Raw genomic sequence first — 105,131 nt, forward strand, 5'->3', positions numbered from 1 at the left:
ACCTACGAAAAATTGATGGCGGCAGGCGCGGATGTCTTTATCGTCGGCACCTCCGGGCTGTTTAACCACGCGGAGAATATCGACGACGCATGGCAAGTAATGACGGCGCAGATCCTGACGGCGAAAAACGAGGTACTGCCTCATGCAAAAACAGCATAGCGTTGTGGCGGGTGTGGATATGGGGGCAACCCATATCCGTTTTTGCCTGCAAACGGCAAGCGGTGAGACTCTGCACTGTGAGAAACAGCGTACGGCGGAGGTGATCGCGCCCGGCGTGGTGGCCGGTATTGCACAGATGATTAGCGAACAGATCGCACGCTACGAGGCGCGCTGCCGTGGTCTGGTGATGGGATTTCCGGCGCTGGTCGGCAAAGACAACCGCACCATCATTTCGACACCCAATTTGCCGCTGCAACCTGAAGAAGTGCATGACCTCGCGGGAAAACTGGAGGATGCGCTGGGCTGCCCGGTCGCGTTTTCCCGCGACGTTAACTTACAGCTGTCGTATGACGTCGTGGAAAACCATCTCACACAGCAGCAGGTGCTGGCCGCCTACCTCGGCACGGGAATGGGCTTCGCGGTGTGGATGAACGGCGCGCCCTGGACCGGAGCGCATGGCGTGGCGGGCGAACTGGGGCACATTCCCCAGGGCGACATGACGCAGACCTGTGCCTGCGGCAATCCAGGTTGCCTCGAAACGGTCTGTTCCGGGCTGGCGCTGAAACGCTGGTACGAACAACAGCCACGGGATTTCGCGCTGGACGCACTGTTTGTCCACGCCGGAGAGGCGCCATTCGTCCAGGCGCTGCTGGAAAGCGCCGCCCGCGCGATTGCCACCAGCATAAATCTGTTCGATCCCGATGCGGTGATTTTGGGCGGCGGCGTGATGGATATGCAGGCTTTCCCGCGCGAACAATTAATTACCCTGATCCAAAAATACCTGCGCCGACCGTTGCCGTATCAGGCCGTACGTTTTATTGCCGCCTCGTCCTCCGCGTTTAACGGCGCGCAGGGCGCGGCAACGCTGGCGCGCTGCCGTTTTCTGTCGTCGCGGTGATATCGCGACGCTTATCAGGCCTGCACATGCGCCGCCCGCAGCGCCTGCGCGAGCTGCGCCCGGGTAAACGGTTTACGCAGCAGCGCCACATCCGGTAGCGCGGGGTTATGCGCCGGGCGTAAATCCTGCCCGCTGATAAGCAGCAGCGTCAGGCGGGGATAATGCTTGCGGGCATGGTTGATCACCTCCACACCGCTCAGACTGCCTGGCAGCATTAAGTCGCTGATAAGAACATCAATCTCGCCGGATGACGCCAGCATCTGCATCGCCTGCTCGCCGTTGGCGGCCTCCAGCGTCAGATACCCCAGCAGATGCAGTTGCTCGCACAACGTCTGACGAACATCCGCCTCATCTTCCAGTACCAGCACCAGTTTCTCGTCGCTGGCGGTACTTTGCACCGCAACCGGCTCCAGGTTTGCCACCGCAGGCGCGATGGCGCGGGGAAGCTGCAATCTGACCGTCGTCCCCTGCCCCGGCGCGCTCTCAATTTCGACACGACCGCCTGACTGGCGCACAAAGCCGTAAACCATCGATAACCCAAGCCCGCTGCCGCTGCCGGTCTGTTTGGTGGTGAAGAACGGTTCGAACACCTGCGCTTTCACCTCCTGCGACATACCGCAACCGTGATCGATCACTTCCAGCGCCACCATATCCTGACGACGTCCGTCACTGCGCGTAACCCGCTGATTCCAGGTGCGGATTTTGATCGTCCCTGTCTGCCCTTCCATCGCATCGCGGGCGTTCATCACCAGGTTGATGATCGCGTTCTCCAGTTGACTGACGTCTATCCATGCGGCCCAGGCGGGCGACTGGGCTTCTATCTCCAGCGTCAGCGTGGCCGGTAGCGAGTGACGCATCAGTTCGCTCAGGTTTTCCAGCAGCGTTTTCAGTTCCACCGAGTGCGGGTGCAGCGACTGTTTACGGGAGAATGCCAGCAGGCGTTGCGTCAGCAGCGCCCCGCGCTCGGCGGCCTTCAGCGCGCGGGTAATGCGCAGCGCATCCGGCGAGTCGGGGCTGACCAGTTCCAGACTGCCGATAATCACCGCCAGCAGATTGTTAAAATCATGCGCCAGCCCGCCCGTCAGTTGCCCTACCGCTTTCAGTTTCTGGCTGTGCAGCAGCGCCTCTTCCAGCCCCTGACGCTCCGTTCGGTCGATCTCCATCTGGGAGGTCTTTTCTTTCAGCAGGCGGGAGGTGCGCTCCAGCGACGCCGTATTGCGGGCAAAAACGTTAAACGCGCGCGCCAGTTCCCCCAGCTCGTCCCGCCGCTGCAAGGCGGGGACGCTGACATCCGATTCGCCGTGCGCCAGCCGGGTCATGGCGCGCGAAATCGCCGTCAGGTTAGAACCGAGGTTGCGGTAGATATACCACCCGGCAAAGCCGGTAATCACCACCGCCAGCAGGGCGAAGGTCATGATAAACAACGCGCCGGAGCGCAATTCCTGATGGCTTTGCGCCACCCGCTGTTCTGAGATGATCGCCACCTGCGCCGCATACTGATTGATGTCGCTGTTTAAAATCGCCACCAGCGCTTTGATGTGGAACATGTACCAGCTGATGGCCAGGTCGCTTTGCTCCAGCGCCGCCGAGAGCGGTTCAAGTTTGCGTAACTCCTGGTTAAAGTCAGACAGAATCACGTTCACCAGCGGATCGGCATGTTGCTCAGGCAGGGCTCGCATCACGCCATCCAGCTGTTTAATGACGGCGCGCGGCGTCGGCGTTTCGATGGCGGCGCGAATCAGGCGATCCATTTGACTGAACAACGCCGCATCCTGCGCCGCATCAAGCTGTTGCAGATGACGCAGGTAACTCTGATTCTGATACAGCGAACTCAGCAGCGTATTACGTTCCAGATGCCGCCGCTGCCCGCGTTGCAACATGCCCGCCACACTGGTCTGCAACTCGTTGCTGCGTTGAATAATGCGGGCCACCAGCCCCGGTTCCTGCTGTGCCAGCGGGGCGGTCGCCAGCTGTTCGAGTGAATGCCTGAGCGCCCGCTGAGTCTCCTGCAACCGCTCCGCTTCGCCCTTGTACTCCAGCGCGCCGACCACCTGCGACAGCCGCACCGCTGCCGTCGCCACGTTCGCCGTATCGCGCGCCAGGTTCATACTGCCGGTCATGTCATCGACGGTTTGCTGCTGCACCTGCTCCTGTATTTGACTCGCATGCTGAAAACCCAGCACCGCCACGCCGCTCACCATCAGCGTCACCGCCACTACCAGCAGATTAAAAAACAGCAGTCGCCCGCGCGCACTGGCGAAAAAGTGACGTCTGTGCTGCGGCATATCACGCTCCATGAAGAAAAATCGCAATATGACAAATATGAACGGCTTCTGACATTTTGCATTTACTTTCCTGTGATGGAGTGCTGATATCGCTAACCCCGCAGGAGATCCGCCATGAGCAGGACACCGGTTCTGGAGATGCGCAATATTGCCAAAGCGTTTGGCAAATTTTACGCGCTGAAAGGGGTCGATCTGACGGTATACCCCGGTGAAATCCACGCGCTGATGGGCGAAAACGGCGCCGGTAAAAGCACCCTGATGAAGATTCTCGCCGGTGCGTATACCGCCACCAGCGGCGAGATTCTGATCGACGGTCAGCCCTTTCATATTCGTGGGCCGAAAGATGCCCTGAGCGCAGGCATCACTCTGATTTATCAGGAGATGCAGCTTGCGCCTAACCTTACCGTCGCCGAAAATATTTTCCTCGGCAGCGAACTGTCGCGCGGCGGCATCGTGCAGCGTAAAGAGATGGTGTTGCAGGCGCAAAAGGTCATCGACCGGCTCGGCGCGCAGTTTAAAGCCAGCGATCGGGTAATGCGGCTGACCATCGCCGAACAGCAGCAGGTAGAGATCGCCCGCGCCCTGCATCGCAACAGCCGTATTCTGGTGATGGATGAACCTACCGCCGCCCTCTCATCTCGTGAAACCCACCGTCTGTTTGAGCTGATCATGCGCCTTCGCGATGAAGGGATGGCGGTTATCTATATCAGCCACCGTATGGCGGAGGTGTATGAGCTGTCCGATCGCGTCAGCGTCCTGCGCGACGGACAGTACGTGGGCAGCCTCACCCGCGACAAACTCAACGCGTCCGAACTGGTGCGCATGATGGTGGGGCGTCCGTTAAGCGACCTGTTCAACAAAGAACGCGACATCCCGCTCGGTAAACCGCGCCTGAACGTTCATCACCTTACCGACGGCGGTAAAGTGCAGCCGTGCAGCCTGCTGGTACGTTCCGGCGAAATCGTCGGCCTGGCCGGGCTGGTCGGCGCCGGGCGTTCCGAACTGGCGCACCTGATTTTCGGCGTGCGTAAAGCCACCGGCGGGATGATCGAGGTGGATGGCGAGCCGGTGGTGATCCACTCCCCGCGTGAAGCCATTGAGCACGGTATTGGCTACCTCACCGAAAACCGCAAAGAACAGGGGTTGTTTTTAGAACTGGCGGCGGCGGAGAACATTACGATGGCGACGCTGGAGCGCGACGCCAACTGGGGGATGCTGAACCGTAAAAAAGCCCAAAGCATCTCCGATGACGCCATTCAGTTGCTCAACATTCGCGTGCCGCATGCCCAGGTTCGCGCCGGAGGTTTGTCCGGCGGCAATCAGCAAAAGCTTCTGATCTCACGCTGGGTCGCCATCGGCCCGCGCATTCTGATTCTCGACGAACCAACGCGCGGCGTGGATGTCGGCGCGAAAAGCGAGATCTATCGCATCATGAACGAAATGGCGCGTAAGGGCGTGGCGATCCTGATGATCTCCAGCGAATTGCCGGAAATCGTCGGCATGAGCGATCGCGTCTACGTCATGCATGAAGGCAGCATTGCCGGGGAATTGTACAGCCAGGACATTACACAGGAAAACATCATGCGGCTGGCGACCGGCGTAAACGACTCCCACCTTGAGGCGGTGAAATCATGAATAACCCAACCACTCCCCAGCAGGTGGCGAAGTCCGCCTCCGCAAAAAAGATGTTGATGAGCGATCTGATGCAAACGGTCGGTATTTTACCGATTTTAGTGCTGATCGTGGCGGTATTTGGCTTTATCGCACCTAACTTTTTCACTGAAAGCAACCTGCTGAACATCACCCGCCAGGCGTCGATCAACATCGTGCTGGCAGCGGGGATGACGTTCATCATTCTGACCGGCGGCATCGACCTCTCCGTGGGGTCGATTCTCGGCACCACCGCCGTGGCGGCGATGGTGGTCTCTCTGATACCGGAGTTCGCCATGCTGTCGATTCCGGCGGCGCTGATGCTCGGCCTGGGGCTGGGGCTGATTAACGGCGCGCTGGTGGCCTTCGCCGGGCTGCCGCCCTTTATTGTCACGCTCGGCACCTATACGGCGCTGCGCGGCGCGGCCTACCTGCTGGCGGACGGCACCACGGTGATCAACTCCAATATCAGCTTCGAGTGGATCGGCAATAACTATCTTGGCCCGATTCCGTGGCTGGTGGTTATCGCCCTCGCGGTGATCGTGCTGTGCTGGTTCATTCTGCGCCGCACCACGCTGGGCGTACATATTTATGCCGTGGGCGGCAACATGCAGGCGGCGCGTTTAACCGGCATCAAAGTGTGGCTGGTGCTGCTGTTTGTGTACGGCATGAGCGGCCTGCTGTCGGGGCTGGGCGGAGTAATGAGCGCCTCGCGTCTCTACAGCGCCAACGGCAACTTAGGCATGGGGTATGAGCTGGACGCCATCGCGGCGGTGATCCTCGGCGGCACCAGTTTTGTCGGCGGGATCGGCACGATCACCGGCACGCTGGTGGGCGCGCTGATCATCGCCACCCTGAATAACGGCATGACGCTGATGGGCGTCTCTTACTTCTGGCAACTGGTGATCAAAGGGGCGGTGATCATCATAGCGGTGCTGATCGACAAATACCGTACCCGACACCATCAAAGTGCATAGACAAGCTTGCCGGATGGCGGCGCAGGCCTACCCGTTCGCAGGCCGGATAAGCGCAGCGCCATCAGGCTTATAACAACAATACCCTACGTGAGGAAAAGAGTATGCGTTTGAAACCATTAGTGACCGCGCTCTGTGCTGGCGCGTTACTGGCCGCATCGCCGTTTGTACAGGCCAAAGAACTGAAATCCATCGGCGTGACGGTGGGCGATCTTGCCAACCCGTTCTTCGTGCAGATAACAAAAGGGGCGGAGCTGGAAGCACGCAAACTGGCCGGTGATGGCGTAAAAGTGACGCTGGTCTCCAGCGGCTACGATCTGGGTCAGCAGGTTTCGCAGATCGACAACTTTATTGCCGCGAAGGTGGATATGATCATCCTTAACGCCGCAGATTCAAAAGGGATCGGCCCGGCGGTGAAACGGGCGAAAGACGCCGGGATCGTGGTGGTCGCGGTTGACGTGGCTGCCGAAGGCGCAGACGCCACCATCACCTCTGATAACACCCAGGCGGGCGAAATGGCCTGTAAATACATTACCGACCGTCTGAAAGGCAAAGGCAATGTGGTGATCATCAACGGGCCGCCGGTTTCCGCCGTGCAGAACCGTGTCGAGGGCTGCCAGACCGAGTTCAAACGCCACCCGGATATCAAGGTGCTCTCCTGGAACCAGAACGCCAAAGGCAGTCGCGAAGGCGGGCTGGAAGTGATGACCGCCCTGCTGGCTGCGAATCCGAAGATCGACGGCGTATTTGCGATCAACGATCCGACGGCGATCGGCGCCGATCTGGCGGCGAAACAGGCACAGCGCAATGAGTTCTTTATCGTCGGTGTGGATGGTTCGCCCGATGGCGAAGAGGCGCTGAAGCGTGAAAATTCCCTGTTTGTGGCGACCCCCGCACAAGATCCGCAGGTAATGGCGGCAAAAGCGGTGGAGATCGGCTATGACATTCTACAGGGCAAACCGGCGCCTGGTGAACCTGTGCTGATTCCGGTGACGATGATCGATAAAAACAACATCGGCAGCTACAAGGGCTGGACGGTGAAATAACGGAAAGCGGCCTCTGCGTAGGCCCGATAAGCGCAGCGCCATCAGGCAGTAAACCCATGCCGGATGGCGGCAAAAATGCCTTATCCGGCCTACAAGGCTACATCACAATAAGGAGAATTCTTTCAATGAAACGCTCCGAAATAAACGAAATTCTCGGCCACACGCGGCAATTCTTTTCCATGCATGACGTCCACCTGCCGCCTTTCGCCAGCTTTGCCCCATCGCAATGGCGTCAGCTTGATGCCGCCTGGAGCGAAGTATTCGATCTCAGGCTCGGCTGGGATGTTACCGCGTTCGGCGGGACAGATTTTGCCGCTCAGGGACTGACGCTGTTTACCCTGCGCAACGGCTCGCCCAAAGGCATGCCTTATGAGAAATGCTACGCGGAAAAAATCATGCATGTGCGCGACGCGCAGGTTACGCCGATGCATTTCCACTGGCGCAAACGTGAAGACATTATCAATCGCGGCGGCGGTAATTTAATCGTTGAGCTGTGGAACGCCGACTCCCGGGACCAGACCGACAATACCGACGTCACCATTGTGATAGACGGCTGTCGACAGACCCATGCGGCAGGCAGCCAGCTGCGCCTTTCGCCAGGAGAAAGCATTTGCCTGACGCCGGGCCTGTATCACAGCTTCTGGGCGGAAAAAGGGTTTGGCGACGTGCTGGTCGGCGAAGTTTCTTCCGTCAATGACGATGACCATGACAACCATTTTCTCCAGCCGATCGCCCGCTATAACGACATTGAAGAAGATGAACCGGCGCAACTGGTGTTGTGTAACGAGTACCGCCTGTTCTGCTGAACAAGGAGCACATTATGCCGTTGATTTCTCTTGCCGATGGACTCGACCATGCCCGCAAGCATCGCTATGCGCTGGGGGCGTTTAACGTTCTGGATTCCCATTTTTTACGCGCGCTGTTCGCCGCCGCCAGGCAGGAACGCTCGCCGTTTATCATTAACATTGCCGAAGTCCATTTTAAGTATGTTTCGCTGGACTCGCTGGTCGAAGCGGTAAAATTCGAAGCCGCCCGACACGATATTCCAGTGGTGCTTAACCTCGACCACGGGCTGCATTTTGAATCCGTGGTGCGGGCGTTACGTCTGGGCTTCAGCTCGGTAATGTTTGATGGTTCCACGCTGGAGTATGAGGAAAACATCCGCCAGACCCGGGAAGTGGTGAAGATGTGCCACGCCGTTGGCGTGTCGGTAGAGGCGGAACTTGGCGCGGTTGGCGGCGATGAGGGCGGTGCGCTGTATGGTCATGCCGACGAATCGCTGTTTACCGATCCGCAACTGGCGCGCGATTTTGTTGACCGCACCGGTATTGATGCCCTGGCCGTCGCCATCGGCAACGCTCACGGCAAATATAAAGGCGAGCCCAAACTCGATTTCCCGCGTCTGGACGCCATTCGCCAACAAACGGCGCTGCCGCTGGTGCTGCACGGCGGTTCCGGCATCAGCAATGAGGATTTTCGTCGCGCCATTACGCTGGGCATTCACAAAATCAATTTCTACACCGGTATGTCGCAGGCTGCGCTGGCGGCGGTGGAATCACGGATGACTAACCGCCAGCCGCTGTATGATGAGTTCGCCGAACTGCTGCTGGGCATTGAAGAGGCGATCACTGATACGGTATCGGAACAGATGCGCATTTTTGGCAGCGCGGGGCAGATCTGATGGAACGTAAAGGCATTATCGCGGCGGGCAATATGCTGGTCGACCATGTGCACCAAATCGTACAGTGGCCGGAGCGCGGCTGGCTGGCGGAAATCACCCATAGCGAACGTTCGACGGGCGGCGCGCCGCTTAATGTCCTGCTGACGCTGGCAAAGATGCACACCGGACTGCCGTTGCAGGCTGTGGGATTAATCGGCCAGGACGCCGACGGAGACTACATAATGGCGATGCTGGAGCAGTATCACGTCAATCGCCAGCATGTCCAGCGCACCACGTTTGCCCCCACGTCGATGTCGCAGGTGATGACCGATCCCAGCGGGCAGCGCACCTTTTTCCACTCCCCCGGCGCTAACCGTCTGTTGGATCTGCCCGCGTTCGATGAGCTTGATGCCTCGATGAAGATTTTCCACCTGGGCTATCTGCTGCTGCTCGACAGTCTGGATATGCCGGATGATGACTACGGCACCCGCAGCGCACGGCTGATGGCGCAGATGCATGAGGAGGGCTTTGAGACTTCGCTGGATCTGGTGTCCCGCAAAGGCGATCCGCGCTATCAGCCGCTGGTTTTGCCCGCGCTACGCCATCTGGATTATCTGGTGATCAACGAGCTGGAGGCCGGAGAGTTCAGCGGCCTGGAGATCCGCCAGCCCAACGGCGAACCGCATATTCCGCACATCGCCGCAGCCGCCCGCGAATTGCTGGATGCAGGCGTCCGCCAGCGGGTGGTGATTCATTGCCCGGAAGGCGCCTGGGGCGAAACGCCGGATCAACCTGGCGTCTGGATACCGTCGCAAAAGCTGGAGCAGAGGGAGATTGTCGGTAGCGTTGGCGCGGGAGATGCGTTCTGCGCCGGTTTTTTGTATGGCTGCCACGAAGTATGGCCGCTGGCCGAGAGCATTAAGCTGGCGCACGCCTGCGCGCGGGTCAGCCTGCTGTGCGCCAATGCGATTGATGGCGCGAAAACGCTTGAGGAGTTGCGAACGCTTTTGTAGCCTGTTCGCCTGATGGCGCTACGCTTATCAGGCCTACAGTAGGCCGGATAAGGCGTTTACGCCGCCATCCGGCAACTGCGCGCCTGATTACGCGGCTTTATCGTGGTGCTGCACATCGGCGGCAAAAACATACCCGAGGCCGCGCAGGGTTTTGATCAACGTCGGCTGATGCGGATTGATTTCAATTTTGCGGCGCAGACGCATAATCAACACATCAATGGTGCGATCAAACACCTCAACGCTGTCGCTGTGCGTTAATTCCAGCAACTGCTCACGGCTGAGCACCCGACGGGCGTTTTGCGCCAGCGCCAGCAGCAAACTGTATTCCCCCTGGGTGAGATCCACCGCCTGCTGCTGCGGATTGTGCAACTGACAGCGCGCGGTATCCAGATGCCAGCCATTGAAAGAGAGGCCGGACGTCTGCACGCTTCCGCCTTCGGCGATCAGCACGCCAACCCGACGGAGTACGGCTTTCATTCGCGCCACCACCACGCGCGGGTTAAACGGTTTGCTGATGTAGTCATCAGCGCCCATCTCCAGCCCGACCACCACATCCGACTCGCTCCCCAGCCCCGTGAGCATCACCACCGGCAGCGTAGGCCTGATCTTCTGTACCTGCTGCAACACCATCAAACCGTTCGTGTCGGGCAGCATCATATCCAGCAACACCAGCGCAATCTCCGGCTGGGTTTCGACGCACGCCAGCGCAGCCTGCCCGGTATGGCAGACCGTCACCGCAAAAACGTGCTCGTTCAGGACATCCTGCAACAATGCGCAGACCGCCGCGTCATCATCCACGACCAGTATTGCTGGTTTCATCACCCTTCCCCATTTCACATCCCCTACAGATGAGTGTGATTGATTCTGCCCGGAGTGACAGATATTGCGCAGCAGGAGATGCAGGAAACATAACCCTGGTCACACTGCCGGGCCGTCACTGCTTTTCCTGTTCGTCACGTCAAAACTGACGACAGCCTGTTTTTCGTCAGGGTTTTGACCAAATTTTACCCGTAATATCAGGGAAAGACCCCAATAAAAACATGGCATAAAAGATGCATAATGAGGCCGACAGCGCGTATGCGCGATTTGATTAACTGGAGCGAGACCGATGAAAAAAGTCGTCACGGTTTGCCCGTATTGCGCATCAGGTTGCAAAATCAACCTGGTGGTCGATAACGGCAAAATCGTCCGGGCAGAGGCGGCGCAGGGGAAAACCAATCAGGGTACTCTGTGTCTGAAGGGCTACTATGGCTGGGATTTTATTAACGATACCCAGATCCTGACCCCGCGCCTGAAAACCCCTATGATCCGTCGCCAGCGTGGCGGCAAACTGGAATCCGTTTCCTGGGATGAAGCGCTGAACTACGTCGCCGATCGCCTGAGCACCATCAAAGCGAAGTATGGCCCGGACGCCATCCAGACGACCGGTTCGTCTCGCGGCACAGGTAACGAAACCAACTATGTAATGCAAAAATTCGCGCGCGCCGTTATTGGTACCAATAACGTTGACTGCTGCGCTCGCGTCTGACACGGCCCATCGGTTGCAGGTCTGCACCAGTCGGTCGGTAACGGCGCAATGAGTAATGCGATTAACGAAATTGATAACACCGATTTAGTGTTTATCTTCGGCTACAACCCGGCGGATTCCCACCCTATCGTGGCGAATCATGTGATTAACGCTAAACGCAACGGCGCGAAAATTATCGTCTGCGATCCGCGCAAAATTGAAACCGCGCGCATTGCCGACATCCACATCGCGTTGAGAAACGGCTCGAATATCGCGCTACTCAACGCTATGGGTCATGTCATTATTGAAGAAAATCTGTACGACCAGGCGTTCGTCGCCTCCCGTACTGAAGGCTTTGAAGAGTACCGTAAGATTGTCGAAGGCTACACGCCGGAATCCGTTGAGGATATCACCGGCGTGAGCGCGCACGATATTCGCAAAGCGGCGCGTATGTACGCCGAAGCGAAAAGCGCCGCAATCCTGTGGGGCATGGGCGTGACCCAGTTCTATCAGGGCGTGGAAACCGTGCGTTCACTGACCAGTCTCGCCATGCTGACCGGCAACCTCGGTAAGCCAAGCGTGGGCGTAAACCCGGTTCGCGGCCAGAACAACGTTCAGGGCGCATGCGACATGGGCGCGCTGCCGGATACCTATCCGGGCTATCAGTACGTGAAAGACCCGGCTAACCGCGAAAAATTCGCCAAAGCCTGGGGCGTGGAAAGCCTGCCAGCGCATACCGGCTATCGCATCAGCGAACTGCCACACCGTGCTGCGCATGGCGAAGTTCGCGCGGCGTACATTATGGGTGAAGATCCGCTGCAAACCGATGCGGAACTCTCTGCGGTGCGCAAAGGGTTTGAAGACCTGGAACTGGTCATCGTGCAGGACATCTTTATGACCAAAACCGCGTCGGCGGCGGATGTTATTTTACCGTCTACGTCGTGGGGCGAGCATGAAGGGGTGTTTACCGCTGCTGACCGTGGTTTCCAGCGCTTCTTTAAAGCCGTTGAACCGAAGTGGGATCTGAAAACGGACTGGCAAATCATCAGTGAAATCGCCACCCGTATGGGCTATCCGATGCACTACAACAACACCCAGGAGATCTGGGATGAGTTGCGTCATCTGTGCCCGGATTTCTATGGGGCGACTTACGAGAAGATGGGCGAGCTGGGCTTCATTCAGTGGCCTTGCCGCGACACGTCGGATGCCGATCAGGGGACGTCTTATCTCTTCAAAGAGAAATTCGACACCCCGAACGGTCTGGCGCAGTTCTTCACCTGCGACTGGGTCGCGCCGATCGACAAACTCACCGAAGAGTACCCGATGGTGCTGTCTACGGTGCGTGAAGTCGGCCACTATTCATGTCGCTCGATGACCGGGAACTGTGCCGCGCTGGCAGCGCTGGCGGATGAGCCAGGCTATGCGCAAATCAACACGGCCGACGCCGCGCGTCTGGGCATTGAAGATGAAGCGCTGGTCTGGGTTCATTCACGTAAAGGCAAAATTATCACCCGTGCGCAGGTCAGCGAACGTCCGAACAAAGGGGCGATTTACATGACCTACCAGTGGTGGATTGGCGCCTGTAACGAGCTGGTGACGGAGAACTTAAGCCCGATTACCAAAACGCCGGAGTACAAGTACTGCGCCGTGCGCATCGAGCCGATCGCCGATCAGCGCGCCGCCGAGCAGTATGTGATTGATGAGTACAGCAAGTTGAAAACCCGTCTGCGCGAAAGCGCAATGGGGTAATCTGCCGGATGGCGGCATGAGAATGCCTTATCCGGTCTACGACCTGTTTCCACTGTAGGCCTGACAAGATGCGTGAGCATCGCCATCAGACATTTTCCTTGCAACAGCCTCCGCCGGAGGCTGTTTTTTTATCCATACGATCTCTTTATACTGTCTACTCCGTACCCTAAATAAAACTCAAAATGAAACCACTTCTTGCATTGATGTTCTTAATGACATTCTTTGCCCATGCCACCGATACTGAGCCTGGCAGCCAGTATCTGAAGGCGGCGGAGGGCGGAGACCGACGCGCACAGTATTTTCTTGCCGATACCTGGTTCAGTTCCGGCGATCTCAGCAAGGCCGAATACTGGGCGCAAAAAGCCGCAGACAACGGTGATGCGGATGCCTGCGCATTGCTGGCGCAAATCAAAATCACCAACCCCGTCAGTCTGGATTATCCGCAGGCTAAAACGCTGGCCGAAAAAGCGGCACAAGCGGGCAGCAAAGCCGGAGAAATCACTCTGGCGCGCATTCTGGTCAACACCCAGGCGGGGACGCCTGACTATCCAAAAGCCATTTCACTGTTGCAAAACGCCTCAGAAAACCTGGAGAGCGATTCTGCCGCCGATGCGCAGATGCTGCTCGGGCTGATTTATGCCAACGGCGTGGGTATTCCTGCCGATGACGATAAGGCGACCTGGTATTTCAAACGCAGTTCCGCCATTTCCCGTACCGGCTACTCCGAATACTGGGCCGGAATGTTGTTCTTAAACGGCGAACAGGGCTTTATTGAGAAGAATAAACAGAAGGCGCTGCACTGGTTGAATCTGAGCTGTACGGAAGGGTTTGATACCGGCTGCGAAGAGTTTGATAAGTTAACCAACGGGTGAATGTAATATTGCCGGATGGCGGCGCAAGCGCCTTATCCGGCCTACAGACCACAGCTTCCCGTAGGCCGGATAAGCGTAGCGCCATCCGGCAATCTGTCATGAATTACTGATTCGCGGTCTTATCAAATTTGCCCAATACCTCGCGCTCATACGCCAGCGCTTTCTTACGGTCAAACTTGTGTTCCCACTTGGCGATAACCAGCACCGCCAGCGCATTACCCACCACGTTCAGCGCGGTACGCGCCATATCGAGGATACGGTCAACACCGGCGATAAACGCCAGCCCTTCCAGCGGAATGCCCACGCTACCCAGCGTCGCCAGCAGCACCACGAAGGAAACGCCCGGCACGCCCGCAATCCCTTTCGAGGTGACCATCAGCGTCAGCACCAGTATGATTTCCTGCCACAGCGACAGGTCGATACCGTACAGCTGCGCGATAAAGATCGCCGCAATACTCTGGTACAGCGTTGAGCCATCAAGGTTGAAGGAGTACCCGGTCGGCACCACAAAGCTGGTGATCGACGCCGGAGCGCCATAGGCCTCCATCTTCTCGATAATGCGCGGCAGCACGCTCTCAGAGCTGGCAGTGGAATAAGCCAGAATCAGTTCATCTTTCAGGATACGAATCAGAATCCAGACGCTCAGACCGCACAGACGCGCCACGATGCCCAACACCACCAGCGCGAAGAACAGAATCGCGAAGTGTACCAGCAGCACCAGTTTCGCCAGCGGCCACAGCGACGCAAAACCAAAGTTCGCCACGGTCACGGCGATCAGCGCAAACACCCCGACCGGCGCGTAACGCATCACCATGTGGGTCACTTTAAACATGGTTTCTGAGATGGAGCGGAACACGGTGACCAGCGGTTCACGGTGAGTCGCAGGCAGGGAAGACAGACCCAGGCCAAACAGCACCGAGAAGAAGATAATCGGCAGCATGTCGCCCTTCGCCATCGACGCGACAATATTGGTCGGAACCAGTGACAAAATCGTGCCCATCAAACCGTGCGCATGGCTTTGTACTTCTGCCGTCGTGCTTTGGTATTTCGAAATATCCACGGTCGCCAGTTGCGACATATCAATCCCGGAACCGGGTTGAAACACGTTCGCCAGTGTAATACCGAGGATAATGGCGACGGTCGTGATCACTTCGAAATAGATAATGGTTTTGGCACCGATACGCCCTAACTGTTTCGCATCGCCGACACCGGCAATACCGACAATCAGGGTGGAAATAACAATCGGAACGACGATCATTTTGATCAGATGGATAAAGATATCACCCGCCGGTGACAGCAGGTTGGCAACCAGCCATTCGCGGCTGTCGCTGTGATAATGCAGATAACTGCCCAGAAGAATACCCAGCACCATGGCCAGCAAAATCTGCCAGGCCAGGCTGATTTTCAAGTTTTTCATAACAACAGACTTCCTCAATGAAGCGCCGTTCTGCATTCAAAAAAGGATGAGAACAGTACATACTGAAAGGGTATGAATTGTGTTGCGTTCGTTTGTGGAGTTTTTTAACGCGCATAATCAGTACCATTTGCATGGCATACTGCGCAACCCTTTCAGAACAGGGCATCTAACTGATTTTCTGCATAATAACGCGAGTTTATCGCGATCATCATGAATAACTATTTGTTATGGAAAGATTTTTATTTCCTCAAAAACGAATAATACCTTTCTGGAATTATTTTAACGCCACCGTTCATTCGCTTACTTTTTAAACAGCAAAAACGACACAAATCACAAAAAAACAAAATTATTTCTGACGATTCTGCAACAACTTCGCCATATTAATAGCGTCAATGAGTTGCACGCGATTAACCCTTGGCGAGTTTAAATCCAGTAATTTTTGCCAGAATGCGATGGCCTGCACATAATCAGCCTGCATAAACGCATCAGCGGCCAGCAGCATTAACGCGGTGACTTCCGAAGCATCAAGCGCCAGCGCTTTATCGATCATTTCACGCGTTTCCGGCGTCATATGCTGCCCGGACTGGTAATAGCGCACCGTCGCCAGCGCCGAATAGAGCTCCGCGTTCTCTCCCCGCAGGCGCAGCGCCTGCTGATACGCCAGCAGAGCATTGTCATAGGCATTACGCCAGAGGTAGTACTCGCCCAGCGTCGCCCACTGCGCGCTGTCCTGTGGGTTTGCGCGAATCGCCGCCTGCAACGTCAGTAACTGCTTTTCCGCCGTCGGTTCATCGGTAAACGCCCGCAGCGGATCGGCCAGACGCTGCTGCTCCTGGCGAACGGCCTGCCATTTTGACGACGCCAGATAGCCGCCGACGCAAGCCATCACCATGACGATCGCAACGGCCAGCAGCGCTTTCACCGGCAGCGGGCGCGACGGCGCGTCCGAAGCCACAGGCTCCGCCAAATCATGATGCAATTCCTGTTGTAGCGGCGCCGTGTCCTGACCCGCCAGCGCCTGCTGCGCCTGGCGCTGGCTGTGACGCAGCAGCAGTACGCTCACCTGATGCAGACTCATTCACGCCCCTCCTCTTTACGCTGACGCGCTATCACTCGCCACAGCGCCACGCCCACCAGCAGCAACAGCAGGAAAGGCAGCGCCCACAGCAGCAACGTTTGCCCGGTTAGCGCCGGGTTGTAGAGGACGAACTCACCGTAGCGTTCGGTCATCCAGGCGGTGATTTCCTCTTCGCTTTTACCTTCCGCCACCATGGTATAGACCTGATGGCGCATACTGACCGCTACCGGCGCGTTGGATTCCAGCAAGTTTTGATTCTGGCACTGCGGGCAGCGCAGCTGGCTGGCAATAAATAGTGATTTTTCCTGCTGTTGCGCGTTTTCAAAGCGCCAGGTGTCCACAACCTGGGCATGCGTTGCGAAGGTGATGAAAAACAAAATGATAGCCAAGAGTAAACCTATTCTGCCGGATGGCGCTGCGCTTATCTGGCCTACAATGTGTTGCGCACCCCGTACGCCGCCATCCGACAACGCGTTGATTAATTTACTCATCACGCTTCCTCCCACGCCAGCCGCTGAGCGCCGCGCCTGCAATCATCAACAGCCCTCCGCCCCAGATCCAGCGCACGCCGGTCTGGACATACAGGCGCATGGCATAGCGATCCTGCCCGGTTTTTTCGCCCATTACCGCATACCAGTCATGCAGCAGATTCCAGCGAATCCCCGGCTCCATCATCTGCTGACGGCGCGCCGCGTAAAAACGCCGCTCTGGCGTGACGCGCCCGATGTGCCGTTTATCCTGCTCAATGGCGATCTGCGCTTTCTCAGTGGTGTAATTGCCTTTCGCCTCCAGATCGAGACGTTCAAAACGAAACGTGTAGCCTGCCAGTTCCACCTGCTCTCCGGGGCGCAGATTAAGGCTGATTTCGTGCCGACTGCCGCTGGAGAAAATAATCCCGGCGGCGACAACCAATACGCCGGTGTGCGCCAGCAGCGCCGGAAGCTGACAACGCACAGACACTTTCCGGCTTCTGATTGTCGCCAGTACAATAACTAACATCATCAGCAGCCCAAACGGCAGCGTGGCGCGATTAAAATAGGGCGCGCCGACGGAGAGTCGCCCCCAGCCGAACAGGCCGTAAATCATCGGATAGAGCGTCCCGATAAGCACAATCAGCAGCACGGCGCTAAAAAGCAGCAGCGCGGCCAGAATCATCATCTCACGCGACCAACTGCCAAAACGCGCATTCTGGCGGACTTGCTGGCCTCGCCACGCGTACAACCCGAGCGACGCCAGGCTCAACACGGTAAACAGCGCGAACAGCGGCACCGCACGCACGTTATCCAGCGCAAAGGCATGGACAGAAACCAGAATGCCGGAGCGCACAATCAGCGTGCCCAGCAGGGATAAAATCAGCGTCAGAATCGCCAGCAGCAAAGACCAGTGGCGGAAGATGCCGCGCTGGCGGGAAACGAACAGGCTGTGCAGTAGCGCGCTGGCGGAAAGCCAGGGTAATAAAGAAGCGTTTTCCACCGGGTCCCAGAACCACCAGCCGCCCCAGCCCAGTTCGCAGTACGCCCACCACGACCCGAGAATGATGCCCAGCGTCAGCGCGCACCAGCCGGGGAGCGCCCAGCGCCAGCAGACCCAGGCGGTGGCCGCGCTAAAGCCGCCGCGCAGCAATGACGCCAGCGCAACGCCCGCTGCGACCATCAGGCCGCCATAGCCCAGATAAAGCAGCGGTGGATGGAGAATCAGCCCCAGGTGTTGCAGCATCGGATTGAGATCGCGCCCCTCAATCGCGGGCGGAAAGATACGCACAAACGGGTCCGACCAGACCACGACAAACAGCAGCAGCAGGGCGGTCATCATCGACAGAATACAGAGCGTTAGCGGAAAGAGCGCATCGCGCTCGCCTTTGCACCGCCAGGCGAACAGCGCGCTCCAGCCGGAAAGGAACAGCACCCACAGCAGCAGCGATCCTTCATGACCGCCCCACACCGCCGCCAGTTTTAATCCCCACGGCAGCAGGCTGTAGCTATGCTGTGCAACGTAGACAACCGAAAAATCGCTGGTAAGAAAGCAGAAAACCAGAATAGCGAACGCCAGTAATAACAGCGCGAATTGCGCCAGGACGCCGATTATCGCCAGACGTCTGATGCCCTGCCAGCGCTGGCGCAACCCCACCAGCGTGGCAAGTGGGGTCAACACGTTGACCCCAAGACTCAGCAGTAATGCCAGAAAACCGGCTTCAGGAAGGAATACGTCCAGAGATCACCCTGCCTAAGCTCACGCGACCGTTAGCTGTCCCGCATAAAGAATGAAAAAGCGCAGCAGCAGGACACCGGTCAGGCTGGCGCCGCATACCGCCAGCACGCCGTGAAACGTCGAACCACGATTCGCCCAGGGCTTCAGCAGCATTGGCACAATCAGCCCCAGCCCCGCGACGCCAAGCCAGAACCACCATGTCCAGAATCCGCCGCCCAGCGCCGCAGTCAGCGCGCGCATTTTACCGTCATCGCCCAACGCCAGCCCAACGAAGAACGCCGCCAGCAGGAAGATTTCCAGCCAGACGACCGGCGTTTCCATGCGATGCACAAAATGCGCTTCAGTGCTGTGCGGATTGCTGCGATGACGCAAGGCCATCGCAATCAGCGCCACCGCCGCCCCGGAAGAGATCCCCGAGAACAGGAACAGCACCGGCAGGATCGGGTTATTAAGGAACGGATAGGACTTCAGCGCCGACAGCAGGAAGCCGGTATACGCCCCCAGCAGTACCGCCAGCACCAGCATTACCGTCTCAAGCAGGCGATGGAACGGCGTCAGCAACGTCAACGCTTTTTGCACCATCCCCAGACGCGGCAACCAGCGCTGTTGCAGGGCAAGCACTTCTTTTTCAAAGATTTTCGCCAGCCACAGAACCAACACCACCATATAGAGCTGGAACAGCATGACGCCCATCGACATCACCGACGTGAAGCTGTAGTGGAACATCAGTTTCCAGAAGGTCCACGGGCGCGTCAGGTGAAAGATCAGGATCAGCAGGCCAAGAATAATTGCCCCCGGCCCCACCACCAGCGTCGTACGCAGCAGCGTGCTGTCCGCCCCGCCAGCTTCCGGGTGAATGCGGCGCAGCAAAATAGCCAGCGTCACTAACCCGGCAGAAATACCAATCAGAAACAGATAGATGGCGATGGGCCAGTCCCACACCAGCGATTCAAAATGGAAAGCAGAAGCGTGCGTCATTGGCTCACCTCCCCAAATTTAAAGGGAACGCGGTAGACCTTCGGTTTCGTACCCAGCGCCAGCTTGTAGCGGTAGGTGGTTTTCTGCCGCAGCAGACGAGAGATGTCGCTGTTGGGATCGTCCAGGTTGCCAAACGTCAGCGCCTTTGTCGGGCAGGACTCGACGCAGGCGGGCAACTTACCCGCTTTCAGGTTGGTTTTCCGGCAGAAATCGCACTTATCCGCCGTCTTGCTGACCGGATGGATAAAGCGTACGCGATAAGGACACGCCGCAATGCAATACTGGCAGCCGACGCACAGATCCGGGTTCACATCAACGATACCGCTGGCGGCATCGCGGAATGAGGCCCCGGTCGGGCAAACATCGACGCAGGGCGCATGGTCGCAGTGCTGGCACGAATGACGGAAGAATTGATACTTCACGTCAGGAAACGTCCCCTGCGGCTCGCTGCGGATAATCGTCAGACGCGACACGCCCTCCGGCACCTGGTTCACTTCCCGACAGGCATCCATGCAGGCGGTACAGCCGATGCATAATGACTCATCATGCACCATACCGTAACGCACGCCGTTGATATTCAACGTTTTCGCCACCACGCGTCCTGCTGTTCCGCTGACCGCCACCAGCGCGCCGACGCGGGTGATAAACTGGCGACGAGAGCAACTCATGGATGCTCCTTAAGCAAGGGAACGGACGCCGGGTTAAAGTGCGGATTGGTGCGCTGATCGCTGTGGCAATCGACGCAAATCTTAATCCGTCCTTTCTCATTGAGCGTCTGCATCGTGTCTTGCTGTGGATGCAGCGAGTGACAGCTGGCGCACGCCACTTTGGTCACATGGACATCATGCGGCCAGAACGCTTTTTGCAGCTGCTCAGGCAGGTGGCAGGACATACAGACGCTGTTCTGCTGCTCTACCGTATACATCGGGTCGTTAAAGCGCATCACATCTTTCACCCCTTCGCGGTGTTTAGGCGATGGCTGACCGTGACAGTTGGTGCACGTAACCGGCAGCTTGTTGTTCGGGTTAACGACAGAAGCGTGCTTACCGTGCATACCCTCGGTATCCGGCTTGTGGCAATCCAGACAAGCAGCATCTGGATTACGCTGCTGGGTGACCGTCCAGCGTTGCTCTGAGTCCTGCGGCGTTGGGGTAGCGGTTATCCCACACAGGCTCCAGAACAGACCTGACGCCAGCACCCCAGCAGTTAATAACGAACGTAATACGCTCATATTCACTCCGTTGCATAATGCCTGATGGCGCTACGCTTATCAGGCCTACAAGACTTCCGTAGGCCGGATAAAGCGCTTGCGCTGCCATCCGGCAAATTTGTCACATGTGAGGTTATTGGCTTAACAGACCGTTTTTACGCGCCTGATCTTCCCATTGCGGAATCACCGTCTTGATGAAGTCCTGCTTCTCGGCGTTGATTTGCTGCATGTTCAAACCAATCGCTTTCTGGGCTTTCTCTTTGGTGGAGATATCCGGCAGCGGGATTTCATGAGTGATGCCTTTACTGCCCAGCAGACGCACCAGTTTGGTACGGGCATCTGCCGCTTTATCCATCGCGCCGCCCAGCATACGCAGACCTTCATCCGGGGCATGCATATGGATGCCGTGCGAGGCAATCGCCAGATCCCAGCGCCACTGCGCATGACGGATATCGTCCAGAATCGGTTTCATTTCCGCTTCTGTCGCGCCCGCATCCCACGCCGCTTTCGCTTCGAAATGCGCGTGTACTAACTGATCTTCAACCTTGATTTTCAGGTCATGAATGGCCTGTTTACGCTCAGCAACCACTTTTTGCAGGGAGGCTTTATCCTGGGTGTGGCAGTTGGCGCAGGTCTGGGCGAAGTTATCAAACGGGTTGCCAATCTTATGGTCGGTGTAAAGTTTGCCTTCGGCGTTCTGCACTTTCGGCATGTGACAATCAATACAGGTCACGTTGTTCTTGCCGTGAATGCCCACGCTCCAGGTTTCATATTCCGGGTGCTGCGCTTTCAGCATTGGCGTTTTCGACAGCGGGTTTGTCCAGTCAGAGAAGGCGATGGCGTCGTAATATTTCTCCATATCCTCGACTTTTGTTCCCTCGTCCCACGGGAATTTGACGGCTTTGTTTTTACCGTCAAAGTAGTACTCCACATGGCACTGCCCGCACACCATAGATTGCTGGTCAAAACGACTGGCTTTATCAAACGGTTTGCCGATGGTTTCCATCGCGCGCTCGGCATAAGGACGGGAGAGCGTTAACGCCGGTTTGCCTTTGGCGAAATCGTCTGAGGCGGTGTTATGGCAGTCGGCGCAGCCCAGGGCATTGACGATTTCCGGGCCGCCGCGCGCCCATTTACCGTGGAAGTAGCCGTCTTCGCCATCTTTCTGGATCAGACGCGCCACATCCGGGCTTTTACAGCTCCAGCAGGCCATCGGCAATGGGCCATCTTCGGCATTTTTCGGTGCGCCGGTACGCAGGGTTTCACGCACATCGGTAACCGCATAAGCGTGCCCGCGCGGCTTATTGTAGTCACGCGAGAAGGGGTATCCCGCCCACAGGATCACCAGACGTGGGTCTTCTGCCAGCGCATCTTCACGCGTTGACTGTTCTGACGTCGCTTTCCATGAGAGATATTGATCGGGATGCTGAGGGGCGAAGGTTTCATTCTTCGCTTCAACGGTGACGGTCTTTGCGGGAACGGACGTTTGTTCAGCGTATACAGAGGAAATGAAAAAAAACGGTAATATCAGGCTGAAGAAACGGCGTGCGCGTAATATTGTCCTTGCCATAGAGGTCTCATCCAGATTGCGCCATTGCCTTCAATGGCGGTTCTTTATTTTGTTTTTCCACAACAGCAACCGCACGAATACTGTCATGACATTGCTCCCCTCTATGTGTAACAAAAAACCCCATTAAAAATGTTGTCTTTAATCAATTGTAAGTGCATGTAAAATACCACTTTAGAGTTATACCACCCTCCTTAAACCTACTCCTTTCGTTAGCATTCGACGCGGATCACTTTTTCAACAACTCGCCTGTAACTGCATGTTATCGCGGGTATTAATCCATTTTTGCGAGATTCCTTCAAAAATCACTTTGCCGTTTATTTGCACAGTTCCGTTATTGCGTGATCTGCCGCGCAAATACTAAACAAAACTGCCAAAGCCCCTACATTTAACTTTTGTGAGACATATTATTAACATCTTACAAGGAGAACAAAAGCCATGAGCCAAATACATAAACACGCTATTCCCGCAAACATTGCGGATCGTTGCCTGATAAACCCGGAGCAGTATGAGGCGAAATATCAACAATCTATTAACGAGCCAGATACCTTTTGGGGTGAACAGGGAAAGATTCTCGACTGGATTACACCGTATAAAAAAGTGAAGAACACCTCCTTTGCGCCCGGCAACGTGTCGATTAAATGGTATGAAGATGGCACGCTGAACCTGGCGGCAAACTGCCTTGACCGCCATCTGCAAGAAAACGGCGACCGTACCGCCATCATCTGGGAAGGCGATGACGCCACCCAGAGCAAACACATTTCATATCGCGAATTGCATCGCGATGTTTGTCGTTTCGCCAATACGCTGCTGGAGCTGGGCATTAAGAAAGGCGACGTCGTGGCTATTTATATGCCGATGGTGCCGGAAGCGGCGGTGGCGATGCTGGCCTGCGCGCGCATTGGCGCGGTACATTCGGTGATCTTCGGCGGCTTCTCGCCGGAAGCGGTTGCCGGGCGAATCATCGACTCCAGCTCACGTCTGGTGATCACCGCCGATGAAGGCGTGCGTGCCGGACGCGGCATCCCGCTGAAAAAGAACGTCGATGATGCGCTGAAAAACCCGAATGTGAACAGCGTTGAACATGTGGTGGTTTTAAAACGTACTGGCGGGAAAGTCGACTGGCATGAAGGCCGCGATCTGTGGTGGAGCGACGTGATTGAGAAATCCAGCGCTGACCATCAGCCGGAAGAGATGAATGCGGAAGATCCGCTGTTTATCCTCTACACCTCCGGTTCAACCGGCAAGCCAAAAGGCGTGCTGCATACCACCGGCGGCTATCTGGTCTATGCCGCCACCACCTTTAAGTATGTCTTTGACTATCACCCGGACGATATCTACTGGTGCACCGCAGACGTAGGTTGGGTGACCGGGCACAGCTACCTGCTGTATGGGCCGCTGGCCTGCGGCGCAACCACCCTGATGTTTGAAGGCGTGCCAAACTGGCCGACGCCTGCGCGGATGGCGCAGGTGGTGGATAAGCACCAGGTTACTATTCTCTACACCGCCCCAACCGCTATTCGCGCTCTGATGGCGGAAGGCGATAAGGCGATTGAAGGCACCGATCGCTCTTCGCTGCGCATCCTCGGTTCCGTCGGCGAACCGATCAACCCGGAAGCGTGGGAATGGTACTGGAAGAAGATCGGTAACGAAAAATGCCCGGTAGTGGACACCTGGTGGCAGACCGAAACCGGTGGATTCATGATCACGCCGCTGCCCGGCGCGACTGAACTGAAAGCCGGTTCCGCCACGCGTCCGTTCTTTGGCGTGCAGCCCGCGCTGGTGGATAACGAAGGCCACCCGCAGGAAGGGGCGACCGAAGGCAATCTGGTGATTACCGACTCCTGGCCGGGTCAGGCGCGTACCCTGTTCGGCGATCACGAGCGTTTTGAGCAGACCTACTTCTCTACCTTCAAAAACATGTATTTCAGCGGCGACGGCGCGCGTCGTGATGAAGATGGTTACTACTGGATCACCGGGCGCGTCGATGACGTACTGAACGTTTCCGGCCATCGTCTGGGCACGGCGGAGATTGAATCCGCGCTGGTGTCGCATCCGAAGATTGCCGAAGCCGCGGTGGTCGGTATTCCGCACAACATCAAAGGCCAGGCCATCTACGCCTATGTCACGCTGAATCACGGCGAAGATCCGTCGCCGGAGCTGTATACCGAAGTACGCAACTGGGTACGTAAAGAAATTGGCCCGCTGGCAACACCGGACGTGCTGCACTGGACAGACTCACTGCCGAAAACGCGTTCCGGCAAAATCATGCGCCGTATTTTGCGCAAAATCGCAGCGGGCGATACCAGCAATCTGGGCGATACCTCAACCCTCGCCGATCCTGGCGTGGTCGAGAAACTGCTCGAAGAGAAGCAGGCCATCGCAATGCCTTCATAACCCTAACCGTGAAATGCCCGATGGCGCGCTGCTTATCGGGCCTACAGGTTCAACATCGCTTGTAGGCTCGATAAGGCTTCAGTCGCCATCCGGCAAAATAAAAAAATCCCCCTACCTTATCTCTGGAGACTCTGTGATGAATGACAATATTTATCAACGGATAGAAGACAGTGCGCGTTTCAGGGAGTTAGTCGAAAAACGGCAACGGTTTGCCACCATTCTGTCGGTCATCATGCTGGCGGTTTATATCAGCTTTATTCTACTGATTGCCTTCGCGCCGGGCTGGCTGGGCACTCCGCTACACGCCGGCACCAATGTCACCCGGGGTATTCCAATTGGGGTGGGCGTCATTCTGATCTCCTTCATCCTGACCGGTATTTACATCTGGCGGGCGAATGGTGAATTCGACCGTCTTAACAACGCTGTCCTGCACGAGGTTAAAGCATCATGAAGAGAGTCCTGACGGCGCTTGCCGCCACACTACCCTTCGCTGCAAACGCAGCGGATGCCATTAGCGGTGCAGTAGAACGCCAGCCAACCAACTGGCAGGCAATCGTCATGTTCCTGATTTTCGTGGTGTTTACGCTCGGCATCACCTACTGGGCCTCTAAACGCGTCCGTTCACGCAGCGACTATTACACGGCAGGCGGGAATATTACCGGCTTCCAGAATGGGCTGGCGATCGCCGGCGACTATATGTCCGCCGCGTCGTTCCTCGGGATTTCCGCTCTGGTGTTCACCTCCGGTTATGACGGGCTGATCTATTCACTCGGCTTCCTGGTGGGCTGGCCTATCATTCTGTTCCTGATCGCCGAGCGCTTGCGTAACCTGGGTCGCTATACCTTTGCCGACGTCGCCTCTTACCGACTGAAACAGGGGCCGATCCGCATTCTGTCTGCCTGTGGTTCGCTGGTGGTGGTGGCGCTTTACCTCATCGCCCAGATGGTGGGGGCAGGTAAACTGATCGAGCTGTTGTTCGGTCTGAACTACCACATCGCGGTCGTGCTGGTGGGCGTTCTGATGATGATGTACGTCCTGTTCGGCGGCATGCTGGCAACGACATGGGTACAGATTATCAAAGCCGTACTGCTGCTGTTCGGCGCCAGCTTTATGGCCTTTATGGTCATGAAGCACGTCGGCTTCAGCTTCAACAACCTGTTCACCGAAGCGATGGCGGTACACCCGAAAGGTTCAGCCATTATGAGCCCGGGCGGTCTGGTCAACGACCCGATCTCCGCGCTGTCATTAGGCCTGGGCCTGATGTTCGGTACGGCAGGCTTACCGCACATTCTGATGCGTTTCTTTACCGTCAGCGATGCCCGCGAAGCGCGTAAAAGCGTGTTCTACGCCACTGGCTTTATGGGTTATTTCTACATCCTGACCTTTATTATCGGCTTCGGCGCGATCATGCTGGTCGGCGCGAACCCGGAGTATAAAGATGCCGCAGGCGCGTTAATCGGCGGCAACAACATGGCGGCGGTTCATCTGGCGAACGCGGTAGGCGGCAACCTGTTCCTCGGCTTTATCTCTGCGGTAGCCTTCGCAACGATCCTGGCGGTCGTGGCCGGTCTGACGCTGGCAGGCGCATCGGCGGTATCTCACGACCTGTACGCGAACGTGTTTCGTAAAGGCGCGACCGAACGTGAAGAATTGCGGGTGTCGAAAATTACCGTACTGGTGCTGGGCGTGATTGCCATCATTCTGGGCGTGCTGTTTGAAAACCAGAATATCGCCTTCATGGTCGGCCTGGCGTTTGCTATCGCGGCGAGCTGCAACTTCCCAATCATCCTGCTCTCCATGTACTGGTCGAAGCTGACCACGCGCGGCGCGATGATGGGCGGCTGGTTAGGCCTGGTGACGGCTGTCGTGCTGATGGTTCTCGGCCCAACGATTTGGGTGCAAATCCTCGGCCACGAAAAAGCCATCTTCCCGTATGAGTATCCGGCGCTGTTCTCCATCAGCGTTGCCTTTATTGGGATCTGGTTCTTCTCCGCTACCGATAATTCTGCGGAAGGTAATCGCGAACGTGAGCAGTTCCGCGCCCAGTTCATCCGTTCCCAGACCGGGTACGGCGTTGAGCAAGGCCGCGCGCATTAATTCAGCGCACTCCTCCGGCCCTCGGGTCGGAGGACAACATCAGAACATCACTTTTGCGACCAGCGGCGCCGCCAGCACCATCATCACACCGGACAGCATCATCACCAGACTGGCGACGACGCCCTCCTGCTGACCCAGTTCATACGAACGCGCCGTACCTGCCCCATGTGATGCCGCGCCAAACCCGGCCCCTTTCGCCATTCCTTCACGAATAGACAGGCGCAAAAACAGCGCATCGCCAACCGCCATCCCGAACACGCCAGTCACCACCACAAAGAGCGCCACTAAATCCGGCTGACCGCCCAGCGGCTCTGCCGCCGCCAGCGCAAATGGCGTGGTGACGGAACGCACGGCCAGGCTGCGCTGAATCTCATCCGGCAGCGTAAACAGGCGCGCCAGCCAGACGGAACTGGTGACCGCCACCACGGTTGCCGTTACCACGCCCGCCGTCAGCGACATCCAGTGGCGTTTAATGATGGCGAGATTATCGTAAACCGGAACGGCAAACGCGATGGTCGCCGGGCCTAACAACCACAGCAGCCAGTGCGATTCACCAATGTAGTTCTGCCAGGAGATATGGCCAAACACCAGTATCAATACCAACAGCGCGGGCGTGAGCACCAGCGGCATCAACGGCAGCTTACGAAAGCGACGGTACAGCCGCTTATTGACGAAATAGATCCCCAGCGTGATGACCAGGCACAGTACGCTTAGCTGAAAATTACTCACGGTTTACCCTGCTCATCTCATAGCGGTACACGTTATCCACCACCCATGCGGTTGCGCCAAGCACCATCAGCGTGCTGATCGCAATCACGGCGAAGATGCGCCAGCCGTCCATCAACAGCAGTTGCGCATAATTAACGACCGCCACCACGGCGGGGACAAAGAACAGCAGCATTTCCGCCAGCAGCCAGCGTGCGCCCGCGCGAACCCAGTTAAGCGGGATCACCCGACAGACAATCAGCGCCAGCATCAGCGCCATCCCAACCAGATTGGCGGGAAGCGGCAGATGCAGCCATGAAACAAGATATTGAGCAAAAACAAATAAACCTGCATACAGCAGTACCTGAACCGGTATCTGGAGTCGTTGCATAACAGCAGGCGTAACGCGGCTTATCGCCACAGCCATGAGGGAATGTCCTGAAAAATAAAACGGAACGCCAGTATAGAGAGCGCCCGTCCGCTACTGAAATGAATTAAACTCATTGCAGGCATAGTCTTAAGGAATAATCATGGATATCAGAACGCTGCGTTATTTTGTCGAGGTGGTGCGCCAGCAGAGTTTCACCCGCGCAGCGGAGAAGTTATTTGTCACTCAGCCCACCATCAGCAAGATGCTGAAGAATCTGGAAGATGAGCTTAATTGCACGCTGCTGATCCGCGATGGGCGACGTCTGCTGCTGACGGATACCGGGCGCGTGGTGTTCGAGCGCGGCCTGGCGATCCTCGCCGAATTTCGCCAGCTGGAAGCAGAGCTGGGCGATATTAACCATCTCAATAAAGGGCTACTGCGGCTTGGCATCCCGCCGATGGTCGGCATGCTGATGGCCGGGCCGATTAGCCTGTTTCGCCAGCGTTATCCGGGTGTGGAACTGAAGATTGCAGAATTTGGCGGTTTGACGGTACAGCAGGCGGTAATGAACGGCGAGCTGGATGTGGCGATGACCGCGCTGCCGGTGGAGGAAGAGAGCGGGCTGACGACCTTGCCGCTGTTCAGCCACCCGCTATGCGTGCTGGTGCCGCGTTCTGGTAAGTGGATGGCGTGCGAGTCGATTTCCCCCGAAGCGCTGGCGGAGCATCCCCTGCTTATCTACAACGAAGATTTTGCGTTGAATCGCCAGTTGATGCGGCTTTTTAAGCAGCATGATGTGAAGCCGCGTATTGCGGTACGCAGCGGTCAGTGGGATTTCCTGGCCGCTATGGTGCAGGCCGGCGTCGGAATTGCGATTTTGCCGGAGCCGATTTGCCAACGGCTGGATAAACAAACCCTGCGCTGGCTCCCGCTGGAGAGTGATTTACGCTGGCAGTTGGGCATGATCTGGCGCGAAGGCGTTTATTTGTCCCACAGCGCCAGGGCGTGGTTGACGTGTTGCGAAGGGTTCTGGTTAACGCAGGAATAACGCCTCGCTCGCCGGATGGCGGCGCAAGCGCCTTATCCGGCCTACGGGAGTGCATTTTGTAGGCCCGGTAAGCGAAGCGCCACCGGGCAATTTAATCACCGCGTTCACCAACATTAAGCCCGGTAATCTCTCCCGCCCAATCCGCAGGGTATATCCCGTGGCGAACATCGCGATGAAATGTTGAAAAGGGCCAATCCTTTACCTGTTTAACCCAGGCATGTTTAACCGGATTGATATAACTATAATCAACATGCTGGCGGTAATCGTATTCATCCCGAATCGTGTGTTCCCAGAATCGAGGTTGCCAGACCTGACGCAACCCCAGCGATTTAGAGAAATGTTTTTTTATTTCACGCCAGCGAGAGGAGAAATCGTGCTCGTTTTCAGGGAGGGTCCATACACAATGCATATGTTCGGGTAATACAACCCAGGCGTTGATATGAAAAGGTTTACGCTGTTTAACGCTGGCGATGGCATGACGAAGCGCATGGATATGGGACGTAAGAAGACCGCTTTTACGATCCTGAAGATTAACGGTGAAAAACCACGTTCCACCATTAATGTAATAACGACGATAGTTGGACATGTTGGCTCCTTTTCTCCTAGCGCCGAGCGTAGAGGGAAAAGGAGAAAGCCAGCAATGAGCAGAGGTAAATTCAGGAAAACGGCTCGCAAAATTGTTGCGCCGCCAGGCAATATCGCCCCCTGTAGGCCCGGCAAGCAAAGCGCCACCGGGCAATTTCCACCCCCTGTAGGCCCGGTAAGCGAAGCGCCACCGGGCGATACGGGTGCTTACTGATTCTCGATCAACAATGCTTCCAGCAAATCCAGGTCATGCAGCAGTTTTTGCAGGGTTTCGTTACTGATCTCACGCGTCGCGCGCAGGTGGTACAACTCTGCACGTTCCGAGCGTAGCGCCGCCAGGCGGAAGCGCCGTTCGAGGTTCTCTTCCTGCATCGAGCTTTCCACATCGTTACGCCCATCGGCGCGGCGACGCAGGTTACCAATCACACGGGAGCTGACCTCGGTGAGCAACTGGTTATCGATGTTCTCTTCGGTATCCGCCGCCAGACGTTCTTCCATCTTCTGAATCGCGACAATCGCCACTTCCGCCGTGGCGGCGCGGGCGATTCGCTCCTCTTTCTGCTGCTGTGAGTGATCGCCCACTTCCAGATGTTGCAGCAGAATCGGCAGCATCACGACCCCCACAAACAGCGAGAACAAAATCACGCCCGCCGCAAGGAATACCAGCTCATAGCGCGCCGGGAAGCCGTTACCATCCGGCAACAATAGCGGGATAGAGAGCACACCGGCCAGCGTAATCGCCCCGCGTACCCCCGCAAAGGAGGCGATGAGGACTTCACGCATCGTCCAGGCGCCAAACTCCATCGGCTTTTTCTTCAGGAAGCGATTACTGAAGTTCTTCATCGTCCACAGCCAGCCAAAGCGCACCAGCATCAGCGCGGCATAAATCAGCACGATATCGGTGAACAGCATCCAGGTTTCAACGTTGGGATCGGCTTCCGCCGCCACCAGCGACGACTCCAGAATCCCTGGCAGTTGCAGACCCAACAGCAGAAAGACCATGCCGTTAAAGACAAACTCCAGCATCGCCCAGGTGCTGTTGGCGCGCAGACGCATCGCCAGCGGCGCGCGACGCATAACACCAGAACGGGTGATGGTCATCCCGGCCGCCACAGCGGCAAGAATGCCGGATACGCCGATATGTTCCGCAATCAGGTAGGAGGCGAACGGCAGCAGGAACAGCAGGACGATTTGCGTCGCTGGCTCATCCCCGCCCCAACGGCTCAGGAAACGCAGGGAGCGACCGTATAACCAACTGACGACAAAGCCTGCCAGAATACCGCCCACTGCGACTTTGAAGAACTCCACCGTCGCCCCGCCGACGGTAAACACCATCGTCCCCATCGCCACTGCGACGGCAAATTTCAACGACACCAGGCCGGACGCGTCGTTCATCAACGCCTCGCCTTGCAGGATGCCCATAATTTTCTTCGGAATGCGCCCCTCGCCGACAATGCCGGAAAGCGCAACCGCATCGGTCGGCGACAGCACGGCAGCCAGCGCGAAGGCCGGTATCAGCGGAATGCCCGGCACCAGCCAGTAAATCATAAAGCCAATTCCGACCACCGTGACCAGCACCAGCGCCAGCGCCAGACCGAAAATCTCTCGCCCATGTTCGAGAAACTCCCGGGTCGGCGTTTTCCAGCCATCTGCGAACAACAGCGGCGGAATAAACAGCACCAGGAACAGTTCAGGGTCAAATTCCACATGCAAACCAAACGTCGGCCATGCCAGCAGCGCGCCAATGGCGATTTGCATGAGGGGTAAAGGAAGCTGGAAGGGCAATACACGAGTAAATACCCCCGACAGCGAGACCACAAGGGTCATGATGAGTATTGTGAAGAAGATTTCCATGCGTTCCCTGTTTGCGATATTTCTTATGTTTTAAAACGTGAGGCGTCGTGCCTCAATTCTATCTTCCTCAGAGTAACGCAAAAGACAACGGGATGTGTCCTGAAAATAAAAACGGGCGGCAAAAGCCACCCGTTTTTAGAGGACGCCAGGAATCAGATAGCCCAGCCGCCCGCATAGAAGGCGACCAGCGCTACGGCAATCACCACGGTGCCGACGTTCAGCTTACGCCATTCGCCCGACACAATGCGGCCGATCACCAGCGTAGCAAAACCAATCATAATGCCGGTTACGATGTTGCAGGTCAGGACGATAAACACCGCCGTGATCAGACCCGCCATCGCATCCACAAAGTCAGCGAAGTCGATTTTCGCCACGTTGCTCAGCATCAGCAGGCCGACGTACATCAGCGCGGGCGCGGTCGCGTAGACCGGAACCAGATAAGAGAGCGGAGAGAGGAACAGGATCAGCAGGAACAGGACGCCGACGGTGATCGCCGTCAGACCCGTTTTACCGCCTGCCGCCGTACCCGCCGCCGATTCAATGTATACCGCCGCAGGCGCTGCGCCAACCAGACCAGAGAACACGCTGCTCAGGGAGTCGGTGGTCAGCGCTTTGCCGCCATCGATAATCTGCCCGTCTTTATCCAGCAGGTTCGCCTGGCCAGCGACCGCGCGAATCGTGCCGGTGGCGTCGAAAACAGCGGTCATCACCAGCGCCAGCACGCTCGGCAGGACGATCGGGTTCAGCGCGCCCATAATATCCAGGCTGCCAATCAGCGAGTTGCCGTGTTCATCACTTAAAGACGGCATAGCAAAAAAGCCGGAGAAATGGACGGATGGATCGAAGATCAAACCCACAACCGAAATACCAATAATGGTCAGCAGAATGCCGCCCGGCACCTTCAGTTTTTCCAGGCCGATAATGACCGCCAGACCAATCAGCGACATGATAACCGGGAAAGAATCAAAGTTACCCAGCGCGACCGGCAGACCGTCCAGCGGGTTCTTAATCACCAGACCCACACCATTCGCGGCGATCAGCAACAGGAACAGGCCGATACCGATGCCGGTGCCGTGCGCCACGCCATGCGGCAGGTTGCGCAGGATCCAGCTACGGATACCGGTCGCCGAGATGATGGTAAACAGCACGCCCATCAGGAATACCGCACCCAGCGCAACCGGAACGCTAATGTGCTGACCCAGCACCAGGCTAAACGCGGTGAAGGCGGTCAACGAGATGGCGCAACCGATAGCCAACGGCAGGTTCGCCCACAGACCCATAACAATAGAACCGACGCCAGCCACCAGGCAGGTCGCCACAAATACGGCGGCAGGCGGGAATCCGGCTTTACCCAGCATCCCCGGAACCACGATAACGGAGTAGACCATCGCCAGGAAAGTCGTTAATCCGGCAACCACTTCCTGACGGACGGTGCTTCCACGGTGTGAAATTTTAAACCAGGCGTCGAGTGAACCGCCAGTACGCGCTGAAGGCGTAGACATAGAAAACATCCCCTGAGAGTTTATTTTTCGTCGAGTATGCGTGGTGGACAATCCACTGCCAGCGAAACGTCATCTCCTTGTGCTACGTTTGCAACAATAAGGGGTGTCGCAAAAAAGCAAACGTTTAACTCCGCGCATACAAAACGGGTAGTAAAAAAAAGCAAACGATTATCCAGCGATAATACGGGGCTTTTCAACTAAACTTTGCGGCTTTTTGCTTATTTCTTTTCATCACGCTCAATAAATCGCCAGTCGATGCGCAAACGTTATCGTCAATGCGCAATCTGATAACATTTTTTCTCGGGCGGACGACTGACACATCCGTCTATCCGCCAGGGATCTCAAAAGGACCGCCTTGCTGGATAGCCCTTTGCCACGCCGGGCGCATCTCTACGCGCTTCTTCCAGGCGCTAATGTGCGTCAGGTCGTTAATTCCGCCTCGGCTCAGTAACGCAAACAGAGGAAAACTCATCTGGATATCCGCCATGCTGATATGTTCCCCGGCAAACCAGGGCTGCGCGGCAAGATGCGCATCAATGTAGCGCGCATGCGTCTCCAGTTGCGGGTTGAGATACGCTTTTTGCACGCCCTGCCCCAGAATGCCGCCCAGCGTGCGTAACCCAAATGGCACCGGCGGTTTACCCAGGCTGACAAACACCAGTTTCATTAACAGCATTGGCATTAACGAGCCTTCCGCATAATGCAGCCAGAACCGATACTGCCGTTTTTGCCGGGCATCGGCAGGTTTAAACTGCCCTGCGTGGTCATAGGTTTCCTGCAAATACTCCAGGATGGCGCCGGATTCGGCGAGGATCTCACCGTTATCTTCAATAACGGGCGATTTTCCAAGCGGGTGGATTTTTTTCAGCGCCGGTGGCGCAAGCATGGTTTTTTCACGCTGGTAGCGAACAATCTGGTAGGGCAGCGACAGCTCCTCCAGCGCCCAGAGCACGCGCTGGGAACGAGATTGATTCAAATGATGCACCGTCAGCATGGCTGTCTCCTGTTTTTCATTCAAATTAACTATAGAAAAGAGCGAGAGATGGCGTAAAAATTTCGGCTAAAAAACAGACAATACACTGGCAAACGGGCGGGCATGGCATACAATTACAGTATCAACACAAACCGGAACCTCCACCACGTGCTCGACTGAGGGGTGTTGATGTCGGGGGAAACCCTCCCGTGAACCAACGGGATAGAGCGAAAGACAAAGACCGGAAACAAACTAAAGCGCCCTTGCGGCGCTTTAGTTTTATGCGCGGCAATATGGCGCTCGCTTATCCGGCCTACGCGCGTCCCGGCGAAACGACATTTAATCATCTTCCAGCAATCGCGCCCCTGTTCCCTGCGTGCCGAGCTGATCGCCTGGGTTGCGCAGCGGGCAATCGCTACGCGACAAACAGCCGCAGCCGATGCAGCCGTCCAGCTCATCACGCAACGCCACCAGAGTATGAATACGTCTGTCCAGCTCCTCGCGCCATTGCGAAGAAAGCTGCTTCCACTCCTTTGCGCTCAGCGTATGCCCCTCAGGCAATACGCCAAACGCTTCTCCAATGGTCGCCAGCGGAATGCCAATACGTTGAGCAATCTTGATGATCGCCACATAGCGCAGCACATCGCGCTTATATCGCCGCTGATTGCCGCTGTTACGGACACTGCTGATAAGCCCCTTGCTCTCATAAAAGTGCAGCGCCGATACCGCCACACCGCTACGTTTCGCCACCTCACCCGGCGTAAGCAGGGACTTTATACGCGGTAATTTCTTTTCCATAAATCGCTTTACCTCAAGTTAACTTGAGGAATTATACTCGCCCGCAGACAAAACGACGAATCGAACACTGAGAAAGAGGCAGCAATATGTCCCATCAGCAGATAATTCAGACCCTTATTGAATGGATTGATGAACATATCGACCAACCGCTGAACATTGATGTGGTCGCAAAAAAATCAGGTTACTCGAAGTGGTATTTACAGCGGATGTTCCGCACGGTGATGCATCAGACGCTGGGCGACTATATTCGTCAGCGCCGACTCCTGCTGGCCGCCGTAGAGCTACGAACGACCGAGCGCCCCATTTTTGATATCGCGATGGATCTGGGATATGTGTCGCAACAGACATTTTCGCGCGTCTTCCGCCGCGAGTTTGACCGCACGCCCAGCGACTACCGTCATCGTCTGTAACTTTACTGCCCGCGCTGCATCAGGAGTGCGGGCGACTGTTGCAGCCACTGAATAAACGCCTGCGGCGGCATCGCCTTCGCAAAATACCATCCCTGACAATACTGAACGCCGCGCTTGAACAGCCAGTTCACCTGATCTGCCGTTTCCACGCCTTCGGCAATGGCCTTCAGGTGTAAGCTTTGCGCCATTTCGATGATATGTTCCGCGATCAGATGGCTGGTGCTATTGGTGGTCAGCGTGTCGATAAAGGATTTATCAATCTTCAGAATATCGACATTCAATGAATACAGGTTGTGCAGGTTTGAATACCCTGTTCCAAAATCATCAATCGCCACTTCAAAACCCGCCTGACGAAATGCCTGAATAACCGGCGTGGTTTTCGGCACGTCAATAAAGCCGCGCTCCGTCACTTCCACCTTAATTTGTTGCGCAAGAACGGAATGCTGGCGGGCTTTCTCCGCAATTAACGCGATAAGCCGGGAGGAGTGGAAATCAGAAGCAGAGAGATTAATAGAGATATAAAGATGAGGTTGCGAGGCGAGAAAATGTCCCAGATCGTTGAATACTTCTTCCACCACGTAATCGGTAATCTGCGCAATCATCCCCTCTTTTTCAGCCAGCGGGATAAACTCTGCCGGGCTCATCACCTGCCCTTCAAAACCAGGCCAGCGCAATAGCGCCTCCGCCCCCACGCATTTTTCATTTTGAATATCAATAATGGGCTGATAATAAAGACGCAGTTGACGTTTATCGATCGCTCGCTGCAACAAACGGCGCGGTGAATGATATTCCTCGCGCGTACGCGACCACATCAATAACACAATGATGCTACAGATAATGCCTAACGGCAGCGTTAACGTCGCCTGATGGTACAGGTTCTGATAGAAACGCGCGTTATCAGTGGAAACAATTATCGCGATCGGACGTTTTTCTGAATGGGCAATAGTATAGAAGCGATTATTTTGCTGAAAGGTAGATTCATCACGGTGCAGCAACGGTAATAATTGTTCGACGTTTGCCTGCTCGCTCACGGAGAAAAAGGAGTTCGTCACCGTATCATATACGCCCCAGGCCAGAGTGGGATCGTCTGACATCACCTCGCTGTAAGACAACGGATTTATTACCGCGACATAGTGTCCTCTTTGCATATACGTCATTTTGTAGCCAGCAAAGAACGGCGTATCACGATAGTAATAAATAGAAACGTCTGGTTCTCGTTTATAATCTGCGACAGGGATAATATAAGGACTGGCGGGCGCCATTACCGTAGAGCATAAAAAATGATCGTCTTGCGCATAAATTAACTCGCTGATATACAGACGACCACGAATAATATCCTGCATTCGTTTTTGATGCGCAGGAGTACAGGCTTTTCCCTGATACTGCTGTATCGCGTCGCGAGCCAGCTCCACCTGCTGGACAACCAGTTCCGTTTTTTCTAATGCCAGCTCGGCAAAAGAGTGCAGTTGATTACGGGTTTCAGACACCGCCCGCATGTGGGCAAACCATAGCGCCAGCATCACGGGGAGTAATACCACCATGATTGTTCCAAGGAATCTCAGCAACTTTCGTTGCGCGCTATGATTCATTTCGGCCCTGTATCCCTGAATTGTCTGTGCCTGTCATCATCAAGGCGGATGCTATAACAAACAGGTGATTACGTTGCATGAATTAAGCGACATTAGCAACAGACTTTTCCTGGTAAAAGTCTGATATTGACGGATGACGATAATATTTTCCCGTAAGGCAAACTTAAAGTTATGCTTATTTTTATTAGGGAATATTCTAATCCAAAAGGAGTAAGAATTTTCCAGGGTTTTTTCCGATTAATGCAGAAAAATTAAGTTAAATTTCCAGACTGGTTAATTTTCCGGCGCTAATAAAATGGTAATAAAAATACATCTTCAATAACCAGCCCCATAATCTTCCGGTATAGCCCCCTTCAGATACCCATGTTTAATTTGTGGTTATAAAGCACACAAAAAAGGGTGCCCTGCACTGGCTAACAAACAATTTATTGTGATATAGTTCACAAAAATGATGAAACAGAAACGTTGTTTCATTCAGTGTCGATGTCATGCCCGTCGATAGCCAGAGTGTACCACGCCTTCCGTGAGCAACGCCGCGCTGTCCAGGGCACCTGCTATTCTCAGAGGAAATGTTTCATGGCTACCATAACCACTGGCGTGGTTCTTCTCCGCTGGCAACTGCTGAGCGCTGTGCTCATGTTTTTAGCCAGCACGCTCAATATTCGCTTTCGTAAATCCGACTATATCGGACTCGCGGTGATCAGTAGCGGCCTTGGCGTCGTATCGGCCTGCTGGTTTGCAACCGGGTTACTCGGCATCACTCTGATGGATGTCTCCGCAATCTGGAACAATATCGAAGCCGTGATGGTGGAAGCCATGAGCCATACCCCGCCAGAGTGGCCGATGGTGTTGACCTGATGCTGATATAAGCCTCCGCCCGGAGGCTTTTTTATTCTCTCAAAAACAGCCAGTTAACCTTTCTCCCGCCAAAATCGCCGTATCATTTATTGTAATGAGAACTATTCTCATATTAACATCCCCGCCGTGATGATTAACTTTTGATACTTTTCCTCTATGCCGACTCCAGTTCAGTGCGCTCCTTTAACGTTTGAATCGCTGTATCGCGCGCATCACGGCTGGCTGACGCACTGGCTGGCGCGAAAGTTACAGTCGGCGTTCGACGCCGACGACGTCGCCCAGGACACCTTCCTGCGTATTATTAACGGTGAATCTCTGACGGCGATTCGCGACCCAAAGTCGTTTCTCTGCACCGTCGCCAAACGGGTGATGATCGACCTTTTCCGCCGCAATGCGCTGGAAAAAGCGTATCTGGAGATGCTTGCGCAGTTACCCGAAACGCTGGCGCCTTCCGCTGAAGAAAAGCAGTCGCATCTCGAAACGCTGCAACTTGTCGACAGGATGCTGGACGGGTTGAGCGCCAAAGCGAGAACGGCCTTCCTGCTTTCTCAGCTTGACGGGCTGACCTACAGCGACATCGCGCAACGTCTGAATGTTTCCGTCAGTTCGGTGAAAAAGTACGTCGCGAAAGCCACAGAACACTGCCTGCTGTTCCGCCTGGAGCATGATCTGTGAAAACCTCCCTCACCGATGCCCGCCGCCAGGCGCTACGTTCAGCCTCACACTGGTATGCCGTTTTAAGCGGGGAGCGCGTAAGCCCCCAGCAGGAAGCGCGCTGGCAGCAGTGGTATGAACAAGATCAGGATAATCAATGGGCCTGGCAGCAGGTCGAAAACCTGCGCTGCCAGATGAGCAGCGTCCCCGGCAAACTCGCCAGCCACACGCTGAAAGACAGCCGCCTGACGCGCCGCCACGTACTGAAAGGGTTGCTGTTGCTGGTCTGCGCGGGCGGCAGCTGGCAGCTCTGGCGATCGGAGTTGGGCGAAGGTCTGCGTGCTGATTATCGTACCGCCCGGGGGCAGACTCGCCAGCAGACGCTGGAGGATGGCACGTTGCTTTCGCTGAATACCGACAGCGCGGTTAACGTGCGATTTGACGGTAGCCAGCGCCAGATCCAGCTCTGGTACGGCGAGATCGCCATTACCACCGGAAAAGACGCGCTGCAACGCCCGTTTCGTGTACAGACGCGCCAGGGCCAGCTCACCGCATTGGGTACGGAATTTACCGTGCGCCAGGACGGCGATGAAACCGTCCTTAGCGTCCGACAACATGCCGTCGAAGCGATTCTCGCCGGAGATCCGCAACAAAAACGGGTTATTCAGCAAGGTGAAACGGTGCGCTTCAGCGCCTCGCAGTTTGGCGACGTCGCATCATTGAATGACGAGTCTGCAAGCTGGACGCAAGGCGTGTTAAGTTTCAGCGACAAACCTCTGGGCGACGTCATCGCCACGCTCTCGCGCTACCGACACGGCATACTGCGTTGCGACCCGGCCGTTGCCGGATTACGCCTGACAGGGACGTTCCCACTCGGCAACACCGATGCCGTACTGAATGCGATCGCGAAAACGCTTCCTGTGAAAATTCAGTTTGTTACGCGCTACTGGGTCACGCTGTCTCCCGCCATTTAAACGATAACGAAAAAAATTATCATTTTTATTGTCCCTTTTGCCCCGCTCGTTCGACTTCATAACTGAATACAAATAAAGAAATGATGATGGAGACGTGATGGCCTTTCATAACACAGCACCTCTGGTGATGGCGATTCGTTTAAGCCTGCTTCCGCTTGCCGGACTGGCTTCACTGCCTGCATTTGCCACGCAGTTCGATATTGCCGCCGGAGACTTAGACAAAGCACTTAATCAATACGCTGCCCGCAGCGGCATTATTATGTCAGTGGATGCTTCGCTCACGCGGGGCAAACACAGCGACGGACTGCACGGCGACTACGCGCTTGAAGATGGCCTGCGCACGCTGCTAAAGGGGAGCGGCCTACAGGAAAAATCGTTAGGCGATAACACCTGGACGCTGGAAGCCGCCCCGGTTGCCAGCGAGGACTCGTTGACCGTAGTCGGCGACTGGCTGGGTGAAGCCCGGGAAAACGACGTGTTCGAACATGCCGGCGCGCGTGACGTTATCCGTCGGGATGATTTCACCAAAACCGGCGCGACGACCATGCGCGAAGCGCTGAACCGTATCCCCGGCGTCAACGCCCCGGAAAACAACGGCACCGGCAGCCATGACCTGGCAATGAACTTCGGTATTCGCGGTCTTAATCCACGCCTGGCCAGCCGCTCGACGGTATTGATGGACGGCATCCCCGTACCTTTTGCGCCATACGGTCAGCCGCAGCTGTCGCTCGCGCCGGTCTCTCTGGGCAATATGGATGCCGTTGACGTGGTGCGCGGCGGCGGCGCGGTGCGCTATGGGCCGCAAAGCGTGGGCGGCGTGGTGAACTTCGTGACCCGCGCGATTCCGCAGGATTTCGGTATTGAAGCTGGCGTTGAAGGGCAACTCAGCCCCACCTCGTCGCAAAACAATCCAAAAGAGACGCACAACCTGATGGTAGGCGGAACGGCGGATAACGGTTTCGGCACGGCCCTGCTCTACTCCGGCACGCGCGGCAGCGACTGGCGCGAACACAGCAACACCCGTATCGACGACGTGATGCTGAAAAGCAAATATGCGCCTGACGAGGTACACACCTTCAATAGCCTGCTGCAATACTATGACGGTCACGCCGATATGCCCGGCGGCCTGTCCCGCGCCGACTACGACGCCGATCGCTGGCAGTCCACGCGCCCGTATGACAGCTTCTGGGGCCGCCGCCAGCTTGCCAGTCTGGGATATCAATACCAGCCCGACAGCCAGCACAAATTCAATATTCAGGGTTTCTACACCCGCACCCTGCGCAGCGGTTATTTAGAGCAAGGAAAACGCATTACGCTCTCACCGCGCTACTACTGGGTTCGCGGCATTGAACCGCGCTACAGCCAGAGCTTTATGATTGGCCCGTCTGCGCATGAAGTCGGCGTAGGCTATCGCTATGTCAATGAATCCACGCATGAAATGCGTTACTACACCGCAACCACCAGCGGTCAGTTGCCGTCAACATCCAGCCCTTATGACCGTGATACGCGTTCAGGGACCGAAGCTCACGCCTGGTATCTCGATGACAAAATTGATATCGGCAACTGGACCATTACGCCAGGTATGCGTTTTGAGCACATTGAATCCTACCAGGACAACAACGTTAAAGGTACGCACGAAGAGGTGAGCTACAACGCCCCGCTTCCGGCGCTTAACGTCCTCTACCACCTCACTGACAGCTGGAATCTTTATGCCAACACTGAAGGCTCGTTCGGCACCGTACAGTACAGTCAAATTGGCAAGGCTGTGCAAAGCGGCAATGTGGAACCGGAAAAAGCGCGAACCTGGGAAGTCGGAACCCGATTCGACAACGGCGCGCTGACGGCGGAAATGGGGCTGTTCCTGATTAACTTTAATAATCAGTACGACTCCAACCAGACTAACGATACGGTCACCGCCCGTGGCAAAACCCGTCATACCGGGCTGGAAACGCAGGTACGTTACGATCTCGGCGATATGACGCCCACGCTGGAAAATGTCGCCGTTTACGCTAACTACGCGTACGTTAACGCCGAAATTCGCGAAAAAGGCGACACTTACGGCAATCAGGTGCCGTTCTCACCGAAGCATAAAGGGACGCTGGGCGTGGATTACAAACCCGGCAACTGGACGTTCAACCTGAACAGCGATTTCCAGTCCAGCCAGTTTGCCGACAACGCCAATACCAGGAAAGAGAGCGCGGACGGCAGCACCGGGCGTATTCCGGGTTACATGCTGTGGGGCGCGCGCGTGGCGTATGACTTCGGCCCCGAGATGGCCAACCTGAACCTGGCGTTTGGCGTGAAGAATATCTTCGACCACGAGTATTACACCCGCTCGTATGACGACAACAACAAAGGCATCTATGCCGGACAGCCGCGAACGCTATACCTGCAAGGGTCACTGAAGTTCTGATTGTTCATTTGTTGCCGGGTGGCGGCGTAAATGCCTTACCCGGCCTACAGAGTGACGTAGGCCAGGTAAGCGCAGCGCCATCCGGCAACCGGAGTTGACTATGTTTGCTTTTATTCGCGTTTATTTTTTCAGCCTGATCGTCCTGGCAGCGCCGGTTTTTGCCGTGACGGTGCAGGATGAACACGGCGCCTTTACCCTGAATAAAACGCCGCAACGGATTGTCGTACTGGAACTGTCGTTTGCCGATGCGCTGGCGGCGGTGAACGTCAGTCCGGTGGGGATCGCCGATGACAACGATCCCACGCGTCTGCTGCCGGAAGTGCGCCAGATTATCGGGCAATGGCAGTCCGTCGGCACGCGCGCTCAGCCGAGCCTTGAGGCGATCGGCGCGCTAAAGCCGGACCTGATTATCGCTGACAGCAGCCGCCACGCAGGGATTTACGCCGCGCTGCAAGAGATCGCCCCCGTGTTGTTGCTCAAATCCCGTAATGAAACGTACGCCGAAAATCTGCAATCCGCTGCGATCATCGGGAAAGTATCAGGTAAAGATGCTGAAATGCAAAAACGGCTGACGTTGCATCGGGAACGTATGCGCGCGTTTGCCGCCCACTTGCCGAAAGGGGCCAGCGTGGTATTCGGCACCTCACGCGAACAGCAGTTTAATCTGCACAGCCGCGAATCGTATACGGGCGGCGTGCTCGCTGCGCTGGGTCTGCGCGTGCCGGAGGCAATCCACTCTGCGCCAATGACCACGATTAATCTGGAGCGGCTACTGGCGCTCGATCCGCAGTGGCTGATTGTCGCGCACTACCGCCAGGAGAGCATCGTTAAACGCTGGCAGCAGGATACGTTGTGGCCCATGCTCCAGGCGTCGCAACACCGCCAGGTTGCCGCTGTCGATAGCAATAGCTGGGCGCGGATGCGCGGGATTTTCGCTGCGGAACGCATTGCCGGCGATACGGTGAAAATCTTTCATCACCAGACGCCTGATACCACGCAATGAGGACATTGATCATTTGGGGAGCGCCCGTACTGGCGCTCCTGGCGGCGTTCTGGCTGAGCCTGTTCTGCTACTCGGCGATCCCGATTTCACCCGTCAGTGCTCTGCATGCCCTGTTTCCTTCTTCAACGCCTCCGCTTTCGGAGGCGTTGGTGCGTAATTTACGTCTGCCGCGCAGCCTGGTGGCATTGCTGATTGGCGCCAGCCTTGCCCTGGCGGGAACATTGCTGCAAACCCTGACGCATAACCCACTGGCCTCCCCTTCTCTGACCGGCATTAACAGCGGTGCGGCACTGACGATAGCGTTAACCAGCGCATTCAGCCCCATGCTGCTCAGCGGGTATTCCATCGCGTTTATCGCCGCCGCAGGCGGAGGCCTCTCCTGGCTTCTGGTGATGCTGGCTGGCGGCGGCTGGCGACAGGAGCCAGACCGCAACAAACTGATTCTCGCCGGAATCGCGCTCTCCGCGCTGTGTATGGCGCTGACCCGCATCACGCTGCTATTGGCGGAAGACCACGCTTACGGCATTTTTTCATGGCTGGCGGGCGGTATTGCCCATGTGCGCTGGGCCGAGTTCTGGCAGCTCTTTCCTTTTGTTCTGGTGATTATTCCCGTCATGCTGCTGCTGGCGAACGCCCTTAATCTGCTCAACGTCAGCGATGTCGCCGCACACACGCTCGGCGTAAACCTGTTTCGGCTACGGCTTACCGTCAATATCGGCGTGCTGGTGCTGGTCGGCGCCTGCGTCAGCGTGGCGGGGCCGGTGGCGTTTATCGGCCTGTTAATGCCGCATCTGGCCAGGGCGTGGTCAGGTCACGACCAGCGTAAGTTGCTGCCGATGAGCCTGCTGATGGGCGCAACGTTTATGCTGCTGGCGGATATTCTGGCGCGAGCGCTGGCCTGGCCGGGCGAGCTTCCGGCAGGCGCAGTGCTGGCGCTGATTGGCGCGCCGTGTTTTGTCTGGCTGGCAAGGAGGCGTGGATGAAAGCCTTTATTCTGCTCATCACGTTGTTCCTGCTGAGTATCACCGCGCTGCTGTCATTGCGTCTGGGCGTGGTTCCCCTGCCCTGGTCCGCGCTGATCGATGGCTGGCATACCGGCCACGATCACCACTATGTTCTGACCCAGTATCGCCTGCCGCGACTGCTGCTGGCGATATTCGTCGGCGCCGCCCTGGCGATTTCCGGCGTACTGGTGCAAGGCATCGTGTGTAATCCGCTGGCCTCGCCGGATATTTTAGGGGTGAACCATGCCGCCAGTCTGGCGACGGTAAGCGCACTCATGCTGCTGCCATCGCTGTCGGTCGTCTGGCTGCCGCTGCTGGCATTTGTAGGCGGGCTTTGTGCGCTGATCTTGCTGCGTGCGATTGCGGGTCGCTCCTCCCCCCTGCGTCTGGCGTTAATCGGCGTGGCGTTGTCGGCAACCTGGGCCAGCCTGACGGATTACCTGATGCTCTCCCGCCCGCAGGACGTTAACAACGCGCTGCTGTGGCTGACCGGCAGTTTATGGGGACGCGGCTGGTCGTTTATGTATGTGGCGCTGCCGGTAATGCTGGCGCTTATTCCACTCAGCGCCTGGTTTTGCCGCGATCTGGATCTGCTGGCGCTGGGCGATGATCGCGCCAGCACGCTCGGCGTCCCGGTCAGTCGGGCGCAGCGCCTGGGATTGCTCCTCGCCGTCGCGCTGGCAGCCACCAGCGTGGCAGTTTGCGGGCCGATAGCTTTCGTCAGCCTGGTCGTGCCCCACCTGACCCGACGCCTGCTGGGAGGGCGCCATCACTGGCTGCTGCCCGGCGCTGCGCTAATCGGCGCATTTGTCTTAACGCTGGCCGATTTGCTGGCAAGGATCATTAACCCTCCCACGGAGCTTCCGGCAGGCATGCTCACCGCCATTATCGGCGCGCCGTGGTTTATCTGGTTGCTTGTGAGGATGCGCTAAATGGATATCAGATGTGAAAACCTGACTGCCGGATACGGTGATAAACGCATTCTTGACGGCCTGTCGGTTACGCTACCCGCCGGGCAGATCACCGCATTACTGGGGCCTAATGGCTGCGGCAAATCGACGCTGCTGAAATGCCTTGCCCGCCTGCTCATACCGCAATCCGGCACCTTGCACATTGCGGGTAAGCCGCTGTCGGCCTTCTCACCCCGCGCGCTTTCGCGTCACCTGGCGCTACTGCCGCAACAGCACATGACGCCGGAAGGGATCACCGTGCGGGAACTGGTCAGCTATGGCCGCAGCCCGTGGCTGCCGCTGTGGGGGCGGCTTTCTCGCGACGACCATCAGCATGTCAACCGGGCAATGGCGCAGACGCACACTGACGCGCTGGCAGACAGGCGGCTGACGGAGCTGTCCGGCGGTCAGCGGCAGCGCGTGTTTCTGGCGATGGTGTTAGCGCAGGATACGCCCATTGTATTACTGGACGAACCCACCACCTGGCTCGACATTAATCATCAGGTGGAGTTGATGGCGCTCATGCAGATGCTAAAACAGGCGGGAAAAACGGTCGTGACGGTACTGCACGATCTGAATCAGGCAAGTCGCTATTGCGATCATCTTGTCGTGCTGGCGCAGGGGAATGTGATTGCGCAAGGGCAACCTGTTGATGTGATGCAACCAGAATTATTACGCAAGGTATTTCAGGTTGATGCGGAAATTCACCCTGAACCGCTGACAGGAAAACCAATGTGTATTATTCGTTAGTCTGCTAGCCATATTTTTACCTGTCCAGAGCAGTCTGTTCATCCTGTCAGACTGCTCATCAAAAATATATTCTTATGCCCTTTATTTTTATTCTCTGTCATTAACTTTAAATATTTAAAAGTTATGTAAGGAACACTATATTTAGTGTTTTTCAACCCAGATATTTAACGAAGGCGTAGGTTGAAATCCCGCTAATTACCGCGATGATGATTGCAAAAATAACCAGTAACATCAATCGCCTACCGCTATATATTCCTAACATAATTACCTCCTTTACTAAATTTACACTTCCATCAAAACACTGAAAATATACGCTACAAGCGTTATCTAACCATCAAGATAAAATAATCTTTAACGAAACGCCATTGATTAATGTCAATAATTCAGACTCTTTATTTTAATAGTATAAGCGCGATTCAAAACATTATGCATTTTATACTTCGAGGAATTTTAAATTGACCAGAATGCCGAATAAAAATCGTCTCCATTCTGCGCCATGCGTTGAAAAAAAACCGTACCAGCAATCTGTTAACGAGGTACTTGAAAAAAAGCAGAGTCAGCCTTCCGGGCTGACGCAAAATGAAGCCAGCGCGCGCCTCGCGCAGCATGGGCCTAACGCGCTGCCAGAAAAAGCAGGCAAACCGGCATGGTTACGCTTCCTGGCGCATTTCCACGATGTTCTGATTTATGTCCTGATCGCTGCGGCGGTGCTGACTGCGGTAATGGGTCATTGGGTGGATACGGCCGTCATTTTGGGTGTTGCCGTTATCAACGCGCTGATTGGCCACATTCAGGAAAATAACGCGGAAAAGTCGCTGAAAAGCATCCGCAATATGCTGTCGAACTCAGCGGTCGCTATCCGCAACGGTCAACATGAAACCGTCCCCACAACCGAACTGGTGGTGGGCGATATCGTCGTGCTGCGCGCAGGCGATCGCATCCCGGCAGATCTTCGCGTTATGGAAGCCCATAACCTGCGGGTTGAAGAGGCCATCCTGACGGGCGAGTCCACCGTTGTCGATAAAACAGCCGACACCCTTACCGGCGAACTGCCGTTAGGCGATCGTAAAAATCTGCTGTTCTCCGGCACCACCATCAGCGCAGGCGCCGGGCTGGGCGTGGTTATCGCCACCGGTGAAGAGACTGAACTCGGCCACATCAACCAGATGATGACGGGCATTGAGAAGCACCGTACCCCGCTGCTGGTTCAGATGGATAAACTCGGCAAAGCCATTTTCGCCATTATCGTCGCCATGATGGCAGGACTATTTGTGTTCAGTCTGCTGCTGCGCGATATGCCGATGGGCGAACTGCTGCTTTCTCTGATTAGCCTTGCCGTCGCGGCCGTACCGGAAGGGCTACCCGCGATCATCTCGATTATTCTGTCGCTCGGCGTACAGACGATGGCCCGCAAACGCGCCATTATCCGCAAGCTGCCGACGGTCGAGACGCTGGGTGCGATGTCCGTGATCTGTTCCGATAAAACGGGCACCCTGACCATGAATGAGATGACGGTAAAAGCCATTATTACGGCGGACAAAAATTACCGCGTTCAGGGCAACAGCTATGAGCCAATGGGCGAGATCCATACTGAGGAGAGCGACGCTGCGGTAGAGATCCTGCCCGGCAGCCTGCTGGAGAACTACCTTCGCACTATCGACCTGTGTAATGACAGCCAATTGATTCAGGACGAAAACGGTCACTGGGGCATCACCAGCGGGCCAACGGAAGGGGCTTTAAAAGTGCTGGCGGCAAAAGCGCGCCTTCCCGCCATTGAAACTGAACTGCGCAGCAAAATCCCGTTCGATTCGCAGTACAAATACATGGCGACGCACCATCGCATTGGAAATGAAGAGCGCGTACTGGTGACCGGCGCGCCAGATGTGTTGTTTAAACTGTGCCAGCTACAGCAAACCGCTACCGGTACTGAAGCCTTTACGCAAAATCACTGGGAAGCGGAGATCGCGCGCTATGCGAAAGAAGGTCTGCGCATGGTTGCGGCAGCCTGGAAGCCAGGGCGTGCAGAAGCCGCCTCTCTCACCCATGAGTGCCTGAATGACGGCCTGATCTTCCTGGGCATCGCAGGCATGATGGACCCGCCGCGTCCAGAGGCCATTAACGCAATCCAGGCCTGCCAGCAGGCGGGGATTCGCGTGAAGATGATCACCGGCGATCACCCGCAAACGGCCATGAGTATCGGTGGCATGCTGGGGATTCATAACAGCACCCACGCGGTAACGGGCTACGAACTGGAGCAGATGGACGATGCGGCATTAGCCGAAGCCGCTGTCACCTACGACATCTTTGCCCGCACCAGCCCCGAACATAAACTGCGTCTGGTGAAGGCACTGCAAAACAAAGGCGAGATTGTCGGTATGACCGGCGACGGAGTCAACGACGCCCCCGCGCTGAAGCAGGCGGACGTCGGCATCGCGATGGGCATCAAAGGCACGGAAGTGACAAAAGAAGCCGCTGACATGGTACTGACGGACGACAACTTCGCCACCATCGCCAGCGCCGTGCAGGAGGGGCGTCGCGTTTACGACAACCTGAAGAAAACGATTCTGTTCATCATGCCCACCAACCTGGCACAGGGTCTGCTGATCATCATTGCCCTGTTGGCTGGGAACCTGATCCCGCTCACGCCGGTACTGATTCTGTGGATGAACATGGCGACCTCCGCCACGCTGTCGTTCGGGCTAGCATTTGAAGCCGGTGAGCGCAACATCATGCGACGCCCGCCACGCCAGAGTAATGAGAACGTCATGGATGCCTTTGCTATCTGGCGCGTCGGTTTTGTCGGAACGTTAATTGCGGCCTGCGCCTTTGCGCTGGAAGCCTGGTTGCAGCCTCGCGGCCACAGCCCGGAGTTTATCCGTACCGTGCTGTTGCAGACGCTGGTCACCGCACAGTGGGTATATATGCTCAACTGCCGGGTTTCGGATGGTTTCTCGCTGGGACGCGGGCTGCTGATGAATAAAGGCATCTGGATGGTCAGCGGCATTCTGTTGCTGTTACAGCTAGCGATTATCTATATGCCTTTCATGCAGATGCTGTTTGGCACAGAAGCGCTGCCGCTGCGTTACTGGGGCATAACCTTCGCTATCGGCGCAGTGCTGTTCTGCATTGTGGAGATAGAGAAACCGCTCACCCGTAAATTCCGCCGGAAATAGCCGGCGGTTCACCGCGAAGAAAAAAGCCACCCGTAGCGGAGGCTTTTTTTTTGCCGATGGGAGAGGGGTTTTGTCGGCCCGGTAAGCAAAGCGCCACCGGGCATGGCAGATTAACGAATGACCATCACCGGAATTTTCGCGTATCGCAAAATATTCGCCGCAGCCGAACCGAGCAAATGCGTTGCAATACCCGGCTTGCGCGAACCGATGATAATCATCTCGGCGTTATGCGCTTCTACCGCGTTATTTACTTCATCACGAATATTGCCATGACGGACTTCAAAACGAATATTCTCCAACGGCGTTTTGAATTTTCTCGCAAGGTTAAGCATTTTCTCTTGCGCATCATTCGTCATGTATTCCTCGTATTTTCTGATATCCGAGGCAAAACCACGCATTGGGGAGGTACCCAGTTTAGGGAACACATGCAGCAGATGGATCACGCCGTTTTCTTTGTCCACCATATGATCAGCATAGGCAATGGCTTTGTCAGAGAGATCCATCGCCAGAATATCAACGGGCATTAAAATGACTTTATTCATGATGATTTCCTTAAGTTAGCTGACAGGCCAATCACATATCCCTGAAAAGACCTGGCAAGATTCAGCATTCATTTGACCAAAATAACGGGGGAATAATAATCAATAATACCCTGTATTTTTTGATCATAAGCAAGAAAGGAAATAACCCATAAAGTCTGTAGATATATTTACGTCCGGTGACAAAACTGACAAGCCTGCTATTTAATTGCACGCTATTTCAGCCAAAAAAAAGCTCCCGTGAAGGGAGCTTTTTTAATTCATCAGAACGGGATGTCGTCGTCGAAATCCATTGGCGGTTCGTTAGACGGTGCCGGAGCGGATTGTTGCTGCGGACGGGACTGCGCGCCGCCGCTGAACTGGTTGCCGCCCTGCGGTTGCTGAGGCTGACCCCAACCGCCCTGCTGCTGACCGCCGCCCATATTGCCGCCAGCCGGAGCGCCACCGCCCTGACGACCACCCAGCATCTGCATGGTGCCGCCAACGTTGACCACCACTTCAGTGGTGTATTTGTCCTGACCGGACTGATCGGTCCATTTACGGGTACGCAACTGACCTTCAATGTAAACCTGAGAACCTTTACGCAGATATTCGCTGGCCACTTCCGCCAGTTTGCCGAACAGCACAACGCGGTGCCATTCCGTCTGCTCTTTCATCTCACCGGTCTGCTTATCACGCCAGGATTCGGAAGTAGCCAGCGTAATGTTGGCAACTGCGCCACCATTTGGCATGTAGCGTACTTCCGGGTCCTGGCCCAGATTACCGACGAGAATCACCTTGTTTACGCCTCTGCTGGCCATGATCGAGTCTCCTGAAAAACGTTTCTGAATAAGTGTAAACGCGCGATTGTAGCATTACCAATAGCGTTTTTACTACGATGCGAGGCTGATTCCAGTAAACAACCTTGGGCGGACATTGTTACACAGTAGCCTGTGTTTTGCATTCCAATACTGTATATCCATTCAGGTTGAGTTGTGTCATAATTAACCGTTTGTGATCGCCGGTAGCGCCATGCGGCCGGGAAAAAGCGTTTTAATCCGGGAAAGGTGAATGGATAAGATCGAAGTTCGGGGCGCCCGCACCCATAATCTCAAAAACATCAACCTCGTCATCCCGCGCGACAAACTGATTGTCGTCACCGGGCTTTCGGGTTCTGGCAAATCCTCGCTCGCTTTTGACACCTTGTATGCCGAAGGGCAGCGTCGCTACGTTGAATCCCTTTCCGCGTATGCGCGTCAGTTTCTGTCTTTGATGGAAAAACCAGATGTCGACCATATTGAGGGGCTGTCGCCCGCTATCTCAATTGAGCAGAAATCGACATCCCATAACCCGCGCTCTACGGTAGGTACAATTACCGAAATACATGACTATCTGCGTCTGCTGTTCGCCCGCGTGGGTGAACCGCGCTGCCCGGATCATGACGTCCCGCTGGCGGCGCAAACCGTCAGCCAGATGGTAGATAACGTGCTGTCTCAGCCAGAAGGCAAACGCCTGATGCTGCTGGCGCCCATTATTAAAGAGCGCAAAGGCGAGCACGCCAAAACGCTGGAAAACCTGGCCAGCCAGGGCTACATCCGCGCCCGTATTGATGGCGAGGTCTGCGATCTCTCCGATCCGCCGAAGCTGGAGCTGCAAAAGAAACACACCATTGAGGTCGTGATCGATCGTTTCAAAGTCCGTAGCGATCTGTCCCAGCGCCTGGCGGAATCTTTTGAAACCGCGCTGGAACTCTCCGGCGGCACCGCGATCGTCGCGGATATGGACGATACGAAAGCGGAAGAGCTGCTCTTCTCCGCCAACTTCGCCTGCCCAATTTGCGGCTACAGTATGCGCGAGCTGGAACCGCGTCTGTTCTCGTTTAACAACCCGGCGGGAGCCTGCCCGACCTGTGACGGCCTCGGCGTACAGCAATATTTCGATCCCGATCGCGTGATCCAGAACCCGGAGCTTTCTCTGGCTGGCGGCGCGATTCGCGGCTGGGATCGCCGTAACTTCTATTACTTCCAGATGCTGAAATCGCTGGCGGAACACTATAAGTTCGACGTGGAAGCGCCGTGGGGAAGTCTGAGTCAGAATGTGCATAAAGTCGTTCTGTACGGTTCCGGCAAAGAGAGCATCGAGTTCAAATACATCAACGATCGTGGCGACACCTCCGTGCGTCGCCATCCGTTCGAAGGCGTGCTGCACAACATGGAGCGCCGTTACAAAGAGACGGAGTCCAGCGCGGTACGTGAAGAGTTAGCTAAATTCATCAGCAACCGTCCGTGCGCCAGCTGTGAAGGCACGCGTCTGCGCCGTGAAGCACGTCATGTCTTCGTCGAGAATACTCCGCTGCCTGCGATCTCCGACATGAGCATCGGCCATGCGATGGACTTCTTCAACAATCTCAAGCTCGCAGGCCAGCGTGCAAAGATTGCGGAGAAGATCCTCAAGGAGATTGGCGACCGCCTCAAGTTCCTGGTAAACGTCGGCCTCAACTACCTGACGCTGTCCCGTTCGGCAGAGACCTTGTCCGGCGGCGAAGCCCAGCGTATCCGTCTGGCCAGCCAGATTGGCGCGGGGCTGGTAGGCGTGATGTATGTGCTGGATGAGCCGTCTATCGGTCTCCATCAGCGCGATAACGAACGTTTGCTGGGAACGCTGATTCACCTGCGTAATCTCGGCAATACCGTGATTGTGGTGGAGCATGACGAAGACGCCATCCGCGCCGCCGACCATGTGATCGATATCGGCCCCGGCGCTGGCGTACACGGCGGTCAGGTCGTGGCCGAAGGGCCGCTGGAGGCGATTATGGCGGTGCCGGAATCCCTCACCGGCCAGTACATGAGCGGCAAACGCAAGATTGAAGTGCCGAAACAGCGCGTTCCCGCGAACCCGGAGAAAGTGCTGAAGCTGACCGGCGCGCGCGGCAACAACCTGAAAGACGTCACCCTGACGCTGCCGGTTGGCCTGTTTACCTGTATCACCGGCGTATCCGGGTCGGGTAAGTCTACGCTTATCAACGACACACTGTTCCCGATTGCCCAGCGCCAGTTAAACGGGGCGACCATTGCGGAACCTGCGCCGTATCGTGATATTCAGGGGCTGGAGCATTTCGACAAAGTCATCGACATCGACCAGAGTCCGATTGGCCGTACGCCGCGCTCTAACCCGGCAACGTATACCGGCGTGTTTACGCCCGTACGTGAGCTGTTCGCTGGCGTGCCGGAATCACGCTCACGCGGCTATACGCCGGGACGTTTCAGCTTTAACGTGCGCGGCGGGCGTTGCGAAGCCTGTCAGGGCGACGGCGTCATCAAGGTTGAAATGCACTTCCTGCCGGATATTTACGTACCGTGCGACCAGTGCAAAGGCAAGCGCTATAACCGCGAAACGCTGGAGATTAAGTACAAGGGCAAGACTATCCACGAAGTGCTGGATATGACCATCGAAGAAGCGCGCGAATTTTTTGACGCCGTTCCGGCGCTGGCGCGTAAGCTGCAAACGTTGATGGACGTGGGTCTGACCTACATCCGTCTCGGTCAGTCCGCCACCACGCTCTCCGGCGGTGAAGCACAGCGCGTGAAGCTGGCGCGTGAATTGTCGAAACGCGGCACCGGGCAGACGCTGTACATTCTGGATGAACCGACCACCGGTCTGCATTTTGCCGATATTCAGCAACTGCTGGACGTGCTGCACCAGTTGCGCGATCAGGGCAACACCATTGTGGTGATTGAGCACAACCTGGACGTCATTAAGACGGCGGACTGGATTGTCGATCTCGGCCCGGAAGGCGGCAGCGGCGGCGGCGAAATTCTTGTTTCCGGGACGCCGGAAACGGTCGCAGAGTGTGAAGCGTCACATACTGCCCGTTTCCTCAAGCCAATGCTGTAATAATGCCCGATGGCGCTGCGCTTATCGGGCCTACAGAATATGCGTAATAGTTTGTAGGCTCGATAAGGCGCTTGCGCCGCATCCGGCAAAACGGCTCACGGCTGCACCAACAGCTTACGCTTGTCCTCCGGCAGGGTACTTACCGCCAGTTGATAAGAGGCATCCACCAGATAATAGATTTGCGAATCCGGTAGCGAACCATCCAGGTAGACGGTGCTCCAGTGCGCTTTATTAAGATGTCGGCTTGGTCGCACATCGCTGTGTTGCTGGCGCAGCAACTCCGCCAGTTCAGGGCTGGTTTTCAAAGATACCGCCGGGCGATTTTCCACCTCTTTCACCATGGCAAAAAGCACATCTTCAACCTTGATTTGTGTGGCTTTCCAGTCACTGTGAACGCTCTGTTCCGCGCCTGTTTTTGCCATGCAATATTGCAGTAACTCCGAATTGGTCATCTTCTTATTCCCCTTTTAAGCATATTGCCCCACTGAGAACGTCTCTTACTCAGTTTGCAGCAAGTCCGCCAAAGGTAAAAGCCAGCAGCTCAATTTTGTTCAAAAAAACAGCGATTGAGAATCTTGCCGGATGATGTCACTGTAGGCCGGATAAGGTGCCTGCACCGCCATCCGGCACCCGTGCCGCTTATTGCCTGATGGCGACGCTAATGCGTTTTATCAGTCCTGGGGCAAAAGGTTCCGCCGGTTTTAATATTCCGAGTTCACAATCACCTCTTCCCCAAACGCGCCGGCCTGCGGCAACGGTTTATAGGTAGAGTTGGAGGCGCGCAGGATGCGGATGCCACGAATGCCCGCGTCACGGGCTGCCGTAATGTCATTGTCGGAGTCGCCGTAGAAGATGCGGATATTTTTCTCCTGTAGCCACTGCGTTTTGGTGTTCTGGCCCGGCTTGTCGCCTGCAAAAATCACAGGATTCATATTGGCTGCGGGAATGTGGAAATCATCAGCCAGCGTTTTCGAGACGGTTTCGGTTTTCGTCTGGCTCCGCCCCGTGACAAAAAAGATGCTGTCGCCACGCCGGACGTGCATATCAATAAGCAGACGCGCCACCTCTTTCGGAATGCTGAACTCATCCCAGCCGTTGTTCATCTTCTCCCAGAATGCCGGATTTTTCAGATAATCCTCGCTTTCTGGCGAATAGACTTTTTTGCCGCGCCAGAAGCCAGGGCTGGAAAACAGCACGGTGTCATCAATATCAAACCCGACAGCAATGGGAGGACGACCCGCCAGGCTATTTTCGATCTGCGCGACAGAGACCCAGTGGATGGGAGATTGCTCGGCGAGTTTCGCAACGTTGGTGCCAGGATTTAGCGGCGACGGCGAGGACGCCAGGGCGATTGCTGAATTATTTAACGTGAAAAGTAAACAAAAGGCGCTCAAGGCCAGGGTTATCTTGCGCATATTTTTCCCTAAATAGTCAGTTAGTTATGATTTTTAATTATATTGACTGGTCAAAAAACTCTCTGACCATAACCCCAGCGGCAGGTGAAAGGAAGAATTTTCTGCGGTTTTGTTACAGAAAAAGAGGATGATCACATATGAATGGAGGGGCAGCGCTGCTCGCCCGGTGGCGCTACCGCTTACCGGGCCTACGAGTTGCTTTGTAGGCCGGATAAGGCAACGCCGCCATCCGGCAGGTCGCCCCCGGGCCTACGGGCTGCTTTGTAGGCCGGATAAGGCAACGCCGCCATCCGGCAACACAATCACTTACATCACCGCAGCAAACGCCTTCGCCACGCGCTGGACATTGCCGGAATTCAGACCCGCCACGCACATGCGTCCGCTGGCGATCAGGTAGACGCCGAACTCATCACGCAGACGGTCCACCTGTGCAGCGCTCAGGCCGGTATAGCTGAACATGCCGCGCTGTTGCAGCAGATAATCAAAGTTACGGCCCGGTATCTCGGCATTCAGGACATTCACCAGTTCCTGACGCATCGCCAGGATACGCGTACGCATTGCTTCCACTTCCGCCAGCCAGCTGGCTTTTAGCGCCTCATCGTTCAGTACGGCGGCAACCACCTGCGCGCCAAAATTCGGCGGGCTGGAGTAGTTACGGCGCACGGTGGCTTTGAGCTGACCCAACACGCGGCCTGCGGCCTCAGCGTCTTCACAGACCACCGAAAGCCCGCCCACACGTTCGCCATACAGCGAGAAGATCTTCGAGAAAGAGTTACTGACCAGCGCGGGTAATCCGGCGCTGGCAATGGCGCGAATCGCGTAGGCATCATCTTCCATACCGGCGCCAAATCCCTGATAGGCAATGTCGAGGAACGGAATCAACTCGCGCGCTTTCAGGATCTCAATAACCGCATCCCACTGCGAATGGGTTAAATCAGCACCGGTCGGGTTATGGCAGCACGGATGCAGCAGCACAATGCTGCGAGCAGGCAAGGTGTTGAGGGTCGCCAGCAAGTCGTTGAAACGTACGCCGTTAGTGGCGTTGTCATACCAGGGGTAAGTACTTACTTCGAAACCAGCGCCTTCAAAAATTGCGATGTGGTTTTCCCAGGTCGGGTCACTGACCCACACGGCGGATTCAGGAAAATAACGTTTCAGGAAATCCGCCCCTACCTTCAGCGCGCCGGAACCGCCCAGCGTCTGAATTGTCGCCACGCGTTGCTGCTGAAGAACCGGATGATCGGCGCCAAACAGCAACGGCGCAATGGTATGGCGATAGGTATTGAGACCTTCCATTGGCAGGTACAGCGACGCGCCGTGCGGCTGCGCATTAATCCGGGCTTCCGCTTCGGCAACGGCTTTAAGCTGAGGAATGATGCCCTCTTCGTTGTAATACAGACCGATGCTGAGATTCACTTTGTCGCTACGCGAATCCTCTTTGAAACGCTCCATAAGCGAAAGAATCGGGTCGCCAGCGTAGGCGTCAACTTTTTGAAACACGCTGTGGTTCTCCAGGTTTACAGGCAGGGGGTTAAAACACAATAAACCGGAAGCGAGAGAAGATCGAGAGGATGTTGATGTGAATATCGCCGGATGGCGGGGTATCCGCCTTATCCGGCCTGGGATCAATGCGCCACCCGGCACGCATTTAATCGATGTACTTCATCGCAACCCTTGATGTCAGGCGCGTGATAAGTTCGTAAGCACTCACTTTTGTTATTTCCGCAATGCGCTCAACGGGCAGGCCTTCCCCCCACAAAATGACCGGATCGCCTGCTTTGTCCTGCGCCTGAGGGCCTAAATCGACGCAGATCATGTCCATCGCCACGCGACCGACAATCGTCACTTCCCGACCGTTAACCAGCACCGGCGTACCGGATGGCGCCGCACGCGGATAACCATCGCCATAGCCCATAGCAACCACGCCCAGACACGTATCACGCTCGCTGATCCATGTGCCGCCGTAACCCACCGGTTCGCCCGCTTTATGCTCGCGAACGGCAATGAGGCTGGAGATTAGCGACATGACCGGCTGACAGCCAAAATCTTCGCCAGTGGACTGATTTTCCAGCGGCGAGACGCCGTAGAGGATGATGCCCGGTCGCGCCCAGTCAAAATGAGACTGCGGCCACAACAGGATGCCGCCGGAAGCGGCGATGGAACGTTGCCCCGGTTTACCTTCGCAGAAGGTATTAAAAATATCGAGTTGCTGCTCGGTCGCACCGCATTCCGGCTCATCGGCGCGGGCGAAATGGCTGACGATATTTACCGGCTGGCGCACGTTTTTACACTGCGTAAGCCGTTGATAAAACGCTTCGGCTTTTTCAGGACGCACGCCCAGACGATGCATTCCCGTATCCAGTTTCATCCACACCGTTACCGGCTCATCCAGCCCGGCGGCTTCCAGCGCGGCAAGCTGTTCTTCGTTATGCACGGCGGTATGCAGATGCTGTGCAGAGATGACTGGCAGATCGGTGGCTTCAAAAAAACCTTCCAGCAACAGAATGGGCTGCGTGATCCCGCCCGCCCGCAGGCGCAGGGCTTCTTCAAGGCGGGCGACGCCGAAAGCGTCGGCATCAGGGAGCGTTCGCGCGGTCTCCAGAAGACCGTGTCCGTAAGCGTTCGCTTTCACGACCGCAACCAGCTTGCTGGCAGGCGCCAGTTCACGCAGACGTTGCAGATTGTGTCGCAGAGCGCGGCGGTTAATGACTACAGTTGCCGCTTGCATTTGAATTCCTTATAAAAAGAATCGCCAAAATCATTCGCGTTGCAGGACAAAACGCGCAGTCCCCGAAGGGGTAAGCGGGCGCAGTCAACGCATCTGCGGCGTGAATGATGAAGGAGATTTACTCGTCGTCGTATTGCGGTCCCGCATAGTTATCGAAACGCGACCATTGCCCGTTAAACGTCAGACGTACCGTACCGATTGGGCCGTTACGTTGTTTACCAATAATAATTTCTGCGATGCCTTTTAAGTCGCTGTTTTCGTGATAAACCTCGTCACGATAGATAAACATGATCAAGTCGGCATCCTGCTCGATGGAGCCGGATTCACGCAGATCCGAGTTGACCGGGCGTTTATCGGCGCGTTGTTCCAGAGAGCGGTTAAGCTGCGACAGCGCCACCACCGGCACCTGTAGCTCTTTTGCCAGCGCTTTCAGCGAGCGAGAGATTTCCGCGATTTCCAGCGTACGGTTATCGGAGAGCGACGGCACGCGCATCAGTTGCAGGTAGTCAATCATGATCAGGCTTAACCCGCCATGTTCACGGTAGATACGACGGGCGCGCGAGCGAACTTCCGTCGGCGTCAGGCCGGATGAATCGTCAATATACATATTGCGCTTCTCCAGCAGGATGCCCATCGTACCGGAAATACGCGCCCAGTCTTCGTCATCCAGCTGACCCGTACGAATGCGCGTCTGGTCCACGCGCGACAGCGACGCCAGCATACGCATCATAATCTGTTCGCCGGGCATCTCCAGACTGAAGATCAGTACCGGTTTCTCCTGCAACATCGCGGCGTTTTCGCAGAGGTTCATCGCAAATGTCGTTTTACCCATCGACGGACGCGCCGCAACGATGATCAGATCCGAGCGCTGCAAACCGGCGGTTTTTTTGTTTAAGTCCTGATAACCGGTATCGACCCCTGTCACACCGTCATGCGGCTGCTGGAAAAGGGTTTCAATGCGCGCCACGGTCGCATCGAGGATTTGATCGATGCTTTTCGGGCCTTCGTCTTTATTGGCGCGGTTTTCCGCAATCTGGAAAACGCGAGATTCCGCGAGATCCAGCAGCTCGTCGCTGTTGCGCCCCTGCGGATCGTAACCCGCATCGGCAATTTCATGGGCGACGGAAATCATATCGCGAACAACGGCACGTTCGCGGACAATATCCGCATAAGCGCTAATGTTCGCCGCACTTGGCGTATTTTTGGATAACTCCGCCAGGTAAGCAAAACCGCCAACGCTGTCCAGTTGCCCCTGAATTTCCAGCGACTCCGCCAGCGTGATTAGGTCAATGGGTTTCCCCATCTCCTGCAAACGGTGCATTTCGGTAAAAATATGCCGGTGCGGCCGGGTATAAAAGTCATCCGCCACTACGCGTTCGGCGACATCGTCCCAGCGTTCGTTATCCAGCATTAAACCGCCCAACACCGACTGTTCCGCTTCAATCGAGTGCGGCGGTACTTTCAGCCCGTCAACCTGCAAATCACGGTCACGCGCATCAGTCTGTTGTTTGTTGAAGGGTTTATTTCCTGCCATAGTGAATGGAGTTACCGAGATAAAGAATGGGTCGAAACTTTACCATATAAGTGGACCCTTACGATACGTTCTGGAGGAAGCATGGCAACACGAATTGAATTTCACAAGCACGGTGGCCCTGACGTCCTGAAAGCAGTGGACTTTACCCCTGTAGACCCGGCGGAAAACGAAATCCAGGTCGAAAATAAAGCGATTGGCATCAACTACATTGATACCTATATTCGCAGTGGGCTCTATCCACCGCCATCCCTGCCCAGCGGGTTGGGCACCGAAGCGGCGGGCGTGGTGAGTAAAGTCGGCAGCAACGTTAAACATATTAAAGCGGGCGACCGCGTCGTTTATGCCCAGTCTGCGCTCGGGGCTTACAGTTCGGTACACAATGTTCCCGCCGATAAGGCCGCCATTCTCCCTAAAGCGATCTCTTTCGAGCAGGCTGCCGCCTCTTTTCTGAAAGGATTAACGGTCTTTTATCTGCTGCGCAAAACCTATGAGGTTAAACCCGACGAACCGTTTTTGTTCCATGCCGCCGCCGGGGGCGTGGGCCTTATCGCCTGCCAGTGGGCTAAAGCGTTGGGCGCAAAACTTATTGGCACGGTAGGCAGCGCGCAGAAAGCGCAAATTGCCTTACAGGCTGGCGCATGGAAAGTGATTAACTATCGTGAAGAAAATATCGCTGAACGGGTGAAAGAGATTACCGGCGGCAAAAAAGTACGGGTGGTTTACGATTCAGTCGGGAAAGATACCTGGGAAGCGTCGCTGGATTGCCTGCAACGCCGGGGGCTGATGGTGAGTTTTGGTAACGCTTCCGGCCCGGTGACCGGCGTTAACTTAGGCATCCTGAACCAAAAAGGCTCACTGTACGTCACTCGCCCTTCTCTTCAGGGTTACATCACCAGTCGCGATGAATTGACCGAAGCCAGCAACGAGCTGTTTTCACTGATTGCCAGCGGCGTGATAAAAGTCGAGGTCGCGGAGAATCAGAAATACGCGTTGAAAGATGCGCAGCGCGCGCATGAGGTGCTGGAAAGCCGGGCAACGCAGGGATCGAGCCTGCTCATTCCGTAGTATGACGGGGAAAAGAATTAGGGCTTCCACACGGGAAGCCCTTTCTTTTTTAGTTCGGCTGTATGTAGGGTACAGCTCGATGAATTCATTAGCCGCGCAATAGTGACAGATTTGATAATCAATTCCTATTTGCTTCTAAGAAGAAAGTTACAGGTTGTGATCCTCTGCACAATACCTTAGTAAAACCGACGGTTATTGCGCTGATACTGTGGGATTTTTGGCGTTTTTACCGCTTTGATGACCCACACCACGGCAACAGCCAACAGCAACCACGGCAGCAGTTTGATCACCAACGCAAACATCCCGCCCAGGAACATCACGGCGGTCGCCACCATCAGCGCGGCCAGAATCCCCAACAATGACACGCCGGTGGCCATCAGCATGATAAAAAAGCCCATCACAAAAAGTAGTTCCAGCATGATTCCCCCTGAATATGGAATGCCCAGTGGCGTAGCGCTTTGCGGGCCGACATATTCAGACCATTACAAGAAACATGCCAAAATTAATCTATTGATTTGCAAACAAAACGCCCCGCGACTGTGCGCAGGGCGTGGTGAAATTGACTAACTTTTAGTGAGAACTTAACGCTTATCCGCCACCCGTTTCAGCGCATGTTCCAGCACGTCAATGTCGGCGCCTGCTTTATGGGCATTTTCGCTCAGATAACGGCGCCACTGGCGCGCGCCAGGAATCCCCTGAAACAGCCCCAGCATATGACGGGTAATATGCCCGAGGTATGTCCCCTGGCTCAGTTCACGCTCAATGTACGGATACATGGCGCGAACGACAGCCACAGGATCGGCATCCGCCGTGGTCGCGCCAAAGATCTCACGGTCAACGGAGGCCAGAATACCCGGGTTTTGATAGGCTTCGCGCCCGATCATCACGCCATCCATATGCTCCAGATGCGCTTTCGCCTCTTCCAGCGACGTAATACCGCCGTTGATGGACATGGTCAGATGCGGGAAGTCACGCTTTAACTGGTAAACGCGCGGGTAATCCAGCGGCGGGATCTCGCGGTTTTCCTTCGGGCTGAGCCCGGAGAGCCAGGCCTTGCGCGCGTGGATAATAAACATCTCGCATTCGCCTTTACCGGCGACCGTATTGATGAAGTCACAGAGAAATTCGTAGCTATCCTGATCGTCAATACCGATACGGGTTTTGACCGTTACCGGGATCGACACTACGTCCCGCATCGCCTTCACGCAATCCGCCACCAGTTGCGCATTTCCCATCAGACAGGCGCCAAACATGCCGTTTTGTACACGGTCAGACGGGCAGCCTACGTTAAGGTTAATTTCGTCATATCCTCGCGCCTGCGCCAGTTTCGCGCATTGCGCCAGCGCCGACGGATCGCTGCCGCCAAGCTGCAACGCCACCGGATGCTCTTCCTCGCTGTATGCCAGATAGTCGCCTTTGCCATGAATGATCGCCCCGGTAGTTACCATCTCGGTATAGAGCAACGTCTGGCGAGACAGCAGACGCAGGAAGTAGCGGCAATGTCTGTCCGTCCAGTCGAGCATCGGCGCGATAGAAAAACGATGAGCAGGAAAAGCGAACTGTGATTCTGTAGACATGGCGAAATTTTAAGCATCTGGTGAATTTGGGGCGCTACTATAGCACAGCCCACTGAAAGATTAGCTGACGATATATCGTTAGGGCTGCTTCTCGGCGTTTCACGCAGAACATGGTAAAGTAGAAGATTAACCTTTCACGCAATCCGAGGTGCCACATGGAAAAGACCACCACGCAAGAGCTTTTAGCGCAAGCTGAAAAACTCTGTGCGCAACGCAATGTGCGGCTGACACCCCAGCGCCTCGAAGTGTTGCGTCTGATGAGTCTGCAGGAAGGCGCGATCAGCGCCTATGACCTGCTGGATCTGCTGCGTGAAACGGAGCCGCAGGCCAAACCGCCGACGGTGTATCGTGCGCTCGATTTTCTGCTTGAGCAGGGTTTTGTTCACAAGGTCGAATCCACCAACAGCTACGTGCTCTGTCACCTGTTCGATCAGCCGACCCATAGCTCGGCCATGTTTATCTGCGACCGTTGTGGTGTGGTAAAAGAGGAGTGTGCTGAAGGCGTGGAAGACATTATGCATACGCTGGCGGCAAAAATGGGGTTCGCTCTGCGCCATAACGTGATTGAAGCACACGGGTTATGCCCGGCGTGTGTGGAAGTCGAAGCCTGTCGCCACCCCGGCGAGTGCCAGCACGACCATTCTATTCTGGTGAAGAAGAAACCACGTTAAATGAATCGGGCGGCTAATCCGCAGACGCCGCCCAAAGCAAGTACGTTGAACAGAGGGGAGTACGTCCTTGTACTCACGGGCAGGAGAAGTTGATTACCAGCGGTAGTCGTTACGGTTTTCCCATTCTTTCACTTCTTTTTCCGCCTCATCTTTTGCGTAACCATAGCGTTCCTGGACTTTACCCACCAGTTGATCACGCTTACCTTCGATGACTGTCATATCGTCATCGGTCAGTTTGCCCCATTGCTCTTTCACTTTACCTTTAAACTGTTTCCAGTTGCCGCCGATTTCGTCTTTATTCATCATCAAGTCCTCATCGTTCGGTTGTGAATAGCGGGAGAACGTCGCTCAAACGCATTACGTTTTCTGCTGAACGTGAGATTAATTGTAGTCAGTGATTCGGCCTTCGTTTTTTAATTCAGAGTTTTTAACCACCGGACTCAGGCAAACCAGGTCCCTTTTCGCCAGTGTCGCCGCCAGATAAATGCCAGAGAAAGCCCACGAAGCGCCAGAAAAACGGTTAGCGCAAGCCACAGTCCGTGGTTCCCCAGCAGCGGTATCGTCAGTAGGGTGAGCGCAAACCCGGCTGCGGCGACAGCCATGCTGTTACGCATTTCAGCCGCCCGCGTCGCCCCGATAAACATACCGTCCAGCAAATAGCACCAGACGCCCACCAGCGGCAGAATCACCTGCCAGATAAGATAGCGATCGGCCAGAAGCTGAATCTGCGGCAGCGAAGTCAGCAGTGCGATGATGTACTCCCCCGCCAGCACATAAACCAGCGCAAACAGCAGCGCCACAATTCCCGACTGGCGACACGCCGCCCGCCATACGTCCAGTAGCTGGCTGCCGTCCCGCGCGCCATAAGCCTGACCCGAATGGGCTTCTACCGCATAGGCGAAGCCGTCCAGCGCATAGGCAGTAAAGGTCAGCAACGTCATAAGAACGGCATTCACCGCAATGATATCGCTTCCCATACGGGCGCCCAGTACCGTGATTGCGCCAAAACAGAGTTGCAGCAGCAGCGAACGCAGCATGATGTCGCGATTAAGCGCCAGCAAACGACGGAAGTTTCCGCGCCAGGCTTGTTTCAACATACCGGGAGAGACTCCGCGCAGATGAAGGACTTTGCGTACCATCAGCAGACCAATTAACAGCGTGGCATATTCAGCGATGACCGTCGCCATCGCAGCCCCCTGCACGTTCATGTGCAGCCCCATAACCAGCCACAGGTCGAGAACGATGTTCAGGATATTCCCGACAATCAGCAGGATAACCGGCGCACGGGCGTACTGAACGCCAAGCAGCCAACCAAGCAAAACCAGATTCGCCAGAGATGCCGGGGCACTCAGCCAGCGGATCGCCAGAAAGCGTCTTGCCTGCTCCAGCACCGCTTCGCTACCGCCAACGATATGCAATGCCAGATCGATAATCGGCGTGCGCAGCAGCGCAATCAGCGCCCCCGCGCTCAGCGCCAGGATGAGTGGTTGCACCAACGCTCTCGCCAGCGCTTGCGGATTTTTCGCGCCAAAGGCCTGCGCCGTTAACCCGGTAGTGCTCATGCGTAAGAAGAGCAACAGCATGAAAAGGAAGCTGGTTGCGGTTGCGCCAATGGCAACACCACCCAAGTAGACGGGGCTATCGAGATGACCAATAACAGCCGTATCCACCAAACCCAGTAAGGGGACGGTGATGTTGGAAAAAATCATGGGTAAGGCGAGGCGCCAGAGTGCTTTATCAGAGGATGTGAAGAAAGGCATGCAGATGAGCCTGAGAAAAAGTCAAATAAACCAATCGATTAATCGCCGGATGGCGGCATAAATGCCTTATCCGGCCTACGGTACTACGGACACATTTGCCGGATGGCGGCATAAATGCCTTATCCGGCCTACGGTACTACGGGTACATTTGCTGGATGGCGGCGTAAACGCCTTATCCGGCCTACGGTACTACGGGTACATTTGCCGGATGGCGGCATAAACGCCGTATCCGGCCTACGGTACTATGGGCACATTTGCCGGATAGCGGCGTAAATGCCTTATCCGGCCTACGGGGATATTTGTAGGCCTGATAAGCGCAGCGCCATCAGGCGTTGTGCCAGCGCCTGATTACAGCCATTCACCGTTACGGATAACGCCTACCGCCAGTCCTTCGATGGTGAAGCTCTGCTCACGCAGGTCAACCACGATCGGTTTAAATTCGCTGTTTTCTGGCAAAAGTTCAACTTTATTGCCCTGTTTTTTCAGGCGTTTTACCGTGACTTCATCGTCAATACGCGCCACAACCACCTGGCCGTTACGGACATCCTGAGTTTTATGCACCGCCAGCAGATCGCCGTCCATAATTCCGATATCTTTCATCGACATGCCGCTAACACGCAGCAGAAAATCAGCATTGGGTTTAAACAGCGAAGGATCGACCTGATAATGGCCTTCGATATGCTGCTGCGCCAGCAGCGGTTCACCGGCGGCGACGCGACCGACCAGCGGCAACCCTTCTTCTTCGTCCAGAAGCAGGCGAATACCGCGCGATGCGCCGGAAACAATTTCAATCACCCCTTTACGCGCCAGCGCTTTCAGGTGTTCTTCAGCGGCGTTTGGGGAACGGAACCCCAAACGCTGCGCGATCTCCGCACGCGTTGGTGGCATACCTGTCTGGCTGATGTGATCCCGAATGAGATCAAACACCTCTTGCTGCCTGGCCGTTAACGCTTTCATTCCGCCCCCTGGGTGTATATACAGTTATGCTGTGAGTATATACAGCTAAAGGTGATTTTGGAACCATAAACTGCGCAGAAAACAGGAGTTTTATACCGTTATGGAATCTTTATCGAAAAAACCTTAGCGGAAATGTGACCATAGCAGGAGACCCCAGGTCATCAGCGCGACGAAAATAGACAGTAGCACCGCCGCAGACCCCATGTCCTTCGCGCGACCGGAGAGTTCATGGTATTCAGAGCCAATACGGTCAACAACAGCTTCAATGGCGCTGTTAAGGATTTCAACAATCATCACCAGCATCACAGAACCAATCAGCAGTACGCGAGTAATGGCATCCACATCCAGCCAGCAGGCAATCAGCACACCTGCCAGCACGGCGATGCTTTCCTGGCGAAACGCCGCTTCGTTGACCCATGCGGCGCGAAAACCTTTCCAGGAATAGCCTGCGGCTTTAATGATTCGGGTGAATCCAGTGGTATTATTGGCCATTAAAAGAACCTTTTTGCATTATTAGCGTCAATGAAATTATATCGTTGGCCCGTATGATTCGGGCGACGGCAACGCAGCGCGAAGTATGACGGGATACACCAGAAATTCACCAGACTTTCTGATATCCTTGCAGCGCATTTGCATTATTAACCAGAGGCTTTACATCGTTTATGTCCGGCTGGCCACGAATTTACTACAAATTACTGAATTTACCATTAAGCGTGCTGGTAAAAAGCAAGTCTATTCCGGCAGATCCTGCCCCGGAGTTGGGGCTTGATACATCGCGCCCTATTATGTACGTATTGCCGTACAACTCCAAAGCAGACCTGCTGACGCTGCGCGCCCAGTGTCTGGCGCACGATCTTCCCGACCCGCTGGAGCCGCTGGAGATCGACGGAACGCTGCTGCCGCGTTATGTCTTTATTCACGGCGGGCCGCGTGTCTTCACCTATTACACGCCAAAAGAAGAGTCCATTAAGCTTTTCCACAACTATCTCGATCTCCACCGCAGCAATCCCGATCTGGATGTGCAAATGGTGCCGGTATCGGTGATGTTTGGCCGCTCTCCGGGGCGCGAAAAAGGAGAAGAGAACCCGCCTTTACGTATGCTGAACGGCGTGCAGAAATTCTTTGCCGTCTCCTGGCTGGGACGCGACAGCTTTGTTCGTTTCTCGCCGTCCGTGTCTTTGCGTCGGATGGCTGACGAACACGGCACTGACAAGACAATAGCGCAGAAACTGGCGCGCGTGGCGCGTATGCACTTCGCCCGTCAACGTCTGGCGGCGGTCGGGCCGCGTCTGCCTGCCCGTCAGGATCTGTTTAACAAGCTGCTGGCTTCAAAAGCCATCGCTCGCGCCGTGGAAGATGAAGCGCGCAGCAAAAAAATCTCCCATGAAAAGGCGCAGCAAAACGCCATTGCACTGATGGAAGAGATTGCCGCCAACTTCTCCTACGAGATGATCCGTCTGACCGACCGTATTCTGGGCTTTACCTGGAACCGTCTTTATCAGGGGATTAACGTCCATAACGCCGAGCGCGTTCGCCAGTTGGCGCACGACGGGCATGAAATTGTCTATGTGCCCTGCCACCGCAGCCATATGGACTATATGCTGCTTTCCTACGTGCTGTATCACCAGGGGCTGGTGCCGCCGCATATCGCTGCGGGCATCAACCTGAACTTCTGGCCGGCGGGTCCGATTTTCCGCCGTTTGGGCGCGTTCTTTATTCGTCGTACCTTCAAGGGCAACAAGCTCTACTCCACCGTATTCCGTGAATACCTGGGCGAGCTGTTCAGCCGTGGTTACTCGGTCGAATATTTTGTCGAAGGCGGTCGCTCGCGTACCGGTCGTCTGCTCGACCCGAAAACCGGCACGCTGTCGATGACCATTCAGGCGATGTTGCGCGGCGGCACGCGTCCTATCACGCTGGTGCCGATCTACATCGGCTATGAGCATGTGATGGAAGTGGGTACTTACGCCAAAGAGCTGCGTGGCGCGACGAAAGAAAAAGAGAGCCTGCCACAGATGCTGCGCGGCTTAAGCAAGCTGCGTAATCTGGGCCAGGGCTACGTCAACTTTGGCGAACCGATGCCATTGATGACTTACCTCAACCAGCATGTGCCGGAGTGGCGTGAATCCATTGATCCTATCGAGTCTATCCGCCCGGCCTGGCTGACGCCGACGGTGAATAACATTGCCGCCGATCTGATGGTGCGCATTAACAACGCCGGTGCCGCCAACGCCATGAACCTGTGCTGCACCGCGCTGCTGGCTTCCCGCCAGCGCTCTCTGACCCGTGAGCAGCTGACTGAACAGCTCGACTGCTATCTGAGTCTGCTGCGCAACGTGCCGTACGCGGCGGATTCTACGGTTCCTGCGCAGAGCGCCAGTGAACTGATCGACCACGCCTTGCAGATGAACAAGTTTGAGGTCGAGAAAGACACTATCGGCGATATCATCATTCTGCCGCGCGAGCAGGCCGTGTTGATGACCTACTATCGCAACAACATCGCGCATATGCTGGTTCTGCCTTCCCTGATGGCGGCCATCATTACCCAGCACCGCCACATCTCGCGTGACGCGCTGATGCAGCATGTTGACGTGCTCTATCCGATGCTGAAAGCGGAACTGTTCCTGCGTTGGGAACACGATGAGCTTGCCAGCGTGATTGACGCGCTGAGCAGTGAGATGCAACGTCAGGGGCTGATCGCCGTGCAGAACGATGAGCTGCATATCAATCCGGCACATTCTCGCACGCTGCAACTGCTGGCGGCTGGCGCGCGCGAAACGCTGCAACGCTATGCCATCACCTTCTGGCTGCTGAGCGCGAATCCGTCGATCAACCGCGGTACGCTGGAAAAAGAGAGCCGCACGGTCGCGCAACGTCTTTCCGTTCTGCACGGTATTAACGCGCCGGAGTTCTTCGATAAAGCGGTGTTCAGTTCTCTGGTGCTGACTCTGCGTGATGAGAAATACATCAGCGATACCGGTGACGCCGAGCCTGAGCAGACGATGAAGGTGTATCAGATGTTGGCCGATTTGATCACGTCGGATGTGCGTCTGACCATTGAGAGCGCAACGCAGGGCGAGTGACAATAAAAAGCCGGGTGGCGGCTTCGCCCTACCCGGCCTACGTTCTGCGCAATATGTTATGTAGGCCCGGTAAGCGCTACCGGGCTTTTTTTCAGCCAACGTAACTCATCGCCAGCCCTAAAAACAGCACCAGGCCGACGTAGTTATTGTTCATAAACGCTTTAAAACAGGCTTCACGTTCGCGCCCGATAATCAGTTTCTGCTGATACACAAACAGCGCGCCGGCCACCAGCACCGACCAGTAATACCCCCAGCCCAGCCCGTTCAGCCAGCCAATCAGCGCCATTAGCGCCAGCACCGCAATCTGCAAAATCCCGATAATAAGTTTGTCATGTCGCCCGAACAGAATGGCCGTCGATTTAATGCCGATTTTCAGATCGTCGTCCCGGTCAACCATCGCATACTGCGTGTCGTAGGCCACCGCCCAGAGGATATTGGCCAGGAACATCAGCCAGCAGCTCAGCGGCACGGACTCACTCACCGCCGCAAACGCCATAGGAATAGACCAGCCGAACGCCGCGCCCAGCACAACCTGCGGCAAATGGGTGTAACGCTTCATGAAGGGATAGACCCACGCCAGCGCCAGCGCCGCAATCGACAGCAGAATGGTCATCGTATTCAGCGTTAACACCAGCAGGAAGGAGAGCGCTACCAGTACGACAAACAGCGTACGCGCCTCTTTCTCCGTGACCGCCCCGCTGGGCAACGGTCGGTTGGCCGTGCGTTTCACATGTCCATCAAACTTACGATCGGCATAATCGTTGACCACGCAACCGGCGGCGCGCATTAACCAGACCCCGGCGACAAACACCGCCAGAATCCACAGTTGCGGCACTCCCGGCGTCGCTACCCACAGCGCCCATAATGTCGGCCAGAGCAGCAGTAAGGCACCGATTGGCTTATCCGTACGCATCAGGCGGTGAAACGCCAACAGCTTATTCTGCGTCAGACTCCACTCCATTTTGTTTTCCTCTTAATACAACGGTGATGCGGGCAAAAACAGCTCGGTAAGCATCAGCGGCTTACCGCTCAGACGCAGGCGGGAACGACGCCCCCACAGTGCGGCATCACGACCAATCTCAATAAAATCTCGGGTCAACGTTGATGATGTAAACAGGTAGCGCCCTAACGGCGTTTTTCCCAGATTTTGTAAGGCCAGCTCAGGGCCGCACAACGTTGATTCAGGCACGACGGTACGCCCGGCAAGCCAGGGTTCGCCGTCTGCACATAACAAAATTTCACGTAACCAGTAGCGGGATTCGACCGGTAGCAGCGCCACCTCTTCAGCCACTTCATGTGGACCAACAAACGCTTCCCGAAGCAATGTCACGCTTACCCGTTTCCCCTCTTGCTCAAAACGTTTGGTCATGGAATCTTCCAGAAGTAACCAGTCGAGCAACCGGGAATCCAGCGCAGGAATCTCTTTAAAATAGCGCAGCGCACGCAGTTGCGTTAACGCAGGGTGTGACATGCCGTACTCTCCGTTTCATAACGTAAAGGCATTGTATCGCAGAAAAGAGATTACGGGAGGCGTAAACATAATTAAGTGATCGGTTGCGCAACAGAAGTGTAACAACTCGCATGGAATGCTAAAAAAAAGGTGCGCCAGGAGACGCACCAGTTGTTGCAAAATCAGCAATGTGGGGAGACGCTTACCCCTTGCCTTTTACACTGCTGATAAACGTAGAACGGGCAGATGTCGATCCCAGGCGTTCGGCTTCATCAAGCAGTTTCAGAGCTTTATCAACGTCACCTTTCGCTACCGCGTCCTTAATCGCATTGTTGAAGTAGCTTTCCGTATCGTTCAGCATTGGCTCGCTTTTCTTCGCCGGGGCAGGCGCTGGCGCGGCAACGGCTGGTGCGGTATAGGCGGTCGCCGGTGCCGCAGTGTTGCCGACGGTGACAGGTCCCGGACCGGAAGAACCAAACAGCGGGCCAACCAGTACGCTGGAGCTGCTGTTGGTTTTCACTTTCAGTTTCAGCAGGCCATCAGTCGTGTGGCGCGCGATCGGATCGGGAATATCCGGGACGGCATTACCCACGCCTTTCGCATACGCTTTTGCCGGGTCAAGCAGCGTGGTGGTCTGCTGGAGATCGTTATTGGTGGTAAACACCAGAACGTACAGCTTCTGCTGGCCCAGCGCAGGCGTCAGGCGCATCACCCCTTCCAGACGATCCGCGCTCATCACGCCGGGGGCCTGGTAGGTAAAGTAGCTGCTGGGGAAATACGCTGAAGGCGTCAGGTTCTGGTCGAGAATCAGCACGTTCGGTGCAAATACGCTGGTTTGTTTGTTAACTTCGCTGCTCAATGTCAGCGTAAGCTCACCGATATTCGCCGGTACGCTATACGCGGCAACCGGGCCTGTAATACCGGCGACGTCAAGCCGCTGACCACCGGTGGAAAGCTGTGTGGACTGCGTACTGGACTGGTCGACAGGCGTCCAGGTGAGTTGTTGTAGTGCGGCGGTCGGAATCGCAGGCGCTGCGCTGGTGTTTTGCGGAACATAGTTTACATCCGCCAGGCTAATGCCTGGTGCGCTTGCCAGCAACCCCGCCGATAAACAAAGGGCGACGAGACTTTTCTTCATTTTCATTGTTATCACCTCAGATAGCACGGGTTCAGCGGTAGCCAGGCAATAGCGCGCTAAACCGCGAGAAACGGTGCAGATAATGCCGGATAGCGGCTACGCCTTATCCGGCCTGCATCTCGTTACCGGGGGACTTGCGCCCCCCTCGTTATGTCACGTATTACCACCAGATTTCCATCTGGGCGCCGAAGGACCACTCATCGTTGTCGCCACGGCTGGTTGTGTTGAAGCCGGAGTTATTCGATGCGGCATAACGCAATGTGTTATCGCCATCTTTGATATAGCCCCATTTCTCATCCCACTTCGCGTAGGTTGCAAAGAGACGGATAGCCGGGCGGGACCAGATGCTGTCGCCAGCCTGCCATTGTTGCGCCAGGGTGATTTTGTACTGGTTGTTGCGATCGCCAGTCTGCTGAGATTTGACGTTGTCGTAACCGACTTCCAGCAGGGTGCTCATGATCGGCGTCCATTTGAACATCGGACGAACGCCCACGGTCCACCAGTCAGTACCCAGATCGTTATCCAGGTCCTGTTTCTGGAACATACCGACGTACATCAGGTCCCAACGGTCGCCCAGAGAGATCGCCCCGTGGTCCAGAATACGCCACAGCTTACCGTTGTTATTGACGTAACGATCGACATAATGGAGCTGATCATCGCCTTCGCCGATATCAAAAGTCGAGCCGTAAGAACCCTGAGGAATACCTTTACCCTGCGTGGTCATCGCGTCAGTGGCGTACTGAACCACAAACTTGTTGTAGCCCTTCAGCATGCTCTGGGTATGTTCAGCAGTGAACATCCAGCCGTCTTTAGATGCGCCGTCAGCCAGGCGATAATCGTCAGTGGTGTTTGCGCGACCATAGTCGACACCCAGTTCCAGCACGCCATCCGGGTTCGTTTCCAGACCGGCTAAACGCACGTCGAAGACGTCGTTGGCGGTGTCTTTAGAAGAGTTGTAAATATCCTGGCTGCTGAAGGTGTAGGAACCACCGGCTTCCTGAGAGCGGGTCGCTGCCAGAGACAGTTTACCGAAGCCCAGGTCGATGTTTTCGATACCCGCACCAGGACCAGAAATATCCCAGTAGTAGAAGTCGATCATGTGAACGTCATGACGCTGATAGAAGCGCTTACCCGCCCAGATGGTGGAGCCTGGCAGCCAGTCAATCAGGTTTTTACCCTGCACGTTGGCTTCACGGAACGCCGGATCGGTTGCTTCCCAGTCATTCTGTTGCGCTACGGAGTAGGCCACGTTAGTGTCGAAATAAAAGCTCTTGTCGCCTTCTTTCCACACTTCCTGACCCAGTTTCAATTCCGCATAGGTTTCACATTCGTTACCAAGACGGTATTTACTTTGAGCGCCAGTTGCCTGGAAACATTGTTGTTCGCCGCCACTACCCGTCCAGCCGATACCGGAACGAGCATAACCATGGAAATCCACTGCCATTGCCTGAGCAGACATAACGCCTGCTGCGACGGCAACCGCCAGAGGAAGTTTGCGCAGAGTAATCATTATTCTATCTCCTGAGATCATTGCTTTTCTTTAAACGCGTCCCCCTTCGGACTGCCTCTTTGTTGGCGGTGTTCTTTCACTTGCCGCCTCGATACATCCTCGAATGGTTTTGCGTTTTGTTTTTTTAATGGGGACCTTAAACGCCCGGCTCCTTATGCAGCCGACGGCATGCGGAACCATCTTCACGGAACAGATGGCAACGCTCTGGCGGCAGACCGATAGCGAATGTGGCACCCTCTTCTACCAACACCACGTCGTTCTGGCGGTAAACCAGGTTTTGACGAATGGCGGGGATCTGGATATGAATTTGTGTTTCGTGACCAAGTTGTTCGACGACCTGAACCTCGCCTTCCAGGGTGACATCGGCGATGTCGCTGGGCAGCAGATGCTCTGGACGAATACCTAAAGACATATTTGCCCCGACCTGAACGCCGTTGCTTTCTACCGGCAGCCAGACGTTCTGGCGGTTCGGCAGCTCAACCTGCACCTGCTCAATAGCGGTCGCGGTGACTTTCACCGGCAGGAAGTTCATTTTCGGGGAACCGATAAAACCTGCGACGAAGCGATCCGCCGGATAGTGGTACAGCTCCAGCGGCTTACCGACCTGCGCCACGCGGCCGGCATCCAGCACCACGATTTTGTCGGCCAGCGTCATCGCTTCGACCTGATCGTGGGTGACGTAAATCATCGTGCGGCCCAGACGCTTATGCAGGCGGGAGATTTCGATACGCATCTGCACGCGCAGTGCGGCATCAAGGTTAGACAGCGGCTCATCAAGCAGGAACACGCGCGGTTCCGCCACCAGCGTGCGGCCTATCGCCACGCGCTGGCGCTGGCCGCCGGAGAGCGCTTTCGGCTTGCGCTCCAGCAGGTGCGCCAGTTGCAGCACTTCCGCTACCTGATTCACACGCTGATTCATCACCTCTTTTTTGGCCCCCGCCAGCTTCAAACCAAAAGACATGTTTTCTGCCACGGACAGGTGGGGGTAGAGCGCATAGGACTGGAAAACCATCCCCACGCCGCGTTCGGCGGGCGGGATGTCGTTCATACGGGCTTCCCCAATGAACAGATCTCCGCTGGTGATGGTTTCAAGTCCGGCGATCATACGCAGCAAGGTCGATTTCCCGCAGCCTGACGGTCCGACAAACACCACGAATTCCCCTTCGTGAATGTCGAGATTGATATCTTTCGATACCACCACGTCACCCCAGGCTTTCGTTACATTTCGCAGCTGTACGCTCGCCATGCCCTTCTCCCTTCGTTACAACCTGTCATCGACAGCAACATTCATGATGGCCTGACTATGCGTGATCCCTTGATTGCGTAAATCCTCCACCCCCCGGCTTTTTTATGGGGGAGGAGGCGGGAGGATGAGGGAGCAGCGTCTGAGACCCGGGCCGCGCCCCGCCGAGGAATTTCGTGATGTCACCTGCAAAAATCGCGGTGTTTTTATGTGCGCCAACACGCATTACTCACATTTATGCAACACAGATCACATAAAGAAGGGGTGGGGCGTAGGGGTAAGGAGGATGGAAAGAGGTTGCCGTATAAAGAAACTAGATACCGTTAAGCCACCTCTGTGTATCCACGAGCACATCACCAAAAAGGATGGGAGATATGAAAATCAAAACTGGCGCACGCATCCTCGCATTGTCCGCACTGACGACGATGATGTTTTCCGCCTCGGCTCTCGCCAAGATTGAAGAAGGTAAGCTGGTTATCTGGATTAACGGCGACAAAGGCTACAACGGCCTCGCTGAAGTGGGCAAAAAATTCGAACAAGACACCGGCATTAAAGTCACCGTTGAGCACCCGGACAAGCTGGAAGAGAAATTCCCTCAGGTTGCGGCCACCGGTGACGGCCCGGACATCATCTTCTGGGCGCATGACCGTTTTGGCGGCTACGCACAGTCTGGCCTGCTGGCTGAGATCACCCCGGACCAGGCGTTCCAGGACAAGCTCTATCCGTTCACCTGGGATGCGGTGCGTTACAATGGCAAGCTGATCGCCTACCCGATCGCCGTTGAAGCGCTGTCCCTGATTTACAACAAAGACCTCGTTCCGAACCCGCCGAAAACCTGGGAAGAGATCCCGGCGTTGGATAAAGAGCTGAAAGCGAAAGGTAAGAGCGCGCTGATGTTCAACCTGCAAGAACCGTACTTCACCTGGCCGCTGATTGCTGCCGATGGCGGTTACGCGTTCAAGTTTGAGAACGGTAAGTATGACGTGAAAGATGTCGGCGTAGACAGCGCAGGGGCGAAAGCCGGTCTGGGCTTCCTGGTCGATATGATCAAAAACAAACACATGAACGCCGATACCGATTACTCCATCGCGGAAGCCGCCTTTAACAAAGGCGAAACGGCGATGACCATCAACGGTCCGTGGGCGTGGTCAAACATCGACAAGAGCAAAATCAATTACGGCGTGACACTGCTGCCGACATTCAAAGGCAAACCGTCTAAACCGTTCGTTGGCGTGCTGAGCGCGGGCATTAACGCCGCCAGCCCGAACAAAGAGCTGGCGAAAGAGTTCCTCGAAAACTACCTGCTGACCGATCAGGGTCTGGACGTCGTGAACAAGGACAAACCGCTGGGCGCGGTTGCGCTGAAATCCTTCCAGGATCAGTTAGCGAAAGATCCGCGTATCGCCGCCACGATGGATAACGCCCAGAAAGGCGAAATCATGCCGAACATTCCGCAGATGTCAGCCTTCTGGTATGCGGTTCGTACGGCAGTTATCAACGCTGCCAGCGGTCGTCAGACTGTCGACGCCGCGCTGAAAGACGCGCAGGGCCGTATCACCAAGTAATGTTCAGGTCGTGTGCCGGATGGCGGCATCAATGCCTTCTCCGGCCTACAGAGCAGGTAGGCCGGAGAAGCGCAGCGCCATCAGGCACGCTGACCTACAGGATTTCAAAGTTGTAGAGGAAGATCCCCATGGATGTCATTAAAAAGAAACATTGGTGGCAAAGCGACGCGCTGAAGTGGTCAGCGATTGGTCTGCTGGGCCTGCTGGTGGGTTACCTTGTAGTTTTAATGTACGCACAAGGGGAGTACCTGTTTGCCATCATGACGCTGATTTTAAGCTCTGCTGGCCTGTATATTTTCGCGAATCGTAAAACCTATGCCTGGCGCTATGTTTATCCGGGCATGGCCGGTATGGGACTGTTTGTCCTGTTCCCGCTGGTCTGCACTATCGCCATCGCCTTTACCAACTACAGCAGCACCAACCAGCTCACCTTTGAACGCGCCCAGCAGGTGCTGATGGATCGTTCTTATCAGGCGGGCAAAACCTATAACTTTGGCCTGTATCCGGCGGGTGACAAGTGGCAACTGGCCCTCACTGACGGCGAAACCGGCAAGAATTATCTCTCCGACGCCTTTAAATTCGGCGGCGAACAAAAATTGCAACTGAAAGAGACTGACGCACTGCCGACCGGTGAACGCGCCAACCTGCGCATCATCACCCAAAATCGTCAGGCGCTGAACCAGCTTACCGCCGTTTTACCCGATGAAAGCAAGGTCATCATGAGCTCGCTGCGCCAGTTTTCCGGCACCCAGCCGCTCTATACCCTCGCCAGCGACGGCACGCTGACAAATAACCAGAGCGGCGTGGCGTATCGGCCAAACAACGATATTGGCTACTATCAGGCCATCAACGCGGACGGCAACTGGGGCGACGAAAAACTGAGCCCAGGCTACACCGTGACCATCGGCTGGGACAATTTCTCCCGCGTCTTTACTGACGAGGGCATCCAGAAACCGTTCTTCGCGATCTTCGTCTGGACCGTGGTGTTCTCCGTTCTCACCGTGCTGCTGACCGTGGCGGTTGGGATGGTGCTGGCCTGCCTCGTACAGTGGGAAGCGCTGAAAGGTAAAGCGATTTACCGCGTGCTGCTGATTCTGCCGTATGCGGTGCCGTCGTTCATCTCGATTCTGATCTTCAAAGGTTTGTTCAACCAGAGCTTTGGTGAGATCAACATGATGCTGAGCGCGCTGTTTGGCCTCAAACCGGCCTGGTTCAGCGACCCGAACACCGCCCGCACGATGGTCATTATCGTCAACACCTGGCTGGGCTATCCGTACATGATGATCCTCTGCATGGGCCTGCTGAAAGCGATTCCAGACGATCTGTACGAAGCGTCGGCAATGGACGGTGCGGGGCCGTTCCAGAACTTCTTTAAGATTACATTCCCGCTGCTGATTAAGCCGCTGACGCCGCTGATGATCGCCAGCTTTGCCTTTAACTTTAACAACTTCGTACTGATTCAGCTTCTGACCAACGGCGGCCCGGACCGCCTCGGCACCACTACGCCAGCCGGTTATACCGACCTGCTCGTGAGCTACACCTACCGCATCGCCTTTGAAGGCGGCGGGGGCCAGGACTTCGGTCTGGCGGCCGCGATCGCCACGCTGATCTTCCTGCTGGTTGGCGCGCTGGCCATCGTGAACCTGAAAGCCACGCGTATGAAGTTTGATTAAGGGAGATAACAACAATGGCAATGGTTCAACCCAAATCTCAAAAGCTGCGTCTCTTCATCACGCACTTAGGGCTGCTGATTTTTATCGCGGCAATCATGTTCCCGCTGCTGATGGTCGTCGCCATTTCGCTGCGTGAAGGCAACTTCGCAACCGGGAGTCTGATCCCGGAACGCATCTCCTGGGAGCACTGGCGGCTGGCATTGGGCTTCAGCGTGGAACACGCTGATGGCCGTGTCACGCCGCCCCCCTTCCCGGTTCTGTTATGGCTGTGGAACTCGATCAAAGTCGCGGCGATCACCGCTATTGGCATCGTGGCGCTCTCTACGACCTGCGCTTACGCGTTTGCCCGTATGCGCTTTCCCGGCAAAGCGACGTTGCTCAAAGGGATGCTGATTTTCCAGATGTTCCCGGCGGTGCTGTCACTGGTGGCGTTGTACGCGTTGTTCGACCGTCTCGGCCAGTACATTCCGTTTATCGGTCTGAATACCCACGGCGGGGTGATTTTCGCTTACCTGGGCGGGATTGCGCTGCACGTCTGGACGATTAAAGGCTATTTCGAAACCATCGACGGTTCGCTGGAAGAAGCGGCGGCGCTGGATGGCGCGACGCCGTGGCAGGCTTTCCGTCTGGTGCTGCTGCCGCTCTCGGTGCCGATTCTGGCGGTGGTCTTTATTCTGTCGTTCATTGCCGCCATCACTGAAGTTCCTGTCGCCTCGCTGTTACTGCGTGATGTAAACAGCTATACCCTGGCGGTAGGTATGCAGCAGTACCTCAACCCGCAAAACTATCTGTGGGGTGATTTTGCCGCCGCAGCCGTGTTGTCCGCCATCCCGATCACGCTGGTGTTCCTGCTGGCCCAGCGTTGGCTGGTCAACGGCCTGACGGCAGGCGGTGTGAAAGGCTAAGTTTCATTGATGTACCTGCCCGGAAACGGGCAATGCCACTGCAACCCTCAACTTATATTATCCCAACTTGTGACTGTTCTTCGGCGCTCCTCGGAGCGCCTTTTTTTATTCCCGTTTTAACCGTTTCGAATTACATAACCACAGGGTGATCACCAATAACAGGATCGCCGCAGAGTAGATCAGCACATCCATCGGCGATTTATGATCGACGATGATCAGCCGCACAATCGCGGTGATCCCGATATAGACAAAGTAGCGCAGCGGGAAATGAAAACCTGACTGGAAATACTTCACAATCAACGCAATAAACTCAAAGTAGAGAAAGTAGACCACTAACCCTTCCACCAGCTCGTATTTGCTGGTTTGCTCCGGCGCGAACAGCACATCCGCCAGATGTAAGGTCTCTTTACCGAGGAAAACGACCAGGATCAGGCCCAGACTTAACAGCCCAAGATTCAGCACGGTCTGTAGGATCGTGGAGATAAACTCCACGCGTGGACGAGATAGTGACGTCATAGCAGCACCCTCTTTCTCAGTAGCAAGGTTCCTGTATAACGCAAAAATGTGACGGAGATCTATATTTTTTGTTTATGTTTTGTGCAGCAAAGGTCAGCGGAGAATGATCTCTGTCATGGCATGTTTCAAAGAGAAGGGAAAATGCAGTTAAAACACGCTACCGTCCGCAACGTCACCTGCGGTGAAAATGTGGTGATTTATGAGCCCGCAAACCTGTACGACTGCCAGCTTGGCGACAATGTTTTCATCGGACCTTTTGTCGAAATACAGGGCAATACACAGATTGGCGCAAACACAAAAATTCAGTCCCATACGTTTGTTTGCGAATATGTCACGATTGGACGCGATTGCTTTATCGGCCACGGCGTAATGTTCGCTAACGACATGTTTCGTGAAGGAAAGCCTGACCCGAACAGGCAGAACTGGGGGCGAATTGAGATCGGCAGCAATGTTTCCATCGGCAGCGGCGCGACCATCCTGGCCGTCAGCATTTGCGACGGCACAGTGATCGGCGCGGGAAGCGTGGTCACTAAATCGATCACCGAGAAAGGCGTATATGCCGGAAACCCGGCAAAATTATTGCGTCGCCTGTAAATTGCCGGATGGCGGCGTAAACGCCTTATCCGGCCTACAATAGATGCGGTTTGTAGGCCGGATAAGCGTAGCGCCATCCGGCTGGCAAACGGCTCGATCAGCGGAAATTCACGTTGCGGTCGCTGGTCATATCGTACAGACCAAACTTCCGGCCAAGCTGCTGACCGCCGTCACGCGTCAGCGGCGTCCAGCCAATCGCTGCGCGGCTGCGGGTTGGGCTGGACGAGAAGAGATCCAACGGTACCGACACGTACACGCCTTTGGTGAAATCCCCTTCCCCGTACTCGTCTGGCGACACATCGGTGATCGTGGCATAGCCGCCAACCACCACGCCGCTGTCAAAGCGTTTCGCGATTTCCAGCGTACCGCCCTTATCGCCAGCCAGATATTGACCGACGCTCGCTTTCACCAGCACATCCTGCGCGAACGACGGCGTCCAGTAGGCGGTCAAGTGACCGGTTTTCACGCTGTAATCGGTGAATTTCATCATATCCTGCGCGCTACGCCAGTCACGCTGTTTCACGTAGTTAGCGTCAAGACCAAACGCCCAGTTGCTGTCGACCGGGCGATACAGCACTTCCGCCCCTGCGCCGCCGTACATGGTCTCCAGATAACCGCCGTAAACCTGGCCGTAGAAACCGTTGCCGAGGTACTGGAAGTAGTTGGCTTGCAGGTTATTCACATAGATATCGTTCTGCACATATTCGCGCACATGGGTACGCACACGCGGAAGATGCGAATCGTTCGGTGGATTGGTGTAGTTAAATTTGTCGTAGTTGTTGGCGATATTGGCAAACAGACTGCCGGTGGTAAGCAGATGATCCGTTACCCACAGATCCGCCGTCCCCATCACGCCAAGCTGGTACATATAGAAATTTTCCGGGCCGCCGACAGACTGGTTCAACACCGGATCGATATGGAAATCAAAGCGCGATTTATCGATATACCAACCCTGCTCGGTTGTTTCCGGCACGATCGGCTCCACACGTTTTTGCGCCAGTGGAGTCTCGTGTCCTAATGGCTCGCCTTCCAGATGGCGTTTCAGGCTGGCGACATCGGTTTCCGTAGTGACCTGCGGCATATTGAGACGGTTTTCCGTCACGCGGATCGTGCGAATCCCTTCTGGCAGATCATTCATGACAATCCGATTCGCGCGTTCGATCCCTTCCCGCGAGTCACGGTATTTCACCTGCTAGCCAGTGACGTACAGCGTATCGCCTTTCACCTGAATTTTAGGGTCCGCCAGTCCGGCGTTGTATTTCAGCAGCGTCAACTGGTTAGCGACGACCGAGTGTTGCAGGATGGCGTCCTGCGGCTCAGGCTGATATTTCGGTCGCGCGTTATCGTTATACGATGGGCGCAAATCGTTGAAGTTTGTCCGCAGCGTCACGCCAAACATGAAGGTGTTGCCGCGTTCATAGCTGAGGTTAACGTCGGCCCAATCGGTGACGCGGTAAATGGCGCCGACGTTAAACTTGCTCTTCTGCTCCAGCTTACCCGCGAAATCCTGCTGATAATTGTTGCCTTCATACTCCAGTTTCAGGCGCAGCGGCTGCCAGGGCGTTTGATACTCCACCCCGCCAAACAGCGACGCTGGCCCGTGGAACATATCGCTGCCGTTGACGGAACCGGCCTGTTTATAACTGTTATCGCGGTGACAGAATTTATCGCTGTATGAACAAAACGGATTGCTCACGTTGCCGCTGGTGCCCAGATAACCCCAGCCAAGACCGAGCGAGAAATCAAACGGCCCCCAGGCTTTGTTCGCCACAATGTATTCCGCATCGAACAGCCCCGTCCCGCCGATATCCCTTGCGCCGACCGCCACCTGCGGCATCCAGTAGCTCTCTTCCCATAACCGCAGTTTCAGGTCGAAGGCTTTGTCTTTGTAGGTCTGGTTGCCGGAAAACGACTCCACGCTGCTGTATTGTCTGGTACGCACGTCGGTATAGCGCAGCGTGGTTTCCAGCCACGGGAACAACTGTATCGACGCGGAGTAGTAGCGATACTGATCGTTATCACGATAGTTCAGGCTCATCTCCCCTTCCCGCGCCATTCGCGCCGTTGGCGTTTGCAGCAGCCCCACGCCGCCGAAGTCAGATTGTGACGGCCCAATGGGGGCCGGATATGTTTCGGCATGGCAGGCTGCGCTGATGCCCAGCGCCAGTAAGCTGAGCAGATGTGTTTTTTTCATTATTCGGGTATCCGCTGCGTCAGAGTACGAAGAATGTCGGCGTTAAGCGCATCCGGCGTGTTGCTCCATAGAGAATCCGTAAGACCGACAAAAATGATGCTGCCTGGCATCGGCTCAACGTGACGCTTGTTCCAGTAAGCGACCGGCGCTTTCTGCGTGCGTCCGTCGGGATAGACAACCCACGCATAGCTGCGATCCGCCCCGCTGAGCAGGCTTTGCTCATCAAGGTAACTGGCCACGTCCCGCCCCGGGCTGAAGGGCCGTTTACCCGGCTGGCTAACCAATCCAAACAGCGTAATATCTGTCGGCTGCCCGCCAACCCACAGCGTGTAATGGCCCTGCAACGGCGGATTGCCCCGTTCGCTGACGCGCACGGTATCCGGGTCAAGGTTAACGAGCTGTCTGCCAGTCACTTTTAATGTCTGCACCTGCTGGCGCAGCGTATTGATTGCGGCGGCGTCATCGCCGCTTTTCTCTGCGCCAAACGCAGCCAGGCGGCCCAATAATTCCTGCTGCTGGCGCTGCGCCGTGGCGGTAGCCCGCTCTTCGCTGATAACCGCGCCAGGCCACCAGCTGTTCGCCAGTCTCGGCTGCCCGACCAGATCGATCAGATGTTCCGCGCCGGTGAGCGTCTTCGGTTCAGTGCTGCCTGCGGCAAACACCTTCACGGTGCCTGCGGCAAAAGATGAGGAAGCGCACAAACTCAAGGCCAGCGCTGCAATGGTCTGTTTCATCATTGTTTTGCCGCCTTAATGAGCGTGGTTTTCACCGGGAAGTAGTCCGCCCCCAGATACTGCTCCGACTGGCGGATTTGCCCTTCGCTGTCGATCCAGTAGCGGTTATGCCAGCGCGCCTGGTCGGTTGTAACCTCTTCATCCAGTACGCGAACGGCGGTTACATCGCTACCGACCTTAATGCTGTCAGCGCCATCCCATTTGAAGACCGAGCGGGCGGTGGCGTAACGCACCTGTTTATGTTCCGTCCAGCCCATCGTGCGCGTCCACGTTGCGCCATCTACGATTTGTGTCGGTCTGGCCAATGGGTCAGCCGCCAGATTGTTCACACCGATCAGATTGTCGCCGCCGAGCAGGGTTTTAATCAGGCGGCCATGCTGGGTCACGATGGTGGCCTGATCCTGCGTCCCCCATTTCTGCTGCCCGTTCTCTGCGAAAGCGAGCACCACAAACAGCTGCGGCCCGCCATTGAGTTGCATGTACTGGCTGGCATAAGGCATGTTTTGAATGTCATCGTCCGTCAGTTGTACGCCCGGCGTACCGAACAGACTGTCCCACAGCGAATTACCCAGACCTTTAGTGGTGGCTGAGCAAGCCTGTAACAGCAGGCAAATGATGATAATTCCAGGTCGCTTCACGACTCTTCTCCGCATTATTACCGGGTGGCCCCGGCCAGGAAGTCCCACAGGCTCAGGCAAGCTAAAATAACCACACCGAAGTGTGGTTATGATTAAACGTACCGGTGTTACTGGGTACTGGTGGTTGTGGTGGTAGTGGTTCCGGTATTAGAACCATCGCCACCGCCGGTCGCCGCCAGAGCGACGCCCACCGCCGAGCTTACGGTGCTGACGCTGGTTGCGGAGGAACTTCCCGCTGATACCGACGTCGCCGCCGACCCTGCTGCTTCACCCACCTGAACGGGGGCGGCCCAGACAGAAGTCGCCGCAAGCGCAGATATGGCAAAAATGCCATACAGAGCTTTTTTCATCACAATATCCCTTCATTGAATGAATGGAGATTTACCCGAAAAACGTTTCAGGCGGGATCGAGTATACACAACTAAAGCATGTGGATTGCGACAGGTCTAAATAGCGAGACGGTTTTAGGATAATTAAACTTTTGGCTGGAATGGCATTTATATGCTAATTAAATATCTTTTAAAAACATCATATTAAAATAAAACAATGCAATATTTATTATCCGTATACTCTGAAAATAACACCGAGTAACTTACGGGTTATTCATTATTTTAGGATTAAGCTCAATATAAATTTTTGCGGAATAGCACAGACAACCGGAATTATCTTATAAAAAAAGCCGATAATAATATCGGCTTTTTTTACAGATATATCACTTTTCTGCCGGATGGCGGCGGAACGCCTTATCCGGCCTACAGGACGCACCATTTGTAGGCCCGGTAAGCCTGGCGCCACCGGGCGTTACGCCATCAGTCACGCCATGCTTTATAACGGTTAATCAGACCGTTAGTTGAACTGTCATGGCTGGAAATCGCTTTATCATCACCCAGTTCCGGCAGGATACGGTTAGCCAGCTGTTTGCCCAGCTCAACGCCCCACTGATCGAAGGTGAAGATGTTCAGGATCGCGCCCTGAGTGAAGATTTTGTGCTCATACAGCGCAATCAACGCCCCCAGGCTAAACGGCGTAATTTCACGCAGCAGGATGGAGTTCGTCGGGCGGTTGCCTTCGAACACTTTGAACGGCACCACATGCTCAAGCTGAGACGGATCTTTCCCCTGATCGCGATATTCCTGCTCAACCACCTCACGGGATTTGCCGAACGCCAGCGCTTCGGTCTGAGCGAAGAAGTTAGACAGCAGTTTCTGATGGTGATCGGACAACGGGTTATGGGTTATCGCCGGGGCGATAAAGTCGCAAGGCACCATCTTCGTCCCCTGGTGAATCAGCTGGTAGAACGCGTGCTGGCCGTTGGTGCCCGGTTCACCCCAGATGATTGGGCCAGTCTGGTAGTCTACGGCATTGCCGTTACGGTCAACATACTTGCCGTTGGACTCCATATTGCCCTGCTGGAAGTAGGCCGCAAAACGGTGCATATACTGGTCGTACGGCAGAATCGCTTCGGTTTCTGCGCCGAAGAAATTGTTGTACCAGATACCGATCAGCGCCAGCAGCACCGGCAGGTTTTTCTCAGCCGGTGTTGTGGAGAAGTGTTTATCCATCGCATGCGCGCCGGACAGCAGTTCAACGAAGTTGTCAAAGCCGACAGACAGGATGATAGACAGGCCAATCGCCGACCACAGAGAGTAACGACCGCCGACCCAGTCCCAGAACTCGAACATGTTGGCGGTGTCGATCCCAAACTCACCCACCGCTTTCGCATTGGTGGAAAGCGCCGCAAAGTGTTTCGCGACGTGTTTTTCATCATTCGCGGTGCTCAGGAACCAGTCGCGCGCGCTGTGGGCGTTGGTCATGGTTTCCTGCGTTGTGAAGGTTTTAGACGCCACCAGGAACAGGGTGGTTTCCGGGTTTACTTTCTTCAGCACTTCGGCGATGTGGGTGCCATCGACGTTAGACACAAAGTGCATATTCAGATGGTTTTTGTACGGGCGCAGCGCTTCAGTCACCATGAACGGCCCCAGGTCGGAACCACCGATACCGATGTTGACCACGTCAGTGATCGCTTTACCGGTGTAACCTTTCCATTGACCTGAAATAATCGCTTCAGAGAAGGCTTTCATCTTCTCCAGCACCGCATTCACTTCCGGCATCACATCTTTGCCGTCAACGATAATCGGAGTATTGCTACGGTTACGCAGCGCAACGTGCAGCACGGCACGGTCTTCGGTACGGTTGATTTTTTCACCAGAGAACATGGACTTAATCGCACCGGCCAGATCGGTCTCTTTCGCCAGATCCTGCAATTTCGCCAGCGTCTCTTCGGTGATGCGGTTTTTGGAGAAATCCACCAGCATCAAATCGTCAAACGTCGCGGAAAATCGGGTAAAACGGTCGCTATCTTTCGCGAAAAGATCCGCGATAGTAACGTCCTTCATGTCGTCGTAGTGTTTTTGTAGTGCCTGCCAGGCAGAAGTCTGCGTCGGATTGATGTTTTTCATTAGCAATACTCTTCTGATTTGAGAATTGTGACTGAGATCGATTGTAACGCCAGTCACAAAAAAGTGTGATTGTTTTAGTGCCGTTAGCCCGAACGCGAATCAAACGCGGATAAAAAGCAGCGAAAAGTATATACCCTAAATAATTCGAGTTGCAGGAAGGCGGCAAGGGAAGAAATCCCCAGGAGCATAGATAACTATGTGACTGGGGTTTCTGAGTGCAGCCAACACATCTGCAACTTGAAGTATGACGGGTATAGTCGTTATAAGCACTGTTACTGAGGGCCAGGACAGCATAAAAAATCCGCATAATCCCGGCGTTGACAGTCCCAGCCACACATTTTATTTATAAATACGGTATTTGCGCCTGCACCGGTTTCTGTTCTGCCCTTGTGCCATGGTCGCTTTTTTCATTCCCTGACACGAGGTTGATATGACAACTGCTGTTTCCCCGCTCGTCGTCGCCAAATTTGGCGGAACCAGCGTCGCCGATTTTGACGCCATGAACCGTAGCGCCGACGTGGTGCTTTCCGATGCTAACGCACGCTTAGTGGTGCTTTCCGCCTCTGCGGGCGTCACCAATCTGCTGGTAGCGCTGGCAGAAGGGCTGGAACCGCCAGAGCGCTTCGAAAAACTCGACGCCATCCGTAAAATTCAGTTCGATATTCTGGAGCGTCTGCGTTACCCGAACGTTATCCGCGAAGAGATCGAGCGTCTGCTGGAAAACATTACCACGCTTGCCGAAGCGGCTTCACTGGCGACGTCAATGGCCCTGACCGACGAGCTGGTGAGTCACGGCGAGCTGATGTCCACCCTGCTGTTTGTGGAGATCCTGCGCGAGCGCAATATTCAGGCGCAGTGGTTTGACGTGCGTAAGGTGATGCGCACCAGCGATCGTTTTGGCCGCGCGGAACCGGATATCGCAGCGCTGTCGGAGCTGGCCACGCTACAGCTTGCCCCACGCCTGGCAGAGGGTCTGGTCATCACCCAGGGCTTTATCGGCAGCGAAAGCAAAGGCCGCACAACGACGCTGGGACGCGGCGGCAGCGACTACACGGCGGCGCTGCTTGCAGAAGCGCTGCACGCGGCGCGCGTCGATATCTGGACGGATGTGCCGGGTATCTACACCACCGACCCGCGCGTGGTGCCTGCCGCGCAGCGTATCGATGAAATCGCCTTTGAAGAAGCGGCGGAAATGGCGACCTTTGGCGCGAAGGTGCTGCATCCTGCAACGCTGCTGCCCGCCGTACGCAGCGATATCCCGGTTTTCGTCGGCTCCAGTAAAGATCCAAAAGCGGGCGGGACGCTGGTATGCAATAAAACCCAAAACCCACCGCTCTTCCGCGCGCTGGCGCTGCGTCGCAAACAGACGCTGTTAACGCTGCACAGCCTGAATATGCTGCATTCGCGTGGTTTCCTGGCGGAAGTGTTCGGCATTCTGGCGCGGCACAATATCTCCGTAGATTTAATCACCACCTCGGAAGTGAGCGTGGCGCTGACGCTGGATACCACCGGTTCCACTTCAACGGGCGACACGCTGCTGACGCAGTCTTTGCTGATGGAGCTTTCCGCGCTATGCCGGGTAGAAGTGGAAGAAAATCTCGCGCTGGTCGCGCTGATTGGCAACGATCTGTCTAAAGCCTGCGGCGTCGGTAAAGAAGTGTTCGGCGTACTGGAGCCGTTCAACATCCGCATGATTTGCTATGGCGCATCCAGCCATAACCTCTGTTTCCTGGTGCCTGGCACCGAAGCGGAGCAGGTCGTGCAGAAGCTTCATCATAATTTGTTTGAATAAAATTTCCTCACACGATAAATAATACCTATAGCCGGGCTCGAACCCGGCTTTTTTATAACTAAACAACACGACAATACTGCAAGGAATTTATTATGTTATCCGTTATCACCCGGCTGTTCCCGTTGTGGGCGCTGCTGCTCTCTGTTATTGCGTATTACACGCCATCGACCTTCACCCCCATTGGCTCGTGGGTGACCACGCTGCTGATGCTGATTATGTTCGGCATGGGCGTACACCTTAAGCTCGACGACTTTAAACGCGTGCTTTCCCGCCCGGCGCCTGTCGCTGCCGGTATTTTCCTGCATTATCTGGTGATGCCGCTCGCCGCCTGGCTACTGGCGATACTGTTTAACATGCCGCCGGATCTCTCTGCCGGGATGGTACTGGTGGGCAGCGTCGCCAGCGGAACGGCATCTAACGTCATGATATATCTGGCGAAAGGGGATGTGGCGCTTTCGGTTACTATCTCATCGGTTTCCACGCTGGTTGGCGTGGTCGCGACACCGCTGCTGACGCGCCTGTATGTGGATGCGCATATTCAGGTGGATGTGATGGGGATGCTGCTCAGCATTTTACAGATCGTCGTGATTCCAATCGCGCTTGGGCTGGTCATTCACCACCTGTTTCCTCGCGTGGTAAAAACCGTGGAGCCTTATCTGCCTGCGTTCTCAATGGTGTGCATTCTGGCGATCATCAGCGCAGTGGTGGCCGGTTCCGCCTCGCATATCGCATCCGTTGGTTTTGTGGTGATTGTGGCGGTGATCCTGCACAACACCATTGGTCTGCTCGGCGGTTACTGGGGCGGTCGCCTGTTTGGCTTTGATGAGTCCACCTGCCGCACGCTGGCGATTGAAGTTGGAATGCAGAACTCCGGCCTTGCGGCGGCGCTCGGTAAAATTTACTTCTCTCCGCTGGCCGCGCTCCCCGGCGCGCTGTTCTCGGTCTGGCATAACCTCTCCGGCTCACTGCTGGCCGGTTACTGGTCAGGCAAGCCGATTGCCGAGAAGCCGTGTGATAGGGTGAAGGTGTAGACCTGATAAGCGTAGCGCCATCAGGCGCAATCCGTGCACGTCGCCGGATGGTGGCTAACGCCTTATCCGGCCTACACAGCCTCTGCACTTTGCCGTACACTGGGTTATCTGACTGACCGAGGGTACATTTATGGCACTCCCACGCATCACCCAAAAAGAGATGACCGAGCGCGAGCAGCGTGAACTGAAAACGCTGCTCGACCGCGCGCGCATTGCACATGGCCGCCCGCTCACGAATGCGGAAACCAACAGCGTGAAAAAGGAGTACATTGATAAGTTAATGGCGCTGCGCGAAGCAGAGGCCAAAAAAGCCCGCCAGTTGAAGAAAAAGCAGGCTTATAAACCAGATACTGAGGCGTCGTTTTCCTGGTCGGCCAATACGCCGACGCGCGGCAGACGTTAACGCCCTTTCTTCTTCCGCCCCGGCGAGGTAAAGCGTTTTCCGTTTGACGCCGGGCGCGCTTTCTCATTGGTTTTTTCGATTTTCACCACCGGACGCTTAATGCCCGCCGTTTTCGGCTTCGCTTTCGCCTTCGACGTCGGTTTGGCTTCTGATGAAGAGTTTTCGATCAGCTTAAACAGAGCGATGAGTTCGTCATCCGTCAGATCCCGCCACTCGCCGGGCGGCAGACCGGATAAACTCACGTTCATAATGCGCGTGCGTTCGAGTTTCGTCACTTCATAGCCAAAGTGCTCGCACATGCGGCGGATCTGGCGGTTCAGCCCCTGAATCAGGGTAATGCGGAAAACAAACGGCGCTTCCTTCTTCACCTTACACCTTTTGGTCACGGTGCCGAGAATCGGGACGCCAGCGCCCATACCGCGAATAAAGTCATCCGTTACCGGCTTATCAACCGTGACCAGATACTCTTTCTCGTGATCGTTACCGGCACGGAGGATTTTGTTGACCAGATCGCCGTGATTGGTAAGAAAGATAAGCCCCTGGGAGTCTTTATCCAGGCGGCCAATCGGGAAAATACGTTTGCTATGGTTCACGAAGTCCACGATGTTATCGCGTTCGCTGTCTTCCGTGGTACTGACAATCCCTACCGGTTTGTTCAGCGCGATAAAGACCAGATCTTCCGCTTCGCGCGGCTCAATCAACCGACCATTCACCTTCACCACGTCGCCAGGCATCACCTGATCGCCAATGGTGGCGCGTTTGCCATTAATGAAGACATTCCCTTGTTCAATGTAGCGATCCGCCTCGCGACGCGAGCAAATTCCGCTTTCACTGATGTATTTATTTAATCGGACAGATGAGTCGGGCAGCATAAATTCTCCTGTAAAAGCGAAATATACCGCACCTTGCGGTCAGGGAAAAAGCGTCGAATGACAGGAGTGCGGCTCACCGCTGCTCATAAAGTCGATGACATCACGAAATCCCCCTGCGAGACGCGTTCCAGAATATCGATAACCACATCGTGAGCCACATCAGCAAGCGGTAAGATGAGCGGTGGTAGCATCACGGATGTTTTTACTTTTTGATTACTGGAGATGTCATGGAACTGCTGTTATTGAGTAACTCCACTCTGCCGGGAAAAGCCTGGCTGGAACACGCGCTGCCGCTGGTGGCGGAACAACTGCATGGCCGCCGTTCAGCGGTGTTTCTCCCGTTTGCTGGCGTCACGCAAACCTGGGACGACTACACAGCGAAAACCGCCGCAGTCCTTGCGCCGCTCGGCGTTTCAGTGACCGGTATTCATAGCGTCGCCGATCCGGTCGCAGCGATTGCCGATGCGGAAGTGGTGATTGTCGGCGGTGGGAACACTTTCCAGTTGCTAAAAGAGAGCCGTGAACGTGGGCTGCTGGCGCCCATCGTGGCTGCCGTTAAGCGTGGCGCGTTGTATATCGGCTGGAGCGCGGGCGCGAACCTTGCCTGTCCGACCATTCGCACCACTAACGATATGCCGATCGTTGACCCACAAGGGTTTGATGCGCTGGGTCTGTTCCCGTTGCAGATTAACCCGCACTTCACTAACGCGTTGCCGGAAGGTCACAAAGGCGAAACCCGCGAACAGCGTATTCGCGAGCTGCTGGTGGTCGCGCCAGAGTTAACGGTGATTGGCCTGCCGGAAGGCAACTGGATTCAGGTGAGCAAGGGGCTGGCGACGCTCGGCGGCCCGAACACGACGTATGTGTTCAACGCGGGTGAAGAAGCGGTTCCTCTTGAAGCCGGTCATCGCTTCTGATCGTCGCTATGTAGAATGTAAAATGCCTGATGGCGCTACGCTTATCAGGCCTACAGGATAGTGCTTATAACGTAGGCCGGATAAGGCGTTTTACGCCGCCATCCGGCAATCAGCAATCAATAGTCATCCCGCTCGTCGTCTTCATCCGGCTGCTCCAGCACGCTGTAAGCCACCGAACAAAACAGCGAATTCAGGCGTTGCATATCGCCCAGCAGTCCCAGATGCAATGAACTGGTTTCGATGCTCTGTACGTTCTGCTGGTGCAGGCGATCCACATGCGCATGTGAATAACGACGATTGAGAATACGGAAACGATGTTTGCTGCGACGCAAACGTCGGGCGCTGGTGACGTCGCCGGAGAAAAACACCGACATCGCCAGTTGCAGGTTGCTGAGTAACTGATCATACAGCGCATCCAGCTCTTTCAGCCCTTCAATGGAAAACGCCCGCCGCGCCGCCAGCGACTTGTCAGCAATCTCGCTGCCCATCCGTTCGACGATATCCGAGGCCTGCTCCAGGTTCAGGGACATCTCGATGATTTCCGCCCAGCGCCGCGACTCTTCCTCCGCCAGTTCCTCTTTCGGCATCCGCGCCAGATAGAGTTTGATGGCGGTGTAAAGCACGTTGATATCATCCGCCAGCTTGCGCAGCTCTTTCTCTTCGCGCGGCTCGCCGTGCATCACCTTTTTCAGACCTTCCATCATCTGCTCCATCGCATCACCAATGCGCAGCGCTTCCCGGGCGGCATTGGCCAGCGCGAGCGTTGGCGTGTCCAGCGCGCTGACATCCAGATGTTTAGGCTTCAGATGGGCATCCAGCTCCGGTTCATCGCGGATAATACGTTTACAGAAACGCGCCATCGGTTCGGCGAACGGAATCATCACCAGACACCGCGCCAGGTTGTAAAAAACGTGGAAGTAGATAACCAGTTCGGATTTTGGCAGCGGTAACGCATCCATCGTATCGGCCAGCACATGGACAAACGGCAGGATAATCAGGCTGCCCACCAGCTTAAACAGCAGACTGCCCAGCGCCACGCGGCGAGCGGCGGCATTGGCTGCGCTGTTGTTGAGCATCGCCAGCAGGCCGGAACCGAGGTTGGCGCCGATGACCAGGCACAACGCGACCGGGAACGATATGATGCCCGCCGCCGTCAGCGTGGCCGTCAGCAGGACGGCTGCCAGGCTGGAATAGCTGATGATGGCAAACATGGCGCCAATCAGCGCATCCAGCATGATGTCGCCGGTCAGCGAGGCGAAGATGACCTGTACGCCATTCGCCTGAGTAATCGGCGTCACCGCCTGCACAATCAGCTCCAGCGCCAGCAGTATCAGGCCAAGACCGATCCCCACTCGCCCCAGTTGTCCGGCGCGTGACTGCTTACGCCCCAAAAAGAAGATAACGCCGATGAAAATCAGCAGCGGCGATAACCATGACAAATCAAAGGTAAGGATACGCGCCATCAGCGCGGTCCCCACGTCGGCCCCCAACACAATCACCAGTGCAGGCGTCAGGGCGACCAGATCCTGGGCGACAAATGACGTCACCAGCATAGTCGTGGCGTTACTGCTTTGCACCAGCGCAGTAACGCCGATACCCGCGCAGAAGGCGAGCGGTTTCTTTTCAACACTGCGGCTGAGAACGGTACGCAGACGAGCGCCGAAAACGCGCATCACGCCGGTACGCACAATATGGGTGCCCCACACCAGCAGGGCAACAGCAGAAAGCAGGTGTAGCAGAGTTAACACAGAATCAGGTACTCCTTATCATTATTATGATGTTCAGCCTTTTTTACCGGATGGCGCTGCGCTTATCCGGCTTACGGGGATATTTGTAGGCCGGATAGGCGTTTACGCCGCCATCCGGCAAGCAGCCCCGTGAACCTTCTTCCAGTATAAGGGTTTCAAAACAATAAAGAGACAGGGCGCCCGATGAGCACCCTGTTTGTTGTAAGGAAAAATGACAGTTTTATGAACTAGTCAGCATCATAGCCCAGGTTGGAGGCCAACCAGCGCTCCACCTCCGCGACCGTCATCCCTTTACGCTGCGCATAATCCTCCACCTGATCGCGCTGTATTTGCGCGACGGTGTAGTACTTGCTGTCAGGATGGCTGAAGTACCAACCGGAAACGGAAGCGCCCGGCCACATGGCGTAGGATTCGGTCAGCTTCATGCCGGTATGTTTTTCCACGTCCAGCAGTTGCCAGATGGTGCCCTTCTCAGTGTGCTCCGGGCAGGCCGGATAGCCTGGCGCCGGACGAATCCCCTGATAGTTTTCGCGGATCAGCTCCTCGTTGCTGAGGTTCTCATTCGCCGCATAGCCCCAGTAAACTTTACGCACCCGCTCATGCAGGTATTCCGCAAAGGCTTCCGCCAGACGGTCGGCGATCGCTTTGACCATAATCTTGTTGTAATCATCATGCTGCGCCTCGAATGCCTCTGCCAGCGCATCCTCTTCCAGACCGCCCGTGACGGCGAAGGCGCCGATGTAATCCTCTTTGCCGCTCTGTTTCGGCGCAACAAAGTCAGACAGGCAATAGTTGGCGAAACCCACCTTCTCCGTTTGCTGACGCAGATGATGGCTGACCGCCAGCACATGGGTACGCGTCTCATCGCGGTAAATTTCGATATCATCACCCACACGGTTTGCCGGGAACAGCCCCACCACGCCACGCGGGTTGAGCGTCTTCTCCGCACTCAGTTTATCCAGCATGTCGTTGGCGTCTTTAAACAGGCGTTTCGCTTCTTCGCCTACCACCTCGTCTTCGAGAATGCGCGGATATTTCCCGGCCAGCGACCAGGTCATAAAGAACGGCGTCCAGTCGATGTAGTTGCGCAGCGTTTCGATACTGGCCTCAACGTCCTGCACGCCCAGACGGTGAGCGACAGGCGGTGTATAGCTTTCCCAGTCAAATGCCAGGTCATTATCACGCGCGGCGGCCAGCGTCACCGGCGGCGTGCGCGGTTTCTTGCGCGCATGCTGGATGCGCACGGTTTCATACTCTTTACGGGTACGGGCGACAAACTCATCGTGCTGGGTTTCAGACAGCAACGCCGCCACGACGCCCACGGTACGCGAGGCGTTCTGGACATAGACCGTCGGGCCGCTGTAGTTCTGCTCAATCTTCACCGCCGTGTGCGCTTTGGACGTGGTCGCGCCGCCAATCAGTAGCGGGATGGTGAAGCCCTGACGTTCCATCTCCTTCGCCACGTTGACCATTTCATCCAGCGACGGGGTAATCAGGCCGGAGAGACCAATCAAATCCGCATTCACTTCCTTCGCGGTTTTGAGGATTTTTTCTGCCGGCACCATAACGCCAAGATCGATGATTTCATAGTTGTTGCACTGTAAAACGACGCCAACAATGTTTTTGCCAATATCATGCACGTCGCCCTTCACGGTGGCGATAACCATTTTACCGTTGCTGGAGCCCTGCTCTTTGCTGGCTTCAATAAACGGTTCCAGATACGCTACCGCCTGCTTCATGACGCGGGCCGATTTCACCACCTGCGGCAGGAACATTTTGCCTTCGCCGAACAGATCGCCCACCACGTTCATACCGTCCATCAGCGGCCCTTCGATAACCTCGATCGGACGCGTCGCCTGCTGACGGGCTTCTTCGGTATCCTGTTCGATAAACTCGGTAATGCCTTTTACCAGCGAATACTCAAGGCGTTTTTTCACTTCCCAACTGCGCCATTCCGCCTGTTGCGCATTGGCTGAATCATCGGCTTTGCTGCCACGGTATTTTTCCGCCAGCGCCAGCAGACGCTCGGTGCTATCGTCGCGGCGATTGAGGATCACATCTTCCACCGCGTCGCGCAGCTCGGCGGGCAGGTCGTCATAAATCGCCAGTTGCCCGGCGTTGACGATCCCCATGTCCATGCCGTTACGGATGGCGTAGTAGAGGAACACCGCATGAATCGCTTCGCGCACCGGGTCGTTGCCGCGAAACGAGAAGGAGACGTTAGAAACGCCGCCGGAGATCAGCGCGTGCGGCAGTTCGCGTTTGATATCCTCACAGGCGCCGATAAAGTCCTGCGCGTAGTTGTTGTGCTCGTCGATACCGGTCGCTACGGCAAAAATGTTCGGGTCAAAGATAATGTCTTCCGGCGGGAAGCCCACCTCTTTGGTGAGAATGTTGTACGCCCGGCGGCAAATCTCGATCTTACGCGCGCGGGTATCGGCCTGCCCTTGTTCATCAAAGGCCATCACCACCACCGCCGCACCATAGCGACGCAGCAGCTTCGCATGGTGGATAAAGGTTTCCACGCCCTCTTTCATCGAAATGGAGTTAACGATGCCTTTACCCTGAATGCATTTCAGCCCTTTTTCGATGACCTCCCATTTTGAGGAGTCGATCATGATCGGTACGCGGGCGATATCCGGCTCACCGGCAATCAGGTTGAGGAAGCGCACCATCGCGACTTCGGCGTCGAGCATCCCCTCATCCATGTTGATATCGATAATCTGCGCGCCGCTTTCCACCTGCTGGCGGGCGACATCCAGCGCTTCGCTGTATTTCTCTTCTTTGATCAGCCGCTTAAATTTAGCGGAACCGGTAACGTTAGTACGCTCACCCACGTTTACAAACAGGCTGTCATCGCCAATATTCAACGGCTCAAGGCCAGAGAGACGACAGGCAACCGGAATATCGGGCAGTTTACGCGGCGCTAAACCATCAACCGCGCGGCTCATCGCGGCAATGTGTTCCGGCGTCGTCCCACAGCAGCCGCCGACAATGTTGAGAAAGCCCGACTCCGCCCACTCGCGGATCTGCTTCGCCATCGTATCAGCATCAAGATCGTATTCGCCGAAGGCGTTAGGCAGACCGGCATTCGGGTGCGCGGTGACATAGCATTCGGCGATGCGCGCCAGTTCCTGCACATACTGGCGCAGTTCATCCGGCCCCAGCGCGCAGTTAAGACCGAAGGTGAGCGCTTCGGCATGGCGCAGCGAGTTATAAAACGCTTCGGTAGTCTGGCCGGAGAGCGTGCGCCCGGACGCATCGGTGATCGTGCCGGAGATCATAATCGGCAGCTCGACGCCCAGCGCTTCAAATTCTTCTTTCACCGCAAAAACGGCGGCTTTCGCATTCAGCGTGTCAAAGACGGTTTCAATCAGAATCAGGTCTGACCCACCTTCCACCAGCGCTTTGGTGGATTCGCGATAGGCCGCGACCAGCTGATCGAAGGAGATATTACGAAACGCCGGGTCGTTCACGTCCGGCGAGATGGATGCGGTGCGGTTGGTTGGGCCAAGCACGCCCGCAACGTAGCGCGGTTTTTCCGGCGTGCGCGCCGTCCATTCATCGGCGCAGGCGCGGGCCAGTTTCGCGGCGGCAAAGTTGATTTCCGCCGACAGGGATTCCATCTGGTAATCCGCCATCGCAATCGTCGTGGAGTTAAACGTGTTGGTTTCGATGATATCCGCACCCGCCTCAAAGTAAGCGTGATGAATCGCGGTAATCACCTCCGGCTTGCTGAGTACCAGCAGGTCGTTGTTGCCTTTCAAATCGCAGGGCCAGTCAGCAAAACGCTCGCCGCGAAAATCCTCTTCACTCAGGCGATAGCTCTGGATCATTGTCCCCATGCCACCATCCAGAACCAGAATACGTTCATCTAACTGCGCACGCAGTTGTTCAACTTTGCTGCTCACGACTTGCTCCCGACAACACTCAACCTGGACCGAAAAAAGGCCAACAAACCATACTGGCATAAACACGACAGGCGGAAAAGAGAACAACGGGCAACATGAGACATGTTCAGCTTCACTCCTCCGATCAGTGCAGGAATTCTTGCATTATATTTTAATAAAACGAAAATGATTTCCACGATACAGAAAAGGAGTCCGCCATGGTTGCCCCTGTCCCCGCGAAACGCGGTAGAAAACCCGCCGCTGCCACTGCGCCCGCAACCGGGCAGGTTCAGTCGCTGACCCGTGGCCTGAAGCTGCTGGAGTGGATTGCCGAATCCAACGGCAGCGTCGCGCTGACCGAACTGGCGCAGCAGGCGGGCCTGCCGAACTCCACGACTCACCGTTTGTTAACCACCATGCAGCAGCAGGGCTTTGTGCGGCAGGTGGGAGATCTGGGCCACTGGGCCGTGGGCGCTCATGCGTTTATCGTCGGCAGCAGTTTTTTGCAGAGCCGTAACCTGCTGGCGATTGTCCACCCTATCCTGCGCAAACTGATGGAAGACTCCGGTGAGACGGTCAATCTGGCGGTGCTGGATCAGAGCGATCACCAGGCGATTATTATCGACCAGGTACAGTGCACACAGCTGATGCGCATGTCTGCGCCCATCGGCGGCAAACTGCCAATGCACGCTTCCGGCGCCGGGAAAGCGTTTCTGGCGCAACTCAGCGAAGAGCAGGTGACTGGCCTGCTGCACCGTAAAGGGCTGCATGCCTATACCCACGCCACGCTGGTGTCGCCGGTACATCTGAAAGACGACCTCGCCCAGACGCGCAAGCGCGGTTATTCCTTTGATGATGAAGAGCACGCGCTTGGCCTGCGTTGCGTTGCGTCGTGCATTTACGACGAGCACCGCGAGCCGTTTGCTGCGATCTCAATTTCCGGGCCGATTTCCCGCATCACTGACGATCGCGTCACCGAGTTTGGCGCGATGGTGATTAAAGCGGCGAAAGAAGTCACGCTGGCATACGGCGGGTTTAGATAAGCAAGGCTTGCCGGATGGCGGCGCAAGCGCCTTATCCAGCCTACAGTCACGTGTAGGCCCGGTAAGCGCAGCGCCACCGGGCGTCAAGCCGCAAATCTGAAGCAAAACCGCTGTTTGCGCCGATAGGCGTAAACATCTTCCACATGTCCTTCGCGGATACGCGTCTGTAACGCCCGCCAGTAGTCGGCGCGGAACAGGTCGGCGTGCATCTCCTCAAATAACGGCCCAATTCTTGGGTCAGCGCACAGCCAGTGGCGAAACTCTTCCGGGAAAACATCCCCTGGCGAAACGCTGTACCAGGGCTCGCTGGCCAGCTCATCTTCCGGGTAGCGCGCTTGCGGAATATCGCGGAAATTCACTTCCGTCATGTAGCAAATTTCATCGTAATCGTAGAACACCACGCGCCCGTGGCGGGTGACGCCAAAGTTTTTAAACAGCATGTCGCCGGGGAAGATGTTGGCGGCGGCAAGCTGGCGAATCGCATTGCCGTACTCTTCAATCGCGTCACGCAGTTGCTGGCCCTCCACCTGCTCCAGCCAGATATTCAGCGGCACCATACGACGCTCAATGTAGAGATGGCGAATCACTATCTGATCGCCAAGGTCGATGATTTTCTCCGGCGCCTCCTGGCGCAACAGCGTCATCAGCGCTGGCGCGATTCGCCGCTTCTCCAGCACAAAGTTCTCGAACTCCTGCGTATCGGCCATCCGCCCGACGCGATCGTGTTCTTTAACGAGTTGATAGCAAGCGCGCACATGGGCGGCCGACATCTCTTTTTGTGGGGCAAACCTATCCTTGATGATCTTAAACACCCGGTCAAAGCCCGGCAGCGTAAACACCAGCATCACCATGCCGCGAATACCGGGCGCTTCAATAAACTGCTCATCGCTGTTCGCCAGATACAGTAAATACTCGCGATAGCTCTCGGTTTTCGCATGCTTCTGACAGCCAATCGCCATGTACAGCTCGGCGGTGGTTTTACCTGGCAGGATCTCACGCAGCCACTCAACCAGCGCGGCAGGCAACGGCGCGTACACCATGAAGTAGGAACGGGCAAAACCAAACACGATACTGGCCTCAGCCGTGGTGGTCAGGCAGGTATCGACAAACAGTTCGCCTTCATCGGTGCGATGAATCGGCAGCAAAAACGGCAACGTGCCGGCTGGGGTCAGCAACTTCCCCACCAGCCAGGCGGCTTTATTGCGATAAAACAGCTCATTCGCCACCTGCAAATGGCTGCGGTGCAAAGCCTCCGCTCCGAACGTTTCCGTCAGGTGAGCAATGATGTAACGAATATCACGGCTTTTGTTTTGCCAGGGCAAACGCAGCGGTAGATCGCTGAGAATACGTGTCAACAGCGGTTCCCAGCCGTGATCGGGGAAGAAATCTTTCGCCAGCGGGCGCGGGATCGTGCGAAACCGGCGTTCAGGCTGGGAGCTAAAGATAAAAAGCCGCTCGGGAGTGAGCGAGCGGTGGTCAAATAACCGACAGTAGACGGAGTTAAAAAAGCTCTCCGCAATCTCGAAGCGCGGGTAATCCGGCAACAGCCGGGTGTAATGCTCTTTGACACGCAGTAAAAAGGCCGCATCGGTGCTTTTGCCGTCAGTAATGCAGCGTAACTGTTCCACCACCAGACCAACGTGATGATCATAGAGGTGGATACGGCTTTTCATCGCCTGCTGCACGGCATGCCAGTCGGCCTGTTCAAAGCGCTGCTGCGCGCCGGAAGTCACTTCCAGAAATCGACCATACTGCGCGTCAAAGCCTTGCAGGATGGTTTGAGCAATCAGTAATTCCAGGCCACGCGACATGGTTTGTCCTCATCGGTTGCCGGATGGCGGAGCAAGCACCTTATCCGGCCTACGGTTCGGGGTAGGCCGGATAAGCGTAAGCGCCATCCGGCATGGATCAGAACTGCGATTCTTCAGTGGAACCCGTTAATGCCGTCACTGAGGAGGTGCCGCCCTGAATGATGGTGGTCACTTTGTCGAAGTAGCCTGTCCCCACTTCCTGCTGATGGGACACGAAGGTGTAACCGTCTTTGGCCGCCGCAAATTCTGGCTGCTGAACCTTCTCAACATAGTGGCGCATGCCTTCACCCTGCGCATAGGAATGTGCCAGGTCGAACATGTTGAACCACATGCTGTGGATGCCCGCCAGGGTGATGAACTGGTACTTGTAGCCCATGTCCGACAGCTGCTGCTGGAAGCTGGCGATGGTTTTATCGTCCAGGTTCTTCTGCCAGTTAAACGACGGCGAGCAGTTGTAGGCCAGCAGTTTACCCGGGTATTTCGCGTGGATGGCATCGGCAAAGCGCTTCGCCAGTTCAAGGTCTGGCGTAGAGGTTTCGCACCACACCAGGTCTGCGTAAGGCGCATACGCCAGCCCACGGCTGATCGCCTGCTCAATACCGGCACGCGTGCGGAAGAAGCCTTCGCTGGTGCGTTCGCCGGTAATAAATTCACTGTCGTACGCGTCGCAGTCGGAGGTTATCAGATCTGCCGCATCCGCGTCGGTACGGGCAATCAGCAACGTCGGTACGCCCATCACGTCAGCCGCCAGACGCGCAGCCACCAGTTTCTGAATGGCTTCCTGCGTCGGCACCAGAACTTTGCCGCCCATATGACCGCACTTCTTCACCGACGCAAGCTGATCTTCGAAGTGAACAGCCGCTGCACCGGCTTCGATCATCGATTTCATCAGTTCAAACGCGTTCAGTACGCCGCCAAAACCGGCCTCCGCATCGGCAACGATCGGCAGGAAGTAATCGACAAAGCGCGGATCGCCAGGCTCAATGCCGGACGCCCACTGGATCTGATCCGCACGACGGAAAGTGTTGTTGATCCGATCCACGACCGCCGGAACAGAGTTTGCCGGGTACAGCGACTGATCCGGGTACATGCTGGAGGCCAGGTTAGCGTCCGCCGCCACCTGCCAGCCGGACAGATAGACCGCCTCAATGCCCGCTTTCGCCTGTTGCAGCGCCTGGCCGCCGGTCAGTGCGCCGAGGCTGTTGATGTAGCCTTTTTTCGCGTCGCCATGCAGCAGACGCCACATTTTGGCCGCGCCAAGCTGCGCCAGCGTACATTCCGGGTTGACCGAGCCGCGTAATTTCACCACTTCCTCCGCGCTATACGGGCGACGGATACCTTCCCAGCGCGGTTGCGTCCATTCTTTCTGTAACTCTTCGATTTGTTGGGTACGGGTTTTCATGTGCAGATGCTCCATATTGTTATGTGGTGAGTTAAGCCAGCAGGCGGTAGCCTGGCAGGGTCAAGAAATCGATCAGTTCATCAGAGGTAGTGATCTGCTCCATCAGGCGCGCGGCTTCATCAAAGCGCCCGCTGCTGAAGCGGTGCTCTCCCAGCTCGTCCTGGATCACCAGCATCTCTTCGGCCAGCATCTGGCGGAATAGCGCTTTCGTGACGGGTTTGCCGTTGCTCAGGGTTTTCTCGTGATGAATCCATTGCCAGATAGAGGTACGGGAGATTTCAGCCGTTGCCGCATCTTCCATCAGGCCATAAATCGGTACGCAGCCATTGCCGGAGATCCATGCTTCGATGTACTGCACCGCCACGCGAATATTGGCGCGCATCCCCTCTTCGGTACGATCGCCCTCGCAGGGCGCCAGCAGCTGTTCGGCAGTAATGGGCGCATCTTCATCACGGGTAACAAACAGCTGGTTCTGGTTTTCGCCCAGCGCCTCGTTAAAGACCGTCATCGCGGTGTCCGCCAGCCCCGGGTGCGCGATCCAGGTGCCGTCATGACCGTTATTGGCTTCCAGCGCTTTGTCCGCTTTCACTTTGTTGAGCACTTGATTGTTGCGCTCAGCGTCTTTGCTCGGGATAAACGCCGCCATGCCGCCCATCGCAAATGCGCCGCGCTTATGGCAGGTTTTGATCAACAGCCGTGAATAGGCGCTGAGGAACGGTTTATCCATCGTCACCACCTGACGGTCCGGCAGGACGCGATCCGGGTGATTTTTCAGTGTTTTGATATAGCTGAAAATGTAATCCCAGCGGCCGCAGTTAAGACCAACAATATGGTCACGCAGCGCGTGCAGGATCTCATCCATCTGGAAGACGGCAGGCAGAGTTTCAATCAGCAAGGTGGCTTTGATGGTGCCGCGCGGCAGATTAAAACGGTCTTCGGCATAGCTGAAGACTTCGCTCCACCAGGCTGCCTCCTGCCAGGCCTGAGTTTTCGGCAGGTAGAAATACGGACCGCTGCCTTTTGCCAGCAACGCTTTATAGTTGTGGAAAAAGTAGAGAGCGAAATCAAACAGGCTGCCAGGAATGGCTTCGCCACGCCAGGTCACATGTTTTTCCGGCAGGTGTAAACCGCGTACGCGACAAATCAGTAACGCCGGGTCCGGCTTGAGTTGATAGATTTTCCCGGCTTCGTTGGTGTAGCTGATGGTGCCGTTCACCGCATCACGCAGGTTGATCTGACCATCAATCACTTTGCTCCACTCCGGCGCCAGTGAATCCTCAAAGTCGGCCATGAACACTTTCACGTTAGCATTCAGCGCGTTAATCACCATTTTACGTTCTACCGGGCCGGTGATTTCCACGCGACGATCCTGTAAATCGTCAGGAATGCCGCGAATTTTCCAGTCACCTTCACGAATGGAAGCGGTTTCCGAAATAAAATCAGGCAACTTACCGTCATCAATATCCTGCTGTTGCTGAATACGAGCAGCGAGGAGTTTGTTACGCTTCGGCGTAAAACGCGTCACCAGTTCGGTCAGAAACTCTACCGCTTCTGCGGTCAGAATTTGCTTCTCCTGCTCACCATACGGCCTGGTAAAGGTCAGTTCATCGGTTGTCGTTGCCTGTTGATTCATTATGCAGCTCCTCGTCATTGATCCGAATACATCCCCAATGCGAACGAAGGATCGTTGTGTGGTTTTCGTTCAGCACAACTAAGACTACTCAATTAAATTCCAAAATCAAAAACAATTTCCATTTTTAATTTAATTATCAATTAACTTATTGATAACAATAAAAATAAAGTTTAATTACAAGATGAGCGACATTTCAGAAATAAAAAAGGCACCCGAAGGTGCCTGTTTCAACATGCTGAAACGCTTTAGGATCGTGCGCTACAGAAGATTAATCCAGCGTTGGATTCATGTGACGCAGATCATATGGCGTGATCTGGTAGACGTAATAGTTGAGCCAGTTGGTAAACAGCAAATTACCGTGGCTGCGCCAGGTCGCGCGAGGTTTGTTTTGCGGATCGTTTTTCGGGAAATAGTTGTACGGTACATTCGGACTTAAACCTGCTTCAACATCCCGGAAATATTCACTGGCCAGCGTATGGGCATCGTACTCCGGGTGACCGGTTACAAACGCGATTCGTTTATCTTTGCTGGCGAACAGGTAGGCATCTCCATCTTCGGTTTCCGCGAGGATCTCAAGGTCGGTATAGTCCCGAATCAGCGCCGCCGGGAAGTCGGCATAGCGTGAGTGCGGAGCAAGGAATGAATCATCAAAACCACGAGTCAGTAAAGCATGAGGATGAAGGATGTGATGTTCGTAGACGCCGGAAAGTTTATCTGTGCGGGTTTGCTTCGGAATGCCATAGAGAATATTAAGCGCGGCCTGTACCGCCCAACAGACAAACAGCGTTGAGGTGACGTGATCTTTCGCCCACTCCAGCACCTGCTTAATCTGCGGCCAATACGCAACATCATTAAACTCCACCAGGCCCAGAGGCGCGCCGGTGACAATCAGCCCATCGAAATTCTGATCGCAGATATCCTCGAAGTTACAGTAGAAGTTGTTCAGATGCTCTGCCGGTGTATTACGCGATTCACGAGCATCAATCCGCAAGAGCTGAACATCGACCTGAAGCGGTGAGTTTGACAACAGGCGCAGGAACTGGTTTTCCGTTTCGATCTTCTTCGGCATCAGGTTGAGGATAAGCACCTTCAGCGGACGAATTTCCTGGCCAGAAGCGCGGGATGTCGTCATAACAAAGACGTTTTCCTCACGTAAGAAATTGACGGCGGGTAGCTCGTCCAGCACGCGAATTGGCATAACCTGATAACCTCACTACATACGTTTAAACGTTTAGACATCCAGATAGCTGAAGATACCCAGAAATTCTTCTAATGTCGAGCCTGCATGTTGAAGGTGAGAAAGTTTCACGGCGGTGTTTACGATAGAATATAAGCACAAAGAAAAGGAGATAATATGGTTATTAGCATTCGCCGATCGCGGCAAGATGAAGGGGAAAAACTGATTGCTATCTGGTGTCGTTCTGTTGATGCTACGCACCATTTTCTGTCTGCATCCTATCGGAGCGAGCTGGAAGAGCTGGTGCGTTCTTTTTTACCAGAAGCGCCGTTATGGGTGGCAGTGACAGAGCAGGATGAGCCCGTCGCGTTTATGCTGCTGACCGGGCAGCACATGGATGCCCTGTTTGTCGATCCCGACGTTCGTGGCTGCGGCGTAGGGAAATTGCTGGTTGAGCATGCGTTTACGCTGGCCCCCGAGTTAACAACCAACGTTAACGAACAGAATGAACAAGCGGTTGGGTTCTACAAAAAGATGGGATTTAAAGTGACAGGACGTTCAGAGGTAGACGATCTTGGCAGACCGTATCCGTTATTGAATCTGGTTCATACGTAGGCCGGATAAGGCGCAGCTAACATCCGGCTGCACCCGGACGCATGAACGCAAAAAGGCCATCCCTCAGGATGGCCTCTTCACTTAATTAATGCCTGGCAGTTCCCTACTCTCGCATGGGGAGACCCCACACTACCATCGGCGCTACGGCGTTTCACTTCTGAGTTCGGCATGGGGTCAGGTGGGACCACCGCGCTACGGCCGCCAGGCAAATTCTGTTCGTCTAATGCCTCTCGCATTAAACACTAATCTGTAATCAGGCTGAAAATCGTCTCTCAGTCCGCCAAAACATCTTCGGCGTTGTAAGGTTAAGCCTCACGGTTCATTAGTACCGGTTAGCTCAACGCATCGCTGCGCTTACACACCCGGCCTATCAACGTCGTCGTCTTCAACGTTCCTTCAGGACTCTCAAGGAGTCAGGGAGAACTCATCTCGGGGCAAGTTTCGTGCTTAGATGCTTTCAGCACTTATCTCTTCCGCATTTAGCTACCGGGCAGTGCCATTGGCATGACAACCCGAACACCAGTGATGCGTCCACTCCGGTCCTCTCGTACTAGGAGCAGCCCCCCTCAGTTCTCCAGCGCCCACGGCAGATAGGGACCGAACTGTCTCACGACGTTCTAAACCCAGCTCGCGTACCACTTTAAATGGCGAACAGCCATACCCTTGGGACCTACTTCAGCCCCAGGATGTGATGAGCCGACATCGAGGTGCCAAACACCGCCGTCGATATGAACTCTTGGGCGGTATCAGCCTGTTATCCCCGGAGTACCTTTTATCCGTTGAGCGATGGCCCTTCCATTCAGAACCACCGGATCACTATGACCTGCTTTCGCACCTGCTCGCGCCGTCACGCTCGCAGTCAAGCCAGCTTATGCCATTGCACTAACCTCCTGATGTCCGACCAGGATTAGCTGACCTTCGTGCTCCTCCGTTACTCTTTAGGAGGAGACCGCCCCAGTCAAACTACCCACCAGACACTGTCCGCAACCCGGATTACGGGCCCACGTTAGAACACCAGCCATTAAAGGGTGGTATTTCAAGGGCGGCTCCATGCAGACTGGCGTCCACACTTCAAAGCCTCCCACCTATCCTACACATCAAGGACCAGTGTTCAGTGTCAAGCTATAGTAAAGGTTCACGGGGTCTTTCCGTCTTGCCGCGGGTACACTGCATCTTCACAGCGAGTTCAATTTCACTGAGTCTCGGGTGGAGACAGCCTGGCCATCATTACGCCATTCGTGCAGGTCGGAACTTACCCGACAAGGAATTTCGCTACCTTAGGACCGTTATAGTTACGGCCGCCGTTTACCGGGGCTTCGATCAAGAGCTTCTCCGCGAGGATAACCCCATCAATTAACCTTCCGGCACCGGGCAGGCGTCACACCGTATACGTCCACTTTCGTGTTTGCACAGTGCTGTGTTTTTAATAAACAGTTGCAGCCAGCTGGTATCTTCGACTGATTTCAGCTCCATGAGTAAATCACTTCACCTACATATCAGCGTGCCTTCTCCCGAAGTTACGGCACCATTTTGCCTAGTTCCTTCACCCGAGTTCTCTCAAGCGCCTTGGTATTCTCTACCTGACCACCTGTGTCGGTTTGGGGTACGATTTCGTGTTACCTGATGCTTAGAGGCTTTTCCTGGAAGCAGGGCATTTGTCACTTCAGCACCGTAGTGCCTCGTCATCACACCTCAGCGTTTAATAAGGTACCGGATTTACCTGGAACCTCCGCCTACATGCTTAAACCGGGACAACCGTCGCCCGGCCGACATAGCCTTCTCCGTCCCCCCTTCGCAGTAACACCAAGTACAGGAATATTAACCTGTTTCCCATCGACTACGCCTTTCGGCCTCGCCTTAGGGGTCGACTCACCCTGCCCCGATTAACGTTGGACAGGAACCCTTGGTCTTCCGGCGAGCGGGCTTTTCACCCGCTTTATCGTTACTTATGTCAGCATTCGCACTTCTGATACCTCCAGCATGCCTCACAGCACACCTTCAACGGCTTACAGAACGCTCCCCTACCCAACAACGCATAAGCGTCGCTGCCGCAGCTTCGGTGCATGGTTTAGCCCCGTTACATCTTCCGCGCAGGCCGACTCGACCAGTGAGCTATTACGCTTTCTTTAAATGATGGCTGCTTCTAAGCCAACATCCTGGCTGTCTGGGCCTTCCCACATCGTTTCCCACTTAACCATGACTTTGGGACCTTAGCTGGCGGTCTGGGTTGTTTCCCTCTTCACGACGGACGTTAGCACCCGCCGTGTGTCTCCCGTGATAACATTCTCCGGTATTCGCAGTTTGCATCGGGTTGGTAAGCCGGGATGGCCCCCTAGCCGAAACAGTGCTCTACCCCCGGAGATGAATTCACGAGGCGCTACCTAAATAGCTTTCGGGGAGAACCAGCTATCTCCCGGTTTGATTGGCCTTTCACCCCCAGCCACAGGTCATCCGCTAATTTTTCAACATTAGTCGGTTCGGTCCTCCAGTTAGTGTTACCCAACCTTCAACCTGCCCATGGCTAGATCACCGGGTTTCGGGTCTATACCCTGCAACTTAACGCCCAGTTAAGACTCGGTTTCCCTTCGGCTCCCCTAT

At 55.5% G+C, this 105,131-nt stretch carries 84 protein-coding genes, 2 rRNA genes and 3 pseudogenes (1 of these 89 only partly in view); 38 read left to right on the forward strand and 51 right to left on the reverse strand.

The genetic code is table 11. The features are described 5' to 3' along the window. Both alsE and alsK read left to right on the forward strand, forming a co-directional pair. A protein-coding gene (alsE, locus tag OGV79_RS04725) for a D-allulose-6-phosphate 3-epimerase (RefSeq protein WP_047459608.1) crosses the window boundary here: on the forward strand, nt 1-159 show its 3' end. It extends 537 nt beyond the left edge of the window; 159 of the gene's 696 nt are visible here — the last part of the coding sequence; its start codon lies beyond the left edge, outside the window; the stop codon is at nt 157-159. Further along, nucleotides 143-1,057 (forward strand): allose kinase, encoded by a 915-nt coding sequence (alsK, locus tag OGV79_RS04730; protein ID WP_049011255.1) that lies wholly within the window; start codon nt 143-145, stop codon nt 1,055-1,057. Before alsE ends, alsK begins: the two co-directional genes overlap by 17 nt. Nucleotides 1,058-1,071: 14 nt before the next feature. On the opposite strand, the gene OGV79_RS04735 is transcribed toward alsK, so the two are convergent. After that, nucleotides 1,072-3,342 (reverse strand): hybrid sensor histidine kinase/response regulator, encoded by a 2,271-nt coding sequence (locus OGV79_RS04735; protein WP_286467889.1) that lies wholly within the window; start codon nt 3,340-3,342, stop codon nt 1,072-1,074. A 114-nt stretch (nt 3,343-3,456) separates the two neighbouring features. On the opposite strand from OGV79_RS04735, the gene OGV79_RS04740 reads away from it, so the two are divergent. The 6 genes from OGV79_RS04740 (at nt 3,457) to OGV79_RS04765 (ending at nt 9,685) form a co-directional block, all read left to right on the forward strand. Then, nucleotides 3,457-4,977, forward strand: a complete 1,521-nt coding sequence (locus tag OGV79_RS04740) for a sugar ABC transporter ATP-binding protein (RefSeq protein ID WP_058668426.1) — start codon at nt 3,457-3,459, stop codon at nt 4,975-4,977. Next, complete coding sequence (locus tag OGV79_RS04745; RefSeq protein ID WP_047459617.1) at nt 4,974-5,969, forward strand: ABC transporter permease subunit; 996 nt, start codon at nt 4,974-4,976, stop codon at nt 5,967-5,969. Before OGV79_RS04740 ends, OGV79_RS04745 begins: the two co-directional genes overlap by 4 nt. A 101-nt stretch (nt 5,970-6,070) precedes the next feature. Continuing rightward, entirely contained in the window at nt 6,071-7,012 is a 942-nt protein-coding gene (locus OGV79_RS04750) for an ABC transporter substrate-binding protein (RefSeq protein WP_012134567.1), read from the forward strand. 125 nt (nt 7,013-7,137) lie between these two features. Then, a complete protein-coding gene (locus tag OGV79_RS04755) occupies nt 7,138-7,818 on the forward strand; it encodes a D-lyxose/D-mannose isomerase (RefSeq protein WP_024130824.1) in 681 nt (226 codons plus the stop codon). A gap of 14 nt (nt 7,819-7,832) precedes the next feature. Beyond that, nucleotides 7,833-8,693, forward strand: a complete 861-nt coding sequence (locus OGV79_RS04760; protein ID WP_071257242.1) for a ketose 1,6-bisphosphate aldolase — start codon at nt 7,833-7,835, stop codon at nt 8,691-8,693. Further along, the gene (locus OGV79_RS04765; protein ID WP_096753815.1) at nt 8,690-9,685 is read left to right on the forward strand and encodes a carbohydrate kinase family protein; all 996 of its coding nucleotides are present in this window, start codon (nt 8,690-8,692) and stop codon (nt 9,683-9,685) included. Before OGV79_RS04760 ends, OGV79_RS04765 begins: the two co-directional genes overlap by 4 nt. An 87-nt stretch (nt 9,686-9,772) precedes the next feature. On the opposite strand, the gene OGV79_RS04770 is transcribed toward OGV79_RS04765, so the two are convergent. Continuing rightward, a complete protein-coding gene (locus OGV79_RS04770; protein WP_012134571.1) occupies nt 9,773-10,504 on the reverse strand; it encodes a response regulator transcription factor in 732 nt (243 codons plus the stop codon). Nucleotides 10,505-10,793: 289 nt separating this feature from the next. Here OGV79_RS04770 and fdhF point away from each other — a divergent pair, with 289 nt between their 5' ends. Together fdhF and yjcO are read left to right on the forward strand one after the other, a co-directional pair. Next, nucleotides 10,794-12,941: a formate dehydrogenase subunit alpha gene (gene fdhF / locus OGV79_RS04775; protein ID WP_286467898.1), complete on the forward strand. Its 2,148-nt coding sequence runs from the start codon at nt 10,794-10,796 to the stop codon at nt 12,939-12,941. A 182-nt stretch (nt 12,942-13,123) separates the two neighbouring features. Further along, nucleotides 13,124-13,813: a Sel1 family TPR-like repeat protein YjcO gene (gene yjcO, locus OGV79_RS04780; protein ID WP_012134575.1), complete on the forward strand. Its 690-nt coding sequence runs from the start codon at nt 13,124-13,126 to the stop codon at nt 13,811-13,813. 103 nt (nt 13,814-13,916) lie between these two features. On the opposite strand, the gene gltP is transcribed toward yjcO, so the two are convergent. The 7 genes and pseudogenes from gltP to nrfA form a co-directional block, all read right to left on the reverse strand. Further along, on the reverse strand, nt 13,917-15,230 hold the full coding sequence (gene gltP / locus OGV79_RS04785) for a glutamate/aspartate:proton symporter GltP (RefSeq protein WP_024130825.1): 1,314 nt from the start codon (nt 15,228-15,230) through the stop codon (nt 13,917-13,919). A 346-nt stretch (nt 15,231-15,576) separates the two neighbouring features. Next, nucleotides 15,577-16,308 (reverse strand): heme lyase NrfEFG subunit NrfG, encoded by a 732-nt coding sequence (gene nrfG / locus OGV79_RS04790; protein WP_374189800.1) that lies wholly within the window; start codon nt 16,306-16,308, stop codon nt 15,577-15,579. After that, nucleotides 16,305-18,519: pseudogene (gene nrfF, locus OGV79_RS04795) on the reverse strand (heme lyase NrfEFG subunit NrfF). The gene nrfG and the pseudogene nrfF overlap by 4 nt, the downstream one beginning before the upstream one ends. A gap of 18 nt (nt 18,520-18,537) precedes the next feature. Next, complete coding sequence (nrfD, locus tag OGV79_RS04800) at nt 18,538-19,494, reverse strand: cytochrome c nitrite reductase subunit NrfD (RefSeq protein WP_012134581.1); 957 nt, start codon at nt 19,492-19,494, stop codon at nt 18,538-18,540. After that, complete coding sequence (gene nrfC / locus OGV79_RS04805) at nt 19,491-20,162, reverse strand: cytochrome c nitrite reductase Fe-S protein (protein WP_012134582.1); 672 nt, start codon at nt 20,160-20,162, stop codon at nt 19,491-19,493. The genes nrfD and nrfC overlap by 4 nt, the downstream gene beginning before the upstream one ends. Continuing rightward, nucleotides 20,159-20,725 carry a cytochrome c nitrite reductase pentaheme subunit gene (gene nrfB / locus OGV79_RS04810; protein ID WP_024130827.1) on the reverse strand — a complete coding sequence of 189 codons (567 nt, stop codon included), beginning with the start codon at nt 20,723-20,725 and terminating at the stop codon, nt 20,159-20,161. Before nrfB ends, nrfC begins: the two co-directional genes overlap by 4 nt. A 112-nt stretch (nt 20,726-20,837) precedes the next feature. Continuing rightward, nucleotides 20,838-22,274 carry an ammonia-forming nitrite reductase cytochrome c552 subunit gene (gene nrfA / locus OGV79_RS04815; protein WP_012134584.1) on the reverse strand — a complete coding sequence of 479 codons (1,437 nt, stop codon included), beginning with the start codon at nt 22,272-22,274 and terminating at the stop codon, nt 20,838-20,840. Between the two features lie 435 nt (nt 22,275-22,709). Here nrfA and acs point away from each other — a divergent pair, with 435 nt between their 5' ends. The 3 genes from acs to actP all read left to right on the forward strand — a co-directional run bounded on the left by acs (nt 22,710) and on the right by actP (nt 26,765). Further along, nucleotides 22,710-24,668, forward strand: coding sequence for an acetate--CoA ligase (acs, locus tag OGV79_RS04820; RefSeq protein ID WP_012134587.1), 1,959 nt, complete (start codon nt 22,710-22,712; stop codon nt 24,666-24,668). 136 nt (nt 24,669-24,804) lie between these two features. Continuing rightward, nucleotides 24,805-25,119, forward strand: a complete 315-nt coding sequence (locus OGV79_RS04825) for a DUF485 domain-containing protein (protein WP_024130828.1) — start codon at nt 24,805-24,807, stop codon at nt 25,117-25,119. Beyond that, nucleotides 25,116-26,765, forward strand: coding sequence for a cation/acetate symporter ActP (gene actP / locus OGV79_RS04830; protein ID WP_012134589.1), 1,650 nt, complete (start codon nt 25,116-25,118; stop codon nt 26,763-26,765). Before OGV79_RS04825 ends, actP begins: the two co-directional genes overlap by 4 nt. A 39-nt stretch (nt 26,766-26,804) precedes the next feature. Here the strand turns inward: actP and OGV79_RS04835 are convergent, their stop codons facing one another. Both OGV79_RS04835 and OGV79_RS04840 read right to left on the reverse strand, forming a co-directional pair. Then, a complete protein-coding gene (locus tag OGV79_RS04835) occupies nt 26,805-27,494 on the reverse strand; it encodes an LrgB family protein (protein ID WP_012134590.1) in 690 nt (229 codons plus the stop codon). After that, a complete protein-coding gene (locus OGV79_RS04840) occupies nt 27,487-27,897 on the reverse strand; it encodes a CidA/LrgA family protein (RefSeq protein ID WP_012134591.1) in 411 nt (136 codons plus the stop codon). The genes OGV79_RS04835 and OGV79_RS04840 overlap by 8 nt, the downstream gene beginning before the upstream one ends. A 103-nt stretch (nt 27,898-28,000) precedes the next feature. On the opposite strand from OGV79_RS04840, the gene OGV79_RS04845 reads away from it, so the two are divergent. Further along, entirely contained in the window at nt 28,001-28,888 is an 888-nt protein-coding gene (locus tag OGV79_RS04845) for a LysR family transcriptional regulator (protein ID WP_012134592.1), read from the forward strand. A 91-nt stretch (nt 28,889-28,979) separates the two neighbouring features. Here the strand turns inward: OGV79_RS04845 and OGV79_RS04850 are convergent, their stop codons facing one another. From OGV79_RS04850 to soxR, 5 genes are all read right to left on the reverse strand, one after another. Then, nucleotides 28,980-29,474, reverse strand: coding sequence for an REP-associated tyrosine transposase (locus OGV79_RS04850; protein ID WP_049011572.1), 495 nt, complete (start codon nt 29,472-29,474; stop codon nt 28,980-28,982). 206 nt (nt 29,475-29,680) lie between these two features. Beyond that, complete coding sequence (locus tag OGV79_RS04855) at nt 29,681-31,327, reverse strand: Na+/H+ antiporter (RefSeq protein ID WP_012134595.1); 1,647 nt, start codon at nt 31,325-31,327, stop codon at nt 29,681-29,683. A gap of 152 nt (nt 31,328-31,479) precedes the next feature. Then, complete coding sequence (gene ghxP, locus OGV79_RS04860; protein WP_024130830.1) at nt 31,480-32,829, reverse strand: guanine/hypoxanthine transporter GhxP; 1,350 nt, start codon at nt 32,827-32,829, stop codon at nt 31,480-31,482. Nucleotides 32,830-33,154: 325 nt separating this feature from the next. Beyond that, nucleotides 33,155-33,823 (reverse strand): glutathione S-transferase family protein, encoded by a 669-nt coding sequence (locus OGV79_RS04865; RefSeq protein ID WP_012134597.1) that lies wholly within the window; start codon nt 33,821-33,823, stop codon nt 33,155-33,157. Nucleotides 33,824-34,141: 318 nt separating this feature from the next. Beyond that, nucleotides 34,142-34,600 carry a redox-sensitive transcriptional activator SoxR gene (soxR, locus tag OGV79_RS04870; RefSeq protein WP_012134598.1) on the reverse strand — a complete coding sequence of 153 codons (459 nt, stop codon included), beginning with the start codon at nt 34,598-34,600 and terminating at the stop codon, nt 34,142-34,144. Nucleotides 34,601-34,686: 86 nt separating this feature from the next. On the opposite strand from soxR, the gene soxS reads away from it, so the two are divergent. After that, nucleotides 34,687-35,010, forward strand: a complete 324-nt coding sequence (gene soxS, locus OGV79_RS04875) for a superoxide response transcriptional regulator SoxS (protein WP_012134599.1) — start codon at nt 34,687-34,689, stop codon at nt 35,008-35,010. A 2-nt stretch (nt 35,011-35,012) separates the two neighbouring features. On the opposite strand, the gene pdeC is transcribed toward soxS, so the two are convergent. After that, nucleotides 35,013-36,599: a cyclic di-3',5'-guanosine monophosphate phosphodiesterase PdeC gene (gene pdeC / locus OGV79_RS04880; RefSeq protein ID WP_115609754.1), complete on the reverse strand. Its 1,587-nt coding sequence runs from the start codon at nt 36,597-36,599 to the stop codon at nt 35,013-35,015. 576 nt (nt 36,600-37,175) lie between these two features. Between pdeC and OGV79_RS04885 the strand changes: the two genes are divergently transcribed. From OGV79_RS04885 to OGV79_RS04925, 9 genes are all read left to right on the forward strand, one after another. After that, a complete protein-coding gene (locus OGV79_RS04885) occupies nt 37,176-37,457 on the forward strand; it encodes a YjcB family protein (RefSeq protein ID WP_012134601.1) in 282 nt (93 codons plus the stop codon). Nucleotides 37,458-37,613: 156 nt separating this feature from the next. Further along, nucleotides 37,614-38,132: a ferric citrate uptake sigma factor FecI gene (gene fecI, locus OGV79_RS04890; protein ID WP_012134602.1), complete on the forward strand. Its 519-nt coding sequence runs from the start codon at nt 37,614-37,616 to the stop codon at nt 38,130-38,132. After that, entirely contained in the window at nt 38,129-39,085 is a 957-nt protein-coding gene (gene fecR, locus OGV79_RS04895; protein ID WP_012134603.1) for a ferric citrate uptake sigma factor regulator FecR, read from the forward strand. Before fecI ends, fecR begins: the two co-directional genes overlap by 4 nt. A gap of 97 nt (nt 39,086-39,182) precedes the next feature. Continuing rightward, nucleotides 39,183-41,498 carry a TonB-dependent Fe(3+) dicitrate receptor FecA gene (fecA, locus tag OGV79_RS04900; protein WP_071257682.1) on the forward strand — a complete coding sequence of 772 codons (2,316 nt, stop codon included), beginning with the start codon at nt 39,183-39,185 and terminating at the stop codon, nt 41,496-41,498. Nucleotides 41,499-41,598: 100 nt separating this feature from the next. Continuing rightward, entirely contained in the window at nt 41,599-42,501 is a 903-nt protein-coding gene (locus OGV79_RS04905; protein ID WP_286467911.1) for a Fe(3+) dicitrate ABC transporter substrate-binding protein FecB, read from the forward strand. Further along, entirely contained in the window at nt 42,498-43,484 is a 987-nt protein-coding gene (gene fecC, locus OGV79_RS04910; RefSeq protein ID WP_286467917.1) for an iron-dicitrate ABC transporter permease FecC, read from the forward strand. Before OGV79_RS04905 ends, fecC begins: the two co-directional genes overlap by 4 nt. After that, nucleotides 43,481-44,437 (forward strand): Fe(3+) dicitrate ABC transporter permease subunit FecD, encoded by a 957-nt coding sequence (gene fecD, locus OGV79_RS04915; RefSeq protein ID WP_286467918.1) that lies wholly within the window; start codon nt 43,481-43,483, stop codon nt 44,435-44,437. Before fecC ends, fecD begins: the two co-directional genes overlap by 4 nt. Further along, on the forward strand, nt 44,438-45,205 hold the full coding sequence (gene fecE, locus OGV79_RS04920) for a Fe(3+) dicitrate ABC transporter ATP-binding protein FecE (protein WP_049011979.1): 768 nt from the start codon (nt 44,438-44,440) through the stop codon (nt 45,203-45,205). Nucleotides 45,206-45,660: 455 nt separating this feature from the next. Continuing rightward, nucleotides 45,661-48,378 (forward strand): cation-transporting P-type ATPase, encoded by a 2,718-nt coding sequence (locus OGV79_RS04925; RefSeq protein WP_502873213.1) that lies wholly within the window; start codon nt 45,661-45,663, stop codon nt 48,376-48,378. Between the two features lie 110 nt (nt 48,379-48,488). On the opposite strand, the gene OGV79_RS04930 is transcribed toward OGV79_RS04925, so the two are convergent. Both OGV79_RS04930 and ssb1 read right to left on the reverse strand, forming a co-directional pair. Next, nucleotides 48,489-48,920: a universal stress protein gene (locus OGV79_RS04930; protein WP_012134612.1), complete on the reverse strand. Its 432-nt coding sequence runs from the start codon at nt 48,918-48,920 to the stop codon at nt 48,489-48,491. 260 nt (nt 48,921-49,180) lie between these two features. Next, nucleotides 49,181-49,717 (reverse strand): single-stranded DNA-binding protein SSB1, encoded by a 537-nt coding sequence (gene ssb1 / locus OGV79_RS04935; RefSeq protein ID WP_047459655.1) that lies wholly within the window; start codon nt 49,715-49,717, stop codon nt 49,181-49,183. Between the two features lie 250 nt (nt 49,718-49,967). Between ssb1 and uvrA the strand changes: the two genes are divergently transcribed. Further along, nucleotides 49,968-52,790 (forward strand): excinuclease ABC subunit UvrA, encoded by a 2,823-nt coding sequence (uvrA, locus tag OGV79_RS04940; protein WP_012134614.1) that lies wholly within the window; start codon nt 49,968-49,970, stop codon nt 52,788-52,790. 95 nt (nt 52,791-52,885) lie between these two features. Here the strand turns inward: uvrA and OGV79_RS04945 are convergent, their stop codons facing one another. The 5 genes from OGV79_RS04945 to dnaB all read right to left on the reverse strand — a co-directional run bounded on the left by OGV79_RS04945 (nt 52,886) and on the right by dnaB (nt 58,467). Then, nucleotides 52,886-53,242, reverse strand: a complete 357-nt coding sequence (locus tag OGV79_RS04945; RefSeq protein WP_012134615.1) for an MmcQ/YjbR family DNA-binding protein — start codon at nt 53,240-53,242, stop codon at nt 52,886-52,888. 249 nt (nt 53,243-53,491) lie between these two features. Further along, a complete protein-coding gene (gene aphA / locus OGV79_RS04950) occupies nt 53,492-54,205 on the reverse strand; it encodes an acid phosphatase AphA (protein WP_012134616.1) in 714 nt (237 codons plus the stop codon). Nucleotides 54,206-54,511: 306 nt separating this feature from the next. Continuing rightward, nucleotides 54,512-55,705: an aromatic amino acid transaminase gene (tyrB, locus tag OGV79_RS04955; protein WP_071257673.1), complete on the reverse strand. Its 1,194-nt coding sequence runs from the start codon at nt 55,703-55,705 to the stop codon at nt 54,512-54,514. A gap of 148 nt (nt 55,706-55,853) precedes the next feature. Beyond that, nucleotides 55,854-56,933, reverse strand: a complete 1,080-nt coding sequence (gene alr / locus OGV79_RS04960; RefSeq protein WP_049011986.1) for an alanine racemase — start codon at nt 56,931-56,933, stop codon at nt 55,854-55,856. A 118-nt stretch (nt 56,934-57,051) separates the two neighbouring features. Next, nucleotides 57,052-58,467 (reverse strand): replicative DNA helicase, encoded by a 1,416-nt coding sequence (dnaB, locus tag OGV79_RS04965; protein ID WP_012134629.1) that lies wholly within the window; start codon nt 58,465-58,467, stop codon nt 57,052-57,054. 81 nt (nt 58,468-58,548) lie between these two features. On the opposite strand from dnaB, the gene OGV79_RS04970 reads away from it, so the two are divergent. Continuing rightward, entirely contained in the window at nt 58,549-59,532 is a 984-nt protein-coding gene (locus tag OGV79_RS04970) for a quinone oxidoreductase (RefSeq protein ID WP_012134630.1), read from the forward strand. Nucleotides 59,533-59,708: 176 nt separating this feature from the next. On the opposite strand, the gene pspG is transcribed toward OGV79_RS04970, so the two are convergent. After that, nucleotides 59,709-59,951, reverse strand: a complete 243-nt coding sequence (gene pspG, locus OGV79_RS04975; RefSeq protein WP_012134631.1) for an envelope stress response protein PspG — start codon at nt 59,949-59,951, stop codon at nt 59,709-59,711. A gap of 162 nt (nt 59,952-60,113) precedes the next feature. After that, a complete protein-coding gene (gene dusA / locus OGV79_RS04980; RefSeq protein WP_110494804.1) occupies nt 60,114-61,109 on the reverse strand; it encodes a tRNA dihydrouridine(20/20a) synthase DusA in 996 nt (331 codons plus the stop codon). A gap of 155 nt (nt 61,110-61,264) precedes the next feature. Between dusA and zur the strand changes: the two genes are divergently transcribed. After that, nucleotides 61,265-61,780, forward strand: a complete 516-nt coding sequence (gene zur / locus OGV79_RS04985) for a zinc uptake transcriptional repressor Zur (protein WP_012134638.1) — start codon at nt 61,265-61,267, stop codon at nt 61,778-61,780. A gap of 93 nt (nt 61,781-61,873) precedes the next feature. Here zur and OGV79_RS04990 read toward each other — a convergent pair whose 3' ends face one another. The 4 genes from OGV79_RS04990 to OGV79_RS05005 all read right to left on the reverse strand — a co-directional run bounded on the left by OGV79_RS04990 (nt 61,874) and on the right by OGV79_RS05005 (nt 64,989). Then, a complete protein-coding gene (locus OGV79_RS04990; RefSeq protein ID WP_024130835.1) occupies nt 61,874-62,083 on the reverse strand; it encodes a CsbD family protein in 210 nt (69 codons plus the stop codon). A 137-nt stretch (nt 62,084-62,220) separates the two neighbouring features. Continuing rightward, nucleotides 62,221-63,540: an MATE family efflux transporter DinF gene (gene dinF, locus OGV79_RS04995; protein ID WP_058668407.1), complete on the reverse strand. Its 1,320-nt coding sequence runs from the start codon at nt 63,538-63,540 to the stop codon at nt 62,221-62,223. A 348-nt stretch (nt 63,541-63,888) separates the two neighbouring features. Then, entirely contained in the window at nt 63,889-64,497 is a 609-nt protein-coding gene (gene lexA, locus OGV79_RS05000; protein WP_012134642.1) for a transcriptional repressor LexA, read from the reverse strand. A gap of 123 nt (nt 64,498-64,620) precedes the next feature. Continuing rightward, nucleotides 64,621-64,989: a diacylglycerol kinase gene (locus OGV79_RS05005; protein ID WP_012134643.1), complete on the reverse strand. Its 369-nt coding sequence runs from the start codon at nt 64,987-64,989 to the stop codon at nt 64,621-64,623. Nucleotides 64,990-65,159: 170 nt separating this feature from the next. Here OGV79_RS05005 and plsB point away from each other — a divergent pair, with 170 nt between their 5' ends. Beyond that, on the forward strand, nt 65,160-67,580 hold the full coding sequence (gene plsB, locus OGV79_RS05010) for a glycerol-3-phosphate 1-O-acyltransferase PlsB (protein ID WP_049011993.1): 2,421 nt from the start codon (nt 65,160-65,162) through the stop codon (nt 67,578-67,580). Between the two features lie 91 nt (nt 67,581-67,671). On the opposite strand, the gene ubiA is transcribed toward plsB, so the two are convergent. From ubiA to malK, 5 genes are all read right to left on the reverse strand, one after another. Continuing rightward, on the reverse strand, nt 67,672-68,541 hold the full coding sequence (gene ubiA, locus OGV79_RS05015) for a 4-hydroxybenzoate octaprenyltransferase (RefSeq protein ID WP_049011994.1): 870 nt from the start codon (nt 68,539-68,541) through the stop codon (nt 67,672-67,674). Between the two features lie 12 nt (nt 68,542-68,553). Then, nucleotides 68,554-69,051: a chorismate lyase gene (gene ubiC, locus OGV79_RS05020; protein WP_012134646.1), complete on the reverse strand. Its 498-nt coding sequence runs from the start codon at nt 69,049-69,051 to the stop codon at nt 68,554-68,556. Between the two features lie 181 nt (nt 69,052-69,232). Then, nucleotides 69,233-70,174, reverse strand: a complete 942-nt coding sequence (gene malM, locus OGV79_RS05025; RefSeq protein WP_060815933.1) for a maltose operon protein MalM — start codon at nt 70,172-70,174, stop codon at nt 69,233-69,235. A gap of 154 nt (nt 70,175-70,328) precedes the next feature. After that, nucleotides 70,329-71,681: a maltoporin gene (locus tag OGV79_RS05030; protein WP_024130837.1), complete on the reverse strand. Its 1,353-nt coding sequence runs from the start codon at nt 71,679-71,681 to the stop codon at nt 70,329-70,331. Between the two features lie 133 nt (nt 71,682-71,814). Further along, nucleotides 71,815-72,924, reverse strand: coding sequence for a maltose/maltodextrin ABC transporter ATP-binding protein MalK (malK, locus tag OGV79_RS05035; RefSeq protein WP_012134650.1), 1,110 nt, complete (start codon nt 72,922-72,924; stop codon nt 71,815-71,817). Nucleotides 72,925-73,295: 371 nt separating this feature from the next. Between malK and malE the strand changes: the two genes are divergently transcribed. The 3 genes from malE to malG all read left to right on the forward strand — a co-directional run bounded on the left by malE (nt 73,296) and on the right by malG (nt 77,064). Further along, complete coding sequence (gene malE, locus OGV79_RS05040) at nt 73,296-74,486, forward strand: maltose/maltodextrin ABC transporter substrate-binding protein MalE (protein WP_049012001.1); 1,191 nt, start codon at nt 73,296-73,298, stop codon at nt 74,484-74,486. 128 nt (nt 74,487-74,614) lie between these two features. Beyond that, on the forward strand, nt 74,615-76,159 hold the full coding sequence (gene malF / locus OGV79_RS05045) for a maltose ABC transporter permease MalF (RefSeq protein WP_110494807.1): 1,545 nt from the start codon (nt 74,615-74,617) through the stop codon (nt 76,157-76,159). Nucleotides 76,160-76,173: 14 nt separating this feature from the next. Further along, a complete protein-coding gene (gene malG / locus OGV79_RS05050) occupies nt 76,174-77,064 on the forward strand; it encodes a maltose ABC transporter permease MalG (RefSeq protein ID WP_012134654.1) in 891 nt (296 codons plus the stop codon). Nucleotides 77,065-77,169: 105 nt separating this feature from the next. Here malG and psiE read toward each other — a convergent pair whose 3' ends face one another. After that, nucleotides 77,170-77,580, reverse strand: a complete 411-nt coding sequence (gene psiE, locus OGV79_RS05055; protein WP_012907714.1) for a phosphate-starvation-inducible protein PsiE — start codon at nt 77,578-77,580, stop codon at nt 77,170-77,172. Nucleotides 77,581-77,721: 141 nt separating this feature from the next. On the opposite strand from psiE, the gene OGV79_RS05060 reads away from it, so the two are divergent. Continuing rightward, nucleotides 77,722-78,174 (forward strand): acyltransferase, encoded by a 453-nt coding sequence (locus tag OGV79_RS05060; RefSeq protein WP_024130839.1) that lies wholly within the window; start codon nt 77,722-77,724, stop codon nt 78,172-78,174. On the opposite strand, the pseudogene OGV79_RS21675 reads toward OGV79_RS05060, so the two are convergent. The 6 genes and pseudogenes from OGV79_RS21675 to pgi all read right to left on the reverse strand — a co-directional run. Next, nucleotides 78,157-78,255: pseudogene (locus OGV79_RS21675) on the reverse strand (hypothetical protein); the annotation flags it as partial. The gene OGV79_RS05060 and the pseudogene OGV79_RS21675 sit on opposite strands and share 18 nt — an antisense overlap. 16 nt (nt 78,256-78,271) lie before the next feature. Then, nucleotides 78,272-80,368 (reverse strand): annotated as a pseudogene (locus OGV79_RS05065) (YjbH domain-containing protein). Then, complete coding sequence (locus OGV79_RS05070; protein WP_101744389.1) at nt 80,368-81,105, reverse strand: capsule biosynthesis GfcC family protein; 738 nt, start codon at nt 81,103-81,105, stop codon at nt 80,368-80,370. The pseudogene OGV79_RS05065 and the gene OGV79_RS05070 overlap by 1 nt, the downstream one beginning before the upstream one ends. Beyond that, nucleotides 81,102-81,740: a YjbF family lipoprotein gene (locus tag OGV79_RS05075; protein WP_286467946.1), complete on the reverse strand. Its 639-nt coding sequence runs from the start codon at nt 81,738-81,740 to the stop codon at nt 81,102-81,104. Before OGV79_RS05075 ends, OGV79_RS05070 begins: the two co-directional genes overlap by 4 nt. Before the next feature lie 107 nt (nt 81,741-81,847). Continuing rightward, nucleotides 81,848-82,090 carry an exopolysaccharide production protein YjbE gene (gene yjbE / locus OGV79_RS05080; protein ID WP_012134661.1) on the reverse strand — a complete coding sequence of 81 codons (243 nt, stop codon included), beginning with the start codon at nt 82,088-82,090 and terminating at the stop codon, nt 81,848-81,850. Nucleotides 82,091-82,549: 459 nt separating this feature from the next. Further along, on the reverse strand, nt 82,550-84,199 hold the full coding sequence (pgi, locus tag OGV79_RS05085) for a glucose-6-phosphate isomerase (RefSeq protein ID WP_286467953.1): 1,650 nt from the start codon (nt 84,197-84,199) through the stop codon (nt 82,550-82,552). A 430-nt stretch (nt 84,200-84,629) separates the two neighbouring features. On the opposite strand from pgi, the gene lysC reads away from it, so the two are divergent. The 3 genes from lysC (at nt 84,630) to OGV79_RS05100 (ending at nt 87,425) form a co-directional block, all read left to right on the forward strand. After that, nucleotides 84,630-85,991, forward strand: a complete 1,362-nt coding sequence (lysC, locus tag OGV79_RS05090; protein ID WP_012134664.1) for a lysine-sensitive aspartokinase 3 — start codon at nt 84,630-84,632, stop codon at nt 85,989-85,991. A gap of 92 nt (nt 85,992-86,083) precedes the next feature. Further along, nucleotides 86,084-87,022, forward strand: coding sequence for a ketopantoate/pantoate/pantothenate transporter PanS (panS, locus tag OGV79_RS05095; protein ID WP_286467960.1), 939 nt, complete (start codon nt 86,084-86,086; stop codon nt 87,020-87,022). 130 nt (nt 87,023-87,152) lie between these two features. After that, on the forward strand, nt 87,153-87,425 hold the full coding sequence (locus OGV79_RS05100; RefSeq protein WP_012134667.1) for a YjbD family protein: 273 nt from the start codon (nt 87,153-87,155) through the stop codon (nt 87,423-87,425). On the opposite strand, the gene rluF is transcribed toward OGV79_RS05100, so the two are convergent. Further along, nucleotides 87,422-88,297: a 23S rRNA pseudouridine(2604) synthase RluF gene (rluF, locus tag OGV79_RS05105; RefSeq protein ID WP_112001366.1), complete on the reverse strand. Its 876-nt coding sequence runs from the start codon at nt 88,295-88,297 to the stop codon at nt 87,422-87,424. The two genes, OGV79_RS05100 and rluF, sit on opposite strands and share 4 nt — an antisense overlap. A 227-nt stretch (nt 88,298-88,524) precedes the next feature. Here rluF and pepE point away from each other — a divergent pair, with 227 nt between their 5' ends. Then, nucleotides 88,525-89,214 carry a dipeptidase PepE gene (pepE, locus tag OGV79_RS05110; RefSeq protein WP_104867913.1) on the forward strand — a complete coding sequence of 230 codons (690 nt, stop codon included), beginning with the start codon at nt 88,525-88,527 and terminating at the stop codon, nt 89,212-89,214. A 116-nt stretch (nt 89,215-89,330) separates the two neighbouring features. Here pepE and OGV79_RS05115 read toward each other — a convergent pair whose 3' ends face one another. Further along, nucleotides 89,331-90,962 carry a Na/Pi cotransporter family protein gene (locus OGV79_RS05115; RefSeq protein ID WP_024130841.1) on the reverse strand — a complete coding sequence of 544 codons (1,632 nt, stop codon included), beginning with the start codon at nt 90,960-90,962 and terminating at the stop codon, nt 89,331-89,333. Nucleotides 90,963-91,189: 227 nt separating this feature from the next. Continuing rightward, a complete protein-coding gene (gene metH / locus OGV79_RS05120; RefSeq protein ID WP_134769887.1) occupies nt 91,190-94,873 on the reverse strand; it encodes a methionine synthase in 3,684 nt (1,227 codons plus the stop codon). 197 nt (nt 94,874-95,070) lie between these two features. On the opposite strand from metH, the gene iclR reads away from it, so the two are divergent. Further along, a complete protein-coding gene (gene iclR, locus OGV79_RS05125) occupies nt 95,071-95,895 on the forward strand; it encodes a glyoxylate bypass operon transcriptional repressor IclR (protein ID WP_058668403.1) in 825 nt (274 codons plus the stop codon). Between the two features lie 83 nt (nt 95,896-95,978). Here the strand turns inward: iclR and aceK are convergent, their stop codons facing one another. The 4 genes from aceK to metA form a co-directional block, all read right to left on the reverse strand. Continuing rightward, the gene (gene aceK, locus OGV79_RS05130; protein ID WP_286467979.1) at nt 95,979-97,706 is read right to left on the reverse strand and encodes a bifunctional isocitrate dehydrogenase kinase/phosphatase; all 1,728 of its coding nucleotides are present in this window, start codon (nt 97,704-97,706) and stop codon (nt 95,979-95,981) included. Between the two features lie 97 nt (nt 97,707-97,803). Next, nucleotides 97,804-99,108, reverse strand: a complete 1,305-nt coding sequence (aceA, locus tag OGV79_RS05135; protein ID WP_024130843.1) for an isocitrate lyase — start codon at nt 99,106-99,108, stop codon at nt 97,804-97,806. Between the two features lie 31 nt (nt 99,109-99,139). Continuing rightward, nucleotides 99,140-100,741 carry a malate synthase A gene (gene aceB / locus OGV79_RS05140; RefSeq protein ID WP_286450786.1) on the reverse strand — a complete coding sequence of 534 codons (1,602 nt, stop codon included), beginning with the start codon at nt 100,739-100,741 and terminating at the stop codon, nt 99,140-99,142. Nucleotides 100,742-101,009: 268 nt separating this feature from the next. Continuing rightward, nucleotides 101,010-101,939 (reverse strand): homoserine O-acetyltransferase MetA, encoded by a 930-nt coding sequence (gene metA, locus OGV79_RS05145; RefSeq protein WP_012134677.1) that lies wholly within the window; start codon nt 101,937-101,939, stop codon nt 101,010-101,012. Between the two features lie 156 nt (nt 101,940-102,095). Between metA and OGV79_RS05150 the strand changes: the two genes are divergently transcribed. Continuing rightward, the gene (locus OGV79_RS05150; protein WP_058668401.1) at nt 102,096-102,533 is read left to right on the forward strand and encodes an acetyltransferase; all 438 of its coding nucleotides are present in this window, start codon (nt 102,096-102,098) and stop codon (nt 102,531-102,533) included. Nucleotides 102,534-102,623: 90 nt separating this feature from the next. On the opposite strand, the gene rrf is transcribed toward OGV79_RS05150, so the two are convergent. Both rrf and OGV79_RS05160 read right to left on the reverse strand, forming a co-directional pair. After that, nucleotides 102,624-102,739 (reverse strand): 5S ribosomal RNA (rrf, locus tag OGV79_RS05155). 95 nt (nt 102,740-102,834) lie between these two features. Next, nucleotides 102,835-105,131 (reverse strand): 23S ribosomal RNA (locus OGV79_RS05160); the annotation flags it as partial.

The sequence above is a fragment of the Citrobacter sp. CK185 genome, from assembly GCF_030333565.1.
GTDB classification, from domain to species: Bacteria; Pseudomonadota; Gammaproteobacteria; order Enterobacterales; family Enterobacteriaceae; genus Citrobacter_B; species Citrobacter_B koseri.

Coding starts and splice junctions, on each gene's coding strand:
- nrfC (WP_012134582.1), bottom strand. CDS start 20,162: ATGAGTTGCTCTCGTCGCCAGTTTATCACCCGCGTCGGCGCGCTGGTG.
- OGV79_RS04855 (WP_012134595.1), bottom strand. CDS start 31,327: ATGGAAATCTTCTTCACAATACTCATCATGACCCTTGTGGTCTCGCTG.
- OGV79_RS05100 (WP_012134667.1), top strand. CDS start 87,153: ATGGCACTCCCACGCATCACCCAAAAAGAGATGACCGAGCGCGAGCAG.
- lexA (WP_012134642.1), bottom strand. CDS start 64,497: ATGAAAGCGTTAACGGCCAGGCAGCAAGAGGTGTTTGATCTCATTCGG.
- nrfA (WP_012134584.1), bottom strand. CDS start 22,274: ATGGCAAGGACAATATTACGCGCACGCCGTTTCTTCAGCCTGATATTA.
- pgi (WP_286467953.1), bottom strand. CDS start 84,199: ATGAAAAACATCAATCCGACGCAGACTTCTGCCTGGCAGGCACTACAA.
- OGV79_RS04990 (WP_024130835.1), bottom strand. CDS start 62,083: ATGAATAAAGACGAAATCGGCGGCAACTGGAAACAGTTTAAAGGTAAA.
- lysC (WP_012134664.1), top strand. CDS start 84,630: ATGACAACTGCTGTTTCCCCGCTCGTCGTCGCCAAATTTGGCGGAACC.
- soxR (WP_012134598.1), bottom strand. CDS start 34,600: ATGGAAAAGAAATTACCGCGTATAAAGTCCCTGCTTACGCCGGGTGAG.
- OGV79_RS04750 (WP_012134567.1), top strand. CDS start 6,071: ATGCGTTTGAAACCATTAGTGACCGCGCTCTGTGCTGGCGCGTTACTG.
- OGV79_RS04760 (WP_071257242.1), top strand. CDS start 7,833: ATGCCGTTGATTTCTCTTGCCGATGGACTCGACCATGCCCGCAAGCAT.
- plsB (WP_049011993.1), top strand. CDS start 65,160: ATGTCCGGCTGGCCACGAATTTACTACAAATTACTGAATTTACCATTA.
- OGV79_RS04885 (WP_012134601.1), top strand. CDS start 37,176: ATGGCTACCATAACCACTGGCGTGGTTCTTCTCCGCTGGCAACTGCTG.
- rluF (WP_112001366.1), bottom strand. CDS start 88,297: ATGCTGCCCGACTCATCTGTCCGATTAAATAAATACATCAGTGAAAGC.
- OGV79_RS04755 (WP_024130824.1), top strand. CDS start 7,138: ATGAAACGCTCCGAAATAAACGAAATTCTCGGCCACACGCGGCAATTC.
- pdeC (WP_115609754.1), bottom strand. CDS start 36,599: ATGAATCATAGCGCGCAACGAAAGTTGCTGAGATTCCTTGGAACAATC.
- OGV79_RS04740 (WP_058668426.1), top strand. CDS start 3,457: ATGAGCAGGACACCGGTTCTGGAGATGCGCAATATTGCCAAAGCGTTT.
- malE (WP_049012001.1), top strand. CDS start 73,296: ATGAAAATCAAAACTGGCGCACGCATCCTCGCATTGTCCGCACTGACG.
- aphA (WP_012134616.1), bottom strand. CDS start 54,205: ATGCGCAAGATAACCCTGGCCTTGAGCGCCTTTTGTTTACTTTTCACG.
- ghxP (WP_024130830.1), bottom strand. CDS start 32,829: ATGTCTACGCCTTCAGCGCGTACTGGCGGTTCACTCGACGCCTGGTTT.
- uvrA (WP_012134614.1), top strand. CDS start 49,968: ATGGATAAGATCGAAGTTCGGGGCGCCCGCACCCATAATCTCAAAAAC.
- dnaB (WP_012134629.1), bottom strand. CDS start 58,467: ATGGCAGGAAATAAACCCTTCAACAAACAACAGACTGATGCGCGTGAC.
- malM (WP_060815933.1), bottom strand. CDS start 70,174: ATGAAAATGAAGAAAAGTCTCGTCGCCCTTTGTTTATCGGCGGGGTTG.
- nrfD (WP_012134581.1), bottom strand. CDS start 19,494: ATGACGCACGCTTCTGCTTTCCATTTTGAATCGCTGGTGTGGGACTGG.
- OGV79_RS04905 (WP_286467911.1), top strand. CDS start 41,599: ATGTTTGCTTTTATTCGCGTTTATTTTTTCAGCCTGATCGTCCTGGCA.
- malF (WP_110494807.1), top strand. CDS start 74,615: ATGGATGTCATTAAAAAGAAACATTGGTGGCAAAGCGACGCGCTGAAG.
- fecA (WP_071257682.1), top strand. CDS start 39,183: ATGGCCTTTCATAACACAGCACCTCTGGTGATGGCGATTCGTTTAAGC.
- OGV79_RS05005 (WP_012134643.1), bottom strand. CDS start 64,989: ATGGCCAATAATACCACTGGATTCACCCGAATCATTAAAGCCGCAGGC.
- soxS (WP_012134599.1), top strand. CDS start 34,687: ATGTCCCATCAGCAGATAATTCAGACCCTTATTGAATGGATTGATGAA.
- gltP (WP_024130825.1), bottom strand. CDS start 15,230: ATGAAAAACTTGAAAATCAGCCTGGCCTGGCAGATTTTGCTGGCCATG.
- OGV79_RS04865 (WP_012134597.1), bottom strand. CDS start 33,823: ATGCTGACGGTGCATCATTTGAATCAATCTCGTTCCCAGCGCGTGCTC.
- fecE (WP_049011979.1), top strand. CDS start 44,438: ATGGATATCAGATGTGAAAACCTGACTGCCGGATACGGTGATAAACGC.
- nrfG (WP_374189800.1), bottom strand. CDS start 16,308: ATGAGTCTGCATCAGGTGAGCGTACTGCTGCTGCGTCACAGCCAGCGC.
- zur (WP_012134638.1), top strand. CDS start 61,265: ATGGAAAAGACCACCACGCAAGAGCTTTTAGCGCAAGCTGAAAAACTC.
- OGV79_RS05150 (WP_058668401.1), top strand. CDS start 102,096: ATGGTTATTAGCATTCGCCGATCGCGGCAAGATGAAGGGGAAAAACTG.
- malG (WP_012134654.1), top strand. CDS start 76,174: ATGGCAATGGTTCAACCCAAATCTCAAAAGCTGCGTCTCTTCATCACG.
- OGV79_RS04970 (WP_012134630.1), top strand. CDS start 58,549: ATGGCAACACGAATTGAATTTCACAAGCACGGTGGCCCTGACGTCCTG.
- OGV79_RS04735 (WP_286467889.1), bottom strand. CDS start 3,342: ATGCCGCAGCACAGACGTCACTTTTTCGCCAGTGCGCGCGGGCGACTG.
- alsK (WP_049011255.1), top strand. CDS start 143: ATGCAAAAACAGCATAGCGTTGTGGCGGGTGTGGATATGGGGGCAACC.
- actP (WP_012134589.1), top strand. CDS start 25,116: ATGAAGAGAGTCCTGACGGCGCTTGCCGCCACACTACCCTTCGCTGCA.
- aceK (WP_286467979.1), bottom strand. CDS start 97,706: ATGTCGCGTGGCCTGGAATTACTGATTGCTCAAACCATCCTGCAAGGC.
- ubiC (WP_012134646.1), bottom strand. CDS start 69,051: ATGTCACACCCTGCGTTAACGCAACTGCGTGCGCTGCGCTATTTTAAA.
- OGV79_RS04745 (WP_047459617.1), top strand. CDS start 4,974: ATGAATAACCCAACCACTCCCCAGCAGGTGGCGAAGTCCGCCTCCGCA.
- malK (WP_012134650.1), bottom strand. CDS start 72,924: ATGGCGAGCGTACAGCTGCGAAATGTAACGAAAGCCTGGGGTGACGTG.
- OGV79_RS04825 (WP_024130828.1), top strand. CDS start 24,805: ATGAATGACAATATTTATCAACGGATAGAAGACAGTGCGCGTTTCAGG.
- psiE (WP_012907714.1), bottom strand. CDS start 77,580: ATGACGTCACTATCTCGTCCACGCGTGGAGTTTATCTCCACGATCCTA.
- OGV79_RS04850 (WP_049011572.1), bottom strand. CDS start 29,474: ATGTCCAACTATCGTCGTTATTACATTAATGGTGGAACGTGGTTTTTC.
- OGV79_RS04930 (WP_012134612.1), bottom strand. CDS start 48,920: ATGAATAAAGTCATTTTAATGCCCGTTGATATTCTGGCGATGGATCTC.
- OGV79_RS04770 (WP_012134571.1), bottom strand. CDS start 10,504: ATGAAACCAGCAATACTGGTCGTGGATGATGACGCGGCGGTCTGCGCA.
- fecD (WP_286467918.1), top strand. CDS start 43,481: ATGAAAGCCTTTATTCTGCTCATCACGTTGTTCCTGCTGAGTATCACC.
- ssb1 (WP_047459655.1), bottom strand. CDS start 49,717: ATGGCCAGCAGAGGCGTAAACAAGGTGATTCTCGTCGGTAATCTGGGC.
- fecI (WP_012134602.1), top strand. CDS start 37,614: ATGCCGACTCCAGTTCAGTGCGCTCCTTTAACGTTTGAATCGCTGTAT.
- dusA (WP_110494804.1), bottom strand. CDS start 61,109: ATGTCTACAGAATCACAGTTCGCTTTTCCTGCTCATCGTTTTTCTATC.
- pspG (WP_012134631.1), bottom strand. CDS start 59,951: ATGCTGGAACTACTTTTTGTGATGGGCTTTTTTATCATGCTGATGGCC.
- nrfB (WP_024130827.1), bottom strand. CDS start 20,725: ATGAGCGTATTACGTTCGTTATTAACTGCTGGGGTGCTGGCGTCAGGT.
- yjcO (WP_012134575.1), top strand. CDS start 13,124: ATGAAACCACTTCTTGCATTGATGTTCTTAATGACATTCTTTGCCCAT.
- alr (WP_049011986.1), bottom strand. CDS start 56,933: ATGCAAGCGGCAACTGTAGTCATTAACCGCCGCGCTCTGCGACACAAT.
- panS (WP_286467960.1), top strand. CDS start 86,084: ATGTTATCCGTTATCACCCGGCTGTTCCCGTTGTGGGCGCTGCTGCTC.
- OGV79_RS04840 (WP_012134591.1), bottom strand. CDS start 27,897: ATGGCTGTGGCGATAAGCCGCGTTACGCCTGCTGTTATGCAACGACTC.
- OGV79_RS04845 (WP_012134592.1), top strand. CDS start 28,001: ATGGATATCAGAACGCTGCGTTATTTTGTCGAGGTGGTGCGCCAGCAG.
- OGV79_RS05070 (WP_101744389.1), bottom strand. CDS start 81,105: ATGATGAAACAGACCATTGCAGCGCTGGCCTTGAGTTTGTGCGCTTCC.
- acs (WP_012134587.1), top strand. CDS start 22,710: ATGAGCCAAATACATAAACACGCTATTCCCGCAAACATTGCGGATCGT.
- iclR (WP_058668403.1), top strand. CDS start 95,071: ATGGTTGCCCCTGTCCCCGCGAAACGCGGTAGAAAACCCGCCGCTGCC.
- OGV79_RS05060 (WP_024130839.1), top strand. CDS start 77,722: ATGCAGTTAAAACACGCTACCGTCCGCAACGTCACCTGCGGTGAAAAT.
- aceB (WP_286450786.1), bottom strand. CDS start 100,741: ATGAATCAACAGGCAACGACAACCGATGAACTGACCTTTACCAGGCCG.
- pepE (WP_104867913.1), top strand. CDS start 88,525: ATGGAACTGCTGTTATTGAGTAACTCCACTCTGCCGGGAAAAGCCTGG.
- dinF (WP_058668407.1), bottom strand. CDS start 63,540: ATGCCTTTCTTCACATCCTCTGATAAAGCACTCTGGCGCCTCGCCTTA.
- fecC (WP_286467917.1), top strand. CDS start 42,498: ATGAGGACATTGATCATTTGGGGAGCGCCCGTACTGGCGCTCCTGGCG.
- aceA (WP_024130843.1), bottom strand. CDS start 99,108: ATGAAAACCCGTACCCAACAAATCGAAGAGTTACAGAAAGAATGGACG.
- yjbE (WP_012134661.1), bottom strand. CDS start 82,090: ATGAAAAAAGCTCTGTATGGCATTTTTGCCATATCTGCGCTTGCGGCG.
- ubiA (WP_049011994.1), bottom strand. CDS start 68,541: ATGGAGTGGAGTCTGACGCAGAATAAGCTGTTGGCGTTTCACCGCCTG.
- metA (WP_012134677.1), bottom strand. CDS start 101,939: ATGCCAATTCGCGTGCTGGACGAGCTACCCGCCGTCAATTTCTTACGT.
- OGV79_RS04945 (WP_012134615.1), bottom strand. CDS start 53,242: ATGACCAATTCGGAGTTACTGCAATATTGCATGGCAAAAACAGGCGCG.